The 110804-nt window shown below is 71.4% G+C and carries 112 protein-coding genes, 2 tRNA genes, 2 pseudogenes and 1 riboswitch (2 of these 117 cut by a window edge); of the genes and pseudogenes, 45 read left to right on the plus strand and 71 right to left on the minus strand.

Features of this window, described 5'->3' with window-relative positions; genetic code table 11:
• From ACFY1U_RS12770 to ACFY1U_RS12790, 5 genes are all read right to left on the minus strand, one after another.
• Positions 1–1291 carry the beginning of a hypothetical protein gene (locus ACFY1U_RS12770; protein WP_390694146.1) on the minus strand. Its footprint begins 1718 nt before the window's first position, so 1291 of the gene's 3009 nt are visible here — the first part of the coding sequence; the start codon lies at positions 1289–1291; its stop codon lies beyond the left edge, outside the window.
• A 40-nt stretch (positions 1292–1331) separates the two neighbouring features.
• Positions 1332–2669, minus strand: a complete 1338-nt coding sequence (gene eccB / locus ACFY1U_RS12775; protein ID WP_390694147.1) for a type VII secretion protein EccB — start codon at positions 2667–2669, stop codon at positions 1332–1334.
• A gap of 10 nt (positions 2670–2679) precedes the next feature.
• Positions 2680–4086 carry a type VII secretion integral membrane protein EccD gene (gene eccD, locus ACFY1U_RS12780; RefSeq protein ID WP_390694148.1) on the minus strand — a complete coding sequence of 469 codons (1407 nt, stop codon included), beginning with the start codon at positions 4084–4086 and terminating at the stop codon, positions 2680–2682.
• A gap of 148 nt (positions 4087–4234) precedes the next feature.
• On the minus strand, positions 4235–8215 hold the full coding sequence (gene eccCa / locus ACFY1U_RS12785) for a type VII secretion protein EccCa (protein WP_390694149.1): 3981 nt from the start codon (positions 8213–8215) through the stop codon (positions 4235–4237).
• Between the two features lie 43 nt (positions 8216–8258).
• Positions 8259–8933 carry a LuxR C-terminal-related transcriptional regulator gene (locus ACFY1U_RS12790; protein ID WP_390694150.1) on the minus strand — a complete coding sequence of 225 codons (675 nt, stop codon included), beginning with the start codon at positions 8931–8933 and terminating at the stop codon, positions 8259–8261.
• 812 nt (positions 8934–9745) lie between these two features.
• On the opposite strand from ACFY1U_RS12790, the gene ACFY1U_RS12795 reads away from it, so the two are divergent.
• The 5 genes from ACFY1U_RS12795 to ACFY1U_RS12815 all read left to right on the plus strand — a co-directional run bounded on the left by ACFY1U_RS12795 (position 9746) and on the right by ACFY1U_RS12815 (position 14914).
• Positions 9746–10240 carry a MarR family winged helix-turn-helix transcriptional regulator gene (locus ACFY1U_RS12795; protein ID WP_390694519.1) on the plus strand — a complete coding sequence of 165 codons (495 nt, stop codon included), beginning with the start codon at positions 9746–9748 and terminating at the stop codon, positions 10238–10240.
• A 136-nt stretch (positions 10241–10376) separates the two neighbouring features.
• Entirely contained in the window at positions 10377–10994 is a 618-nt protein-coding gene (locus ACFY1U_RS12800) for a DsbA family protein (protein WP_390694151.1), read from the plus strand.
• A 44-nt stretch (positions 10995–11038) separates the two neighbouring features.
• Complete coding sequence (locus ACFY1U_RS12805) at positions 11039–11845, plus strand: MBL fold metallo-hydrolase (RefSeq protein WP_390694152.1); 807 nt, start codon at positions 11039–11041, stop codon at positions 11843–11845.
• Between the two features lie 2 nt (positions 11846–11847).
• The gene (locus ACFY1U_RS12810) at positions 11848–12258 is read left to right on the plus strand and encodes a nuclear transport factor 2 family protein (RefSeq protein WP_390694153.1); all 411 of its coding nucleotides are present in this window, start codon (positions 11848–11850) and stop codon (positions 12256–12258) included.
• 334 nt (positions 12259–12592) lie between these two features.
• Positions 12593–14914, plus strand: coding sequence for a transglycosylase domain-containing protein (locus tag ACFY1U_RS12815; protein WP_390694154.1), 2322 nt, complete (start codon positions 12593–12595; stop codon positions 14912–14914).
• A gap of 10 nt (positions 14915–14924) precedes the next feature.
• Here the strand turns inward: ACFY1U_RS12815 and glpK are convergent, their stop codons facing one another.
• Both glpK and ACFY1U_RS12825 read right to left on the minus strand, forming a co-directional pair.
• Entirely contained in the window at positions 14925–16439 is a 1515-nt protein-coding gene (glpK, locus tag ACFY1U_RS12820) for a glycerol kinase GlpK (RefSeq protein WP_390694155.1), read from the minus strand.
• A 42-nt stretch (positions 16440–16481) separates the two neighbouring features.
• Positions 16482–17249: an IclR family transcriptional regulator gene (locus ACFY1U_RS12825; protein ID WP_390694156.1), complete on the minus strand. Its 768-nt coding sequence runs from the start codon at positions 17247–17249 to the stop codon at positions 16482–16484.
• Positions 17250–17394: 145 nt separating this feature from the next.
• Between ACFY1U_RS12825 and ACFY1U_RS12830 the strand changes: the two genes are divergently transcribed.
• The 5 genes from ACFY1U_RS12830 (at position 17395) to ACFY1U_RS12850 (ending at position 20669) form a co-directional block, all read left to right on the plus strand.
• Complete coding sequence (locus ACFY1U_RS12830; protein WP_390694157.1) at positions 17395–17826, plus strand: ATP-binding protein; 432 nt, start codon at positions 17395–17397, stop codon at positions 17824–17826.
• Positions 17827–18019: 193 nt separating this feature from the next.
• On the plus strand, positions 18020–19216 hold the full coding sequence (locus tag ACFY1U_RS12835) for a cytochrome P450 (RefSeq protein WP_390694158.1): 1197 nt from the start codon (positions 18020–18022) through the stop codon (positions 19214–19216).
• Positions 19217–19218: 2 nt separating this feature from the next.
• Positions 19219–19440: a ferredoxin gene (locus ACFY1U_RS12840; protein ID WP_390694159.1), complete on the plus strand. Its 222-nt coding sequence runs from the start codon at positions 19219–19221 to the stop codon at positions 19438–19440.
• On the plus strand, positions 19415–19702 hold the full coding sequence (locus ACFY1U_RS12845; protein ID WP_390694538.1) for a hypothetical protein: 288 nt from the start codon (positions 19415–19417) through the stop codon (positions 19700–19702). The genes ACFY1U_RS12840 and ACFY1U_RS12845 overlap by 26 nt, the downstream gene beginning before the upstream one ends.
• A 220-nt stretch (positions 19703–19922) precedes the next feature.
• Complete coding sequence (locus ACFY1U_RS12850) at positions 19923–20669, plus strand: SDR family oxidoreductase (protein ID WP_390694160.1); 747 nt, start codon at positions 19923–19925, stop codon at positions 20667–20669.
• 8 nt (positions 20670–20677) lie between these two features.
• Here ACFY1U_RS12850 and ACFY1U_RS12855 read toward each other — a convergent pair whose 3' ends face one another.
• The 4 genes from ACFY1U_RS12855 to ACFY1U_RS12870 all read right to left on the minus strand — a co-directional run bounded on the left by ACFY1U_RS12855 (position 20678) and on the right by ACFY1U_RS12870 (position 22974).
• Positions 20678–21610, minus strand: a complete 933-nt coding sequence (locus tag ACFY1U_RS12855; protein ID WP_390694161.1) for a Ku protein — start codon at positions 21608–21610, stop codon at positions 20678–20680.
• 33 nt (positions 21611–21643) lie between these two features.
• Positions 21644–22546 carry a hypothetical protein gene (locus ACFY1U_RS12860; RefSeq protein WP_390694162.1) on the minus strand — a complete coding sequence of 301 codons (903 nt, stop codon included), beginning with the start codon at positions 22544–22546 and terminating at the stop codon, positions 21644–21646.
• Between the two features lie 128 nt (positions 22547–22674).
• The gene (locus ACFY1U_RS12865) at positions 22675–22839 is read right to left on the minus strand and encodes a hypothetical protein (RefSeq protein WP_390694163.1); all 165 of its coding nucleotides are present in this window, start codon (positions 22837–22839) and stop codon (positions 22675–22677) included.
• Between the two features lie 61 nt (positions 22840–22900).
• Positions 22901–22974: transfer RNA gene (locus ACFY1U_RS12870), tRNA-Pro, on the minus strand.
• 101 nt (positions 22975–23075) lie between these two features.
• Here ACFY1U_RS12870 and ACFY1U_RS12875 point away from each other — a divergent pair.
• The 3 genes from ACFY1U_RS12875 to ACFY1U_RS12885 all read left to right on the plus strand — a co-directional run bounded on the left by ACFY1U_RS12875 (position 23076) and on the right by ACFY1U_RS12885 (position 25109).
• Positions 23076–23618 carry a DUF309 domain-containing protein gene (locus ACFY1U_RS12875; RefSeq protein ID WP_390694164.1) on the plus strand — a complete coding sequence of 181 codons (543 nt, stop codon included), beginning with the start codon at positions 23076–23078 and terminating at the stop codon, positions 23616–23618.
• A gap of 112 nt (positions 23619–23730) precedes the next feature.
• A complete protein-coding gene (gene cobF / locus ACFY1U_RS12880) occupies positions 23731–24507 on the plus strand; it encodes a precorrin-6A synthase (deacetylating) (RefSeq protein ID WP_390694165.1) in 777 nt (258 codons plus the stop codon).
• A 116-nt stretch (positions 24508–24623) separates the two neighbouring features.
• Positions 24624–25109 carry a hypothetical protein gene (locus ACFY1U_RS12885; RefSeq protein ID WP_390694166.1) on the plus strand — a complete coding sequence of 162 codons (486 nt, stop codon included), beginning with the start codon at positions 24624–24626 and terminating at the stop codon, positions 25107–25109.
• Here the strand turns inward: ACFY1U_RS12885 and ACFY1U_RS12890 are convergent.
• The 4 genes from ACFY1U_RS12890 to rpmG all read right to left on the minus strand — a co-directional run bounded on the left by ACFY1U_RS12890 (position 25096) and on the right by rpmG (position 26592).
• A complete protein-coding gene (locus ACFY1U_RS12890; protein ID WP_390694167.1) occupies positions 25096–25842 on the minus strand; it encodes a cobalt-precorrin-6A reductase in 747 nt (248 codons plus the stop codon). The two genes, ACFY1U_RS12885 and ACFY1U_RS12890, sit on opposite strands and share 14 nt — an antisense overlap.
• Positions 25843–25937: 95 nt before the next feature.
• Positions 25938–26060 (minus strand): type B 50S ribosomal protein L36, encoded by a 123-nt coding sequence (gene ykgO / locus ACFY1U_RS12895; RefSeq protein WP_030935932.1) that lies wholly within the window; start codon positions 26058–26060, stop codon positions 25938–25940.
• Positions 26061–26095: 35 nt separating this feature from the next.
• Entirely contained in the window at positions 26096–26356 is a 261-nt protein-coding gene (locus ACFY1U_RS12900; protein ID WP_390694168.1) for a type B 50S ribosomal protein L31, read from the minus strand.
• 71 nt (positions 26357–26427) lie between these two features.
• Positions 26428–26592, minus strand: coding sequence for a 50S ribosomal protein L33 (rpmG, locus tag ACFY1U_RS12905; RefSeq protein ID WP_115910518.1), 165 nt, complete (start codon positions 26590–26592; stop codon positions 26428–26430).
• A 216-nt stretch (positions 26593–26808) separates the two neighbouring features.
• On the opposite strand from rpmG, the gene ACFY1U_RS12910 reads away from it, so the two are divergent.
• Positions 26809–27615, plus strand: a complete 807-nt coding sequence (locus tag ACFY1U_RS12910) for an HAD-IIA family hydrolase (protein WP_390694169.1) — start codon at positions 26809–26811, stop codon at positions 27613–27615.
• Between the two features lie 5 nt (positions 27616–27620).
• Here ACFY1U_RS12910 and ACFY1U_RS12915 read toward each other — a convergent pair whose 3' ends face one another.
• A complete protein-coding gene (locus ACFY1U_RS12915; protein ID WP_390694170.1) occupies positions 27621–28394 on the minus strand; it encodes a sulfite exporter TauE/SafE family protein in 774 nt (257 codons plus the stop codon).
• Positions 28395–28632: 238 nt separating this feature from the next.
• Positions 28633–29820 (minus strand): thiolase family protein, encoded by a 1188-nt coding sequence (locus ACFY1U_RS12920; RefSeq protein ID WP_390694171.1) that lies wholly within the window; start codon positions 29818–29820, stop codon positions 28633–28635.
• Positions 29821–29978: 158 nt separating this feature from the next.
• Between ACFY1U_RS12920 and ACFY1U_RS12925 the strand changes: the two genes are divergently transcribed.
• From ACFY1U_RS12925 to ACFY1U_RS12945, 5 genes and pseudogenes are all read left to right on the plus strand, one after another.
• Positions 29979–30788, plus strand: coding sequence for an alpha/beta hydrolase (locus ACFY1U_RS12925; RefSeq protein ID WP_390694172.1), 810 nt, complete (start codon positions 29979–29981; stop codon positions 30786–30788).
• 99 nt (positions 30789–30887) lie between these two features.
• On the plus strand, positions 30888–31370 hold the full coding sequence (locus ACFY1U_RS12930) for a Dps family protein (protein ID WP_390694173.1): 483 nt from the start codon (positions 30888–30890) through the stop codon (positions 31368–31370).
• A gap of 42 nt (positions 31371–31412) precedes the next feature.
• Positions 31413–31745: a DUF3140 domain-containing protein gene (locus ACFY1U_RS12935; RefSeq protein WP_390694174.1), complete on the plus strand. Its 333-nt coding sequence runs from the start codon at positions 31413–31415 to the stop codon at positions 31743–31745.
• Positions 31742–32451 (plus strand): annotated as a pseudogene (locus ACFY1U_RS12940) (endonuclease). The gene ACFY1U_RS12935 and the pseudogene ACFY1U_RS12940 overlap by 4 nt, the downstream one beginning before the upstream one ends.
• Positions 32452–32509: 58 nt before the next feature.
• The gene (locus ACFY1U_RS12945; RefSeq protein WP_390694175.1) at positions 32510–33322 is read left to right on the plus strand and encodes an SAM-dependent methyltransferase; all 813 of its coding nucleotides are present in this window, start codon (positions 32510–32512) and stop codon (positions 33320–33322) included.
• A 1-nt stretch (position 33323) separates the two neighbouring features.
• On the opposite strand, the gene ACFY1U_RS12950 is transcribed toward ACFY1U_RS12945, so the two are convergent.
• From ACFY1U_RS12950 to ACFY1U_RS12995, 10 genes are all read right to left on the minus strand, one after another.
• Positions 33324–34214, minus strand: a complete 891-nt coding sequence (locus ACFY1U_RS12950) for an NAD(P)-dependent oxidoreductase (RefSeq protein WP_390694176.1) — start codon at positions 34212–34214, stop codon at positions 33324–33326.
• A complete protein-coding gene (locus ACFY1U_RS12955; protein ID WP_390694177.1) occupies positions 34211–34900 on the minus strand; it encodes an SDR family NAD(P)-dependent oxidoreductase in 690 nt (229 codons plus the stop codon). Before ACFY1U_RS12955 ends, ACFY1U_RS12950 begins: the two co-directional genes overlap by 4 nt.
• Positions 34897–35772 carry a cupin domain-containing protein gene (locus ACFY1U_RS12960; RefSeq protein ID WP_390694178.1) on the minus strand — a complete coding sequence of 292 codons (876 nt, stop codon included), beginning with the start codon at positions 35770–35772 and terminating at the stop codon, positions 34897–34899. Before ACFY1U_RS12960 ends, ACFY1U_RS12955 begins: the two co-directional genes overlap by 4 nt.
• Positions 35769–37136: an amidohydrolase family protein gene (locus tag ACFY1U_RS12965; protein ID WP_390694179.1), complete on the minus strand. Its 1368-nt coding sequence runs from the start codon at positions 37134–37136 to the stop codon at positions 35769–35771. The genes ACFY1U_RS12960 and ACFY1U_RS12965 overlap by 4 nt, the downstream gene beginning before the upstream one ends.
• 22 nt (positions 37137–37158) lie before the next feature.
• Entirely contained in the window at positions 37159–38157 is a 999-nt protein-coding gene (locus ACFY1U_RS12970; RefSeq protein WP_390694180.1) for an alpha-ketoacid dehydrogenase subunit beta, read from the minus strand.
• Positions 38145–39125 carry a thiamine pyrophosphate-dependent dehydrogenase E1 component subunit alpha gene (locus ACFY1U_RS12975; RefSeq protein ID WP_390694181.1) on the minus strand — a complete coding sequence of 327 codons (981 nt, stop codon included), beginning with the start codon at positions 39123–39125 and terminating at the stop codon, positions 38145–38147. The genes ACFY1U_RS12970 and ACFY1U_RS12975 overlap by 13 nt, the downstream gene beginning before the upstream one ends.
• Positions 39125–40459: a M24 family metallopeptidase gene (locus ACFY1U_RS12980; protein WP_390694182.1), complete on the minus strand. Its 1335-nt coding sequence runs from the start codon at positions 40457–40459 to the stop codon at positions 39125–39127. The genes ACFY1U_RS12975 and ACFY1U_RS12980 overlap by 1 nt, the downstream gene beginning before the upstream one ends.
• Positions 40460–40511: 52 nt before the next feature.
• The gene (locus ACFY1U_RS12985) at positions 40512–41168 is read right to left on the minus strand and encodes a helix-turn-helix domain-containing protein (protein WP_390694183.1); all 657 of its coding nucleotides are present in this window, start codon (positions 41166–41168) and stop codon (positions 40512–40514) included.
• A 150-nt stretch (positions 41169–41318) separates the two neighbouring features.
• The gene (locus ACFY1U_RS12990) at positions 41319–42173 is read right to left on the minus strand and encodes a Cof-type HAD-IIB family hydrolase (RefSeq protein ID WP_390694184.1); all 855 of its coding nucleotides are present in this window, start codon (positions 42171–42173) and stop codon (positions 41319–41321) included.
• 79 nt (positions 42174–42252) lie between these two features.
• Entirely contained in the window at positions 42253–43659 is a 1407-nt protein-coding gene (locus ACFY1U_RS12995) for a cytochrome (protein ID WP_390694185.1), read from the minus strand.
• Positions 43660–44124: 465 nt separating this feature from the next.
• Here ACFY1U_RS12995 and ACFY1U_RS13000 point away from each other — a divergent pair, with 465 nt between their 5' ends.
• The 4 genes from ACFY1U_RS13000 to ACFY1U_RS13015 are packed head-to-tail and all read left to right on the plus strand — an operon-like array spanning position 44125 to position 48062.
• Entirely contained in the window at positions 44125–44934 is an 810-nt protein-coding gene (locus ACFY1U_RS13000) for an SAM-dependent methyltransferase (protein ID WP_344400410.1), read from the plus strand.
• Between the two features lie 39 nt (positions 44935–44973).
• The gene (locus ACFY1U_RS13005; protein ID WP_390694186.1) at positions 44974–46377 is read left to right on the plus strand and encodes a glutamine synthetase family protein; all 1404 of its coding nucleotides are present in this window, start codon (positions 44974–44976) and stop codon (positions 46375–46377) included.
• A 2-nt stretch (positions 46378–46379) separates the two neighbouring features.
• Entirely contained in the window at positions 46380–47510 is a 1131-nt protein-coding gene (locus ACFY1U_RS13010) for an amidohydrolase family protein (RefSeq protein ID WP_390694187.1), read from the plus strand.
• 15 nt (positions 47511–47525) lie between these two features.
• Positions 47526–48062 (plus strand): NUDIX hydrolase family protein, encoded by a 537-nt coding sequence (locus ACFY1U_RS13015; protein WP_115910498.1) that lies wholly within the window; start codon positions 47526–47528, stop codon positions 48060–48062.
• Here the strand turns inward: ACFY1U_RS13015 and ACFY1U_RS13020 are convergent.
• Positions 48025–48855, minus strand: coding sequence for a DUF427 domain-containing protein (locus tag ACFY1U_RS13020; protein WP_390694188.1), 831 nt, complete (start codon positions 48853–48855; stop codon positions 48025–48027). The two genes, ACFY1U_RS13015 and ACFY1U_RS13020, sit on opposite strands and share 38 nt — an antisense overlap.
• Positions 48856–49024: 169 nt before the next feature.
• Positions 49025–49384 carry an excisionase gene (locus ACFY1U_RS13025; RefSeq protein WP_390694189.1) on the minus strand — a complete coding sequence of 120 codons (360 nt, stop codon included), beginning with the start codon at positions 49382–49384 and terminating at the stop codon, positions 49025–49027.
• 68 nt (positions 49385–49452) lie between these two features.
• Between ACFY1U_RS13025 and ACFY1U_RS13030 the strand changes: the two genes are divergently transcribed.
• From ACFY1U_RS13030 to ACFY1U_RS13045, 4 genes are all read left to right on the plus strand, one after another.
• Positions 49453–50427 (plus strand): Clp protease N-terminal domain-containing protein, encoded by a 975-nt coding sequence (locus ACFY1U_RS13030; protein WP_390694190.1) that lies wholly within the window; start codon positions 49453–49455, stop codon positions 50425–50427.
• Between the two features lie 122 nt (positions 50428–50549).
• Positions 50550–51488 carry a sigma-70 family RNA polymerase sigma factor gene (locus tag ACFY1U_RS13035; protein WP_390694191.1) on the plus strand — a complete coding sequence of 313 codons (939 nt, stop codon included), beginning with the start codon at positions 50550–50552 and terminating at the stop codon, positions 51486–51488.
• Between the two features lie 64 nt (positions 51489–51552).
• A complete protein-coding gene (locus ACFY1U_RS13040) occupies positions 51553–52110 on the plus strand; it encodes a dihydrofolate reductase family protein (RefSeq protein ID WP_390694192.1) in 558 nt (185 codons plus the stop codon).
• The gene (locus ACFY1U_RS13045; RefSeq protein ID WP_390694193.1) at positions 52107–52418 is read left to right on the plus strand and encodes an EthD family reductase; all 312 of its coding nucleotides are present in this window, start codon (positions 52107–52109) and stop codon (positions 52416–52418) included. Before ACFY1U_RS13040 ends, ACFY1U_RS13045 begins: the two co-directional genes overlap by 4 nt.
• A 22-nt stretch (positions 52419–52440) precedes the next feature.
• On the opposite strand, the gene ACFY1U_RS13050 is transcribed toward ACFY1U_RS13045, so the two are convergent.
• The gene (locus tag ACFY1U_RS13050) at positions 52441–52773 is read right to left on the minus strand and encodes a DUF2218 domain-containing protein (protein ID WP_390694194.1); all 333 of its coding nucleotides are present in this window, start codon (positions 52771–52773) and stop codon (positions 52441–52443) included.
• Between the two features lie 107 nt (positions 52774–52880).
• Here ACFY1U_RS13050 and ACFY1U_RS13055 point away from each other — a divergent pair, with 107 nt between their 5' ends.
• Positions 52881–53027 carry a hypothetical protein gene (locus ACFY1U_RS13055; protein WP_390694195.1) on the plus strand — a complete coding sequence of 49 codons (147 nt, stop codon included), beginning with the start codon at positions 52881–52883 and terminating at the stop codon, positions 53025–53027.
• A gap of 97 nt (positions 53028–53124) precedes the next feature.
• Here ACFY1U_RS13055 and ACFY1U_RS13060 read toward each other — a convergent pair whose 3' ends face one another.
• From ACFY1U_RS13060 to ACFY1U_RS13095, 8 genes are all read right to left on the minus strand, one after another.
• Positions 53125–54108 (minus strand): aldo/keto reductase, encoded by a 984-nt coding sequence (locus ACFY1U_RS13060; protein ID WP_390694196.1) that lies wholly within the window; start codon positions 54106–54108, stop codon positions 53125–53127.
• A 90-nt stretch (positions 54109–54198) separates the two neighbouring features.
• Positions 54199–54861: an NUDIX domain-containing protein gene (locus tag ACFY1U_RS13065; RefSeq protein WP_390694197.1), complete on the minus strand. Its 663-nt coding sequence runs from the start codon at positions 54859–54861 to the stop codon at positions 54199–54201.
• Between the two features lie 57 nt (positions 54862–54918).
• The gene (locus ACFY1U_RS13070) at positions 54919–56367 is read right to left on the minus strand and encodes an alpha-amylase family glycosyl hydrolase (protein ID WP_390694198.1); all 1449 of its coding nucleotides are present in this window, start codon (positions 56365–56367) and stop codon (positions 54919–54921) included.
• Positions 56364–59117 (minus strand): glucosidase, encoded by a 2754-nt coding sequence (locus tag ACFY1U_RS13075; protein WP_390694199.1) that lies wholly within the window; start codon positions 59115–59117, stop codon positions 56364–56366. Before ACFY1U_RS13075 ends, ACFY1U_RS13070 begins: the two co-directional genes overlap by 4 nt.
• A gap of 94 nt (positions 59118–59211) precedes the next feature.
• A complete protein-coding gene (locus tag ACFY1U_RS13080; protein ID WP_390694200.1) occupies positions 59212–60846 on the minus strand; it encodes a serine/threonine-protein kinase in 1635 nt (544 codons plus the stop codon).
• Positions 60847–60954: 108 nt separating this feature from the next.
• Positions 60955–62055 carry an FAD-dependent oxidoreductase gene (locus tag ACFY1U_RS13085; protein ID WP_390694201.1) on the minus strand — a complete coding sequence of 367 codons (1101 nt, stop codon included), beginning with the start codon at positions 62053–62055 and terminating at the stop codon, positions 60955–60957.
• Positions 62052–62201: a hypothetical protein gene (locus tag ACFY1U_RS13090; RefSeq protein WP_390694202.1), complete on the minus strand. Its 150-nt coding sequence runs from the start codon at positions 62199–62201 to the stop codon at positions 62052–62054. Before ACFY1U_RS13090 ends, ACFY1U_RS13085 begins: the two co-directional genes overlap by 4 nt.
• Before the next feature lie 93 nt (positions 62202–62294).
• Positions 62295–62789, minus strand: a complete 495-nt coding sequence (locus tag ACFY1U_RS13095) for a PaaI family thioesterase (RefSeq protein WP_390694203.1) — start codon at positions 62787–62789, stop codon at positions 62295–62297.
• A gap of 101 nt (positions 62790–62890) precedes the next feature.
• Here ACFY1U_RS13095 and ACFY1U_RS13100 point away from each other — a divergent pair, with 101 nt between their 5' ends.
• Positions 62891–63364, plus strand: coding sequence for a winged helix-turn-helix transcriptional regulator (locus tag ACFY1U_RS13100; protein ID WP_390694204.1), 474 nt, complete (start codon positions 62891–62893; stop codon positions 63362–63364).
• Positions 63365–63412: 48 nt separating this feature from the next.
• On the opposite strand, the gene ACFY1U_RS13105 is transcribed toward ACFY1U_RS13100, so the two are convergent.
• From ACFY1U_RS13105 to ACFY1U_RS13115, 3 genes are all read right to left on the minus strand, one after another.
• Positions 63413–63961 (minus strand): DUF1062 domain-containing protein, encoded by a 549-nt coding sequence (locus ACFY1U_RS13105; RefSeq protein WP_390694205.1) that lies wholly within the window; start codon positions 63959–63961, stop codon positions 63413–63415.
• Positions 63962–64314: 353 nt separating this feature from the next.
• Positions 64315–64533 (minus strand): hypothetical protein, encoded by a 219-nt coding sequence (locus ACFY1U_RS13110; RefSeq protein WP_390694206.1) that lies wholly within the window; start codon positions 64531–64533, stop codon positions 64315–64317.
• A complete protein-coding gene (locus ACFY1U_RS13115; RefSeq protein WP_390694207.1) occupies positions 64530–66392 on the minus strand; it encodes a heavy metal translocating P-type ATPase in 1863 nt (620 codons plus the stop codon). Before ACFY1U_RS13115 ends, ACFY1U_RS13110 begins: the two co-directional genes overlap by 4 nt.
• A gap of 110 nt (positions 66393–66502) precedes the next feature.
• Between ACFY1U_RS13115 and ACFY1U_RS13120 the strand changes: the two genes are divergently transcribed.
• Positions 66503–66862, plus strand: a complete 360-nt coding sequence (locus ACFY1U_RS13120) for an ArsR/SmtB family transcription factor (protein ID WP_390694208.1) — start codon at positions 66503–66505, stop codon at positions 66860–66862.
• Here ACFY1U_RS13120 and ACFY1U_RS13125 read toward each other — a convergent pair.
• Together ACFY1U_RS13125 and ACFY1U_RS13130 are read right to left on the minus strand one after the other, a co-directional pair.
• Positions 66859–68028 (minus strand): acyltransferase family protein, encoded by a 1170-nt coding sequence (locus tag ACFY1U_RS13125; RefSeq protein ID WP_390694209.1) that lies wholly within the window; start codon positions 68026–68028, stop codon positions 66859–66861. The two genes, ACFY1U_RS13120 and ACFY1U_RS13125, sit on opposite strands and share 4 nt — an antisense overlap.
• A gap of 134 nt (positions 68029–68162) precedes the next feature.
• Entirely contained in the window at positions 68163–69080 is a 918-nt protein-coding gene (locus ACFY1U_RS13130) for an SGNH/GDSL hydrolase family protein (RefSeq protein WP_390694210.1), read from the minus strand.
• Between the two features lie 288 nt (positions 69081–69368).
• On the opposite strand from ACFY1U_RS13130, the gene ACFY1U_RS13135 reads away from it, so the two are divergent.
• From ACFY1U_RS13135 to ACFY1U_RS13160, 6 genes are all read left to right on the plus strand, one after another.
• Positions 69369–69620: a hypothetical protein gene (locus tag ACFY1U_RS13135; RefSeq protein ID WP_030936072.1), complete on the plus strand. Its 252-nt coding sequence runs from the start codon at positions 69369–69371 to the stop codon at positions 69618–69620.
• A 15-nt stretch (positions 69621–69635) separates the two neighbouring features.
• Entirely contained in the window at positions 69636–70823 is a 1188-nt protein-coding gene (locus ACFY1U_RS13140; protein WP_390694211.1) for a flotillin family protein, read from the plus strand.
• A 125-nt stretch (positions 70824–70948) separates the two neighbouring features.
• Complete coding sequence (locus tag ACFY1U_RS13145; protein ID WP_390694212.1) at positions 70949–72070, plus strand: PP2C family protein-serine/threonine phosphatase; 1122 nt, start codon at positions 70949–70951, stop codon at positions 72068–72070.
• A 68-nt stretch (positions 72071–72138) separates the two neighbouring features.
• Complete coding sequence (locus ACFY1U_RS13150; RefSeq protein ID WP_390694213.1) at positions 72139–73770, plus strand: PucR family transcriptional regulator; 1632 nt, start codon at positions 72139–72141, stop codon at positions 73768–73770.
• A gap of 196 nt (positions 73771–73966) precedes the next feature.
• A complete protein-coding gene (locus ACFY1U_RS13155) occupies positions 73967–75427 on the plus strand; it encodes an amino acid permease (RefSeq protein ID WP_390694214.1) in 1461 nt (486 codons plus the stop codon).
• A 238-nt stretch (positions 75428–75665) separates the two neighbouring features.
• On the plus strand, positions 75666–76355 hold the full coding sequence (locus ACFY1U_RS13160; RefSeq protein ID WP_390694215.1) for a transglycosylase SLT domain-containing protein: 690 nt from the start codon (positions 75666–75668) through the stop codon (positions 76353–76355).
• 99 nt (positions 76356–76454) lie between these two features.
• Here the strand turns inward: ACFY1U_RS13160 and ACFY1U_RS13165 are convergent.
• Positions 76455–76531: transfer RNA gene (locus ACFY1U_RS13165), tRNA-Pro, on the minus strand.
• Between the two features lie 155 nt (positions 76532–76686).
• On the opposite strand from ACFY1U_RS13165, the gene ACFY1U_RS13170 reads away from it, so the two are divergent.
• A complete protein-coding gene (locus ACFY1U_RS13170; protein ID WP_390694216.1) occupies positions 76687–77394 on the plus strand; it encodes a transketolase in 708 nt (235 codons plus the stop codon).
• Between the two features lie 51 nt (positions 77395–77445).
• A complete protein-coding gene (locus ACFY1U_RS13175) occupies positions 77446–78360 on the plus strand; it encodes a transketolase family protein (protein WP_390694217.1) in 915 nt (304 codons plus the stop codon).
• Positions 78361–78628: 268 nt separating this feature from the next.
• Here the strand turns inward: ACFY1U_RS13175 and ACFY1U_RS13180 are convergent, their stop codons facing one another.
• From ACFY1U_RS13180 to ACFY1U_RS13220, 9 genes and pseudogenes are all read right to left on the minus strand, one after another.
• Positions 78629–78853 carry a hypothetical protein gene (locus tag ACFY1U_RS13180; RefSeq protein ID WP_390694539.1) on the minus strand — a complete coding sequence of 75 codons (225 nt, stop codon included), beginning with the start codon at positions 78851–78853 and terminating at the stop codon, positions 78629–78631.
• Between the two features lie 230 nt (positions 78854–79083).
• Complete coding sequence (locus ACFY1U_RS13185; RefSeq protein WP_351468789.1) at positions 79084–79443, minus strand: MmcQ/YjbR family DNA-binding protein; 360 nt, start codon at positions 79441–79443, stop codon at positions 79084–79086.
• Between the two features lie 78 nt (positions 79444–79521).
• Positions 79522–80055: a GNAT family N-acetyltransferase gene (locus tag ACFY1U_RS13190; RefSeq protein ID WP_390694218.1), complete on the minus strand. Its 534-nt coding sequence runs from the start codon at positions 80053–80055 to the stop codon at positions 79522–79524.
• Positions 80052–80636, minus strand: coding sequence for a helix-turn-helix domain-containing protein (locus ACFY1U_RS13195; protein ID WP_390694219.1), 585 nt, complete (start codon positions 80634–80636; stop codon positions 80052–80054). Before ACFY1U_RS13195 ends, ACFY1U_RS13190 begins: the two co-directional genes overlap by 4 nt.
• Positions 80637–80700: 64 nt before the next feature.
• Entirely contained in the window at positions 80701–81603 is a 903-nt protein-coding gene (locus ACFY1U_RS13200; RefSeq protein ID WP_390694220.1) for a LysR family transcriptional regulator, read from the minus strand.
• Positions 81604–81639: 36 nt separating this feature from the next.
• The gene (locus ACFY1U_RS13205) at positions 81640–82833 is read right to left on the minus strand and encodes a glycine C-acetyltransferase (RefSeq protein WP_390694221.1); all 1194 of its coding nucleotides are present in this window, start codon (positions 82831–82833) and stop codon (positions 81640–81642) included.
• Between the two features lie 36 nt (positions 82834–82869).
• Positions 82870–83898, minus strand: coding sequence for an L-threonine 3-dehydrogenase (tdh, locus tag ACFY1U_RS13210; RefSeq protein WP_390694222.1), 1029 nt, complete (start codon positions 83896–83898; stop codon positions 82870–82872).
• A 244-nt stretch (positions 83899–84142) separates the two neighbouring features.
• Positions 84143–84292 (minus strand): annotated as a pseudogene (locus tag ACFY1U_RS13215) (3-oxoacyl-ACP reductase); the annotation flags it as partial.
• Positions 84293–84421: 129 nt separating this feature from the next.
• The gene (locus ACFY1U_RS13220; RefSeq protein WP_390694223.1) at positions 84422–85360 is read right to left on the minus strand and encodes a LysR family transcriptional regulator; all 939 of its coding nucleotides are present in this window, start codon (positions 85358–85360) and stop codon (positions 84422–84424) included.
• Positions 85361–85468: 108 nt separating this feature from the next.
• On the opposite strand from ACFY1U_RS13220, the gene ACFY1U_RS13225 reads away from it, so the two are divergent.
• Genes ACFY1U_RS13225 through ACFY1U_RS13235 form a run of 3 tightly spaced genes read left to right on the plus strand, consistent with a single transcriptional unit; the run spans position 85469 to position 87634 of the window.
• On the plus strand, positions 85469–85771 hold the full coding sequence (locus ACFY1U_RS13225) for a muconolactone Delta-isomerase family protein (protein WP_390694224.1): 303 nt from the start codon (positions 85469–85471) through the stop codon (positions 85769–85771).
• Positions 85768–87015, plus strand: a complete 1248-nt coding sequence (locus ACFY1U_RS13230) for a YbfB/YjiJ family MFS transporter (RefSeq protein WP_390694225.1) — start codon at positions 85768–85770, stop codon at positions 87013–87015. Before ACFY1U_RS13225 ends, ACFY1U_RS13230 begins: the two co-directional genes overlap by 4 nt.
• A gap of 13 nt (positions 87016–87028) precedes the next feature.
• Complete coding sequence (locus ACFY1U_RS13235; protein WP_390694226.1) at positions 87029–87634, plus strand: GPP34 family phosphoprotein; 606 nt, start codon at positions 87029–87031, stop codon at positions 87632–87634.
• Between the two features lie 23 nt (positions 87635–87657).
• Here ACFY1U_RS13235 and ACFY1U_RS13240 read toward each other — a convergent pair whose 3' ends face one another.
• The 8 genes from ACFY1U_RS13240 to ACFY1U_RS13275 all read right to left on the minus strand — a co-directional run bounded on the left by ACFY1U_RS13240 (position 87658) and on the right by ACFY1U_RS13275 (position 93627).
• Complete coding sequence (locus tag ACFY1U_RS13240) at positions 87658–87840, minus strand: hypothetical protein (RefSeq protein WP_390694227.1); 183 nt, start codon at positions 87838–87840, stop codon at positions 87658–87660.
• A 179-nt stretch (positions 87841–88019) separates the two neighbouring features.
• Complete coding sequence (locus ACFY1U_RS13245; RefSeq protein ID WP_266963216.1) at positions 88020–88601, minus strand: GAF domain-containing protein; 582 nt, start codon at positions 88599–88601, stop codon at positions 88020–88022.
• Between the two features lie 60 nt (positions 88602–88661).
• Positions 88662–89261, minus strand: coding sequence for an ATP/GTP-binding protein (locus ACFY1U_RS13250; protein WP_099932743.1), 600 nt, complete (start codon positions 89259–89261; stop codon positions 88662–88664).
• The gene (locus ACFY1U_RS13255; RefSeq protein WP_365845214.1) at positions 89239–89610 is read right to left on the minus strand and encodes a DUF742 domain-containing protein; all 372 of its coding nucleotides are present in this window, start codon (positions 89608–89610) and stop codon (positions 89239–89241) included. Before ACFY1U_RS13255 ends, ACFY1U_RS13250 begins: the two co-directional genes overlap by 23 nt.
• Positions 89611–89612: 2 nt before the next feature.
• Complete coding sequence (locus ACFY1U_RS13260; RefSeq protein ID WP_030936144.1) at positions 89613–90047, minus strand: roadblock/LC7 domain-containing protein; 435 nt, start codon at positions 90045–90047, stop codon at positions 89613–89615.
• Between the two features lie 74 nt (positions 90048–90121).
• Positions 90122–92335 carry an ATP-binding protein gene (locus tag ACFY1U_RS13265; protein WP_390694228.1) on the minus strand — a complete coding sequence of 738 codons (2214 nt, stop codon included), beginning with the start codon at positions 92333–92335 and terminating at the stop codon, positions 90122–90124.
• Positions 92336–92719: 384 nt separating this feature from the next.
• The gene (locus ACFY1U_RS13270; protein WP_390694229.1) at positions 92720–93130 is read right to left on the minus strand and encodes a VOC family protein; all 411 of its coding nucleotides are present in this window, start codon (positions 93128–93130) and stop codon (positions 92720–92722) included.
• 104 nt (positions 93131–93234) lie between these two features.
• Complete coding sequence (locus ACFY1U_RS13275) at positions 93235–93627, minus strand: helix-turn-helix domain-containing protein (RefSeq protein WP_030936151.1); 393 nt, start codon at positions 93625–93627, stop codon at positions 93235–93237.
• A 96-nt stretch (positions 93628–93723) separates the two neighbouring features.
• Here ACFY1U_RS13275 and ACFY1U_RS13280 point away from each other — a divergent pair, with 96 nt between their 5' ends.
• Entirely contained in the window at positions 93724–94110 is a 387-nt protein-coding gene (locus ACFY1U_RS13280; RefSeq protein WP_390694230.1) for a cupin domain-containing protein, read from the plus strand.
• Positions 94111–94138: 28 nt separating this feature from the next.
• On the opposite strand, the gene ACFY1U_RS13285 is transcribed toward ACFY1U_RS13280, so the two are convergent.
• Entirely contained in the window at positions 94139–94927 is a 789-nt protein-coding gene (locus tag ACFY1U_RS13285) for a DUF429 domain-containing protein (RefSeq protein WP_390694231.1), read from the minus strand.
• Positions 94928–94980: 53 nt separating this feature from the next.
• Positions 94981–96228: an MBL fold metallo-hydrolase gene (locus tag ACFY1U_RS13290; RefSeq protein ID WP_390694232.1), complete on the minus strand. Its 1248-nt coding sequence runs from the start codon at positions 96226–96228 to the stop codon at positions 94981–94983.
• Between the two features lie 284 nt (positions 96229–96512).
• Here ACFY1U_RS13290 and ACFY1U_RS13295 point away from each other — a divergent pair, with 284 nt between their 5' ends.
• Complete coding sequence (locus ACFY1U_RS13295; protein ID WP_390694233.1) at positions 96513–97691, plus strand: Glu/Leu/Phe/Val dehydrogenase dimerization domain-containing protein; 1179 nt, start codon at positions 96513–96515, stop codon at positions 97689–97691.
• Between the two features lie 108 nt (positions 97692–97799).
• The gene (locus ACFY1U_RS13300; RefSeq protein WP_390694234.1) at positions 97800–98420 is read left to right on the plus strand and encodes a TetR/AcrR family transcriptional regulator; all 621 of its coding nucleotides are present in this window, start codon (positions 97800–97802) and stop codon (positions 98418–98420) included.
• A 122-nt stretch (positions 98421–98542) separates the two neighbouring features.
• On the opposite strand, the gene ACFY1U_RS13305 is transcribed toward ACFY1U_RS13300, so the two are convergent.
• The 3 genes from ACFY1U_RS13305 to ACFY1U_RS13315 all read right to left on the minus strand — a co-directional run bounded on the left by ACFY1U_RS13305 (position 98543) and on the right by ACFY1U_RS13315 (position 103168).
• Positions 98543–99328, minus strand: coding sequence for an SGNH/GDSL hydrolase family protein (locus ACFY1U_RS13305; protein WP_390694520.1), 786 nt, complete (start codon positions 99326–99328; stop codon positions 98543–98545).
• Positions 99329–99718: 390 nt separating this feature from the next.
• Complete coding sequence (locus ACFY1U_RS13310) at positions 99719–100618, minus strand: peptidoglycan DD-metalloendopeptidase family protein (protein ID WP_390694235.1); 900 nt, start codon at positions 100616–100618, stop codon at positions 99719–99721.
• A 4-nt stretch (positions 100619–100622) separates the two neighbouring features.
• A riboswitch (cyclic di-AMP (ydaO/yuaA leader) is annotated at positions 100623–100781 on the minus strand.
• Between the two features lie 317 nt (positions 100782–101098).
• On the minus strand, positions 101099–103168 hold the full coding sequence (locus ACFY1U_RS13315) for an alpha-galactosidase (protein WP_390694236.1): 2070 nt from the start codon (positions 103166–103168) through the stop codon (positions 101099–101101).
• A gap of 170 nt (positions 103169–103338) precedes the next feature.
• On the opposite strand from ACFY1U_RS13315, the gene ACFY1U_RS13320 reads away from it, so the two are divergent.
• Positions 103339–104136 carry a tyrosine-protein phosphatase gene (locus tag ACFY1U_RS13320; protein ID WP_390694237.1) on the plus strand — a complete coding sequence of 266 codons (798 nt, stop codon included), beginning with the start codon at positions 103339–103341 and terminating at the stop codon, positions 104134–104136.
• Between the two features lie 17 nt (positions 104137–104153).
• Here ACFY1U_RS13320 and ACFY1U_RS13325 read toward each other — a convergent pair whose 3' ends face one another.
• From ACFY1U_RS13325 to dxs, 5 genes are all read right to left on the minus strand, one after another.
• A complete protein-coding gene (locus ACFY1U_RS13325; protein WP_390694238.1) occupies positions 104154–104279 on the minus strand; it encodes a DUF6126 family protein in 126 nt (41 codons plus the stop codon).
• The gene (locus ACFY1U_RS13330; protein ID WP_390694239.1) at positions 104276–104917 is read right to left on the minus strand and encodes a helix-turn-helix domain-containing protein; all 642 of its coding nucleotides are present in this window, start codon (positions 104915–104917) and stop codon (positions 104276–104278) included. The genes ACFY1U_RS13325 and ACFY1U_RS13330 overlap by 4 nt, the downstream gene beginning before the upstream one ends.
• A 90-nt stretch (positions 104918–105007) precedes the next feature.
• The gene (locus tag ACFY1U_RS13335) at positions 105008–108388 is read right to left on the minus strand and encodes a hypothetical protein (RefSeq protein WP_390694240.1); all 3381 of its coding nucleotides are present in this window, start codon (positions 108386–108388) and stop codon (positions 105008–105010) included.
• 87 nt (positions 108389–108475) lie between these two features.
• Positions 108476–109861, minus strand: a complete 1386-nt coding sequence (locus ACFY1U_RS13340; RefSeq protein WP_390694241.1) for an aspartate aminotransferase family protein — start codon at positions 109859–109861, stop codon at positions 108476–108478.
• On the minus strand, positions 109858–110804 hold the 3' end of the coding sequence (dxs, locus tag ACFY1U_RS13345; protein WP_390694242.1) for a 1-deoxy-D-xylulose-5-phosphate synthase. The gene runs 988 nt beyond the window's last position; 947 of the gene's 1935 nt are visible here — the last part of the coding sequence; the start codon falls outside the window, past its right edge; it ends in the stop codon at positions 109858–109860. Before dxs ends, ACFY1U_RS13340 begins: the two co-directional genes overlap by 4 nt.

Below are 110804 nucleotides of genomic sequence, written 5' to 3' on the forward strand. Positions count from 1 at the left end.
AGCCCCCGCCGGAGTCCGTCTCGGGGATGTGCTTCGGGGCAGGCAGCACCCGGCAGCGCTCGCCGAGCACCGGATCGAGCCCTCGCCGTACCTCTTCGGCCAGCGCCCGCATCCGCTCCGCCGACTCGCGGGTGCCCGCGTCGAAGTGGATGACCATGCGGGCCGGGTCGGCGGGTACGCGGTACACCGCCGGGGCGTCGGCCGTCGCTGTCGGTGGACGCAGCCACAGACCGCTCTGGGTCACCTCCAGCACGGCGTCGGGCGTGTACCGGTAGACGCCCGGGGAGACCTCCGGCAGTCCGTCCACCGGCGAACGGCGGCCACGCAGCTCGGGCGGCAGCGCGACGCCACCGGTCGCACCCGCGGGACGGTAGACCAGCTCGCGCACGAGGGCGGGCGGGCCGGGCGTGCCGTCGGCGAGCGGAACGCGCGGTCGGAGCCCGTCCGTACCCGGCTCGGGGGGCGTCGGCAGTCCGGCGTAGACGGTGATCTCATGGCCGAACCGGTCGGCCAGCACCTGACCGAGTGCGCTGCCCTCCGGCACGGCGACCGGCCCGTAGGGCGCGAAGCGCACCAGCGGCCGGGCGTCCGGCGCGACGCACCCCCAGAATCGTTCGATGTCCTTCAGCGACAGGTCCGGGCCGCCCGGGCAGCCCAGTACCACGGTGAGCCGGTCGGACTGGCTGAGCAGGCAGACCGCCAGCCGCCTGCGGTGGACGTCCTGATGGCCCTCCCGCTGGTCCGATCGCCTGATCCAGATGCCGGCGGGCAGGGGTTCGGCCGTCGCGTCCGCGCCGGTCGCGAAGGAGCGCTGCGGTACGGCCTCGTCCCAGTCCGGCACGGGAAAGCGGCGCGAGACCCGCGCGACGCGCTTGTGCGACACGAGCCGTGACCAGGCGGAGGGGTGGCTCGGGTGGAAGCCCAGCCAGCCCGAACCGGAATCCTCCGGGACGAAGAGCACGCCCCCGGGGGCGGGAAGCATCCAGCCGTCCGGAGCGAGCACGGTCCGCTCGAGCCGGTCGGCCAGGAGTTGCCCGACCTTCTGCGCGCTCGCGCGACACGGCCGTCCCGTGATCAGCCGGAAGGACCGCCCTCGGCGTCTGAGCAGTCGGGCGACCGACTCCCAGTCCTCGGCCGGCGGGTCCTCCGGGAGGTCGACGACGACCAGGGTGTGCTCGGGGTCCTGGGCCAGTCCGCCGACGAAGGCACGCACCTGTGGGTTGAGCTTCCCCTCGGGATGGACCAGCAGCGCGTCGCCGATGCTGCGGCACTCCAGAGGCGTACGGTTCACGTCGCTCGGCCCTCGCTCCAGTTGCACCATGTCGCGCCCCCTAACCGGCACGGGCCGTGACGGCGGCCCTGGCCCTGTTGGTGTCCAGCGTCGGGCCGGTGGGCGCCAGGTCGAGCAGTGGCCCGGGCAGGGTCCGCACCTTGGCCTGGCCGTATCCGAGCGCCGTGAGCGCGTTGCTGTCGGCGAGCGGGTACTTCTCGCCGGTGTCGGTGATCAGGAAGATCCGCGAGGCCGAGTCGGTCGTCTTCCGCGCCGTCCCTGCCGTGACGAGCAGGCCCTTGGCCGGGGGCACGTACAGACCGGAGGGCCGTGGACCGGCGACCGGCTCGGTCACGACCGAGCCGCCGCTGGAGCTGTCGGCCTGCTGCAGCACGCACAGGGCCGAGTCGCCGGGATCGAAAGCCGGCCTCGACAGGAGGTCGGGCACGGCGGTCAGCAGGGAGCGATCCCGCGAGAGCGGGGCCGCCGCGATGTCGGCCGCGCTCACCTGCCGCGGCGCGCTCATGCCGGGTACGGCGCTGAGCAGGGCGAACTCGGTGCGGTTGACCGGGGCGAGACCGTCGGAGCGCAGGACGTACATCTCCTGCGCGCCGGCGGCCGTGGTCTGGAACAGCTGTCCCACCTTCGCGGAACGGCCCGCGACCGACCGGCCCGGGGAGCCCGCCGCGGGGATGTGCGGGGCGCTCAGCGTCCCGCCGGACGGCACCTGGGCCAGCCACGCCGCGGAGACCGGGACCGTCGGCTGCGCCATCAGGCCGAGCGCGACCAGTTCGCCACGGGAGCGCAGCGTGAGCGTCCGGCCGTTCCACAGGATGTACGTGGTGTGATCCGGTCCCGAGAGCAGGATCCGCCGGTTGCCCGGGACAGGAGTGGCGCGGCCGGCGGGGGCGAGGTCCACCAGCGTGTGTGCGCTGCCGGGCGGCAGGCACACCGCGCGGTCTCCGGAGAGCAGGTCGGCGGCGCCCGGCACGTCGTCGGGTGCGCCGAGGATGCCGAGCTGCGGGCCGCGCCGGACATCCGCCAGGGACTCCCGTGCGACGGAGACGGTCTTGCCGCCGTTCCCGGCGGCCAGCAACGCCGAGGCGTAGTTGGCCATGGGGTAGAGCTGCTGGTCGATGTAGAGGTACCGGTTGCCGGTCTCCTGCTCGATGACGATCGCCCCGGGACTGCGCCAGGCCGTGCTCTGCTTCGGGCTGATCAGGCCGTAGACGGCGAAGCCCGCGGCGAGCAGGGCCGCGACCAGCGCGCCGAACTGCACACCGAGGCTGCCGCGCCGCATGGGGACCTCGACCGGGCCGGGGTCACCGGCCACCAGTGCCGACACGAGCCGGCCGACGGCGAACCGGTGTGCCTGGACGTGATCGCGTCGATTCTGCACCGCAGCCTCCTCAGCCGGCCAGCGAGCGGAAGTACGCGTACGCGTTCAGGACCTGCAGCAGCAGCGGTATGAGGGCGAGCGCTGTCAGGCCCTCGAGGATCTCGCCGAGGCGCCCCCAGATGGGCCGCAGCCTCGCTCCGGGCAGTCGCCGGGCACCCGTCAGCAGCAGCGCGGCGGCGGCGCACAGCCCGAGCATGGCGGCGGCTCGTGCCACGGGGGAGGCATGGAGCGCGAAGGACAGCACGACCAGGATCGCCCCCAGCGCGCCGGCGACCACCAGTGCGATGCGCTGCACGGCATTGCCCACGCCGCGTGCGCGCAGCAGCAGCGCCGCGCTGAACACGCCGGCGAACAGCGGGCCCGGCCAGTGCGGGACCTGCACCAGCAGGACGAAGGCCACCGTGAAGACACCGGCCGCGGAGAGGGAGTAGACACCGAGGTAGCCCTCCGCGACCGCGACCCGGCGGGTGACCAGGGCCTCCGGCAGCGGGTCGATGCCCTGCTGGAGCTCCTCGGAGTTGTGCGGGAGTTCCACCACGCGCAGTCCGGCCGCGAACAGCGCAAGGCGCGGCAGGACCGGGGACACGGCGAACATCGCCGCCGCGAGAACCGCGGTGACCCGCGTGGCGTCCCAGGCGAGGACGATCGACAGGAACGACCCGATCTCGATCGTGCCGGCCAGCATGAGCAGGGTGCCGAACACCGCGATCGGCACCCTGCCGGTGGCCAGGACCGCGGCGGCCGCCACTCCGGTGAGCGCGGCGGTGACCAGCCCGTCGAGTCGTCCCGGCACCAGGAGCCCGGCCGGGTCGGCCGCCACGGACAGTCCGGCCAGTGCGGCGAACAGACATGCACCCAGACCGGTGATGGTCCCTGTGGCCCTGTCCTGGAACGTCTTGGTGACCACGGCACAGCCGACGACCAGTCCCAGGGCGAGCACACCGCAGGTGAGCCCGGTCAGCAGGTGCGGGCGGGCGGCGACGACCAGGGCGGCGAGGGACGCCAGTGTCAGACAGGCAAGGAGGAGGCAGAGCAGCCGGGTCAGCTCCGGTCGCCATCGGTCGCCTCGGGCGTTGATCGTGGTGGCGACCCCGTCGGCCACGTCGTCGAACTGCAGCTCCGACAGCAGGTCGTCCTTCGGCCGCAGGTACAGGACGTCACCGTCGCGCAGGCCGAGGGACTCCGGGGTGCCGTCCAGGTCGAGCGGGGCCTCACCGAGCCGCTGGAGCGCCCACCGGTCGCCGCGGTCCTCCTCGCTCACGGCCCGCTGCAGCACCACGGGCAGGATGCTGCCCACCGTGGCGGAGACGGGGACCGCGAGGTCGGTACGGCCCTTGGCCGCGCTGATGGTCAGCCGGCAGACGTCTGCTGTCCCCCAGGGCCCGGTGCGGGTGGGGGACGACGCGGCGGTGCTCATGATTCTCCTGCGGTGCACGGACGGGGAAACAGCGGGGCGGGACGCGAGGCGGAAGCGGTGCGCAGGGCCGATGCGGTGCGCGGGTGCCTCAGGGTTGATGCGGTGCGCGGGCGCCGCGAACGAGGTACGGGGCATGCGGAGGGCCGGTTCATGACGGTGCCGCCAGTCCGGTCTGGAGCAGCCCGACCCCGCGCCGGGTGACGAGCTGGGCGCGGCCGGGGGGCAGTGTGCGCGGCTTGGCCTCGCCGATGAACTTGCCCTCCTCCTTGGGATAGGAGAAGAGCAGCGCCGGGGTTCCCAGTTCCCACATCCGGCGCATCAGCGGGTCCATCATGGCGCGCATCGCTCCGGAGGTGCTGCGCGCGACCACGATGTGCAGTCCGATGTTGGCCGCCTGGGACAGCAGCGGCACCATGGACGACATCGGGTTGTCCATGGCACCGCCGGTGGCGAACAGGTCGTAGTCGTCGATGAGCATGAACAGCCGTGGCCCCTGCCACCAGTCGCGCTGCGCGAGCCGCTCGGGGGCGATGTCGGGGCCGGGCACCCGGCCGCTCACCGACACCGCTGCGCTGCCCGCCAGTTCCGCCAGGGCCTCGGTGCCCACGGCGTAGCCGACGCGGTACTCCTCGGGGACGTCCCGCAGGAGCTGCCGGCCGGGGTCGGCCAGCAGGATGCGTGCCTCGGCGGGGGTGTAGCGGGCGGTGATCGCCTTGGCGGCCAGGCGCAGCGCGTTGGTCTTGCCGGTGGCGTCGTCGCCGAAGAGCATCAGGTGCGGCACCTTCTCGAAGTCGTGCCAGACGGGCTGCAGGCGCTTCTCGTCCCAGCCCAGGCAGATGCGCAGGTCTCCGTCCGGGGGCGGCAGCTGGTCGACCGGAAGGCTGGTGGGCAGCAGCCGGACGCCTGGTGCCGAGCGACCGGTCCAGAACGTCTCGATCTCCGCAGCGGCGGCCTTGGTCGCGGTGGTGAGGTCCTCGATGGCCGACGAGCCGTCGAGGCGGGGCAGCGCCGACAGGAAGTGGTGGCCCGAGCTGGTGAGGCCGCGCCCGGGGCGGGAGGGCACTCCGGCGGCCTGACGTGTGCCGACCTCGGACTCCATGCTGTCGCCGAGGCGGAGTTCCAGCTTGGTGCCCATCAGGTCGCGTTGTTTGGGACGGATCTCCGACCAGCGGACCGCCGAGGCGACCACGTGCACGCCGAAGGAGAGCCCGCGGGCGGCCAGGTCGGCGACGCGGTCCTCCAGCTCGTCGAAGTCCTGCCGGAGGGTGGCCCACCCGTCGACCACGAAGAAGACGTCGCCGTACGGGTCGTCGATCTGTCCGCTCCTGCGCAGCGCGCGGTATGCGGACATCGACTCCAGGCCCATGCTGGTGAAGAGCTCCTCGCGCATCTCCAGCACCTGGGTGATCTCCTCGACGGTGCGCAGCACCCGGTCGCGTTCGAGGCGGGTGGCCACCGAGCCGACGTGCGGCAGGCCCGCGATGGAGACGAGGCCGCCGCCGCCGAAGTCCAGGCAGTAGAACTGGATCTCTTCCGGGGTGTGCGTCAGGGCGAGGGAGAGGATCAGGCCGCGCAGCAAGGTGGACTTGCCGGTCTGCGGGGCACCCGCGATGCCGACGTGCCCGTCGGCTCCGGAGAGGTCGGCGACGAGCAGTTCGCGTGCCTGCTCGTAGGGCCGGTCCACCAGGCCGAGGGGTACTTTCAGGGCACCGAGCGCCGGGTGGTCGCCGGCGCTCATCCCGCGCACCGGGTCGGGCACGATGCCCGGCAGCAGCTGGTCCAGGCTCGGCGACTCGTCCAGCGGCGGCAGCCACACCTGGCGGGCGGGCGGGCCTGCGTCGGTGAGCCGGTCGATCATGATGTCGAGCAGGCTCTCGGAGTTCTCGGACTGCTCCTCGTCGTGGTCCGCTCCGTCCGGTTCCGGTACGCCGGACGCCGGGCCGGCGGCGTCCGGACCGGCCGGCAGCGGCGGCCGCTGCTCCAGCCCGAACGGGACGATCTCGGCGGCCGGTCCGCCGGGACCGGCGCCCGTGGAGGTGTGGGTCAGCGCCTGCGGACAGGGCCCGGAGACGTAGGCGGCCTTGAACCGCACCAGGTTGGTGGTGTCGATCTTGAGATAGCCGTGGCCGGGCGCCGAGGGCAGCTCGTAGGCTCCCGTGATGCCGATCACGCTGCGCGACTCCATGGAGGAGAAGGTGCGCAGGGCGATCCGGTAGGAGAGATGGCCCGCGACCTTGTGGATGCTGCCTTCGTCGAGGCGCTGCGAGGCGAGCAGCAGGTGCACGCCGAGGCTTCGCCCGACGCGTCCGATCATCACGAACAGCTCGATGAACTCCGGCTTGCTGGAGAGCAGTTCGGAGAACTCGTCGACGATGAGGAGCAGCGAGGGCATCGGGGCGAGCCGGGCGCCGCCGAGCCGGGCCTTCTCGTAGTCGAAGAGGTTGGCGTAGCCGGCCTCGCGGAGCAGTTCCTGGCGGCGGATCACCTCGCCCTGGAGCGAGTCGCGCATCCGGTCGACCAGCGGCAGTTCGTCGGCCAGGTTGGTGATGACCGCGGAGGTGTGCGGCAGCTTCTCCATGTTGAGGAAGGTGGCGCCGCCCTTGAAGTCGACCAGGACGAGATTGAGGATCTCGGAGGAGTGGGTCGCGCACAGGCCGAGGACCAGGGTGCGCAGGAGTTCGCTCTTGCCGGACCCGGTGGCGCCGATCAGCAGGCCGTGCGGCCCCATGCCGTTCTGGGCGGACTCCTTGAAGTCGAGCTCGACGACCTCGCCGTCCTCGGTCACCCCGAGGGGCACCCGCAGCCGGGCGTGCTGCGGGGTGCGCGGCCGCCACTGACCGGTGACGTCGAACGCCCGCGGGTCGCGGATGCCGAGCAGGGCGGTGAGGTCGAAGTCGTTCTCGAAGGGTTCGTCGACGAGGTCCACGATCCCGCTGGTGCGCATCGGGGCCAGGTATCTGGCCAGGCGCTCGGCCGCGGCCGGGCTCAGCTCGTCGGCCCGCGCGGACGCGGTCGAGTCACCGGAGGGGAACGTCACCCGTCCCTTCTCGGTCGTCAGCCGCAGCACCTTGGGGCCACCGGTCATGGCGCCGGTCAGGTCGAGCAGGACGACGCCCCGCAGCCCGGCGCCGAGCAGCCGGGAGCCGGGCGGGATGCGCTCCCCCGCGGCGACGATCACCACGAACGGCTCGGACGCGCTGGGTGCCTCCGACTTGTCGTGGTCGGGGCGGTCGCTGACGTCCTGGCCGAGCAGCTCCATGAGGGCGTCGTGGTCGGTGGCGACGAGCCGCAGCGCACCGGCCGCGTCACCCTCGCGCGGGTGGGCGTTGTGCGGCAGCCACTTCACCCAGTCCCAGTCCGCGCGCCTGTGTTCGTCGGTGAGTACGGCTATCCGCAGTTCGTCCGGCGAGTGGAAGACGGCCAACTGGCAGAGGATCGCCCGGACCGTGCCGTAAGCGGCGGTGCCGTCCCCCGCGAACTCGACGCTGCTGAAACTGCGCAGCGAGAGGGGGACGGCCATGCCCTCGACCGTCTGGTGGGCCTTGATGAACCTGCGCAGCGAGATCGCCGTGAGGGGTTCGAGGTCCTCGACGGGCTTGGTCTCGGGGGGCACGAAGCGCAGCGCGGCGCGCCGTGAGCCGACCCCGACCCGGACCCGGGCGAAGTCGTCGTGGCTGGCGCGGCGCTCCCACAGCCGGGGGCCCATGGCCAGGGACCGCAGGTCCTCGGGTTCCGGGTGGTCCCAGCAGACCGCGGCCCGCTGCTCGGCCGCCGCGTCCCTGGCCTGCTTGCGCAGTTGGGCGAGGTAGCGAAGGTAGTCCCGACGCTCGGCCCGCATCCGGCGTTTGCGTTCCTTGCCGGACTGCCCGAGCTGGGTCAGGCTCATGGCGATCATGGAGATGCCCATCATCCCGGACATCATGTACGTGGTGGGTGAACCGTGGCCCATGGAGAGCCCCACGGCCATGACCGCCGAGCCCAGCCCCATGGGCAGGAAGGCCAGGGCGGACCCGAAGTCGGCACTCGCCGGCTCGCCGAGCACAGGCGGCTCGGCGAGCTCGATCTCGTCCTCGGGCATCTCGGGCCCGGTCGCGCGCGATCCGCGCTTGACCGCCACCGTGTTCGTCATCGTCGTCCTCCACCGGCCGGCCCGCGGGAGCGCTCCCAACAGCTCACAGCGCCCCGCAGCGCATCGCATAGGCGACCGCGTGCGAGCGGTTGCGCAGGTTCAGCCGCGTCAGCATGCCGCTGACGATGTTCTTGATGGTCCGCTCGGAGTAGTTGAGCTGCTGCGCGATCTCCACGGTGTCCAGGCCGTCGGCGAGCAGCTTCAGGACCTCGACCTCCCGCTCCTGGAGACCGCCGGCGGTCAGGCCCTGCGGCGCCAGCACGGTGCGCTGGATCGTCCGGACCTGCTCGAGCAGCCATCCGAGCATCTTCTCGGGGACGACGGCCCGGTCCCTGCTGCTGTCCCGGATGGCCTTGACCACACGGTCCCGGTTGGCCTCCTCGCGCGGCACGAAGCTCACCATGCCGCTGGTGACGGCCCGCATCAGATGGTGCTCGCTGATGGTCTCGGCGACGAGCACGATGCGCATCTCGGAGTTGGTCGATTCCGAGGCGGAACGTTCCATCCAGCAGACGACCTCCTCAGTGGCCTCGTGGACCGTCACCAACAGGACGTCGGCCTCGCATCTTCGCTCGGGTGGGAGCAAGGTGATCCCGGGCATGGCGCGCAGACAGGCGACGGCGCCCTCGCCGGTGACCGGGTCGCCGGCGTGCACGGCCACGGTGATCACCTCGCGCCGCTCCCTCACCGGGTTCGCCTCTGCCGTGCGGGCGGTCATATCGACCAGCTCGCGTCGGCCGGGTGATGACCGTCAGCCACGGTGGGCATCGCGGGGGAACAGACATTGCACATGGACGCTCCAAACTCTGGTGGTGCAGCCCCACAAACCTCGCCGCGCACCCAGATGTCGACCTGTACCTCACCATGCCGAACGAAGCGGAACGACCGGCGAGGGTAAGCGGTTAACTCTTAAGCCCTTTCACGCAGGACGGTCAAGCAAAGGTTGGGCAATTCGGGGCCTGCCGGAGACACCCCTGAATTCCCGGCCGACCGACGGCCCGGCGGTACGGTGCACAAGAGGCGCCCACCGCCGTATTGGCACCGCGAGCAAACACGCGGCACTTCATGGAATGTTCACTATTAGGTCACCAAAAATTGGTGAACATTGACGGAAATGTCGGATTTGGCGTCCCCTTTCGCAGCCCCTCACGGCGTGCGAAGTGCCCAATTCATCCCCTCCCGGCGGGAACTCCTTGACCGTCACCTCTCGGGCAGCAGAAGGATGTGAGGTCCGTCACCCGAGATCGCGCCCGGCCACGGAATGCTAACGATCCCCAGACCTGGAACCGGTATAGGCCGCGGGTGCGTCCAGGCCTGGAGAAAAGGTAAGCGGAATCATCGCGACGAGTAATTCCATGCCTTTCCATCTGCGCGCCCATCGCAAACTAATTGGTATGTGATCTCTAAACTATCGATCCGGCGGACGACCCTCAGGCCCCGACCAGCCGACGGCCTGCCTCCCCGTCCGGCGCGCCGACACGGCATGATCAATGGATGGAAGCCGTGGAAGACCCGACAGGCGGTGGCGACGTGGGCGAGCAGGCGGACATCTCGTCGGCGAAAGACGCGGCGAACGACCCGCTGGTGCTGGCGTTCGGAAGGCTGCAGGGTGCGGCGAACCGGCTGGAGTACATCCTGGGACGCGCTCTTGAGGAGGAGTGCGGTATCAGCCACCTCATGTTCGAGGTACTGCTGATCCTGGGGCGGGCGGGCGAGCCGGGCCTGTCGATGCGGGCCATCGCCCAGGAGCAGGTGCTGACCACGGGCGGCGCCACCCGCCTGGTGGACCGGATGGAGGCGGCCGGGCTCGTGGAGCGCGCCGAGGATCCCGGCGACCGGCGCGGCCGACTGGTGCGCCTCACGGAATCGGGCGAGCAGACCGCGGTGCGGGCCTCCCGGCTGCACGTGGAGAACATCCGCCGCTATTTCCTGGCCCCCCTGCCGGCCGAGGACCACGAACGGTTCGCCGAGGACCTGCGCATCCTCAGCCACTCGGCCCGGGACGTACTGCCACGCCTGCCCTGAGGGATGCCTGAGCCCGCCCCGGCGGCCATGTGGTCGGCGTCACACACATAGGGAAATATCTGACGAGTCAGTTACTGTTTCCTCAGGCGAGACGCTCGCAGTCGGCGGGCGCACCCTCTCCTTGCCGAGGTCTTCGATGAAGCTGGTCTACGTCTTCGACGCCTATTGCGGTTGGTCGCACGGGTTCTCCGAAACACTGCTCGAGGTCGTCTCCCGTCACCCCGGCCTCCCGGTCGAGGTGGTCTCCGGTGGCCTGTTCACCGGGGCGCGCCGGGTGCCGATCCGGGAGTTCGGCTACGTCCAGGGCGCGAACGCCAAGATCGCCGAGGTGACCGGCGCCGAGTTCGGCACGGCTTACGAGCGGCTGATCGCGGACGGTTCCTTCGTGATGGACTCGGAGGCCGCCGCGCGTGGTGTCGCCGCCCTGCGCCAGGCAGCTCCCACCCGCGCGGCGGAACTGGCCGCCGCCCTCCAGGATGTCTTCTACGTCGACGGCCTGAGCCTCTCCGACCCGGCCACCTACCGGAAGGTCGCCGAGAAGGCCGGGCTGGACGCCGAAGCCGTCGTCGCCGCCTTCGAGGGCGCCGAGACACAGCAGGCCGCGGAGGCCGACTTCCGTCGGGCCGCCGAACTCGGCGTCACCGGCTTCCCCACCCTCCTCGCCGTCGACGACGACCACGTCACCCCCGTGGCCTACGGCCGCGCCGACGCCGACGAGATCGACCGGCAGCTCATCGCCCTGCACGCCTCCTGATCGCCCCCGTCCCCGCCCCGCCCACTCCTCTCCAGGAGCCATCCATGAGCACCCTGTCCTTCAAGGTCCTCGACCTGGACTTCCCCGCCGGCAGCAAGAACAAGACCGCCACGCTCGTCACCGGCGAGAACGAGGCGCTGCTGGTGGACGCCGGTTTCACCCGGGCCGACGGCCACCGCCTGGTCGCCGAGATCCTCGACTCCGGCAAGACCCTCACCACGGTCTTCATCTCCCACGGCGACCCGGACTTCTACTTCGGCGCCGAGGCCGTCGCCGACGCCTTCCCCGAGGCGGAGTTCGTCGCCACCCCGATCGTCATCGAGCACATCCGGCACTCCTACGAGGGCAAGCTCAAGGCCTGGGCCGCGCTCGGCCCGAACCTGCCCACCCGCCTGGTCGACATCGAGCCGCTGACCGGGGACCTCACCCTGGAGGGCCACCGCTTCGAGCTCAAGGGCGGCCCGGCCGGACTGCCCGACCGCCACTACCTGTGGCAGGCCGAGCACCGCGCCCTGCTCGGCGGCGTCCTGCTCTTCCAGCAGGAGCACGTCTGGGTCGCCGACACCCCCACCCCCGGCGACCGCGCCGCCTGGATCGACCTGCTCGACGAAATGGCCGCCCTCGACCCGCAGTCGGTCGTCCCCGGCCACCGCCTGCCGGACGCGCCCGCCGACGCCTCCGCCATCGCCGCCACCCGCGCCTACCTGCTCGCCTTCGAGGAGGAGCTCGACACGGCGGCCGACGGCGCCGCCCTGACCGAGGCCCTTATCAAGCGCTACCCGGACATCGGCATGCAGATCGCCGCCCAGATCGGTGCGAAGGTCGCCAAGGGCGAGATGAAGTGGGGCTGACCATGGCCGAGTTCGCCACCTCCACCGCCCCGGCCGACGTCGTACGCCGCCAGTACCTGGCCTCCGCGGCCGGCGACCTGGCCGCCCTGCGCGCCACCCTCGCCCCCGACGTGGAGTGGACGGAGATGGCCGGCTTCCCACTGGCCGGCACCTACCGCACCCCCGACGGCGTCACCTCGAACGTGATGGAGAAGCTCGGCCAGGACTGGGAGGGCTGGACCGCCCACGACGACACCTACGTCGTCGACGGCGAGAACGTGGTCGTCCTCGCCCGCTACACGGCCGTCAACAAGGCCACCGGCAAGCCGATCGACGTCCGTGTGGCGCACCACTTCGTCGTACGCGGCGGCCTGATCGTCCGCTTCGAACAGTTCGTGGACACGGCGCTCGTCCGCGAGGCCATGGCTCCCTGAGGCAGCGCGAGGCGGCCGCGGCCGTGGTTCAGGCCGTGGCCGCCTCGTACTGCGGGCGGCCGGTGGTGCGGCAGGTCCGGATGGTCTCTCGCCCGGGCGACGGTCAACTCCTCCAGGCGGTCAGGCCGTTCGCCCCGCCGGGCGCCGGTCGGGGACCCGAACCACCCCGCCAGGCAGCCGCTTCGCAAGCCCCTGTCCCAGGCATGGTTCGGCCACAAAGGGGAAAATGCTATTCGATTAGTCGCATTTACGGCACTTCGGAGCGGCGCGCCGCGTCCGGTTCGCGCCCCGAGGCGCACCCCCCGACCCTGCCGGCCTGAAGAACGGCGCGGGTATGAACAAGGGGGACAGCGAGTCCGCAGGCAGACCGGTCGCCGCCTGGCGCAGGCAACTGCGCAGTGCGCGGCAGACGCGTCGGCGCGCCCGGCTGCTGCGCAGGGCGGCACGCGAGGCGATGCCCTGGTGGCGCAGGATGTTTCCCACCTGGCGCATGGTGGTCAGCAGCCTGCTCACCGTGCTGCTGCTCGCGGTCGCCGGCTTCTTCGTGCTGTACGTGATCGTCCAGGTCCCCGATCCCAACGCGGCGGCGCTGAGCGAGAGCAACGTCTACTACTACGCCGACGGCACGGAGATCGGCCGCACCGGCGCGGTCAACCGCGAATCGCTGCCGCTGTCGGAGATCTCCGTCAGCATGCAGCACGCCGTGGTCGCCGCGGAGGACCGTACGTTCTACTCCAACCAGGGCGTGGACCCCCGTGGCATCCTGCGCGCGGCCTGGAGCACCGTCACCGGCAGAGGGCTGCAGGGCGGTTCCACCATCACCCAGCAGTACGTGCGGAACTACTACCTCACCCGCGAGCAGACCCTCGACCGCAAGGTCAGGGAGGCCATCATCGCGATCAAGGTCAACGAGACGCAGAGCAAGGACTCCGTCATGGCCGGGTACCTGAACACCAGTTACTTCGGCCGCGACGCCTACGGCATCCGCGCCGCCGCCCAGGCCTACTACGGCATCCGCGCCTCACGGCTGAGCGTTCCTCAGAGCGCCTACCTGGCCGCGCTGCTCAAGGCACCGAGCAGTTACGACGTCTCCACGGCGACCCCGGCCCTCAGGGCCGCGGCCGTCGCCCGCTGGAACTACGTACTGGACGGCATGGTCGACCTCGGCTACCTGGACAAGGACCGGCGCTCCGCAATGACCTTCCCGGCCCCGAGGCCGCCCCGGCCCACCCCCGGAGTCGGCGGCCAGGCCGGGTACCTCATCGACATCGCCCGCACGTACCTGATCGACAACGACATCGTCGACGAGGCCACGCTCGGCTCGGGCGGCTGGCAGATCACCACCACCTTCGTGAAGAAGGACCAGCAGGCGCTGGTCGCCGCCGTGAAGACGGGCCTGCGGGAGCTGCCGGGCACCCGTAAGGCCAGGTCCATCCGGGTCGGCGCGGCGTCCGTGGACCCGTCGACGGGACGGATCGTCGCCGCCTACGGCGGACCCGACTACGCCGTCCGGCCCTACAACGACGCCGTCCGGCACGACCTCCAGGTCGGCTCCACCTTCAAGCCGTTCGACCTCGCGGCCGCACTGCAAAACCACGCCACCACCCAGGACGGCCGTGCCATCACTCCCGGAACCCGCTACGACGGCACCAGCCGCCACTGCGTGCAGGGCCTGCCCCGCGGATTCCACTACTGCCCGCCCAACGAGGACGACCGCGACTACGGCCGGATCAGCCTTCGTACGGCGATGATGAAGTCCGTCAACGCCGTGTACGCGCAGGAGGGCGCCGACGCCGGTCTGGCCCGTGTCCGCAGGGCCGCCGTCGCGGCCGGACTCCCCGCCGACACGCCCGACATGGGCGCCACACCCGCCCTGACCCTCGGCGTGGCCACCCCCAGTCCGCTCGACATGGCCGGGGCGTACGCGACCTTCGACCACCACGGCCGGCACATCGCGCCGTGGGCGGTGCAGCAGCTCACCCGCGACAACAAGGCGTACGACCTGCCCGCTCAGGACGCCACCCGGGCGTTCTCGCGGGCCACGGCCGACCAGGTCACCTCGGTACTGAAGGGCGTCGTCAGCCCCGAGGGCACCGGCTATCTGGCCACCGCTCTCGGCCGGCCGGCCGCCGGCAAGACGGGTACGACGGACAACAACCTCTCGGCATGGTTCGTCGGCTACACGCCCGAACTGACCACATCGGTCGCCATGTTCGCCGAGAAGCCCACGGACCACACCCGCATCTCGCTCGGTGACGCCGCCGGTATCAGCCGGGTCAACGGCGGCTCCTCCCCGACCCGGATCTGGACGGCGTACATGTCCGCCGCGCTGAGAGGCCGACCGGTGGACGACTTCCGTCTCCAACTGCCCGCGCAGGCCCACAGCCCGCAAGCCGAGGCCAGGCCGCGCCACTCGACTCCACCGAGCCACACCACGACCCCCACTCGGCCGACTCCCGCCCCTACGACGCCCACGCCGCCGCCGACCACGCCCACGCCCACGCCCACGCCCACGCCGCCGAGCACACCCCCGGCGACCACGACTCCCCCTGCGCCCACGCCGAGCGAGACCGAATCGCCGCCCACGCCCACGGACCCGTCGTCGACCCCGACAACGCCACCGAGCGGGACCGGCACCAGCCCCCCGCCCTCCTGACACCCGCAGGTCACGGCCGCTTCGGCGGCTGGATCCACCCCAGGGACCGCTCTACGGCCCGCTTCCAGCTGGCGTACTCCCCTTCGCGCCGTCCGGCGTCCATGTCCGGCAGCCACTGCGCGGCCATGTGCCAGTTGCGGCGCAGGACCTGCAGGTCCGGCCAGTAGCCGGACGCGAGCCCCGCCGCGTAGGCGGCGCCCAGCGACACCGTCTCGTGGACGAGAGGCCGTACGACGGGAACGTCGAGCACGTCGGCCAGGATCTGCATGAGCAGATGGTCGGAGGTCATGCCGCCGTCGACCTTGAGCTGCTTCAGGGCGAGCGCGGAGTCGGCGTTCATGGCGTCGACGACCTCGCGGGTCTGCCAGCCGGTGGCCTCCAGGACGGCCCGGGCCAGATGCCCCTTGGTGATGTACGAGGTGAGGCCGACGATGACGCCCCGGGCGTCGCTGCGCCAGTGGGGCGCGAACAGACCGGAGAAGGCGGGGACGATGTAGCAGCCGCCGTTGTCCTCGACGGTGCGTGCCAGCGTCTCGATCTCGGGTGCGCTGTGGATCAGGCCGAGCCGGTCGCGGAACCACTGGACGAGCGAGCCGGTGACGGCCATCGGGCCTTCCAGGGCGTAGACCGTGGGCTGGTCCGCGATCTTGTAGGCGACGGTGGTGAGCAGCCCGTGTTGGGAGCGGACGAGGTCGGTGCCGGTGTTCATCACCAGGAAGCTGCCGGTTCCGTAGGTGCACTTCGCCTCGCCGGGCGAGAAGCAGGTCTGTCCGAACAGGGCCGCCTGCTGGTCGCCGAGGGCGGCCGTGATGGGCACGCCTGGCAGGAGCGCGCGGGCCTCGCCGTAGCGTTCCGCCGAGGACCTGATCTCCGGGAGCATCGAGCGGGGTGCGCCGAAGAAGTCCATCAGGGCTTCGTCCCAGGTCAGTGTGCGGATGTCCATGAGCATCGTGCGGCTTGCGTTGGTGGCGTCGGTGATGTGCAGGCCGCCGTCCGTGCCACCGGTGAGGTTCCAGATCAGCCAGCTCTCGATCGTGCCGAAGAGCACCTCACCGTCCCTTGCGCGCTGCTCCAGCCCGTCGACGTGGTCGAACAGCCAGCGGATGCGGGGTGCGGAGAAGTAGGTCGAAGGCGGCAGGCAGCAGTGTTCGAGGAAGAACTCGTCTCCGGGCTGTTGTCGCAGCTCGTCGACGAGCGGGGCGGTGCGGGTGTCCTGCCAGACGATGGCCCTGCCCAGCGGGGTCCCGGACCGCGGATCCCACAGGACCGTCGTCTCGCGCTGGTTGGCGATCCCCATGGCCGAGATCTGTCCCGCGTCGATGCCGGCGTTCGACAGTGCCTCGGGTACGACGCGCTGGAGGTTGCGCCAGATCTCGACGGCGTCGTGCTCGACCCAGCCCGGCCGGGGGAAGTACTGCTGGTGCTCCCGCTGGGCGACCGACACCAGCCGTCCGCTGTGGTCGAACAGGATGCATCGCGTGGAAGTGGTGCCCTGGTCGATGGACATCACATACCGCTCAACCATGATCGGCCCTGCCTTCCGATGTGTCGCGGAGGTGCTGGGGACCTACCAGCGGGCCGCGCCCAGGTCTCTGGAGATCGCACGTGCCGCCTCCCGCAGCACGGTGATCAGGGCCGGCTGAGGCCGGCCTTTGGTGTCGCAGATCCGCTCGACGGCGCCGGACACCCCGATGGCGCCCACCACCAGACCGCCCTGCCCCCGGATCGGAGCGGCGACTCCGGCTTCGCCCATGCTCATTTCCTGCACCTCGGCGCCCCAGCCGAGCTCTCGTATCTCGGCCAGCGCCCGGTTGATCTCCTCCGGGCGGACCAGGGTGTGCCGGGTGTACGCCTCCGGTGCGTCCTCCAGCAGGGCGTCGACGGGCGTGGCGCCGAAGGCCAGCAGGACCTTGCCGAGCGAGGAGGCGTGCAGGGGCAGCAGAGCGCCGACGTCCAGGGTCTGGAGGGTGTCGTCAGGACGGAAGACATGGTGGATGACGAGCACCCTGCCCTCCAGGGGCGTGCCCAGGCGTACGGCCTCGCCGCTGCGGGCGGCCAGGGCGTCGGCCCAGTTGATGGAGCGCGAACGCAGTTCGTTGACGTCGAGATAGCTGGTGCCGAGGTGCAGCAGAGCCGCCCCGAGCTGGTATTTCCCGGTCGCCGGGTCCTGCTCCACGAAGTCCACATGTTGCAGGGTGCGCAGGATTCCGTGGGCGGTGCCCTTGGCCAGTCCCAGCGACGACGACACCTCGCCCAGCCCCATTCGACGGGATCCGCCGGCGAGTAGGCGCAGGATCGCCGCGGCTCGCTCTATGGACTGGACGGGGCCGGCCATGAAGCGATGGTAGTCCGAGTTTTTCCGCTTTGGGACTGTCGTTCGGTAATGCCGACCCATGTTCATTGACCGCCGGAATTTCCCTCCATAGCGTGCCATAGCCACGCCCGGTCCGCCGCCCCCAGAGCTTCCCCGAGGAGGAAACATGACAACAGCGCAGCTCGACGCCGCGCCCCACAGGGAAGCCGAACACGTCTTTCCGCTGCCGCACGCGCCAGGGGCGGTCTCAGCCGTACGTCACCGCATACGCCGGATCCTCGCCGACTGGAACCTGGCCGCGGACCTCACCGAAGACGTACTGCTGGTGGCCTCGGAGCTGCTGACCAACGCCATCGTCCACGCCCTGCCCCCGGCGACGCTGAGCCTCTCGCGGAGCGAGGTGGACAGGTGCGGAGCCGTACGCGTCGAGGTGACCGACATGGGGCCGACGACGACGGGGCTGCCCGCTTCCGCCCTCGACCCGGACGAACACGGCCGCGGCCTCGACATCGTCACCGCCCTGGCGACCCGGTGCGGCGTACATGTGCACGCGGGCGGGACGAGTCGGTGGGCGGAGCTCCAGGCCGGGCGGGACTGAGGCCGCCCTCACATCGAGGCTGTCTTCCTTGCCGCTTCATTGCAACGCAACGTTGCATTCAGAGGCAGCGTCATTGCATCAATTTACACCCGCTCACCTGCGATTATCCCTCTATTGAGATTGACGTAATCCCGAACGCAACGTAGCTTTCGGTGAACGCCAAACACGTCATATCTCGAGATGAGGCACAGCCATGAGCGAGTCCCTCCATACGGTCACGACGCTTCCGACGACGCGTCGGTCCGGCTGCCCCTTCGACCCGCCGGCCGAGTTACTCGACGCCCGTCGGCACGGACCCATCAGCCGCTTCACCCACGTCGGTGGCAGACCTGGCTGGCTGATCACCGGATACGACCTGGTCAGGTCCGTGCTGGCCGACTCGCGGTTCAGCTCGCGCAAGGAGCTTCTGAACGTGGGCGACTTCGAGGTTCCTCCGGCGCCGCCCGGCGAGTTCCTCCTCATGGACGAGCCGCAGCACGGGCGCTATCGCAAGCCGCTGGTGGGCAAGTTCACGGTACGGCGGATGCGCCTGCTCACCGAGCGCATCGAGCAGATCACCGCCGACTGCCTGGACGCCATGGAGAAGGCGGGGCCGCCGACGGACCTGGTGACCGCGTTCGCCAAGCCCATCCCCACCATCGTCATCTGCGAGCTGCTGGGGGTGCCGTACCAGGACAGGGATTCCTTCCAGGAGCAGATCGACACGTTCATGGGAGGGGAGACCAGCGACGAGGAGCTGGTGGCCGCCTACACGGCGACCCAGGAGTACCTCGCCGAACTGGTGGCCGCCAAGCGGGCGAACCCCACTGACGACGTGCTCAGCGAACTCACCGACAGCGATCTGACCGACGAGGAGCTGCGGGGGATCAGCCTCATCCTGCTGGCCGCCGGATTCGACACCACCGCGAACATGCTCTCCCTCGGCACCTTCGCGCTGCTGCAGAACCCGGCCCAACTGGCCGCGCTGCGCGCCGACCCCGCGCTCACGGACGGGGCCGTGGAGGAGCTGCTCCGCTATCTGAGCGTCGCCAAGACGTTCATGAGGACGGCCCTCGAGGATGTCGAGCTGGGGGGCCAGACCATCGAGGCGGGGACGACGGTCGTCCTGTCGTACAACACCGCCAACCGCGATCCCGAGCGTTTCGCCGACCCCCACGTGCTCGACCTGCAAAGGCAGGACGTCGGCGGGCATGTGGCCTTCAGCCACGGCATCCACCAGTGCCTGGGGCAGCAGTTGGCCCGCGTCGAGATGCGGGTCGCGTTCCGCGCGCTGATCGACCGCTTCCCCACCCTGCGCCTGGCCGTACCGGCTGAGGAAGTCGTCCTGCGCCCGGAGGCAGCGGACATCTACGGGGTGAAGAGCCTTCCGGTCACCTGGGACAAGGGGTAGCCATGACGACGACGCAGCTGCGCATCGATCGTGAGCGCTGCATCGGCGCCGGGATGTGCGCCCTCACCGCCCCCGAGGTCTTCGACCAGGACCCCGACGACGGCCGCGTGCTCCTGCTGCACACCGAGCCGACGACCGCCCACCGCGCGGCCGCGCGGATGGCCGCCGGCGTCTGCCCCTCCGGGGCGATCACCCTGGGTGAGCCGGAAGCCGGCGGCGCCTGATGCCGGCCCGGCGTGCGCGCCCGAACCCGGCGCGTCAATTGATCACCTGCTCCAGAAGTTCAACCTGATCGTCCGAGTGCCGCAGGCCACCGCCGACGGTGACGCACTCCCACGGGTGGGCTCGCAGCGCAGCCCCGACTACGTCCTCCGCGTGGCGGAGGACGTAGTGCAGGAGGCGTGGCTGCGGTGGCAGCACACCGACCGCGCCGCCGTCCGCGAGCCGACGGCGTTCCTGACCACGGTCACGTTCTGGCCAGGCTGACGTACGTGGCATCCCTGAACGGCGGCGGCACGCTCTCCGGGTGAACATTCCGGCCGTTACCGACGAGATTCCCGCCCTGCTGGAAGAGATCTCGACCGCAGGAAGACTCGCCGAACGAGCAGCTGTCACAAAAGCAGGCTCTGCCCTGTCTCCTCTGGTGGAGGCGTCTCGTACAGGCACCTCGTACAGAGATCAGGCAAGACCCGAGAGGAATTCCGTCATGAAGGTCGTAGTGATCGGTGGGACCGGGCTGATCGGCTCGAAGGTGGTCGCCAGGCTCGCCGAGCACGGGCACGAGGCGGTCGCGGCCGCGCCCGGCACCGGCGTCAACACACTGACGGGCGAGGGGCTGGCCGACGTGCTCCAGGGCGCGTCGGTCGTGGTCGACGTCTCCAACTCGCCCTCGTTCGAGGACGAGGCGGTCATGGTGTTCTTCCGTACCTCCACGGCCAACCTGCTGAAGGCGGAGTCCGAGGCGGGCGTCGGGCACCACGTGGCGCTGTCCGTGGTCGGCACCGACCGCCTCCAGGGCAGCGGGTACTTCCGCGCCAAGCGGGTCCAGGAAGAGCTGATCAAGGCGTCGGGCATCCCCTGCTCCATCGTTCACGCCACCCAGTTCTTCGAGTTCGGGAAGGGGCTCGCCGACGGGATGACCGAGGGCGACACCGTGCGGGTGCCCGACGCCAAGATCCAGCCCATGGTCTCCGACGACGTGGCCGCGGCCGTGAGCCGTACCGCCGTCGGCGCCCCCGTGGGCGGTGTGGTGGAGGTCGGGGGCCCCGAGGCTTTCCAGCTCGAGGAGTTCATCCGTATGGCCCTCGCCGCCCACAACGACCCCCGCAGAGTCGCCACCGACCCACAAGCGACGTACTGGGGTGCGGAGTTGACGGAGAACACGCTGCTGCCGGGGCCGGACGCACACATCGCCGAGACCAGGTTCGCCGACTGGCTCGCCCAGCAGAAGTGAGCGTCGGGTCACGTCACCACCCCACTCGGCCGGCAAGGTCGCTTCGTGGAGGAAACCTTCACGCGGCGGAGGCGTCCCTGAGCGCCATCAGCGGCTGCTCTCGCGTCATTTTCGACCGGCCTGCGATGTCGGCATCGGATGCGCGCCGGTAGGGCTCGCTCTTGGACAGGGAGGCCAGGCCGTCGTCCTGCTGCTTGCCGCGCCGGCGCGCGGTCAGCTGGTGGACTTCTCCGCGTCACCGCGACCGGCGTTCTTGGCGCGGGCCCCTTCGACGCTCTTCTGCAGGGCGTCCATGAGGTCGAGGACGTTGGTGGCGTCCGGCGGCTCGTCCTCGCTGACGACCTCCTCGCCGCACCGCTTGGCCTGTCGATGAGCTGCTGGGCGGTCCTGACCTCCTGGCTGGTGGTCTTGGTGCGCCGGTCCGGCAGCAGGTCGGCCACGTCGTCGGGTTCGCGGACTTCGTCGGCCCCGTGCATGGTGTGCAGGACCAGGACGTCGCGCTGGGCACGCAGGGCGGTCAGGCACTGCTTGCCGTGCATGGTGAAGGTGGCGATGCCGGCCTTGTCGGCCCGCTCGAGGGCGGTGCGCAGGAGTTCGTAGACCTTGAGGTCGTCCTTGCCCCGCGGGGCGAGGTAGAAAGTGCGGCCGAAGTACACGGGCTCGATGTCGGCCAGATCGACGAAGCCGACCATGTCGATCACCTTCGACTTGCCGGGGGCGATCTCGTCGAGCTCGGCCGGTTCGACGACGACATAGTCGCCGCCGCCGAGGTCGTAGCCCTTGACGATGTCGCGGGTGACGGCCTCCTTGCCGGTGCGCTCGTTGACGCGCTTGTTGCGGATCCGGTCGGAGGTGCCGCGCTGCAGCTGGTGGAAGTGGACCGTGTGGTCCTCGGTCGCCGTGAACAGGGCCACCGGAACGGTGACCGGTCCCAGCGTCACCACTCCGCTCCAGACGGGTCACGCCATCACCTCTCACGTCACCTTTCGCCTCTCGTCCCGTGTACGCCCCCGCTCCGGCCCGCTCAGCCGCTTGACCTGGGCGGCAGAGGATTCGGCGCTGCGGCGGGCTTCCCTGACCTGCCGGTCGGCGGCACGGGCCTGCTCGCGTGCCTTCCGGGCGGCCGACTCGGCCTGATGGTGTTCGCTCTCCAGCCGCTTGATCTCATCGGCCAGCTCGGCCAGGCGCTGCTCGAGTTCGTCGGCGCGGGCCTGCGTGTCCTGCGCCTGCCGGTCGGCTGCCGCGGCCTCCTCCTGGCGGGCGGTGAGGTCGCGTTCGGCGTCCTCGGCCTGCTGCCGGGCCTGCTCGAGCCGTCGCCGCTGCTCTTCGCCGGCCCTGCCGCGGTCTCTCGTGGTCCGGGCCGGTGCGGGCTCGCGAGGACGCGGTCGCGCGCCGTCGGCGGCCGCCGGAAAGCCGACCGCCTGGTCGAAGGCTTTGACCAGGCGTCCGCCGGCCCACTGCCGGGCGGCATCCGGGTCGGCGAGTACGGCGTGCAGGATGGTCTCGACCTCGCGTTGGACGCCCTCGCCGACCGGGTGTCCGGCCTGGGAGGCCAGCCGGCGTGCCTGCCGGGACAGCGCGTTGATCAGGGCGTGCCGCTGACGGCTGAGTTCCCGCAGTTGCGGTCCGTCCAGGTCACGATGCGCCTGGCGCAGACCCTCACCGAGACGCAGCAGCGCGTCGGTCTCCTCGGGCTGTTCACGCACGAGGAGGTTGCTCACCCAGGCCGGCAGGCTGGGACGGCGCAGCTTGCTGATCTTCCCCGCGAGGGTGCGGTCACCGGCCTTGCGGGCCTCGGCCGCACGTGCGTCACGGGCCGCGGTGAAGTCCTCCGGCTTCAGCGCGTACAGTTCGTCCGCGACAGTCTCCAGGTCCACCGCGTCCCTCCGTGCTCGACGTCCCCCGGTGCTCGACGCCACGGGACGAGTTTCGCGGTTTTCAAGCCTTATGCCGGGTTCCGCCTCGACGGCCTGGGCCACGGCTTCGTCGGCAGTGAAGACCGGCCTCACTCTCCGCGGCGCATCCGGCCGCATGCCTCAGGCGGGTGCGGCCGTGATGCCCGCACGACGGCGTTGATCCGCGGATCCCCGGCGATGCCCCGGGCCGCGCCTGCCGCGAGGGCGATGCCGACGCCGGCGGCGACGAGTTCCAGCGTGCCAGAAACGATCAAGGGCCTCGTCTCACATGATGTGATCCAAGGCCCTGACCTGCGACTACGGAGAGAACTCCAGTCGGGACGACAGGATTTGAACCTGCGACCCCTTGACCCCCAGTCAAGTGCGCTACCAAGCTGCGCCACGTCCCGGTGCGCTTCCCGCGGTGAACCGCGTGATCGCGCGGACAGCACTTTACCCCACATGCGGGGTGGTGCCGAAGCGGGCCGGGGACCGCGGGACAATCGGGCTCATGGGCAGTACGGGACGCAGGAGCAGCGCGTCGGCGGGCCGGGTGGCCGGGGCGCGGGACCGGGACGGTGAGGGGCGGGCGCGCAATGCCCGGCCGCGGGACGGGCTCGGGCGGCCGCTGCCGTACGGCGCGGACGGGGTGGCACGGCAGCCCGAGGGCGTGGTGCGCACCCCGGAGCAGAGCGTCGCGGAGGCGCAGGAGCTGCTGGACGCCGGAAAGCCCTTCCACGCGCATGAAGTGTTCGAGGATGCGTGGAAGTCGGGGCCGCAGGAGGAGCGGGAGCTGTGGCGGGGGCTGGCGCAGGTCGCCGTGGGGCTCACGCATGCCGCCCGGGGAAATGTCACCGGCGGTGCCCGGCTGCTGCGCCGGGGTGCAGGCGCCGTGGAGCAGTGGGCGGCGGAATCGGGGCGGCAGCGGCCGTACGGGATGGATCTTGTGGGGCTGGTCGGCTGGGGGCGGGAGCTGGCGGACGACGTGGAGAGTGGTGGCGGGGCCGTCGATGCGGGGGCGCGGGCGCCGCGGTTGCGTGGGCGGACCTCGTAGGGCCTGCGGATGCACGGTCGGCCCCGCCCCCGGGCAAGGCCCGCGGCCGTCCGTACTCGCTCGGTAGGGATGCGGTGTACGGACTGTCAGTGGTGTGGGGCAGACTCGGGGTGTGCGAAAGATTCATGTCATCGGCATCGGCGCGGGCGACCCGGACCAGCTCACCCTGCAGGCGGTCAGGGCGCTGCGGAGCACGGACGTGTTCTTCATCCTCGAGAAGGGCGAGGTGAAGGACGACCTCACTCGGCTCCGCCGGGACATGCTCGACGCGCACATACCGGACGGGGCGTCGTACCGGGTGGTCGAGGCGCGCGATCCCGAGCGGGACCGGAAGGCGGGCGGTGCGGCCTACTCCCCCGCCGTCGGGGACTGGCGCAGTGCCCGTGCCGACATCTACGAGCGGCTGATCACCGAGGAACTGGGCGAGGACGAGAGCGGCGCGTTCCTGGTGTGGGGGGATCCGGCGCTGTACGACAGCACGATCGGGATTCTGGAGGAGGTGCGGGAGCGCGGTGGCGTCGAGTTCGACTATGACGTCGTGCCTGGCATCAGCAGTGTCTCCGCGCTCGTCGCCCGGCATCGCACCGGGCTGAACCGGGTGGCCCGGCCCGTCCAGATCACCACCGGGCGGCGGCTCGCCGAGGGGTTCCCGGAGGGGGTGGACGACGTGGTCGTGATGCTGGACGCCCACCAGACCTTCCGGCAGTACGCCGACGAGGACATCGACATCTACTGGGGCGCGTACATCGGCACTCCGGACGAGATCCTGGCCTCCGGGCCGATCGATGAGGTCGCGCCGCGGATCGAGCGGCTGCGCGCCGAGGCCCGGGAGCGCAAGGGGTGGATCATGGACACGTATCTGCTGCGCAGGCATCCCGGGGAGCGGTAGGCAGGTGCCACCCCGGTGGATCGCCCCGCATGCTCCGGTGGTCCACGAGAGGGTCACCGCTGCCGCAGCCTGAAAAAGGAATGCCCCGCGAGGCGGAGGGTCGCCATACTCGCCCCATGTCGCCCGCACCCGTCCGCTTCCACGACACTCGCCACACGGCCTACGACTTCTCCGGGGCCAGGCTGGTGCGCTGCCCGCGCTGCGACCGCGTCGCCCACGTCGAGCGGCGCCCGGGCCGGGCGGATGACGCCCGAGGCCGGACGTATCCGGAGCTGCGGCTGGTCTGCCGCTCCTGCGGCCTGTCCCGCATCGACACCGGGCCGCACTGCACGACCCGGCGGCCCGGGCAGGGCTGTTACCGGCCGACCCTGTGGCTGCGGGCGGAGACCAGGCACGGTGAGCTGTGGGCGTACAACCTCGAACACCTCGACGTGATCAGGCGGTTCGTCGCCGCCGATCTGCGGGAGCGGGCGCCCTGGTACGACACCGGGCGGAAGATGACGCTGGTCGCGAGGCTCCCCGCCTGGATCAAGAGCGCCAAGAACCGTGCGGAGGTGCTGCGCGCGATCGACCGGCTGCGGGCCTCGGTCACAGCGGGCTGAGACCCAGCCGGGCGAGGGCCTGCGGAACGTCGGAGACGGCGGTCACGCCCTCCGGCAACGGCGGCCTGCGTACGACCACGACCGGCAGCCCAAGGCCGCGGGCGGCCGTGAGCTTGGCGGCCGTCGCCTCTCCCCCGCTGTCCTTGGTCACCACGACGTCGACCAGGTACTCGCTCAGCAGCGCCGTCTCGCCCTCCACCGTGAACGGGCCGCGCGCCAGCAGCACTTCCGTGTGCGGCGGCATCGGCGGCTCGGGGGCCTCCACGGACCGTACGACGAAGTGACGGTCCGTCAGGTGGGCGAAGGCGGACAGGCCCATGCGTCCCGTGGTCAGGAAGACGCGGGGGCCGAAGCGCGGCAGCAGGTCCGCCGCCGCGGCCAGGGACGGAACCATGTGCCAGCGGTCCTCGGGGCCCGGCTGCCAGCCCGGCCGGCGCAGGACGACCGCCGGGACGCCGGTCGCCGACGCGGCCTGTGCCGCGTTCGCCGTGATGGCCTCGGCGAAGGGGTGGGTGGCGTCCACGAGGGCGTCCACGCGCTGCTCGCGCAGCCAGTCGGCCAGCCCCTGCGCCCCGCCGAAGCCTCCGACGCGTACGTCCCCTGCCAGCGCGCCCGGCCGGGCCACCCGCCCCGCGAGCGAGGTCGTAACACGCACGCCGGGATGTGCCGTCAGCGCGGCGGCCAGTTCGCGGGCCTCAGTGGTGCCGCCGAGGATCAGGACGTGGGGGGACATGGGTGCGAGCGTACGAGGTCGGCGGCGGGCGCGGTCGCGGGGGATGCGGGACGGCCGCCCGGTGGGGGTACCGGGCAGCCGTCCTGTTCACGCGCTCAGCCCTGGCGGGCCTTGAAGCGGGGGTCCTTCTTGTTGATCACGTAGACCACGCCCCGACGGCGGACCACCTGGGCGCCGGGCTTGGACTTCAGTGAGCGCAGGGACTTGCGGACCTTCATGGTTCTGCTCTCCTCGGGTAGGGCGCAGGGCCGTGTCAGTGACGGGTCGCCGTGGAGCGGCCGTAGCGGCGCTCGAAGCGCTCCACCCGGCCGGCCGTGTCCAGGACCCGTGACCTGCCCGTGTAGAAGGGGTGGGAGGCCGAGGAGATCTCGACGTCGATCACGGGGTAGGTGTTGCCGTCCTCCCACTCGATCCTCTTCGAGGAGTCGGCGGTGGAGCGGGTCAGGAACGTGACGTCCGCCGTGCGGTCGCGGAAGACCACGTAGCGGGAGTCGGGATGGATGCGGGGCTTCATGGGGTTTCCTTTCCGGGGCCGCGGCCCGGAGGGTGTTCCTCGGGGCCGGGGCCTGGTCGTCGCGGGCTGCTTCAGCGCTCCTCGCGGAACTCGACGTGCGCGCCGGCCACCTGGTCGTACTTGCGCAGGACGAGTCGGTCGGGGTCGTTGAGGCGGTTCTTGCGGGTCACGTAGGTGACGCCGGTTCCGGCCGTCGACTTCAGCTTGACGACGGGGCGCGCGGTGCTGCGTGCCATGAGTTTCTCCCTTCGCCCACGCCACGGATCCTTGATCCGCGCATGTCAATCACAGCCGGTCCAACAACGGCTTCGGCCGCCGCATTCCCGGGGTGGCGAGCGGTGCGCGGTTATCGTCCAGGCATGGAGTCAGGACGTGAGTCCGTGAGTGGATCTGTGCGTGAGTCCGTGCGTGAGTCTGTGAGTGGGTCCGTGCGTGAGTCCGTGAGTGGGTCCGTGCGTGCCGTTCTCATCGATATTGACGGGGTGCTCACCGTCTCGTGGGAGCCGTTGCCGGGGGCGGTCGAGGCGTTGCGGGAGATTCGCGAGGCCGGGTTCGGGGTCGCGCTGGTCACCAACACGACCTCGCGGACCCGGGCGTCGATCGCCGGGACCTTGCGGGAGGCGGGGTTCGCCGTCGAGGCCGAGGACATCCTGACCGCGCCCGTCGCCACCGCGGCCCATCTCGCCGAGCGCTGTCCGGGGGCGCGGTGTGTGCTGCTGAACAGCGGGGACATCCGGGAGGATCTCGAAGGGGTCGCGCTGCTCGACCCTGCGGATGTCGACCCTGACGACGCGGAGAGCACGCCGGACGTCGTGATCGTCGGGGGCGCCGGGCCGGAGTTCGACTACGCGGCGGTCAACCGGGTCTTCGGGTATCTGCAGCGCGGGGCCCGGCTGGTGGCCGTACACCGGAATCTGTACTGGCGTACCGATGCCGGGCTGCAGCTCGACTCCGGGGCGTTTCTCGTCGGGCTGGAGCGGGCGGCCCGGACGGAGGCCGAGGTGACCGGGAAGCCGTCGGCGGCGTTCTTCGAGGCGGGGCTGGCCCGGCTCGGGGTGGGGGCGGGTGAGGCGCTGATGGTCGGGGACGACATCGAGTCCGATGTGCTGGCGGCCCAGCGTGCGGGGATCACCGGGGTGCTGGTGAAGACCGGGAAGTATCTGCCCGAGACGCATCGGGATGCGAGCGGTACGCCGGATCACGTCATCGAGTCGTTCGCGGATCTGCCGGGGCTGCTGCGGGGTTCGGCGGACGAGTAGCCCGGTCAGCGGAGCAGCAGTTGCAGGCCGCCCACGATGGTCGCGGCGATCACGAGTTGTTCGAAGAGGCGCTGGTTGATTCGGTTCACGGCCCATTTGCCGAACAACGCACCGGGCACGACGAACAGCGCGAGTGCGGCGTCAAGGAACAGCGAGCGGCCGTCGATCAGACCGAGGCCGGCGCTGAAGGGCACCTTCGACACGTTCACGATCAGGAAGAAGAACGCCGACGTGCCCAGGAAGCCGAGCTTCCGGAAGCCCGCCGACAGCAGGTACATCGACATCACCGGGCCGCCCGCGTTGGCGACCATCGTGGTGAAGCCGCCGAGCACGCCGTACGAGCGGGCCTTGACCCGGCCGGACCTCGTGGCCACCGAGTCAGGCTCCTCGTCGGCCTCCGCCGTGCGCCGGCGCCACACCGTCACGCCCGCCATCAGCAGCAGGATCGCGCCGATCGACGTCCGTACGATCCCGTCGTCGGCCCACAGCAGGAACACCGTGCCCACGACCACGCCCGCCGCGACCGCCGGGAACAGCCGCCACAGCGTGGGCCAGTGGGCGTGCCGCCGGTAGGTGAGGACGGCGAGGACGTCGCCGACGATCAGGATCGGCAGCAGTACGCCGGTGGAGGCGCGGGCGGGCAGCACCGCCGCGAAGATGGCGAGGCTCACCGTGTTGGCCCCGCTCACGGCGGTCTTGGAGAAGCCGACGAGGAGGGCTGCGCAGGCGAGGGCGGCGAATCCCCAGCCGGATATGTGCCAGAGCGTCATCGTGTCCATGCGGGGACCGATGCTATGTGCAGCCAACGGGGTGTGTAAGTACCGTCTCGCTGGTTGGCACCCGGCGGTGGTGCGTCCGCCGCTGGGGGCTGCCGCCCCCAGGCCCCCGCTGTCGGCCTGAACGGCCTCGTCCTCAAACGCCGGACGGGCTGAGGTGCACCGCCCGGCGGCCAAGCAGCGCGCCTTCAGGGACCACAACGATGCCGCAGACAAAAACACAGCACATATGGCAGGCGGCTCAATGCCGCTCCACCAGCACCGCACTCCCCTGCCCCACCCCCACACACATCGTCGCCAGCCCCCGCTCCGCCCCCGTCCGCCGCATCCGGTGCAGCAGCGTCGTGAGGATCCGCGCCCCCGAGCAGCCCAGCGGATGCCCCAAAGCGATCGCGCCGCCGCTCGGGTTGACCCGGTCGGGGTCGATGCCGAGCTGGTCCACGCAGGCGAGGGCCTGGGCGGCGAACGCCTCGTTGAATTCGGCCTCCTGGATGTCGGCGACGGTCCAGTCGGCACGGGCGAGGGCCTTGCGGGTGGCGGGGACCGGGCCGATGCCCATCACGTCGGGGTGGACTCCGGCCGAGGCGCCGGCGACGTAGCGGCCGAGCGATTCCAGGCCCAGGTCGTTGAGGGCTTCCTCGCTGACCAGGAGGAGGCCGGCGGCGCCGTCGTTCATCGGGGAGGCGTTGCCCGCGGTGACCGTGCCTCCGGTGCGGAAGACGGGCTTGAGGCGGGAGAGTTTCTCGTACGACGTGTCCTCGCGGATGCATTCGTCGGCGTCGACGAGCACGCCGTCGGGGCGTTCCACCGGCAGGAGTTCGTCGTCGAAGTGACCGTTCTTGCGGGCGTCCGCGGCGCGTTGGTGGCTGCGCAGGGCGAACTCGTCCTGGCGTTCACGGGTGACGCCGTAGCGGTCGGCGACCTCCTCCGCGGTCTCGCCCATGGACAGCAGGCCGTGGAGGTCCTTCATCGCCGGGTTGACCAGGCGCCAGCCGAGGCGGGTGTCGACGGTCTCGATGCGGTGCGGGAGGGCCTCGTCGGGGCGGGGCAGGACGAAGGGGGCACGGCTCATCGACTCGGAACCGCCCGCGAGGACGATGTCGGCCTCTCCGGCGGCGATGGTGCGGGCGGCCGACGTCACCGCCTCCAGACCCGAGGCGCACAGGCGGTTGACCGTGGCGCCGGGGACGGATTCGGGGAGCCCGGCGAGCAGGGCGGCCATGCGGGCGACGTTGCGGTTGTCCTCGCCCGCCTGGTTGGCGGCGCCCCAGTAGACGTCGTCGATACGCGCCGGGTCGAGGGCGGGGATCTCCGCGACGAGGGAGCGGATCACGTGTGCCGCGAGGTCGTCGGGGCGCACGGAGGACAGGGCTCCACGCAGCTTTCCGATGGGGGTGCGGCGGGCGGCGGCGAAGTGGACGGGACGCACGACAGGACTCCTGAACCGACGGCACACTTAATTAGCGCTGCTAGTTTCGGAGTGTAGACCGCTGCCGCGCCGCCTGGGAAGATCCCGGAAGGTCACCCGGACACCTGCTCACCAGGGCCGGGGAACCCGGACCTTCGCCGACGCAGCTGGAGGAGAACATGGCCGACACCCGCGAGCACATCGTCACGGGGAGCCACGGATCGATCGCCGTACGCGAGTGGCCTCGGGAGCGGCCCCGGTATCTGGCGCTGGTCGTGCACGGCTACGGGGAGCACGCCGGGCGGTACGAGGAACTGGCCGGTGTGCTGGTCGAGCACGGGGCCGGGGTCTTCGCACCGGATCACGCCGGGCACGGCAGGTCGGCGGGCGAGCGGGTGCTGGTCGAGGACTTCGAGGACCTGGTCGGGGACGTCCATGTCGTGGCAGAGCTGGCGCGGTCCGTGCACCCGGAGGTGCCGGTCGTGCTGATCGGGCATTCCATGGGCGGGCTGATCTCGGCACGTTACGCCCAGCGTTACGGCGACGAGCTCGCGGCGCTCGTGCTGTCCGGGCCGGTGATCGGCGCGTGGGAGCTGCCGGGGCAGCTGCTCGCGCTCGACGAGATCCCCGACACGCCGATCAGCCCGGCCTCGCTGTCCCGGGATACGGCGGTCGGGGCGGCGTACGTGGCCGATCCGCTGGTCTGGCACGGTCCGATGAAGCGGCCGACCGTGGAGGCGTTCGCGCGGACGCTGGAGACCGTCGCCAAGAACGGTGATGTCGGCCGGCTGCCGCTGCTGTGGCTGCACGGAGACGACGACCGGCTGGTCCCGCTGCCCGGAAGCCGCGTCGGCGTCGAGCAGCTCAGCGGCGGCGACCTCACCGAGCGGATCTATCCCGGCGCCCGTCACGAGGTGTTCAACGAGACCAACAAGGCCGAGGTCTTCGAGGATCTGTCCCGGTTCCTGGACGGCGTGCTCACGAGCTGAGACGGCGCCGACCGGCCTCGCCTCCTGTTTGCGGCACTTCGCCATGGGCACCCGAGATCGCGTGGAGTGACCGCAACGGCTGGAAGGAGAAGCACCCTGATGACTGCGGTGAAGAGCACGCTTCCGGAACCGGCGCGCAAGATCGCCGGTGACGCGCTGCAGAGCACTCTCGTGGATCTTCTCGGGCTCTCACTGATCGCGAAGCAGGTGCACTGGAACATCGTGGGCCCGCGGTTCCGCTCGATCCACCTTCAGCTCGACGAGGTGGTGGCCACGGCCCGCACGTACGCCGACACGGTCGCTGAGCGCTCCTCGGCGCTCGGCCTTCCGCCCGACGGCCGGCCCGAGACGATCGCGGCGGCCTACACGCTGCCGAGTCCGAAGGACGGCTGGGTGCGCGACACGGACGTCGTCCAGCTGATCGCGGACGCACTGGAGGCGGCGATCGGACGGCTGCGCGAGCGCATCGCCGCGACTGCCGAGCCGGATCCCGTCACCCAGGACCTGCTGATCTCCCTCACCGCGGAGCTCGAGAAGCAGCGGTGGATGTTCGACGCGGAGAACTGGCCGCGCGGCGACTGAACCGTCGACGGCCGGACCATGCACGTACGGAAGGGGCATTCGATGACCGACGCCCTCGAACTAGACGCGCTGTGGGACGACTTCCACCGCGCGGTGAACATGACCTCCCAGGAGCTCGCCGCCTGGCTGCGGGTGAGCGACGCCGCCGAGGAGACCGAGCCCCTGCCCGAGCAGGCGGGCTCGCCGACCGGGCAGCATGTTCTCGCGATCCTCCAGAAACGGCGCACGGACCTCACGGACGACGACATCCGTGTGATGTACGAGGTCGTGGACACGGTGACGGAGGAGTCGGACCCGGAGAACGAGCCGGAGGCCGAGGACACCAACCGCCGGCACCGGCTGATGACGATCGGCCATGACCCGCTGAAGCCATGAGCGGTCAGAAGGACGTCGTCCGCGAACTGGTGCGCGCGCACGGGCAGACGTTCGCCGAGGAGGCGGACATCAGGCTCAAGGACACCCCGCAGCCGCTGTACCGGCTGCTGGTCCTTGCGCTGCTGCTCAGTGCCCGCATCCGTGGGTCCATCGCCGTAGACTCCGCCCGCGAGCTGTACCGGGCGGGGTTGCGCGACCCGCGCCGGATGGCCGAGTCCGGCTGGCAGCAGCGGGTGGACGCGCTGGGACGCGGCGGTTACCGGCGCTACGACGAGCGCACCGCCACACTCCCCCGTAGCCTTCGGCACGGGGGTGCCCCCATTCGCTCCGGCTCCGACTTCGCTCCGCTCCGCTCGGTGACGGCGCCGAGCTGTTGACCGAGCGGTGGGGCGGGGATCTGCGCCGGCTGCGGAAGGAGGCGGACGGCGATGTCGGCGAACTGCACCGTCTGCTCCAGGAGGTCCCGGGCCTCGGCCCGGCCGGCGCCGACATCTTCCTGCGCGAGGCCCAGCGGGTGTGGCCGGAAGCCGCGCCGTACCTGGACCGCAAGGCGCTGGACGGAGCGGAGCGGCTGGGTCTGCCGAAGGATCCGGACCGGCTGGTGAAGCTCGCCGGGAACACCCAACCGGCCGTGCTCGCCGCCGCGTTGGTCCGGGCGGCACTCGACAAGGAGGTGGCCGAAGACAGTCTCCGCCGCGCGGCATGATCGTGTAACACTGCTCGCACGCACGCCTTTTGAGGCCTGTCGAGCAGAGGAGCGTCACGTGACGGGGACCGAGCCGGCCGCACTGCGGATCGACACGACCAGGCCGCATCCGGCCCGCGTCTACGACTGGTTCCTCGGCGGCAAGGACAACTACCCCGTCGACGAGCAGCTGGGCCGGCAGATCGCGTCCATGCAGGGGGACGCGCCGCGGGCCGCCCGCGCCAACCGCCGCTTCATGCAGCGCGCCACGCGCAGGCTCGTCGAGCAGTCGGGAATCCGCCAGTTCCTCGACATCGGCACGGGCATCCCCACCGAGCCCAACCTTCACCAGATCGCCCAGCGCGTCGCACCGGACGCGCGCGTCGTCTACGTCGACAACGACCCGATCGTCCTCGCCCACGCGGGCGCGCTGCTGCGCGGCACCCCACAAGGCGTCACCGAATATCTGCAGGCCGACGCCCGCAACCCCGCCACCATCCTCGAACAGGCGGGCCGCATCCTCGACTTCAGCCGTCCGATCGCCCTGTCCCTGATCGCCCTGCTGCACTTCGTCGCCGACGAGGACGGCGCCTACGACCTGGTGGGCACCCTGGTCGACGCCCTCGCACCGGGCAGCTGCCTGGTCCTGTCCGCGATGACGGCGGACTTCGAGCCGGAGAACGTACGGCGGGGCATCGAGGCCTACGCGGCGGGCGGAGTGACCCTGGTGGCCCGCACGCACACCGAAATGGGCGGCTTCTTCAAGGGACTCGACCTCGTCGAGCCGGGGATCGTGTCCGTGGTGGACTGGCATCCCGAGCTCGGCGTGGACGAGACACCGGACGGCGAGGGGCCCGTTTCGCTGTACGGGGGCGTCGGCGTCAAGGGCTGACTCAGGGACGCCGGTCACCGCGGAGGAAGTCCGCCAGCGCGCTCAAGTCCCGCTGTCCCAGGCCCTGTTGCAGGGCCTCACCCACCGACCTCCTGTTGGCGGCTGCCTGTTGCATCGGCGCCCCCACGCGCTCGGCTAGAGCGAGGGCCAGATCGAGGTCCTTGGCGACGAGTTCGAGGGTGAAGGCGACCGTCGCGCTCTCCGGGTGGAGATACGCGTCCTTCTTGTACTGCACGAACGGCGCCCCTGCGGCACCGGCCGCGAACACCTCGTACGCCGACTCCCGAGAAACCCCGGCTCGCTCGGCCAGTACGAGCGCCTCGGAGAGGGCCTGGTTGAGGCCGAGGAGAAGGGAGTTGACGGCCAGCTTCATCGCCGCGCCGGTGCCGGCGGGGCCGACATGGACCACGTGAGCGGCCAGGACATCCAGCACGGGTCGGACCCGTTCCAGAGCCGATGCGTCCCCGCCCGCCATGACGGTGAGCCTGCCCTGTTCGACGAAGACGACGCTGCCGGAGACGGGGGCGTCCAGCAGGGCCGCGCCCGCCTTTTCGACGAGGGGTGCCAGAGCCGTCACCGTCTCGGGGGCGACGGTGCTGGTCTCGACGACCACAGCGCCCGCACGCAGCCCGGCGGCGAGGCCGTCCTCCCCGCCGTACGCCTCTCGTACGGCCGTGTCGTCGGCGAGGGAGACGAGGACGACGTCCGCCGCCGCGACCGCCTGGCGGGGCGTGTCGGCGACGGCGGCCCCGGTCGCCTCGGCCTTGGCGCGGGTGCGGTTGTACGCCGTCACCGTGAAGCCGGCCCCGCGCAGCCGTCCTGCCATGGCCGCGCCCATCCGGCCGGTGCCGATCATCGCGACGCACGGCTTCAGGTCATCGGTCTCGCTCACCCCAGCAGCCACCCCCCGTCCACGTTCAGCTCCACTGCGTTGACCGACCGGTTGCGCAGCAGGAAGTCCACCGAGTCCACCACGTCCGCCACGGTGGCGAGCCGTCCGGTCGGGGTCCTGGCGCGCAGGGCGGCCAGCACCTCTTCCGGCTTGGACTGCCAGTAGGGGCTGTCGCCCACCACCCCGGGGTGGACGGCGTTGACGCGGACCGGTGCGAGTTCGACCGCGAGGGTGTTCACCAGGCCGCGTACGCCCGCGTTGACCGTGGCCACCGTGGTCGCGCCGGGGTAGGGGCGCTCCTTGGCCTGGCCGCCGAAGATGACGATCGCGCTGTCGTCGGTCATGCGCGGCCGCAGCACGTGCACGACCTCGGTGTAGCCGACCAGCTTGAGCGTCACCAGGCGCAGGGCGGCGGCGATGTCGTAGTCCGTCGCGCGGTTCTCGTCGCGGGAGACGCCCGCGAGGACCAGGTGGTCGACGCGTCCGACGTCCGCCAGCGCCGCGGCGATCTCGCGCGGCCGGGACAGGTCGAGGGCGAGGCCACGGGCGCCGGTCTCCTTGGCGACGGCGTCGGCGCGGTCCGGGTCGCGGCCGGTGAGGACGACCTCGTCGCCCCGCTCGGCCCTGAGCCGGGCGAACTCCCGGCCGATGCCCGACGTCCCACCGACGACAACGACGCTGCTCATGACTCCAGGGCCTCCCTCAGATACTCCCAGTCCCGCGTGAACCGGTACGCGTGGCGCGGCGGCGGCTGCGGCGCCTGGGTCTCCAGCCAACGCAGTGGCCCCGTACCGGCGTTGGCGAAGCCATGCACGCAGCCGGCGCCCGCCCAGGCGCAGTCGCCGGGTCCGAGCCGGTAGCGCTCGCCGTCGAAGACCGCGTCCGCCTCGCCTTCGAGGAAGTAGTACGTCTCCTCGAAGGGGTGGTCGTGAGTGCCGGCGACGCCGTCGGGGGCGTACTGGACCATGAACATCGTCGAGGCGACCGCGCCGAGGTCGCTGTCGACCATCATCTTGACGGTGATGCCGCTGTAGACGAGCAGAGCGGAGCGCATGCTCGCCGAGACGGCGAGGAGGTCCTGGGACTGTTTGCCGGGGTCCATCTGAGCGGGCTCGAAGTGGCCGAAGGTGCGGGTGCGCGGGTCGCGGACGTCGATGCGGACGGGGCTGCGCGCAGGCAGGTCGCGCACGGCCTGGGTGTCGTGGCCGTAGCGTGCCCGCGGGACCGGGGCCAGCATGTCCGCCCACCGTGCGGCAGTGTCGCCGGCGCCGCGCCAGGCGTGCGGGACGCCGGTCGGCAGGATGCCGTAGTCGCCCTCCTCCAGGAGGTACGAGCCGTCGGGCACGTCGAGGATCACGGTCCCGTCGAGGAGGTGGAAGCTCTCCTCGTACGAGTGCACATGCGCCGGCAGCCTGCCGTCCGGACGCAGCTCGCACAGGCCGAAGCCGGTGTGCACGCTGCCGTCGTCCTCGCCGACCAGGGTGCGGCGCCGGTAGCCGTGTGCGTCGTACGGCGGCTCGGCCGCGTCGGCGGCCCGCCGCACCAGATGCCGGGTCATGCGGTCGGCTTCGCCTCCTTCGCCTTCGCTTCCTTCGCCGCCAGCAGCCGGTCGCGGGACTCCTCGACCAGTTGCCGGGCCCGTGCGACATCGGCCGTCAGCCTGCCGTCGCGCTTGCGGATCACGCCGTCGACGATGACGGTCTCGACGTTGGAGACGTCCGCGCACAACGTGACCGCGGACGCCGCGTCATGCACCGGCGCGATGTTCAGCGCGGTGGCGTCGAGGGCGACGACGTCGGCGCGCTTGCCGGGGGTCAGGGAACCGGTGCGGTGCTCCAGTCCCGCGACATGCGCGCCGTTGCTCGTCGCGATCTCCAGCATCTGACGTGCCGTCAACATGGTTTCCGGGACGGGCATGTTGGCCTGCCAGCAGTCGGCGTTGAGCCGGGCGCGCTCGGCGCCGAAGGCCGCGCGGATCTGGGTGAACATGTCGCCGGGCACGGTGGTGACGACGTCGATGCTGAGGGACGGCCGAAGGCCGTGCTCGATCGCCGCCATCACGGGCGGCCAGCCGTGCCCCATCTGGGTCTCCACCTGCGGCGCGATGGAGACCGTACCGCCGCTGTCGGCGACCATCTGCCACTCGTCCTCATGCAGATAGCAGCAGTGGATGTAGGTGGTGTCCGGGCCGAGGAGACCGAGGTCGTGGAGCTGTTTGACCATGCCGAAGCGGCCGGCGAGGCGCCCCATCGCCACATGCACGGTGAGGGGGATGCCCAGCTCGCGGGCGAGCGCCCATTCGGAGGTGACGACGTCGCCCACGCAGAAGCCGGGCCCGCGGGTGGCGAGCGCCATGGTCAGCAGGCCGTCGTCGGAGGAGAAGTACTTGGCGCGGATACGGCGTACGTCGTCGCCCGGGATCGCGATCTTGCTCTCGAACCAGTAGTCGGCGAGGGAGGTGTTGGCGCTGCCGTAGGCGTACTGGGCGCGGATGCCGGTCTCCGTCAGCGCCTGGATCGCGGCGTCCGGGTGCTCGGGCGTGTTGTTGATGTGGGACCAGTCGACGAGGGTGGTGATGCCGGCGTTCAGGCACTCCAGGGCGCCGGCGAGGTTGGCCGCGTACACGTCCTCGGGCGTGTACAGCGGGGCGAAGGTGTCGAGGATGTCGACGAAGTAGTCGTCGAGGGTGGCGTCGGGGGCGACGCCGCGGATCGAGGCCTCCCAGGTGTGGCGATGGGTGTCGACGAAGCCGGGGATCACGATGCGGCCGGTCATGTCGAGGACCTCGGCGTCGGCGCTGATCTCCGGTTGTACTGCCGCGATCCTGCCGTCCTCGATGAGGACGTCACCCCTCGGCAGATCACCGACGGAGGGATCCAACGAGAGCACGTGCCCCGCGCGAAGCAGTATCCGATCGGTCATCGCGCTTCCTCCTCAGGGGTGTTCAGTACGCGGCGAGACTCCGCACCGCCGCCACGGCCTTGTCCACGGTGGGAATGACTTGCTCCTCCAGCGCATCGGCGAACGGCAGCGGCACGCACTCCCCCGCCACCCGGCGCACCGGCGCGTCCAGCAGCCCGAAGCCCTCGTCGGCGACGACCGACACGAGGGTGGCCCCCCAGCCGCCCTGGAAGGGGTTCTCCTCCACGGTCACCAGCCGCGAGGTCTTGGCGAGGGAGGCGAGGACGGTGGCGACGTCGAGCGGGACGAGGCAGCGCAGGTCGACGACCTCGGCGTCGATGCCCTCCGCGGACAGCCGCGAGGCGGCCTGGAGCGCCACCGGGACCATGGAGGCCAGCGCGACGAGAGTGATGTCGGAGCCCTCGCGCACCACCGCCGCGCGGCCCAGCTCGACCACGTGATCCGGCGGCGCGGGCGCACCCTTGCTCGCCAGCAGCCCCTTGTGCTCGAAGAAGACCACGGGATCGTCACTCCGAATGGCCGCCGCCATCATGCCGATGACGTCGGCGGGCGTGGCGGGGGCGGCGATCTTCAGCCCCGGGACGGTCAGTGCCCAGTTCTCGGTGGCCTGCGAGTGCTGTGCCCCGAAGCCGAGACCGCCGCCGTTGGCGGTACGCACCACGAGCGGCACGGTGACCTGACCGCCCGTCATGTACCGGACCTTCGGGATCTCGTTGGCGAGGTAGTCCCAGCAGCAGGCCAGGAAGTCGGAGAACATGATCTCGGCGACCGGCCGCATCCCGGTCATCGCGGCGCCCATCGCCGCGCCCACGATGGCCTGTTCGGAGATGGGCGTGTCCCACACCCGCTGGGGCCCGAACTCCTTGAGCAGCCCGACGGTCGTCTTGAACACCCCGTCGGCCTCGCCGATGTCCTCGCCGAGGCAGACGACGGCCGGGTCGCGGCGCATCTCCCGCGCGATGCCCTCGGCGACCGCCTCGCGGTAGGTGATGACGTCACGGTCCGTGGTCACGTCCGCCATGCCGCACCTCCGTCCGCCCATACGTCGGTCAGTGCCTCTCCCGGATCCGGTGGCGGCGCGTTCTTCGCTGCCTCGACCGCCTGCTGTACGACGTCACGGGCGCGCTCGTCGGCCGCGGTGACCGTCGCCTCGTCCACTCCCAGCTCCACGAGGCGTCCGCGGGCGAGGTCCAACGGGTCGTGCTTGAGCCAGCGTTCGACCTCCTCGGCCGGGCGGTAGGTGGCCGGGTCGGCACGGCTGTGCCCGAAGTGGCGGTAGGTCTCGGCCTCCAGCAGAGCGGGTCCGTCTCCTGCCCGGGCCCGCTCGGCGAGGCGGGCGACCACCTCCTTCACGGCGAGAACGTCGTTGCCGTCGACGACCTCGCCGGGGATGCCGTACGCGGGCGCCCGGTCGGCCGCAGGGCGGGCGACGGACGTGACGTCGGCGATCGGCGTGTACTCCATGTACAGGTTGTTCTCGCAGACGAACAGCACCGGCAGCTTCCATACGGCGGCCAGGTTGAGCGCCTCGTGGAAGGCGCCGATGTTGGTGGCGCCGTCGCCGAAGAAGGCGACCGCGAGCTGCCCGCTGCCGCGCAGCCGGGCCGACCAGGCCGCGCCCACCGCCATCGGGAGGTGGGCGCCGACGATGGCGTACGAGCCGAGCATGAACGCGTCCGCCTTGGTGAGGTGCATGGAGCCGCCCTTGGCCCGGCACAGCCCCGTCGCCCTCTGCATGAGTTCGGCGAGGCACTCCTCGGGGGTGGCGCCGCGGGCCATGGCGTGGTGGTGGCCACGGTAGGTGGCGAAGACGTAGTCGTCGGGGCGCAGGGCGGCACTCGCGCCCACGGCGATCGCCTCGTGCCCGGCGGCGAGGTGGGTGGTGCCCTTGACCAGGCCGGACAGGAACAGGTCGTGGGCGGCCTTCTCCGTACGGCGGATGACGGCCATCTGCTCGTACAGGGAGAGGAGTTCGTCGCTGTCGGTCATCAAGCGCCCCCGTTGGTCGGGGTGTTGAGGTGGGACTGGGCCTCGCGGCGGGTGTTGAGCTCGCCGCCGACCGTCCAGTACTTCCGGCCTGCGACGAGCAGTTCCTCGGCGGGGAACTTGGTGATGACCTCGCAGCCGTCGGCGGTGACGACCAGCTCCTCCTCGATACGGGCCGCGGACCAGCCGTCGGCGGCCGGCCAGTAGGTCTCCAGGGCGAACACCATGCCCTCTTCGAGGACTTCGGGGTGGTCGAGGGAGACCAGGCGGCTGAAGACGGGCTTCTCCCAGATCGACAGGCCCACCCCGTGGCCGTACTGCAGGGCGAAGGCGGCGGTCTCGTCGGCGAAGCCGAACTCCTCGGCGCGCGGCCAGACCTGGACGATGTCGGCGGTGGTCGCGCCGGGGCGGACCAGGGCGATGGCCTCGTCCATGTACGCGCGGCAGCGGACGTAGGCGTCGCGCTGGGCGCGGGAGGCGCTGCCGACCGCGAAGGTGCGGTAGTAGCAGGTGCGGTAGCCGAGGTGGCTGTGCAGGATGTCGAAGAAGGCCGGGTCGCCGGGGCGGATCAGGCGGTCGCTGTAGACGTGCGGGTGCGGTGAGCAGCGTTCGCCGGAGATGGCGTTGACGCCTTCGACGTACTCGCTGCCGAGGTCGTAGAGGACCTTGCTGACCAGGCCGACGCACTCGTTCTCGCGCACGCCCGGGCGCAGGTACCCGTACAGCTCCTCGTAGGCCGCGTCGACCATCGCGCAGGCCTGGGCGAGCAGGGAGATCTCGTCGCGGGTCTTGGTGCGGCGGGCCTCCAGGAAGACCTGCTGGCCGTCGACGACGTCGATGCCCTCGGCGCGCAGGGCGGCGAGGACGGGCATCTCGGCGACGTCGATGCCGAGGGGTTCGTTCGCGAGGCCGTGGTCGCGCAGCTCGGTGGCGATCTTGGCGGCGACGTCCTCGGCGATCCCGGCCTCCGGGTGGAAGGCGCCGCGCAGGGTGGAGATGCCGGCGCGGGCGCCGGTGGGCGGGCCCTCCTTGCCGTCGCTGTAGTCCAGCCACGGGTTGTAGAGCTGGTGGTGGCGGGCCGCGGAGCCGAAGTCCCAGACGACCGGTTCGCCGCCGCGCACCAGCAGGGCGAAGCGGATCAGCTTGTCCATCGCCCAGGTGCCGATGTGCGTGGCGGTCATGTAGCGGATGTTGGCGAAGTCGAAGCTGAGCACCGCGCCCAGCGAGGAGCGGTTCAGGGTCTCGTTGAGCCGGGCCAGCCGCTGCTTGCGCAGCCGGTCCAGGTCGATGCGCTCTTCCCAGTCGACGGCACCTGGTCCATATGTGCGGATCGCCATGGCGACCACCCCCACTCCGGAGTGAACGACCAGGCCGGGCAGGTGTCAAGTGTTACTGAACACTCTGGCTGAACACGAACCAGACCCCGACGGCCGGCTGTGCTCCGTCATTCCGGTAGCGGTGCGGGGTCGTCGACTCGAAGCAGACGGCGTCCCCGGGGCCCAGCGGGTACTCGTCGAAGCCGAGGGTGAGGACCAGTTCGCCGGAGGTCACATAGCCGTACTCGGTGCCCGTGTGCCGCATCAGGCCGCCGGAGCTGGAGGAGGAGCCGCCGGGCCGGTAGGTCACCAGCAGGAAGTCGACGTCCGTGCCCGGAACGTGCCCGAGCCGCTCCCATACGACCCCCGAGTCCAGTTCCAGCAGCTCCCGCTCCCCCGGTGTGACCAGCGGTCCGATGCGCCGGGCCGGGTCGGCGGCGAAGGCCGCGAGGGCGTGCAGGACGGTGGCGGGTGCGGCGGCAGCGGCCACGACCGGCGATGCGGCGGCCTCACCCTCGTAGCCGTCGAAGAGCGTCTCCACGGAGACCGACAGTGCGGTGGTGATGGCGTACAGCGTGCTCACCGACGGCTGGCTCTTGCCGGTCTCGATCTGGGAGACCAGGCTCGCGGAGACGCCGATCTCCCGGGCGAGGGAGCGCAGGCTCACGCCTTTTGCGAGGCGTGCCTGCCGGATGCGTGCACCGACGGGCGGCACGGCGGCAGGAGACACGGCGGCTCCCCTCTCGGGCGGACATGTGCAGCACCATTGAACAGCCGGGGTCGGCCGCGAGGCCAGAGTCTCAGGCGAGGAGCGACGTACGGAGATCAGCGCCCCCGTGCCGAAGAAGACCGCCGTCCCCGAACGGACCGCACCGACCGGCTAGAGGTTCAGCACGCGCGCGACGGTGCGCAGCACTCCGTTGTCGTTGTTGGACGGGGCCAGGTGGCGGGCCCGGGCGATGACGTCCGGGTGGGCGTTGGCCATGGCGAAGGACCACTCGGCGGCGTCGAGCATCTCCAGGTCGTTGAGGTAGTCGCCGAAGACCATGGTCTGGGCGGGCGTGATGCCCAGGTCGCGCTGGAGTCGGCGCAGGGCGGTGCCCTTGTTGGCCGCGCGGTTCATGACGTCGACCCAGTGCTCGCCGGAAACGACGACCTGGTACGTGGCGGCGAAGGACTCCAGGGCGGGCGCCGTGGTGTGCGCGGCGGAGCCGAAGTCGAAGAGGGCGACCTTGATGACGTCGTCGTCGAGCGCGGTGACGTCCTCCACGACGCGGTGTTCGACGTAGTACTTGCGCACCTCCGCCAGGAACGCCTCGTCGCTGCGCTCGACGTAGGCGGAGCGCTTGCCGCAGACGACGGCACCCACGTCCACGCCCCCGGCGACCAGCTGTCGTACGGCGTGCACGACGCGGGCCGCGACCCCGGGCTCCAGCGGGTCCGAGCTGAGCTCCACGCCGTCACGGACCACGTACGTGCCGTTCTCCGCGATGAACACCATGCCCTCGGCGACCTCGGCGAACTCCCGTGCCAGCGTGGCGTACTGCCGCCCGCTCGCCGGGCTGAACAGCACACCGCGCCGGCGCAGCTCGGCCAGCGTCTCCCACAGGCCGGGCGGGATCCGCTTGGCGTCGTCCAGCAGCGTGCCGTCCATGTCGGTGACGACGAGGCGTATGTCGGCGGAGCCGGTGGGCAGGCCGGAGCCGGTGAGGAGGGGCGAGGCGGCGGCGGACATGACCTGCTTCCGGTGGGGCGCGACGGGGCGCCGGCTTGCTTGCGGCGGTCCCGTCACCCTACGCGAGCCGCCCGGACGCTCAGCTTCCGGACCGGATCAGGCCCGTGAGGTAGCGCCACAGTGACGAGCGCCGCTTGGCGGCCTGGTCCGGTACGGCGGGTGCGTCCGGCACGTCCGCCACGGGCGCCGGCGCGGCCGGCAGCGGCGGCCCGGACAGCTCGTAGCGCACCGGCAGCGAGCGCAGCCCCCGCATGAACGGCGAGGAACGCCACGGCAGTTGATCGACGGGGAGGGCGAGCTCCAGATGCCCGAACCGTTCGAAGACACGGCCGACGCCCGCCGCCGCGATCGTCGACGCCAGCTCGCGGGCCGGGCACTGGCGGGGCCCCGCGCCCCACGACAGATGAGCGCGGCTGCTGATGCCGGCGCCGGGTGTCATCTGGCCGGCGAAGACGGGATCGGCGTGGGCGGCGGCGGAGGAGACCCACACGGGTTCGCCGGCGTGGATGGTGTAGCGGCCGAGCCGGGTGTCCGCTGCCGCGAACCTCGGCACGAAGTTGACCAGCGGCGGCTTGCGCATGACCACCCGGTTCATGGTCTCGCGCACCATGCCGGCGGACAGGGTGGTGCGGACCCCGCCCTCGCTCTCCCCGGCGATCACCTCGACGACCGTGTTGGAGATGAGGATGCCGACGTGGTCGGAGGTCATGCCGAGCAGCATGAACAGCTCGCGGGCCAGCGCGTCGACGGACAGGTCCGGGTGGGCGGCCAGCAGATGGGAGGGGAAGTCGTCGCCCGGCTTCTCGATCTTGGCGGCGGCGAGTTCGGTGAGCGTCACCAGGAGGCGGGCCAGGGCGGGTTCGGCGTCCGGGCCGGCGTCCAGCACCCGCCACATGTCCATCAGGGCGTCGTCGCCCTGGGAGCCGGGGAAGCCGAGCAGATGGCTCGCCGCCATCAGCGGGAGCGGGCGGGAGAACTGCGCCGACAGGTCGGCCATGCCCGTGCCGCCGCCCTGGGCGAGCAGGGAGATCAGCTCGTCGGCGTATCCGGTGACGGCCGTCTTCAGGCGCTTGGCCTGCGGGCCCCGCGCGTCCTGGAAGGGGCGCAGGGCCGTGTCCCAGGCGCCGCGCAGGGTGCGGTGGCCGGGGCCGCCCTGGATCAGTACGTGGTTGACCTCCAGGGAGGGGCCGAGCGGCCAGTCGGCGGGCACTCGGCCCTCCGTCCGGGCCCGCCAGTTCTCCAGGCCCTTGGGCCAGCCGGCGTCGTCCTGGAGCACCTGCAGCGACTCGCGGTAGCCGAGCACGAGCCAGGCGGGCACGCCCAGCAGGTCGACCGGCGCGACCGGGCCGTGGCGCTCCCGCAGCCGCTCGTAGACGAGCGCGGGACGGGTCTCGTAGTCGCGGGTCAGCAGGGGTTCCGGAGCCAGGTCCTCCAGCGGGGTTACGGCCCGCTCCGCGCTGCCCTCGTCGACCAAGTGGAACTCCATGCTTCAGTCGCCCCCTTCGACACCGCCTGCACCAGCCCGCAGCCACGTGCTTGGCGGGATGTGCGGCACCACCGTGGCTGGTCGCGCCCGCGCGGCGGAGCCGCATGTCGACACGGCCCCGCGCCCCTTCGGGGGCGCTGCCGAACCGAAGCGGACCTCCCGACCTGCTTGGCGGACCCGCAGGGACCGTATCTCAGGCGTCGCGCAGGTCACACGGCGGGGTACTGGCCGGTAGCAGATGCCGGGCGGGACGTCCTCCGCCACGCCCCGTCCTCGGTCCCGTCCCCTCCGCGTGCTCGCCTGCGCGCCGGCCGCCGCCCGGGGCGACGCCGGTCCCGGCCGGAGCGGCTGACGGCCGTTCAACCGGCCCGCTCCGCACAGCTGATCGGCCGATTCCCGGGACAGCGTGATCACCGGGCGGCACAATGGCGGCGACGGCCACAGGTGTTGAGAAGGAGCAGAGTTGTGAGTGAGAGCCACACCCCGGGCGGGTCGGCGAGGCTGAACACCGGTGTGGCGCACAACGCGCGCGTGTGGAACTACTGGATCGGCGGCAAGGACAACTACGAGGTCGACCAGCAGGTCGGCGAGCACGTCGCCGGGATGTTCCCGATCATCCGGGAGATCGCCCGCGCGGACCGCTGGTTCCTGGGCCGGGCGGTGCGGTTCCTGGCCGAGGAGCGCGGGGTGCGGCAGTTCCTGGACATCGGCACCGGGCTGCCGACCGCGGACAACACCCATCAGATCGCCCAGCGGATCGCCCCCGACGCCCGCATCGTGTACGTCGACAACGACCCCATCGTGCTCGCCCACGCCCGCACCCTGCTGACCGGCACCCACGAGGGCGTCACCGACTACATCGACGCCGACGTCCACGACCCCGACGCCATCCTCGAACGTGCCTCCCGCACCCTCGACCTCAGCCGGCCGGTCGCGGTGATGATGCTGGGCATCCTCAACTTCGTGCTGGACACCGAGAAGGCACGCGAGATCGTACGGAAGGTCGTCGCCGCGGTGCCCTCCGGCAGCTTCCTGGTCCTGACCCACCCGACCTTCGACGACGACCTGGGCGGCGCGGGCCAGATCCCGGCCATGAAGTTCTGGAACGAGAACGCCACCCCGCCGATCACCGCCCGCAGCGGCGAGGACATCGCCGCCTTCTTCGAGGGGCTGGACCTCCTCGAGCCCGGCCTGGTGTCGTGCTCCAAGTGGCGTGCCGAGCCCGGATCGCCCGCCGTGGTACCGCAGTTCGGCGCGGTGGCCGTGAAACCCTGACGGAGCAGCCCCGACGGACGTGCCGAGCGTGGAGGACGTATGACGACCCTTGCCGATCCCGTCCCCGGCGGCCGCCCGGGTGACGTCGAACGGGCCACCGCGCTCGGTGGCGAACTGTCCGGCCGGGGCGTGCACGGCATCGTCCTGGCCTACGTCGACACCGCGGGCGTCGGCCGGGTGAAGACCGTCCCCACGGCCAGGCTCGCCTCCGCGGCGGCCTGGGGCGTCGGCATGTCGCCGGTGTTCGACACGTTCCTGGCGAACGACTCCATCGTCTCCACCGACGTCCTGGGCTCCCCGGACGGCGACCTGCGCCTCTACCCCGACCTCGACCAGCTCGTCGCCCTGGCCGGGCAGCCCGGCTGGGCGTGGGCGCCGGTCGACCGGATCACCCAGGAGGGCGAGCCGCACCCGGGCTGCAGCCGCACGGTCCTGCGCCGCGTCGTCTCCGAGGCCGCCGACCGGCACGGACTCACCTTCAAGGCCGGCATCGAGATCGAATGGGCCGTCGGACAGGGCCCGGCGGAGGGCGGCGACTTCGTGCCCGCGCTCTCCGGTCCCGCCTACAGCGCCACCCGCCAGGTCGAACTCAGCGACTACACGGCCGACCTGCTGTCCGCGTTCGCCGCGCAGGACGTGGACGTGGAACAGATCCATCCGGAGTACGCGGCCGGGCAGTTCGAGATCTCGGTGGGCGCCCTCGACCCGGTGGCGGCGGCCGACCGGAGCGTGCTGGTACGGCAGACCATCCGGGCGGTGGCCCGGCGCCACGGCCTGGTGGTGTCCTTCGCCCCGGCGGTCTTCGCGCAGGGCGTCGGCAACGGCGGCCACGTCCACCTCTCCGCCTGGCGCGACGACGTCAATCTGCACTCCGGGGGTGAGGGCCGCTACGGCATGACCGCCGACGCGGAGTCGTTCGCGGCCGGAGTGCTCGCCCGCCTCCCGGCCCTGACGGCGGTGACCGCGCCCAGCCCGGCGAGCCATCTGCGCCTCAAACCCTCCCAGTGGGCGGGGGTGTTCACCGCCTGGGGCCGCGAGACCCGCGAGGCCGCGGTGCGGGTCGTCACGGGTACGGCGGGCCTGCGCGACCAGGCCGCCAACCTGGAGGTCAAACCGGTCGACCTGGCCGCCAACCCCTATCTCGCCCTCGCCTGCCTCATCACCGCCGGACTGGACGGCCTGACCTCGTCCGCGCCCCTGCCCGAGGAGATCACCGGCGATCCGGCCCGCCTCGACCCCGCGGACGCGGCGGCCCGGGGCGTCCGCCGCCTGCCGACCTCGCTCACCGAGTCCGTCGAGGAGTTCCGCAAGGACGAACTGCTGCGGGCCGCGCTCGGCCCGGTCCTCGCGGATGCCGTGATCGCCGTACGACAAGGGGAGATCGCGGCGGCACACGGGCTGGACGACGAGCGGCTGGCGGCGGCCTACCGCTGGAAGTACTGACCATGACCGGCCCGGTCCAGGAGGCGCTCGACGCACTGGAGTTGGTGGACCACCACTGCCACGGCGTCGTCACCGCCGACCTGCCCCGGGAGGGCTTCGAGGACCTGATCACCGAGGGCGCGGCCTGGCCCGGCATCTCCCCCTTCGACAGCCCGGTCGGGATCGCGGTCCGCCGCCACTGCGCTCCCCTCCTGGACCTGCCGCGCCACGCGCCACCCGATGAATACCTGGCCCGGCGAACCGAGTTGGGCTGGCAGGAGGTGCACCGCCGCTTCCTCACCGCCGCGCGGACAGGCACCTTCTGCGTGGACACCGGGTACGCCCCGGAGCGCCTCACCACGCCCGCCGAGCTGGCCGGGGCCGCGGGCGGGACGGCGTACGAGGTCGTACGGCTGGAAGGAGTCGCCGAGGCGGTGGCGGCGCGGGGCGTCGAGCCCGGCGACTACGGCGACGCCTTCCAGGCGGCCGTTCTGGAGGCCGTGCAGCGGCCGGGCGTGGTGGCGGTGAAGTCCGTGGCCGCGTACCGCACCGGCTTCGACCTGGACCCGTCGCGCCCGTCCGTCGCAGACGTCACCGAGGCGGCGCGGCACTGGTCGGCGCGCGGCGGCCGGCTGGACGACCCGGTCCTCGTACGGCACCTGCTGTGGACCGCGGTCGACCTCGGTCTCCCCCTCCAGCTCCACACAGGCTTCGGCGACAACGACATCCGCCTGCACCGCGTCGACCCCGCCCACCTCACCGACTGGCTGCACCTGACCGCCGGGACGATCCCGGTGCTGCTCCTGCACTGCTGGCCGTACCAGCGCCAGGCCGCCTATCTGGCCGCGGTGTTCGAGCACGTGTATCTGGACGTGGGCCTCACCCTCCACTACGTCGGCCCGGCACGCGCCCGGGCGGTCCTGGAGGAGGCCTTGGAGATCACGCCGTTCCGCAAACTGCTGTACAGCTCCGACGCGTACGGTGTGCCCGAGTTCCACTGTCTGGGCGCGCTCGCCTTCCGCCGCGGTCTGGCCGGTCTGCTGCAGGACCGGGTGGCCGCCGACGAACTGAGTCTCCCGGACGCGCTGCGGTTCGCCGAGTGGGCGGGAGCACACAATGCGCGCCGGGTCTACGGCCTTTCCGGCCCCTCCTGAAAGTATGATCAAGCAATGTCTGACATGACCGAAACCACGCCGGGCTGGCTCAGCTCCGACGACCTCGAGCTGGCACGCGCCCGTATGCCGATCCTGTACGTCGAGGCCGTGCCCGTGCGCGTCGACGACAGCGGCGAAGTCACCAGCGTCGGCCTGCTGCTGCGCATCGGCCCGGACGGGACGGTCAGCCGGACCCTCGTCTCCGGTCGCGTCCTGCACCACGAGCGGGTCCGTGACGCCCTGCTGCGGCACCTGGAGAAGGATCTCGGCCCGGTGGCGCTGCCGCGGATCCCGGCCTCCCTTCAGCCCTTCACGGTCGCGGAGTACTTCCCGACGCTGGGCGTCACGCCGTACCACGACCCGCGCCAGCACGCGGTGTCCCTGGCCTACGTCGTCCCGGTCACCGGCGACTGCCGGCCCCGGCAGGATGCCCTGGACCTGGTGTGGTTCAGCCCGCAGGAGGCCGTGTCGGAAGCCGTGCAGAGCGAGATGCCCGGCGGGCACGGGGTGCTGCTCAGGCAGGCCCTCGCCCACGTCGGCTGCTCTGTTTGAGCATCGTGCTGAAGGGTGTGACGGGGCGCTCCACGCGCTCCCCGTCCACGGTGATGTCGGCCACCTCGTTGTAGAACGCGAGGAGTCCCTTGATCGTGCCCACGGCGGGCAGCGGCTGCGGGTAGCTCCAGACGATGTTCGGCGGCACGTCGGCCTCGCCCCGCACCGACCAGTACTGTGCCGTGCCCTTGTAGGGGCAGCCGGTGTGGTGCTCGGTGGGTTCGAGGAGGTCGAGGCGGACGTCCTCGCGGGGAAGGTAGTAGCGGGTCGGCAGGCCGGTCTCGAAGAGCAGCACGGGCCGGTGGGTGTCGGCGACGAGCAGGCCGCCGACCGAGACCCGGACATGCCGGCTGCTCGGGATGGCATCCACCCGCTTGTGCGGGTCACGGGGGTGGATGAAGATCTCTTCCTCCTCCTCGTACCAGTGGTCCAGGCCCCTGCCGCTGCGCCGGAACCACTCGAAGGCGATGTACTCGGCGAGGTCGGCGGCCGGGAAGGTCCAGGCGGCGTTCTCCAGCAGCTCGCCGTCGACTTCGAGGTCGTAGAAGATCCTTGATCCGGTGTGGGAGCCCGTGCGCGGGTTCTTCGCGGGCCGCAGGAGGTCCTCGCGCACGTCCGCGCGCGGGAAGGCGTACTGCGGTACGGGCAGTGAGGGCTCCCAGACGAGGACGGGGTGCCGGCTGTCGACGACGGTGACCTCACCCTTGCGGCCGCGCACCCAGCGTTCGCTGGGTTCCCACAGGAGGCCTTCGGGCGTGGTGCGCAGGGATCGTTCGGTGGGAAGTGCACTCATGGACCGCTCTCCTTCGGCTCGTTCAGGAGCACCACCAGCTTCGCCGCTTCGGCGCGGGGAAGCGAGGATCGGGTCGGTCAGGCGCCGGAGCGGCGCGAGAACTCGCACCACCGGTTGTCGTCCGGGTCGCCCAGTGCGGAGGGCGATCGAGTCGCCCCTGCGCGGGCGGTCACTCGCGCTCCAGCGCGGCCAGCCGCAGCTCCAGCTGGTCGATCCGGTGCCGTAGAAGGGCGACCTGAGCTTCCAGGCTGACTTCCCGCTCCGCCCGGCGCTGAATGCGCGGGGACGCGGCGGCGCGGTCGATCACCGCGTCCAGCTGGACCAGGCGCTGCGGGCCGTTCGGGCCGTCCACCAGCCGGGACTGGATCTCGCCGTTGCGGTACCAGGACCGCAGGGCCGAGCGGGAAACGCCGGTCTCGGCCTCGGCCTTGGCCAGTGTGACCCAGGGTTTCTCCTCCAGCTGCTCGAACAGCTCCAGCTCGTTCTGCCAGCGCGCGAGCCGGTCCTCCCAGTCCGACGGTGTCTCCATCACACCCTCCCTTCACTACGGTGACCCTATCAATAGCAGTGTATTGACAGGGCTGAGACCATGGAGACATGACTTTCGAGAGGTTCACAGTGAAGGCCCGCCGGGTGGTCGTCGTGGCCCAGGAGCAGGCAAGGCAGCTCAAACACAGCCACATCGGCACGGAGCACCTCCTACTGGGTCTGCTCGACGTGCCGGACGGCACGGCGGCGCAAGTCCTGCACCAGCTCGGGTACGACAAGGAGACCGCGCAGGCCGACATCAGCGCGGCGGTCGAGCCCGGCACGAAGGAGCTGAGCGGCCACATCCCGTTCGCGGGGCGCGCGAAGAAGGTGCTGGAACTCGCCCTGCGCGAGGCGCAGCAGCTCCACCACAGCGACATCGGTACGGAACACATCCTGCTCGCCCTGGTCAGGGAGGGTGAGGGCGTCGGCGCGAAGGTGCTCGCGGAGCGGATCCAGCCGGTCAGCAAGATCCGTACCGCGGTGCTGGCCGCCTCGGCGGAGGGATCACAGGACGCTGCCGCCGGTCCCTGGCCGAGCGGTACACCTGCCACCGAGGACACCCTGTCCACCGCCGGCGAGCTGGCAGGTGGCGCTCCGGTCGGCAGCCATCACCTGCTGGAAGCGCTGCTGCGGGCGGAGAACAGCATGGCGGCCAGGGTGCTGCGCGAACTCGGCGTCGACCCGGACGCCGTAGCCGCCAAGATCGACGAACTGGACCCGGAGACGACCACGGACGCGAACCCGGAGGAGGCCGCCGCGCGCAAGATGGAGATCCGGCTGGTCGACGACGAGGTGCACCTGATCCTGCGCGACCCCGCAACGGTCGCGGCGGCCAAGAAGGTGACAGAACTGTCCGGCGGCCCGATCCAGGGCGTAGGCCCGGTCGCCGGCCTGTTCGTCCCGCTGTGGCGGTCGGCCAACCAACTGCTGCAGCAGATCCAGCGCACGCTGGAACCGGAGCCCGAAGAAGACGACGGATCCGCCTCCAGCAGGGTCGCCAAGGCCGTACGCACGGTCCTCGCGCCCCGCCTCCGCGGGTGAACCTGCTGGTCGGCGGACCGGACCTGCCGACGGGACGGGCGAGGACGGGGGCTCGGTGAATCCCGGCCCCTGCCGGGAAAAGCACGCCCGCTTCCCAGTGGGCTGAAGGCATGATGGCCCCCATGGACCTTGAGCCGTACCGGGGCGAGTTGGTGGCGTACTGCTATCGGATGGTGGGGTCGTTCCACGAGGCCGAGGATCTGGTGCAGGAGACCATGCTGCGGGCGTGGAAGGCCCGGGAGCGGTACGACGCCTCGCGTGCCTCGGTGCGGACCTGGCTGTACCGGATCGCGACCAATGTCTGTCTGACCGCGTTGGAGGGGCGGGCGCGGCGGCCGCTGCCGTCCGGGCTCGGTGCGCCGAGCGAGGACCCGGGGGCGCCGCTCACGCCGGCCTTCGACATCCCGTGGCTGCAGCCGTACCCGGACGCGCGGTACGACGTCGAGACGCGGGCCGATCTACGGCTGGCGCTGGTGGCGGCGATGCAGCTGCTGCCGGCGCGGCAGCGGGCCGTGCTGGTGCTGCGGGAGGTGCTGGAGTTCAGCGCCGCGGAGGTCGCGGAGCAGCTCGGGACGACGGTCGCCGCCGTCAACAGCTCGCTGCAGCGGGCCCGGGCGACGGTCGCCGAGGCGGGCGACCCGGGCGAGGTCCAGGAGCCGGACGACGCGGAGGCACGGCAGGTCGTCCAGCGGTACGCGCGCGCCTTCGAGGCGGCCGACGTCCCCGCCCTGGTGCGGCTGCTGACCGACGCTGCCGTGCTGGAGATGCCGCCGGTGCCGTTGTGGTACCGGGGTCGCCGCGACTACGGGCTGTTCATGGAGCGGGTCTTCGAGCTGCGCGGGACGGGGTGGCTCACCCGGCAGCTCACCGCCGGCGGGCAATCCGCTCTCGCCGCCTACTCGCCCACCGAGGACGGCGGGCACCGGCTGCACACGCTGCAGGTGTTCACGGTCGCCGGCGGGCGGGTCGCGCGGAACGTGGTGTTCGCGGATCCGCGCGTCTTCGAGGCGTTCGACCTGCCCGGGGAGATTTCTCCGGACGACTTGGGCCGCGGGCGATGAGTCCGGGCGGTGGCGCCGGTACATACCGGTGACCACCGACCGAGACTTCCGAGAGGACCTCGCCATGAGCGTCATCGTCATCGCATTCACCACTCTGGACGGCTTCGTCTCCGACCCGGACGGCCGCGCGGGCACACCCGGCGGCGGCTGGATGTTCCGGCACGGCCCCGAGGCGGTGGCCGGGGACAAGTTCCGGCTCGGGGCCGCGCTCGACGAGGGGGTCCTGCTGCTGGGCCGCACCACCTGGGAGCTGTTCGCCCAGCTGTGGCCGTACCGCGACGACGCGTTCTCCGCGCGTATGAACGCCGCGCGGAAGCTCGTCGCCACCCGCACCCTGACCGACGTCTCCGCCTGGGCGAACTCGCAGATCCTCACGGGCGACCTGGTGGACGCGGTCAAGCAGGAGAAGCGCGACGTGGTCGTCGCCGGCAGCCTCAGCATCGTCCGGGCGCTGATGGCCGAGGACCTGATCGACGAATACCGCCTGATCACCTTCCCGACGCTCCTCGGCACCGGCGACCGCCTCTTCCCCACGGACACCCCGCCCGTCCACCTCGAATGCGAGTCGGCGGAGCAGACGGGCCCTGCCGTCATCGCGCGCTACCGCAGGGCCGGGCGATGACGGCACGTTTCCTCGTCCTGTACGAGACCCCGCCCGACCCCGCGGCATTCGACCGGCACTACCGCGAGATCCACCTGCCGCTCGCCCGCAAGCTGCCCGGCCTGCGCCGCTACACACTCGGCCGCGAGTCCGCCGCCGTGCGCGGGGGCGAACCACCCCATCTGGTCGCCGAGTTGGAGTGGGACACGATGGAGGAACTGCGCGCCGCCTTCGCCTGCCCGGAGGGCCGCGCCTGCGCCGAGGACTCGGAGCGCCTGCAGGAGCTCGCGCCGGTACGCAGCATGGTCTTCACCGTGGACGAGGCCTGACGCCGGATCCCGGCCATGGGGGTCAGGCCGGGTCCTGCGTGTTGCGCTGGGTGGTGCCGGGTGCGCCGGTGTCCCGGTGCCATGCGACGACCAGTTCGTCCTTGGTGCCGAAGCGGACCAGGTGGCGGCCGACGACGTCCTCCAGCAGGTCGAGGTGCTCGGCGTCCGTCTCCACCGTGAGCAGCAGGGCTCCCTCGGTCGCGGTGAGGGAGCCCGTCCCGTCCTGGAAGACCAGGCTGCCCTCCCCCGCCTCCTCGTCCCAGCTCGCCCGGATGCGGCGGCCGAGGTGGGAGGCGAGCTGCTTGGCGTAGCGGTGCGGGCGGTCGGTGATGACGCGGGCTTCGGAGCGAGGCATGGCGGACTCCCGGGTTCGCAGTGACACGGCTGGAGTCGATGGTATGGAGTCAGCGGTGTTCGGGGTTCTCCGCGTCGAATCCGGGCCGCCGGGATGGTGTAGCCCAGGTGCTGCAGGCTGTAGAGGACGTTCATCGCGCAGGCCGCGCGTCCTTCGAGCCGGACCCGGCCGGGGCCCTGGCCCGCCAGGTCCGCTCCTCCCTGCGCAAGGACCTCCGCGATCTCGAACGCAGACTGACGCACCGCACGGATTGAGGCCTCTCATGGCGTACGACGAAGGAGTTCGGCGGCATCGCCCTCCTGCTGCACGGCACCATGGCCGTCGGTGTGACCGGCGACGACCTGATGGTCCTCAGTGCGCGGCGTCCAGCCGGGCCCGCTGTTCCTCGGTCAGTTCCAGGTCGACCGCGGCCAGGTTCTCCTCCAGTTGGGCGAGCGTCGAGGCACCGGCCAGCGGGATGATCGGGAGATCGCCGCTCAACTGCCAGGCCAGTACGACCTGGTTGACGGTGGCGTCCGTCTCGCGGGCGATCTCGTGCAGGACGGTGAGACGGGCCGGCGTGCCGGGGTGGTCGTAGTCAGCGGGCAGCCGGGCGGGGTGCGTGTAGGTGCCCTTCAGGAGCGGTGAGTAGGCGACCAGGGTCAGGGCAGGGTCGGCCCGCAGATACGTCAGCAGGTCGGGGCCCGCATGGCCGAGGCTGCCGTCCGGGAACATGTCGCTGGGTACGTCGGTGCGCGGGCGCAGATAGCTGTGCGCGTACTGGAGGACCTCGTAGCCCGGCAGTCCGGCCGCGGCGGCGATCGCGCGGGCCCGCTCCACCCGCCAGGTGGCCTGGTTGCTCACGCCGAGCAGTCCCACCGTGCCCTCGGCGACCAGTTCCGCGAAGCCCTCGACCGTCTCGCGCTGGGGCACGGTCGGGTCGTCGATGTGGGCGTAGAGCAGGTCGAGCTTGTCGACACCGAGGCGTTCGCGGCTGCGTTCGGCGGACTCGCGGATGACCTTCGCCGAGAGGCCCTCCGGGTTGTCGATATAGCTGGTGCCGGGGGCCAGCGGGCGGGCGCCGAGCTTGGTCGCGATGAAGATCTCGTCACCGATGCCGCGGCTGCGCCGCCAGCGGCCGAGGAGTTCCTCGCTCTGACCGCCCTGGCCGCCGTCGACCCAGAAGGCGTAGTTGTCGGAGGTGTCGATGAAGTTGCCGCCGGCCTCGACGTACCGGTCGAGCAGGGCGAACGATGTCTCCTCGTCCGTCCGCGAGCCGAACAGCATCGCGCCGAGCGCGAGCACGCTCACCTCGCGGCTGGTGTGCGGGTCTGTTCCGATGGTGCGGTACTTCATGCCGGGTCCTCCCGTTCGCGCCCGCGGTTTCCGGTACGAACGGGAGTCTTCAGCCTGAAGCGCACACGAAGTCAAGGGGCCCCGCGCGCACTACTTGCTGAACGGGCCCTCCAGCGCCGCCCACTGCAGCAGCATGATCGTCTTGGCGTCGGCGATCTCGCCGGTGCGGATCATCTCCAGGGCCCGGCGGAAGGACAGCTCGACGATCTCGATGTCCTCGCCTTCCTCGTCGAGGCCGCCGCCCTCGTGGGTATGGGTCGAGGGGCCGTAGGCGGCGGCGTAGAAGCTGACGCGTTCGGTGACCGAGCCCGGGCTCATGTAGACGTCAAAGACGTGCTGGACCTCGCCGATGGTGTGGCCGGTCTCCTCCACCACCTCGCGGCGGACGGCGAGTTCGGGGTGCTCGTCATCGTCGTCGAGGAGTCCGCCCGGTGTCTCGACCAGCATGCCGTCGGGGTGCCCGTTGACGTACACGGGGAAGCGGAACTGCCTGGTGAGCAGCACCGTTTCGCGCTCAGTGTCGTAGAGCAGCATGGTGGCGCCGTTGCCTCGGTCATGCGTCTCGCGCTGCTGGGTGGACCAGGTGCCGTCGGCGTGCCGGAAGTCGAATGTGGTGGCACGCTCGACGTACCAGTGGCTGGAGAGCAGTTTCACCTCCCGCACCTTCACGCGGGGATTGCCGTCCAGGTCGAGTCCGGTGCGGTCCAGGCCGGTGCGGCCGCGGCGGTCCGGGGTGTCGATACCGGCGGTCATCGCTGACCGCCGGCCGTGCGTGCGTGAGTCATGGTCGCTGTCTACCACGGCAACCGGTCAGTTCAGAGTCAGCACGTGCGAATGCCAGGCCGGCAGGTCGACGAAGAGGCCCGGGGTGAGTATGTGGTCGCCGTCGCGGTCGTAGGTCTGGCCCGTGAGCAGATCGGTCAGGTGGCAGGGGTGGCCGGACAGGTCGGGCCAGGGCAGGGGGACTTGTCCCTGGGACGGGGTGTCGGAGTAGTTGACGATCACGAGGTGGCGGGTGTCGGGGCCGGTCCAGCTCCAGGCGAGCAGGTTGCGGTGGGTGTCGTTGTCCGGCCAGCCGGTGGTGGTGAGGAGGCGCCAGTCGCCTTCGCGTACGGCGGTTGCGGCGGGGAGCAACTGGCCGTAGAAAGACCGGAGTTGCTCGTCGGCCGGCTCCTGCGGGCGGCGGGCGAGGAAGACAGGTGGGCGGACCTTGCGGCCCTCGAACTGGCCCTCGTGCCACAGCGTCGCGCCGGGCAGGGTGGCGATGGTGACGGCTGCGGCGCGCTCCTGTGCGGCCGGCAGGGTGAAGGCGGCCCGCGGCTCGTCGTGGTTCTCCAGGAAGCGGACCAGGCCGCGCTGGTACGTGAGGTCGGCCTGAAGGTGGGCACGGGTCGATTCCGCTCCCTCGTGGAGGAGGCGGTCGTAGAGCCGCTTGTCGTAGCAGTGGTCGAAGCCCTGCTGCTGGAGGGCCCACTCGAGGTCCCAGTACGCCTCGGCGACGAAGAGGAGGTCGGGGTGGTGCGCCTGGACGCGCGGGACGACGTACGGCCAGAAGTCGTCCGCGGGGAGCGGGCCCGCCCGGTCGCCCCAGGTCTTGGCGAAGACGTCGTTCATCAGCAGCATCGCCATGTCGCAGCGGACGCCGTCCGCCTGGTCGCCGATGGAGACGAGGGTGTCGACGGCCGCCGTGCGCAGGTCGTCGCTGAAGGCGTTGAGCTGGACGACGTCGAGCCAGGGGGCGAAGTACGGGTCGCGGCCGTTGGCGTAGACGTGGCCGCCGACGTCGAGGAAGGCCTCGGGTGACCGGTCCAGGTCCTCGCGGCTGCCCTGGATCAGGCGCTCGGGGTGCTCGGTGAGCCAGGGGTGGTCAGGGGCCACGTGGTTGGGCACGTAGTCGAGGATCAACCGCATGCCCCGGGCGGCCAGTTGGGCGCGTGCCTCGGCCAGGCCGTCCGGGCCGCCGAGTGAGGCGTCGACGACGTAGTTCCGTACGCAGTACGCGGATCCGGCGATGTCCGCCTGGGTCAGGTCGGGCAGCGCCTGGCGGAACGACGCGAGCAGAGACTCGTCGCGCAGGGCGATCGCGAGGCCGGCGGGGCTGCGCTCCCAGACGCCCATCAGCCAGACGGTGTCGATGCCGGGCAGGGCGACCTCGTCCCAGACCTCCGCGGGAACGTCGCCGAGGGTGACGCGGCGCCCGTACCGCCCGCTCAGCTCACCCAGCCATACAAGGGTGTTGATCTCGTAGACGACGGTCATGACAGGGGCTCCTCGTCGCCCGAGCCGGCGAACCGCTCATCCCGTTTGTCCTGTTCGCTCACGGGGCGCAGGGACTCCCGGCCGCCGCGGTGCCAGTCGTCGGCGCTGATGGCGTGGAAGAGGGTCGCGGTGGCGGCCACCAGCCCGGTCCAGCCGGTCTGGTGGGAGGCGCCGAGGCCCGCGCCGTTGTCGCCGTGGAAGTACTCGTAGAAGAGGATCAGGTCCTTCCAGTGGGGGTCCTTGGCGAACTTGGGCTGTGCGCCGTGGACCGGTCGGTGGCCGTCCTCGCCGGTCAGGAAGGTGGCGGTGAGCCGGTCGGAGATCTCGCGGGCCACCTCGTAGAGGTTCAGCCGCCGTCCGGAGCCGGTCGGGCACTCCACGGTGAAGCCGGGGCCGTGGTAGCCGTGCAGGTTCAGCAGGGCGCGGATGAGGAGGAGGTTCATCGGGAACCAGACCGGGCCGCGCCAGTTGGAGTTGCCGCCGAACATGGCGGAGTCGGACTCGGCGGGCAGATAGCCGACGCCGTACGTCTGGCCGTTGACGTCGAAGTGGTACGGGTGCTCGGCGTGGTAGCGCGAGAGGGACCGGATGCCGTGCGGGCCGAGGAATTCGTCCTCGTCGAGCATGCGGGCGAGGATGCGGCGCAGCCGGTCCTCGCCGAAGAGGGCGAAGAGGTAGCGGCCGTTCTCGTCGGCCGTGCCCAGGTCGTGCTGTTGGACGACGGCTTCGACGGCCGGGTGGCGCTGGATGAACTCCTTTGCCCCTTGTACGAGTTCGGGGAACGTACGGTCGGCGCGGCCGCCGATGACGCTGGTCGCCGCCAGCGGTATCAGGCCGACCAGGGACCGCACCTTCAACGGGGTGGCCGTGCCGTCGGGCAGCCGCAGCACGTCGTAGAAGAAGCCGTCCTCCTCGTCCCACAGGCTGGCGTTGTCCTTGCCGATGCGGTTCATGGCGACCGCGATCCAGGCGAAGTGCTCGAACAGCATCTGCGCCTGCTCCACGTAGACGGGGTTGTCGACGGCGAGTTCGATGGCGATGTCGAGGAGGTTCTGGCAGTACAGCGCCATCCATGCGGTGCCGTCGGCCTGGTCGATGTGGCCGCCGGTGGGCAGGGGTGCGCTGCGGTCGAAGACGCCGATGTTGTCGAGGCCGAGGAAGCCGCCCTGGAAGACGTTGTTGCCGTCGACGTCCTTGCGGTTGAGCCACCAGGTGAAGTTCTTCATCAGCTTCTGGAAGGCGTTTTCGAGGAAGGCGCGGTCGGCGTGGCCGGTGCGGTGCTTCTCCAGTTCGTAGACGAACAGGACCGCCCAGGCGTGCACGGGCGGGTTGACGTCGCCGAAGTTCCACTCGTACGCGGGGATCTGGCCGTTGGGGTGCAGATAGAGGCGGCGCAGGAGGAGTTCCAGCTGCCCCTTGGCGAAGGGGATGTCGACCATGGACAGGGCGAGGGTGTGGAAGGCGAGGTCCCAGGCCGCGAACCAGGGGTACTCCCAGGTGTCCGGCATCGACATGACCTCGTCGTTGACCATGTGGTACCAGGCGCTGTTGCGGATGCGGGGGTCCGCGGCGAGCGGGTCGACGCCGTGCTCGGCGAGCCAGCGCTCGACGTCGAGGTAGTAGTACTGCTTGCTCCACAGCATCCCGGCGAGCGCCTGACGCACCAGCCGGCGCTCGTCCTCACTCATGCCGTCGGGGACGACGTCCTCGTAGAAGGCGTCGGCCTCCGTACGACGGATGTCCATGGTGGCCGCGAAGTCCGCCCAGGGATCGGCGAGTTCGGCGTCCGACAGCCGCAGCCGCACGGTCACGCTGTCACCGGCGGGGACGGTCAGGGTGTGGTGGAGGGCGGCCTTGGTGCCGGTCTGCGCGGGGTTGACGGCGGTGGTGTCACCGTGGACCACGCAGCGGTCGATGCCGTCCTTGACGTAGGGCGTGCTGTTCGGGCTGCCGAAGATGCGCTGGTTGTTGGTCTCGTTGTCGGTGAACAGGGCGGGGGCGTCGGTGTCGCAGTACAGCCGGCGCGGGCCGAGTTCTTCGTGGTCGGCGCGGATGGCGTCCGCCGTCTTCGTCAGGCTCGGTACGGCGGTGCCGCCGGCCCATGACCAGGTGTGCCGGAACCAGAGGGTCGGCAGGAGGTGGAGGGTGGCCTCGTCGGGGCCGCGGTTGTGCGCGGTGATCTCGACGAGCATGTCCTCGGGGCCGGCCTTGGCGTACTCGACGAACACGTCGAAGTAGCGGTCCTCGTCGAAGATGCCGGTGTCGAGCAGCTCGTACTCGAAGTCGCGGCGGCCGCGGGCCTTGTTGGTGTCGACGAGATCGGCGTACGGGAACTCGCCCTGCGGGTACTTGTACAGGTACTTCATGTACGAGTGGGTGGGCGTGCTGTCGAGGTGGAAGTAGTACTCCTTGACGTCCTCGCCGTGGTTGCCCTCGGCGTTGGTCAGGCCGAACATCCGTTCCTTGAGGATCGGGTCACGGCCGTTCCACAGGGCCAGCGCGAAGCACAGCCGCTGCTTGTCGTCGCTGATGCCGGCGATGCCGTCCTCACCCCAGCGGTACGCCCGGGACCGCGCCTGGTCATGGGTGAAATACGACCAGGCCTCACCGTCAGGGCTGTAGTCCTCCCGGACGGTCCCCCACTGCCGCTCGCTGAGATAGGGACCCCAGCGGCGCCAGTCCACCCGGGACGCGTCGGCCTCCGCCAGCCGCTGCCGCTCGGCGCCCACCGAGCCGCTGTCCTCCGCCATCGCCGCCTCCTCCGCGCACCCCGGCATTGCTCCCAGACTCGGACGTCCCGGACGGGGCCGCAATGGGTGAGGGGCGCAGGGGTGGCGTGGAGGATCAGCTGTCGGCCGGCATCACACTGCTGATCCTGCCCTTTTTGTCCGCCACGAGATAGCCGGTCCGGCCGTAGGCGTCAGTGAGGTACACCCTCATACCGACGGGAAAGCCGAAGACGTTGCCCGGGGGGTCCAGCACCAGGTATCGGGTGGCCGCCTTGGGCACCTTGAGTTTCTTCTTCGCCTGGACCAGCAGTGAGGGGACCTTGTCCCAGTCGAAGCCGTCCAGACGGACGGGTTTCTCTCCCCCGGTCAGTTTGTCGTTGATGATGTCCTTCTGTACGCCTTGGCCGGGGCGGTAGGTGTACGAGTCGTACGCGGTGTCGCTGCCGTTCACCATCACCCCGGCCGAGACGTACCCCGGGTAGACCGTCAGGTCGCCGAAGCGGTCCCGGCCGGTCTCCTTCTCGATGGCCGCGATCGCGGTGCGGATGCCCTGCGGGGTCAGCAGGTCGGTCGTGGCGGTCTGTTCCGCGGCGATGGGAGAGGCGGTGGAGCCGGCCGAGGGCGATGTCGTGGTGCCGGATCCCGTGGTGCGGGTGCCCGTGCCCCCGGACGCGTGCGTGCCCGACCCCGGCAGCTGGGTCCACACGAGCACGCCGGCGAGGGCAGCTCCGGCGGTGGGCAGGACAAGCAGCGTCCAGCGGCGGCGACCGGCGGACACCGGTGCAGTCGGTGGGGAGTGCGGGGGTGGGGAGTACGGCGGTGGGGCGTCCTGCGGCGAGCTGCCCCACGGTGGGACGGCCGGGGGTTGCAGAGGGAAGGACGTGGGGGTCCCGGTCTGCGTCCGCCGGGCCGCGCCGGCCAGCATCCGTTCCAGTTGCCGGGCGTCGGGGCGGGCCTGGGGATCGCGGACGAGGACGCGGGCGAGGACCTCCGCCAGGGGGCCGGCCTTGACGGGCGGCGGTATGTCGTCGGTGAGGACCGCGGCAAGGGTCGCGAGGGTCGTGCCCCGGCGCAGGGGATGGTGGCCCTCGACGGCGACGTACAGCATCATCGCGAGCGACCAGAGGTCCGAGGCCGCGCCGCCGTCCTTGCCGGAGACCCGCTCGGGTGCCATGTAGTCGGGGGTTCCGATGACCGAGCCGGTGGCGGTGAGGGCGGTGGCGTCGCGGATGGCGGCGATGCCGAAGTCGGTGAGCACCGGGCGGCCGTCGGGGCGCAGCAGGACGTTGGCCGGTTTCACGTCGCGGTGTTCGATGCCGGCCTCGTGGGCGGCCCGCAGCGCGGCCAGCACTTCGAGTCCGATGCCTGCCGCCTCGATCGGATTCATCGGGCCGAGGGCGAGACGGTCGGCCAGGGAGCCGCCGGTCACCAGTTCCATGACGATCCACGGGTAGGTCCCGGGGCCGCCGTCGACGATGTGATGGATCGTCACCACGTTGGGATGGTCGACCCGGGCCAGTGCACGGGCCTCCCGCAGCACCCGCTCCCGCAGCAGCCGTGCGGCCTCCGGGTCGTACTCGGCGAGGCCGGGGTCGGACGGCCGTACCTCCTTGATGGCCACACTGCGGTGCAGCATCAGGTCGGTGGCCCGCCAGACCATGCCCATGCCGCCGCCTCCGAGCCGTGCCGTCAGCTCGAACCGTCCGTCGACAACCCGTCTCGCAGGGGTGTCTCTGCCCTCGTCGCTCATGCGCGGGAGCCTAGTGGGCCGCTCTGACAGCCTCGCGTCCAGTTCAGTGAATGGACCGTTACCCGGCTCGCGCAGGAAGTACGTGGTCTGCCGGGGTGGCGTGCTCGGTCACCGGCGCGTGAACGCCGTGCGTCCCAGCCGGAAGCGGGGGTGGGGCTCGGCTCGGCCGGTCGCGAGGTCGGCGGCCATCGCGCCGATGAGCGGGGTGAACTTCGCACCGTGTCCGGAGCACGGGGAGACGATGACGAAGGGGCCGTGACGGTCGAGGACGAAGTCCTCGTCGGGGGTGGTGGTGTAGAGGCAGGTGGCCTCGGCGACCGGGTCGGGTTCGAGGCCCGGGAGACGGTCGCGGACGAAGCCGCTGACCCGCGTCCGCGACGACGCGTCGACGACCCCGCTGCGGGTGCGGGCGGTGGTGGGCGTGCCGCGGTCGTGTTCGGCGACCTTGAACGTGGGCAGCGGGCCGCCGTCGCTTCCCGACGGCAGGCCGTAGAGGTGCAGCGCCCCGTCCCAGATCAGGGTGGGCCACCGCAGGGACGGATCCCGCTGCGGGAAGTGGAAGACCTGCTGCTGGGTCACCTCCAACGTCGGCGGCGGGACGGGCAGTTCAAGCTCGGGCAGCCAGGCACCCACGGCGATCACCACGGTGTCCGCGAGCACCTCACGGCCGTCGTCGGTGCGCAGGAGGACCCGCTCGCCGCCCTGGACGTCGATGCCCGTGACACGTGTGCCGATGATCGCTTCCGCGCCGTGCTCGATCGCCCGCCGGACGCAGGCCGCAACGGTCCGGTCGGCGTCGACGACGCCCGCGTCCGGGTGGTGGAGCACCGGGCCCGTGATACGGATGTACGGCCAGCGCTCCGCGGCTTCCTCCGGGCTGAGGAGTTCATGGGACACGCCGGCCGCGGAGAGGAGCTCGGCGATCGCCTTCGTGTCGCGGTCCTCCCCCATGTCGAGGCCACCTGTCGTGCGCAGCAGGGGAGTCGAGCTGTCCTGCTCCAGTTCCCGCCACTGCTCGTACGCCTGCCCGGTCAGCCCTACGTAGAAGGGGTCGGCGTACGCCCGCCGGATGATCCGTGAGCTGCCGTGGGAGCTGCCGTGCCGGTGTCCGATGTCGTATGCCTCGATCAGCGTGACCTCGTGGCCGCGCCGGGCCAGCTGCCAGGCGGTGGCCGCGCCCATCAGCCCGGCCCCTACGACGGCGATCACAGCCCCTCCCCGGGGATCCAGTCCGTGCCCGCGAGCGGGACGCGGGCCATGGCGGCGGATTCGATCGTAAGGGCAACCAGATCCTCGGGCTCGAGATACGGGAGGTGGGCATTGCCGCAGGCGCGGGCGAAGAACGTCCGTATCACGGGCCCGGTGCTCCACCACCCGGACGCGGGCGTCCCCGACGACCGGCACGGACGGCCGGCAGCAACAGGGCTGAGCAGTACTGGAGTCGGGCCTCAGGCGCCCGGCACCGGGAAGAGCATGCAGCTGCTGGTGGCGTGCGCGAGCAGGCGCTCCGCCGAGTCGAAGAGCTGCGCCTCGGCGAGTGCGGTGCGCCGACCGCTGCTCAGGACGCTGCCGACGGCACGGACCTTGCCCGTGTCGGCGGTGATCGGGCGCAGGAACTTCACGTTCAGGTCGAGCGAGGTGTAGCCCATGCCCGGCGGCAGGGTGGACTGGACGGCGCAGCCGGCCGCCGAGTCGAGCATCGTGGCGTAGATGCCGCCGTGGACGCTGCCGATGGGGTTGTAGTGCTCCTCACCGGGCTCCAGGGAGAACACCGCGTGGCCGTGGTCGACCTCTTCGATCGACATGCCCAGCGTGGCGGCGATCGGCGGCGCGGGCAGCCGGCCGGCCAGGATCTCGCGGAGGAAGTGCAGGCCGGAGCCCTGCCCGACGGCGCCCGCCGAGATCGCGGGGTCGTGCCAGTCGTACGTACGAGAGCGTTCCATGCGCCTGCGGTTCCTCCCTGACCCACTGACTTTGTTTCTCGAAGCTAGCTCTGCGGTCAGCTGACTGTCAATGCAGAAGCCAGGTGTTCTACGATGGCGGTATGAAGTGGCTCGAGATGAGCACCGAGAACTGTCCGGTCCAGCGCAGCCTCAACCTGATCGGCGAGAAGTGGTCGCTGCTGCTTCTGCGTGACGCCTTCAACGGGGTGCGGCGCTTCGACGACTTCCGCCGTCATGTGGGGCTGTCGGAGGCGGTCCTGTCCGACCGGCTGCGCAAGCTGGTCGCGGCCGGGATCCTGCGGACGGTCCCCTACCAGGAGCACGGCAGCCGGACCCGCCACGAGTACCGTCTCACCGCCAAGGGCCGCGATCTGTGGCCCGTCATGGTGGCGCTGCGGCAGTGGGGCGAGGCGTACGTCGGGGATCCCGAGGGCCCGGTCCTGGAGATCCGGCACCGCGACTGCGGCGCCCCGGTGCGGGTCGTGGTCGAGTGCCCCGACGAGCACACGGAGCTCTCCCCGAGGGAGGTCACGGTGACACCGGGGCCGGCGGCGCGCCTGCAGCCTGAGAGCTGACGGCCTGTCCGGCGGATCTGCCGGACAGGCCCGTGTCCCGGGGAGGGCTCAGCGCTTGAGCGTGAAGGTGAAGTCGGCGGAGAGTCTGCCGCTCAGCCGGACTGCTGAGACGAGGTTCCCGTCCGTGATCAGGCGCTCGACCTCGGCCCGAGAGAGACCGCAGCCGTCGGCGATCAGCCGCACCGGCCGGACCGGGATCCGCGCGGCGAAGCGCACCGAGACGTCGATCACCTCGCGGGCCAGGTGATCCGTTCCGCCGGTGTCGAGACGCCAGGCACCGTCCCAGTCGAGGGCTGTGCGATTACGGCGGTGCAGGGCCGGATCCTGGAGCAACTCCGCTGCCAGGTCGGGGTCGTTGGCGTGCATCCGGTCCAGCAGCTCGGGTCGTACGGAGCGCACGTTCATCCGGTCCAGGACCCTGAGCTTCGCCGTGTCGCCGCAACCGGCGCAGAGCACCAGCAGCCAGGCGTCGAGGAGCTTGTGGTGCGCGTTGACGCGAAACTTGCCGTTGGCCCGGAAGCGTTCGGAAGCGCACGCGTGGCAGCGGCGCCGAACGGTCGGCAGGCAGGTGGGCATGACCACCCAGGTATGGAGCACAGAAGTACACCGGTTTCAGTGAGAAGTCCGCAGCAAGAAGCAGCGCGGCGCAGCTGCGCACGCGCGACAGATCAGCTCTCGGGGGGTCTCACACGGTGTACAACGGCACGTCCTTGCCTGGGCGACTCGGGTCGGCAGCACGGTAGGGCAGCGAAGTGGCGCTGATCCACTGGTTTTCGAGCGACTCGGCTCGGGCCCCGTACAGTTGACGACGGCTCAGAAGACGCCGGTGGGCTTCGGTTGACCGGCTCGGCCCGTGCTGCCGGGCGGCGTCGCGCACGACTGCGTCTTGCTGGGACCGGCGGCGGTCGAAGCCGGGAGCCCGGCCATGATGAGCTTGGCCCAGGTGGACGTCAGGCGCCCGCGGCGACCGCCCGCCGCCAGGCGCGCTCCCCCAGCAGCCGCAGCCCGTTGAGGCCGACGAGGACGGTGGAGCCCTCGTGGCCCGCGACGCCCAGGGGCAGCGGCAGGGTGCCCGCGAGGTCCCAGACGACGAGCCCCGCGATGAAGACCCCGGCGACCACCAGGTTCTGCACGACCAGACGCCGGGCCCGTCGGAAGAGGGCGATCACCGCGGGCACGGTGGCGAGTTCGTCGCGGACGATGACGGCGTCCGCGGTCTCCAGTGCCAGGGGTCCCCGACGACCAGCATCTTGCGTCCCGCGCGCTCCAGTTCGGTCACCGCGCTCACCTTGTGCTGCGGCAGCAGTCCCGCCCTGACGTCCTCGATGCCGACCTCGGCGGCCAGGTGCGCGGCCGCGCGGGGATTGTCGCCGGTCAGCAGGGACGGGGCGGTTCCGGTGAGATGCGTGAGGGAGGCGACCGTGGCGGCGGTGTCCGGGCGCAACTGGTCGGCGAGGCCCAGGAGCCCGACGGGGACCCCGTCGGCCACGACGAGGACGGCGGTACGGCCGGACTCCTCCAGGTCGGCCGCATGGACCGCCGCGTGCGCCGCCGTGGCGGAGTCGGACCTGCCGCCGATCCGGCGGGTCCAGGTTCCGGCTGCTTGCTCGGCCCCGAGGTCGTCCGGGAAAAGGTGGTCGCCCCGGCCCCGGCCCGCTTCCATCACTGTGCCGTCGCCGACGCCGGAGAAACCGGCAAGAGCGCCGCCCGCTCCCACGCCCCTCAGGTTGTCGGCGGCGAGGAGCCGGGCCGGTGCGCCCACCGTGGCCCGCCGCCCGTCGACCCTGGCCGTCACTCCCACGCCGGGTGTCGAGTCGAAGTCCCGCGCGGGTGGCAGCGGCAGCTCCCGCTCGCGCGCCGCCTCCACGACGGCCCGCGCCAGCGGATGCTCGCTGGGGTGCTCGGCCGCCGCCGTCAGGACCAGCAACTCCCGCTCCCCCAGCCCGGATCCGGGCAGCGGCCGTACGTCCGTCACCATTGGAACGCCCTCGGTCAGCGTGCCGGTCTTGTCCAGCGCGACGGTGTCGACCTGGACCAACTGCTCCATCACCACCGCCGACTTGACCAGCACGCCGTGCCGTCCGGCGTTGGCGATGGCCGACAGCAGGGGCGGCATGATGGCCAGGACCACCGCACACGGCGAGGCCACGATCATGAACGTCATGGCGCGCAGCAGCGCCCCGGTCAGCTCGGCGCCGAAAGCGAGCGGCACGAGGAAGACGGCGAGGGTCGCCGCCACCATGCCGAGCGAGTAGCGCTGCTCGACCTTCTCGATGAACAGCTGGGTGGGCGCCTTGATCCCGGACGCCTCCTCGACCATGCGGACGATCCGCGCCAGCACCGAGTCGGAGGCGTCGCGTTCGACGCGGACGCGCAGCGCCCCCGTGCCGATGACGGTCCCCGCGAACACCTCGTCGCCCCGCTCCTTGAGGGCGGGCAGCGGTTCGCCCGTGATGGTCGCCTGGTCGACCTCGCTCGCCCGGTCCAGTACGCGGCCGTCGGTGCCGACCCGCTCACCGGGCCGTACGAGAATCGTGTCCCCGACCGCCGGCTCCTCGACGGGTACGGCCCGTTCGGAGCCGTCCGGGGCGATCCGGGTCGCCGGGGCCGGGGCCAGGTCCAGCAGGCCGCGCACCGAGTCGGCGGTCCGGGCCGTGGCCAGGGCCTCCAGTGCGCCCGAGGTCGCGAAGATGACGATCAGCAGGGCGCCGTCCATGACCTGCCCGATCGCGGCGGCGCCGAGGGCGGCGACGACCATCAGCAGATCGACGTCGAGGGCCTTCTCGCGGAGCGCCTTGAGCCCCTCCCAGCCCGGCTCCCATCCGCCGGTGACGTACGCCGCCGCGTACAGCACACCCCAGGTCCAGGCCGGTGCGCCGGTCAGCTGCAGCGGCAGCGCGAGCAGGAAGCAGACGGTGGCCGCGACGGCCCAGCGCACCTCGGACAGCGCGAGCGTCCGGGTGCGCCGCCGGAGCGCGGGCGCGGTCGTGACCGGGGCGGCCTGGGGCGGAGTGAGCGTGGAGGTCACTCTCCGACCATACAGGAACACATGAAGATTCATTCATTTATTCATGAGTGCATGGTCATGAGGGCCTGGGCAGGGGGCTACGGCCGCTCACCCTCCGTAGGATGAGCGGCATGGGCCATGGAGCTGACACGACCACCGCCGCAACGGCACGCGAGCGCCTGGAGACCGTGGGTGCCGCCGACGTGGCCGCCACGCTCCAGGCCCTGGCGACCCCGTCCCGGCTGCGCATCCTGGCCCGCCTGCAGGAGGGCCCGTGCGCGGCGACCGAACTCGCCGACGCCGTGGGCATGGAACAGTCCGCCTGCTCCCACCAGTTGCGCCTGCTGCGCAACCTCGGCCTGGTCACCGGAGAGCGCCGCGGCCGCTCGGTCATCTACGCGCTCTACGACAACCACGTCGCCGAACTGCTCGAGCAGGCCCTCTACCACGTGGAGCATCTGCGGCTGGGCCTGCGCGACAGTGCGTCCTAGGCGTCCTGGCCGTCGGGCTGCCGGACGACCGAGCGGCGCTCGGCGGAGGGGCGGCGGCGCAGCAGCAGGCGTCTCGCGGGGCGCTCCACCGCCTCGTACAGGACCCAGGACAGGCCGAGGGACACGGCGAACAGGACGGCCGTGACGGCCAGGCCCGCCATCGGGCCGAAGAGGGGTTTCGTGCCGAGCACGTTGGTCCCGGCGCGCAGCACGAGCAGGTGGACCATGTAGAAGGCGAAGGAGAGCTCCCCCAGCCGTACCAGTCGCCGGTGGCGCCACATCGAGGGCAGACCGTGCAGGTCGGCGACGGCCGCCGCCGCGATGAGCAGGGCGAAGCCGATGACGGTGCAGACGGTGGCAGGGTAGCCGTCGGTGATGTGCGGGACGTGCGGGACGAGGAAGTAGCCGATGATCGCGAGGGCGAGCGAGGCTTCCAGGCCGGGTCCGCGCCACCGGTCGAGCAGCACCAGCCGGGCGACGGCGACACCGAGGACGAACTCGGGCAGCCGCGCGGCGGGGAAGGAGTAGATCTGCTGGCCCAGCCAGTGGTGCGCGTCCACCCACGCCAGCCCCAGCACCGCCAGCACCGACGCCCCGGCCAGCGCGGCCGCGCCGCGGGCGCCGAGACGGCGCAGGAGCAGCGCCAGCATCGGGAAGACGGCGTAGAAGAAGGCCTCGCAGGCCAGTGACCAGCTGACCGGGTCCAGCGTCTGCCACCAGGGCCGCCACCAGGAATGCACCAGCAGGACGTTGGCCAGCCCCTGGCTCAGGGTCGGCTTGGACTGGTGGGCCAGCGTGTACGCCATGAGCAGCGCGATCGCTGCGGTGACCAGGTGCACCGGCAGGATGCGGGCGATACGGCGGCGCCAGAAGGCGGGCGCGCGGTCGCCCGGCCGGGCCGACCAGGTCAGGACGAACCCGGACAGCACGAAGAAGAACGACACCCCCGTCGCGCCGGCCCCGAACGCCCAGGTGACCAGGGAGCCGGCGGCGCCGTCGAAATAGTGGAAGTTGTGCACGTGCAGTCCGAAGACCAGCAGTGCGGCCATCCACCGCAGGCCGGTGAGGGACGGCAGTGAGGGCGCCGGAGCGGACGGGGAACTCCTCGTGGTGGTCGCGGTTTCGGTGGTCGACGGCGTCCGGGGCGCCCTGGTCGCCGTCGTCATCGAATCACCTGCAGGGAACTGTTCGTGCTGTGCATGAAGCGGGGCATGAAGGGGAACGTTGCCCGTTCAGCACCTTTCATTCATCCCCGTACCCCACGTCACACCAATGGGGCCGAACCTCGGCGCCCCGGCGCTCAACCGCGGCCGTACCCCTTGTCCAGACGTTCGAGAACGGCACGCGCCATCGCTTCCTCGCCCTTGGCGTTGGGGTGCGCGGGTGCGGCGGGCGAGGCCGGCTGCAGCGGCTCGATCCAGCGGACGTCGGGCGATTTGCACATGTCGTGGCCCACCGTGGGCGCGTAGGTGTCGACGTACTTCGCGCGATCCCACTCGGCCACCAGCCGGAGCATCAGGTTCAGCCGCTTGCCGGTGTCGCGCAGATAGGCGAAGTCCCCGGCCGCGAACGGCACCGCCGGATAGCAGCCGATGCCGTCGTCGGGCAGCAGGTCCGGGTAGCCGACGACGAGCACCCGGGCGTGCGGCGCCCTGGCGTGCACGGCCCGCAGCACCGCGTCGATCTTCGGCGCGGTCCGCGCGATGGCGAGCGTGAGCTGGTCGATGCCGGACGAGGCGTAGGAGCGCCGGCACGGGTCGCCGGTCGGGTCCTGGGAGCTGAGGCGGGCGCAGGTGCCGATGATGGAGCTGAAACCGATGTCGTTGCCGCCGATCTGGACCGTGACCAGACCGGTGTCGCGGTTCAGCGCGTCCAACTGGGGCTCGTTGGTGCCCTGCGCCTTCCACATGTTGTCGGTCGTCGCTCCGCTGCAGCTCACGTCCTTGAACGCGGTCGCCTTGCGCGCCGCGGCCACGATCGAGGGGTAATTGTGGTCGGAGCGGGCGCAGTTGGCGTCCACCTGCTGCGGGATGAGGGGGCCCGCCGTGTAGGAGTCCCCGAGCGACACATAGCGGGTGTCCCAGCCGTGTCCCTCTCCGTGTGCCGCGGCAGGCGTCGTTGACGCCGCGACGAGCGCGCAGCCGCCGAGCGCCGCCCCCACCGCCATCCCCCGCCGCCGGCGTCTTGCCGCTGAGCCCGAACGCGTGTCGTCGGCCATGCGATTCCTCCCCCTGAGACCCGGACGTCGCGCGGAGCCGCACCGAGGCGCGGCGTCACACGCGACGCAGCCTGTATACCGCCCGGTATGTGTCCGGGGCCAGAGGCGGGAAGCGGGCAACTGGCCTCCGGGCAAAGGGGATCCATCGGTTCCGGGGGGCTGAACCAACCGCCGCCCAGGGGCGTCTACATCCCTGCGGCACACGCCGCATCGGCATCCCCGTTGGGTCCCCGACCCAGGTAGGTCTATCGTCTGAATCGTGGGCCAGAACATAGGAGAGCGGCCATGATGCCGCAGGACGAAGCCGTGATCGGCTGCACGGGGAAGGTGCTCGTCGGAACGCGCGGATCCGCGGGGCCCGGCGAAATCCTGGTGCGGGTCAGAGGCGGTTCCGAGACCTTCCTCGCCTGGTCCGAAGATCCCCTGCCCACGGGGGCGACGGTGCTGGTGATCGAGTCACGCGGATGTCGTGAGGTCGGCGTCATCGAGTGGGTGGATCCATTGGACGCGCTCGGCGGCGACGCCGTCGGCGCCGACTGAGGAGTAGAAAGAAAAATGTTCGGATACCGCGTTCCCGCCCCCGACGAGGCGATGCTGATCTCGGGAGGCAGGCGGGGACTGGGGGGCGCGCCGTTCCGAGTGGTGACGGGGCACGGCAAGTTCGTGATCCCGTTCTTCCGCAAGACCCGCTTCCTCACTCTGTCGATGTGCGAGGCCGAGGTCACCGAGACCTGTGTGACCAAGCAGGGCATCGCCCTGCACGTCCGCGCGGTCATCGCCTTCAAGGTCGGCAACGACCACGAGAGCATCATCAACGCCGGCCAGCGCTTCCTCTCCGACCAGGACCAGATGTCCGTCCTGACCGGCCGGATCTTCGCCGGTCACCTGCGGGCCATCATCGGCTCGATGACGGTCGAGGAGATCGTCACCGAGCGGCAGAAGCTCGCCGCGGAGGTCCTGGACACCTCCAAGACCGAGATGGCGAAGATCGGCCTGATCGTGGACTCGCTGCAGATCCAGTCGATCGACGACGGCGACGCCGGATACATCGACGCGATGTCCGCGCCCCACAAGGCCGCCATCCAGCGGCAGGCCCAGATCGCCCAGGCCCAGGCCACCCAGGCCTCGGTCGAGGCGGAGCAGGAGGCGGCCCGCAAGCAGGCCGAGTACGCCCGGCAGACCGCCGTCGTGAAGGCGGAGTACTCGGCCGAGGTGGACCGCGCCCAGGCGAAGGCGGCCCAGGCCGGACCGCTGGCGCAGGCGCACGCCCAGCAGGAGGTGCTCGCCGCGCAGACCGAACTGGCACAGCGCCAGGCCAAGCTGCGTCAGGAGCAGCTGGTCGCCGAGATCGTGAAGCCCGCCGAGGCCGAGGCCGAGCGGGTCAGGGTGCTGGCGGCCGCCGAGGCGCAGCGCATGAAGATCCAGGCCGAGGCGGCGGCCTCGTACGACCGGGTCGCGCTCGACCGGATGCTGATCGACCAGCTGCCGCAGATCGTGAAGGAGGCGGCGGGCGGCCTGGCGGGCGCGAACGTCAATGTCCTCAACGGCGCGGACGGTCTGGGCGAGATCGCCGCCGGCCTGGTCTCCCAGGGCCTGACCATCCTCGACTCGGTCCGGCAGAACCTGAACGGCCAGGACGCCACGGACGGGCGCCGGCCCGAGGAGAACAGCGGCAGCGGGCTGCTGCAGCTGCGCTCGGGCAAGGAGAGGAAGTCGGACGACGGGCCGGTCGACGTCGACTAGGCGCTCCGCCGGCTGTACCGATTTGCGGCTCCGCGCCCCTTTGGGGCGCGGAGCCGCAGGTGCCTCCCACACGCCCCGGACCTGCCATACCGTAGAGGGTGATCACCACCTGACCGGGAGTCCCCATGACCGGTAGCCGACGGAAGAGACCCGCCGAGGTCTCCGATGCCATCCAGGCGCCGAGCAACGCCGAGCTGGTTGTCGGCGTGGTCTCGGTGACGGTGCTGGTGGAGGTCCTGGGGGTGCTGTCCGGGTCCGAGGTGTGGCTGCTCGGGCTGCTGGTCTTCCTGCCGGGGACGGCGTCGGCGCTGTGCACCGTGCGGCAGACGGGGTTCGTCGCCGCGTGGACCTCGCTCGTCGTGACCACCACCGCGGTGGTGCGGGCCCCCGTCGGCGGCCACTGGCTGGATCGGCTGCTGCTGGTCCTGTTCACCCTCGCCCTGGGGGTGGGCTCCGTCTACGCCTGCCGTTGGCGCATCCGGCGCGAGCACGAGATGCTGCGGCTGCGCTCGACCGCCGCGGCCATGCAGCGGCACATCCTGCACCCGCTGCCGCTGGTCACCGAGGACGTGCTGGTCAACGGCGTCTACGAGCCCGTGCAGGAGGACCGGCTCGTCGGCGGTGACATCTACGACGTCGTCGACTCGCCCTTCGGCACCCGGGTGCTGATCGGCGACGTGCAGGGCAAGGGGCTGGCCGCCGTGGGCGCCGCGTTCGCCGTCATCGGTGCCTTCCGTGAGGCGGCCCACCGGGAGCCCACGCTCACCGCGCTCGTTGACGCCCTGGACGCCGCGGTGGTCCGCCACAACTCCTACGCCGAGCAGACCGGCGACGACGAGCGGTTCGTCACCGCGCTCGTCCTCGGCGTCGACGCCGAGGACGAGGTGCAGGTCGTCAACTGCGGGCACATTCCTCCCCGGTTGCTGCACGAGGGCCTCGTCACCACTCCGCCGCTGGACTGCGGTGTCCCGCTCGGTCTCGCCGAACTGGCCGCCGAACCCACGACCGTGGACTGGTTCGACTTCCCGGCGGGTTCCACGCTGCTGCTGACCACGGACGGCCTCACCGAGACCCGCGCCGAAGACGGCACCTTCTACCCGCTCGACGAGCGGCTGACGAAGCACCTCGGCCTCTCCCCCACCGAACTGCCCCGGGCACTGTACGAGGACGCCCTCGCGTTCACCGACGCCGACCGCCGGCACGACGACATCGCCGTTCTGACCGTCCGCCGCTCCCCGCGCCTGTGAGCACACCGTGCCCGGTCGTGCCGGTTAGCATCAGAGCTCCGGCGTGGCTCCCAGCAGAGGCGACGAACATGGATCCGGCCGCGGTCTCCCCGCCCCCTGCGGGCGTCAGCCTGCGCCAGTTGCTGATGACCCTGGGCGACTCACTGGTCGAGGTGCAGGCCGCTCCCGCCGGACTGGACGTCGAGATCCAGGGCGTGGCGCTGCTCGATCCCGAGGACCCGCCGACGGCACAGCCCGGCGAGCTGGTCCTGGTCATCGGTGCCCGTGGCCGGGCCGCCTTTCCCGCGCTGCGCGCCGCCGGGCGCGACGGAGCCGCCGCCGTCGTGGTCAAACTGGACGGCACCGGCCAGGCCGCCGCCCTGAGCGAGACCGCCGCCGAGGCCGGGGTCGCCCTGCTCTCGCTGCGCGGCGAGGCCCGCTGGGAGCAGGTGAACGCGCTGGCCCGCGCCGCCCTCGACGACACACCGCCGGGCGAGTACGGGGCAGGGACCGAGGAGGGCGACCTGTTCTCGCTCGCCCAGACGACCGCCGTGCTGACCGGCGGCATCGTCAGCATCGAGGACGCCGCCAACCGGGTGCTGGCCTACTCCCGCTCCACCGACTCCGACGAGATCGACGACCTGCGGCGCCGTTCCATCCTCGGCTGGCAGGGCCCGGAGGCGTATCTGGCGAAGCTGCGCGAGTGGGGCGTCTTCCAGCATCTGCACTCCAGCGACAAGGTGATCGGCATCGACAGCCACCCGGAGCTGGGCATCCGGCGCCGGCTCGCGGTGGCCGTCCGCTCCGGGGAGCGGCAGCTGGGCACCATCTGGGTCCAGGAGGGCTCGACGCCGCTGTCCGAGCACTCGGAGCGGGCACTTCTGGGTGCCGCCCGGGTCGCCGCCCACCACCTGGTGCGCCGCCGCCGGGAACTCTCCGACGACCTGACCCTCACCAGCACGTTGCTGGCCGGACTCCTGGAGGGCAGCACCGGCCCGCAGCCGCTCGCCACCCACCTCGGCCTCGACGCCGACCGCCCGGCCGCCGTCCTGGGCTTCTCCTACGGCACCGCCGAGGCGGTCACCGCCCCGGAGCTGACCCACACCGAGGTCACCAACCTCATCTCGGTGCAGATCGCCGCCCGGCACCGCAGCGCCCTGGTCACCCAGGTCGACCCCCGGATCTATGTGCTGCTGCCCCAGCTGCCCCGCAGCATCGACACGGACACCCTGCGCAGCTGGGCCCAGGAGGTCACCGACGCCGCCCGCCGCCATCTGGGCCTGCCGCTGCGCGGCTCGATCGGCTGCCTGGTGTCCGGGCTCGGCCGGGTCCCCGACTCACGCCGCGAGGCCGACCGCATCCTCGACGCCATGCTGGGCGCCGGCGTCTCCGCCGCGGTCGCCGCGCTGCCGGACATCCAGGCGGAAGTCCTGATCAGTGAAACGCTGACGCTGCTTGCCGCCCGCCCCGAGATACGGGACCCACGGCTGACCGCGCTGGTCGCCCACGACAGCCGGCACCAGGGCCGGCTCGCCGAGTCCCTCCTGGCCTACCTCAACTGCTTCGGTGACGTGCGGGCTGCCGCCGCCCAGCTGCATGTGCACCGCAACACCCTGCGCTACCGCATCCGCCGGGCCGAGGAACTGACCGGTCTCGACCTCAGCCGCCCCGACCAGCGACTGCTGGCCATGCTCCAGCTGCGGCTGCCGCCCGGAGCCTGAAGCCGACTTCGCATTGTCCGGCCGTACAGCCGTCAGGGACGACTTCGTACAGGGGAACAAACCCGTCTCCCCATGGTCGCCCATACGCTTGCGCAAATCCATTTCCTCAAGTGAAACGGATCACTTCCCACAAGGGAACGGAATGCGGCGCGGGCCCCTCCCCCGCGGCCCTCCCCACCACTCAATGGATGTCGACATGACTGCACGTCCCCAGGGCGATGTGGCTCCTGCCACCGCTCCTCCCTCCAGTGGTCAGACTCCCGAGCAGGCAGCTCTGCGGCCCGGCCTCAAGAACCGCCATCTGTCGATGATCGCCATCGGCGGGGTGATCGGCGCCGGACTCTTCGTGGGCTCCGCCTCCGGCATCGCCGCCGCCGGGCCCGGCATCCTGCTCTCGTACGCGCTGGTCGGCGCGCTGGTCGTGTTCGTGATGCGGATGCTCGGCGAGATGGCCGCGGCGAACCCGAGCTCCGGCTCCTTCTCCGCCTACGCGGACCGCGCGCTCGGCCGCTGGGCCGGATTCTCGATCGGCTGGCTGTACTGGTTCTTCTGGGTCGTCGTGCTCGCCGTGGAGGCGACCGCGGGTGCCGTGATCCTCGAGGGGTGGGTGCCTGCCGTACCGCAGTGGGCCTGGGCGCTGATCGTGATGGTCGTCCTCACCATCACGAACCTGGCCTCGGTCGGCTCCTTCGGCGAGTTCGAGTTCTGGTTCGCCGGGATCAAGGTCGTCGCCATCACCGGCTTCATCGTCCTCGGCGGCCTGGCGATCTTCGGTGTGCTGCCCGGCTCCGACCATGCCGCGACCGGCTTCGGCAACCTCACCGGGCACGGCGGCTTCCTGCCGAACGGCCCCGGCGCGATCCTCACCGGCATCCTGCTGGTCGTCTTCTCCTTCATGGGCAGCGAGATCGTCACCCTCGCCGCCGGCGAGTCCGCGAACGCGCGGCAGGCGGTCGCCAAGGCCACCCGCAGCGTGATCTGGCGGGTCGGTGTCTTCTACGTCGGCTCGATCCTCGTCGTGGTCTCGCTGCTGCCGTGGAACGACCCCTCGATCGCCAAGAAGGGCTCGTACGTGGCGGCCCTCGACTCGATCGGCATCCCGCACGCCGGCCAGATCATGAACTTCATCGTGCTGACGGCCGTGCTGTCCTGTCTCAACTCCGGCCTCTACACCGCCTCCCGGATGGCGTTCTCCCTCGGCCAGCGCGGCGACGCCCCGCGCTCCTTCGTACGCACGAACTCCCGCGGCGTGCCGCAGCCCGCGATCCTGGCCTCGGTGGCGTTCGGTTTCGTCGCGGTCGGCTTCAACTACCTGTGGCCGGACACCGTCTTCCAGTTCCTGCTGAACTCCTCCGGCGCGGTCGCGCTCTTCGTCTGGCTGGTCATCTGCTTCTCGCAGCTGCGGATGCGGGGGATCATCCTGCGCGAGGCCCCGGAGAAGCTGGTCGTCCGCATGTGGCTCTTCCCGTACCTGACCTGGGCCACGATCGGGATGATCACCTTCGTCCTCCTCTACATGCTCACCGACGACAGCAAGGGCGGCGGACGCATCCAGGTGCTGCTGTCCCTGCTCGTCGCCGCGCTGGTGATCGCGATCTCCCTGATTCGCGAACGCATCCGCCGCAGCGGCACCCAGGAGGCACTCGCCTCCCGGTAGCCACAGCGAAATTCCGCACCGTCCTCGGGGCTCCCCACCACTGCGGTGGGGAGCCCCGGCGCGTCAACTGCCCGCATCCGGCGCAGGGTTCACTGACATCAGCTGTGAGCATCCACACCTCCTTCACCATTGCGCCACCCGTCCCCACGCGGCAGAGTGTTCGAACTGCCCGACATGGCGGGCGAGTTGCCCGTACACGTCACGGCATGGCGTCACGGACGAAGCGGAAGGAAGACGTGTGAGCCCGATTTCGGTCCGGGGACTGGCAGTGGCTTCGGCCTCCGCGGTCACCGCTGTCGGAAGCGTCGTCGGAGCCACCTCGCCCGGCACCACGCAGCCGAACGACGCCGACGCGACGGCGGCCGGCTCGACGCTGCTCGCGGACCTCCCCGCAGGGCAGCAGGCCCAGGTGCAGACCGCGTCCCTGACACAGCAGGCCGACGCCCAGGGCGTCCAGGCCGACGCGAGCGCCAGGAAGGACGCCGAGGAGGCGGCCCGCAAGGCTGCCGCCCAGACCGCGGTCGCGAAGAAGGAAGCCGCGCAGAAGGCCGCGGCGGAGAAGGCCGCACAGAAGCAGACCGAAACCAAGGCGGCCGCCGGCCACAGCAGCACAGTCGTCCCGGTCAAGAGCTCGTACACCGTCGCCGAGATCCAGGCGATAGCCCGGCAGATCGTGCCCGGCGGCCAGTTCCAGTGCTTCAGCAACATCGTGGACCGCGAGTCCGGCTGGAACATGCAGGCCCTCAACGCCTCCTCCGGCGCCTACGGCCTCATGCAGGCACTGCCCGGCTACAAGTACGCGTCCGCCGGTTCGGACTGGCACACCAACCCCGCCACCCAGATCAAGTGGGGCCTGAACTACATGAACAGCACCTACGGCAGCCCTTGCCAGGCCTGGGCCTTCTGGCAGACGCACCACGCGTACTGAACCGCGGCGAATCACACACCGGCTCAGGCCCCGCCCTGCGGGAACGCGAAAAGCCGCCCTCCCGCAAACGAGAGAACGGCCTCCGACCCGCATCCAAGCTGGTCGGGACGACAGGATTTGAACCTGCGACCCCTTGACCCCCAGTCAAGTGCGCTACCAAGCTGCGCCACGTCCCGGTGCCCGTCTGACCTGGGGTTTCCCCCGGCCGAACGTGCATGGAAACCATACCGCACTCGAGTCGATGGTCGCGCATTGCTTTTGTGCGCGGCCGACGAGGACCAGTGGGCCGGCGCTTGACCTAAAGTTTGGTTGAGGTTGCACGATCGTCCGCATGACGATCACCGAGGAACAGCGGCGTACGTACGCCTACGAGGACCTGCCCGGGCTCATGGGGCTGATGACGGGCGACGAGAAGCACGGCCCGGCGGCGACGTCCACGCTGGACGTGCTGTGGGTGCTGTACGACCGGGTGCTGCGGGTGCGGCCGGAGCGGATGGGCGACCCGGAGCGGGACCGCTTCCTGCTGTCGAAGGGGCATGGCCCCATGGCGTACTACGCGGTGCTCGCCGCCAAGGGCTTTGTGCCCGTGGACTGGCTGCAGGGGTTCGGCTCGTACGACTCTCCGCTCGGACACCACCCGGACCGTGTGCTCGTGCCGGGGGCCGAGATCGGCAGTGGATCACTGGGGCACGGGCTGCCGATCGGTGTGGGTACGGCGCTGGGGCTGCGAGCCCAGGGCTTGCGCGAGCCGCGGGTCTGGGTGCTGACCGGGGACGCCGAGCTCGACGAAGGCAGCAATCACGAGGCGATCGCCTTCGCGGGGCCCGCCGGGCTCGAGCAACTGCACACCGTTGTCGTCGACAACTCCTCCGCCAGTCACGCCCGGCCCGGCGGCATCGCCGCCCGTTTCGAGGCGGCGGGCTGGTCCGCGGTCATGGTCGACGGTCGCGATCACGAAGCGCTCCACGCCGCCTTCATCGCTCCGCATCCGGGCCGCCCGCACGTCGTCGTGGCCCGGGTGGAGCCGAAGTCCTCCTGAGCCCGCTCCTGCTGCGGTATTTCCTCCACCACGAGAAAGGCTCGACCCTCCATGGACACCATGCGTGACCGTTTCGCTCCTGTCGTCTCACGGCTGCTCGACGAGGATCCGCGGGTCGCGGTCGTCCTCGCCGAGATCGGCAAGGACGCTTTCGCCGCGGCGCGGCGGCGACATCCCGACCGGGTCCTCAACGTCGGCATCCGCGAACAGCTGCTGATCGGGGCCGGTGCGGGGCTGGCGCTGACCGGGCTGCGGCCCGTGCTGCACACCTTCGCCAGCTTCCTCGTCGAGCGGCCCTTCGAGCAGGTCAAGCTGGACCTCGGGCATCAGAACGTGGGCGCTGTCCTGGTCAGTGCCGCCGGGTCCTTCGACTGGCCGGCCGGTGGATACACGCACATGGCTCCCGGGGACGTAGCGCTCCTCGACACCCTGGACGGCTGGACCGTGCAGGTGCCCGGGCATCCCGACGAGGCCGAGACGCTGCTGCGGCATGCGGTCGCCGCAGGCGACGACAAGGTGTACGTGCGGTTGTCCGTGCAGGCGAACGCGGCAGGACTTCCGGTGGACGGCGAGCATTTCCTCACCGTCCGCGAAGGCCGCTCCGGTGTCGTCGTCGCCGTCGGACCGATGCTGGACGCCGCGCTCGCTGCCACGGAGGGGCTCGACATGACCGTGCTCTACGCGACGACCGTACGGCCCTTCGACGCGGCCGCACTGCGCCGGGCGACGGAGACGGCCGGGACGGATGTCGTCCTCGTAGAGCCGTACCTTGCGGGCACGTCTACGGCGGCCGCGAACGACGCGCTCTCCGACCTGCCCCACCGTGTGCTGGGGCTCGGCGTGGGCCGCCGTGAGCTACGGCGGTACGGACGCGTCGACGAGCACGTGGCCGCGCACGGCCTGAATGCCCGAGCGCTGCGGGAGCGGATCGCCGGGTTTGCGGCAGGCGGGCGGGGTGCTGCGTAGAGCGTGTGCGGCGGGTGGTCCGCGGCGTCGGCGGGTGAGTCAGGGGCGGCGGCGGTAAGTCAGGGCCAGGCCGGCGTCCTGCGCGGTGGCGGCTGGATGTGCGGGTGTGGGAGAGAGCGAGCCGAGCAGAGGGACGTCCGCCGCCGGCCCGTCGTCTCCGGGCACGACCGCTCTTCTGCCGTCCCGTCCGAGTCCGCCGCCGGTGCCTCGGCGCGTACTGGGCGCGAGCGAGCCAATCAAGCGAGCCGAGCCGGTGGAACGCCCGCCGTCAGCCCGTCGCCTCCGGGCACGGCCGCCGCTCCCCCACCCCCGCGCCCGCGCGGCCCGGCAGTGCGTCAACGCGTATCAGGTTGCGTATCGCCGGTACCGACAGCAGGGAGATCGGGACGGCGAGGCACATCGCCGCCGCGGCGAGGGCGACGGGCAGCATGGTGTCTCCGAGCCGGGCGACGGCACGCGCGACGAAGAACAGCGCGAAGTTCCGCGACCACACCGGCCGCCCGGTCCCCCGGCAGCCCGGTCTTCGGCAACGATGTCACGCGGTCCGCCGACCGCTCCCTCCGAGCCGCCCTGCTGTCACCCCGTCCCACCCCCTCCCCGCTGCCCCATCCGCCACGATCCCCGCACCCCGACGTCTCGGTGGTAGCCGAAGCCCCCTCCGCCCCGGCTCCCACACCCGACTTCGGATCATGTCACGCGCCACTGACACCGCTCGAAGCGTTTTCAGTCCGCGTCCGGAAGTCCCAACTCCGGGTAGGCGTCCAGCAGTCGGGGCGGTGCCGCCTGGCGCCAGGAGTCGGCGAGGATGTCGCGCAGTTCGCCCTCGTCCTCGATCGCGGCGAGGCGGGCTCTCACCCAGGCGAACTGCGCCTCGTGATCGGCGATCCAGAACTTGCCCGGCTCGGCCAGCACCAGTTCGTCGCGCTCCTCCTTGGGGCAGCGCACGGCGATGGAGGTCTCGTCCTCGGGCAGCGTGGCGAACATCTTCCCCGCCACCCGGAACGTGGGCATGCTCCAGGCGATCTTCTCCGTCGTGTCCGGCAGAGCGAGGCAGATACGGCGTACGTCTTCGGCATCCGGCATGCTCCGCACCGTAGCCGTTGCCACTGACAATCTCCTGGTGAGGGCGGCGGGTGACTGCCTGGCGAGAGCGCCGGGGAGTCACCTCGCGAGGTCGGCAGGTCCCAGCTGCTTGAAGTAGATCGACGTCGGGCGCAACACGCCGTCGGGGGCGGCCGCGTAGTCCGGTATGGCGCCGATCCGGGTCCAGCCGGCCGCACGGTAGAGGTGCTCGGCCAGGCTGTCGGTCTCGGTGTCCAGGTGCAGCAGGGTGATGCACATCGCGGCGGCCGCCTCCTCGGCGGTGGTCAGGAGGGTGCGGCCGAGGCCCTGTCCCCGGGCGTCCCGGTGCACCATCAGCTTGACCAGTTCGGCACGGTGGCGGCTGTTGGGCTTGTCCGGGAAGGCCAGGCTGACGGTGCCCACCACCCGCTCCCCATCGTGGGCCGCCCACACGGCGAGCTGCCCGGCGGCGACGGCCGCGGCGCGCTCCTTCCACCAGGCGAGGGCCTCCGCGCGGTCGAGTGGTGCGAGAAATCCGATGGAGGCTCCACCGTCCACGGTGTCGACGAGGAGGTCCGCCAACGCGTCCACGCGCGCGTGGAGTTCATCGCGGTCCAGCCGGTTCACGATCACGGCAGCACCACCGCCAGGACGTACCGCACGTCGTCCGGTCCCGCGCACCGGAACCGCGTCGGCCCCCACACCCGCAGCCGCAGGCAGTCCCCGGTGCCGAGGCGGTGTTCCACCTCCTGTGCCGTCACCTCCAGTGCTCCTTCCAGAACCCAGATGTGCTGTTCGAGGCCGGGCACGGGCGGCCGGTCGTACGCGATGTCCGCGCCCGCGGTCAGCCGCCCCTCGACGAGTTCGCCGCGCAGCCCTGCGTGCGGCGGCGACACCGAACGTCGTACGAAACCGGAGGCCCGGTCCTCCCAGACCTGCTGCTCGGCGGCCGGAACGAGCAGGGCGGGCTCTGCCTCCACCTCGCTGAGCAGCTGGGACATGGTCCGCCCGTAGACGCCGCACAGGCGGTTCAGGAGCGAGGCGGTGGGGCTGATCTCAGCCCGTTCGGCACGGGAGAGAGTCGAGCGGCTGACACCACTGCGCTCCGCCAACTCCCCCAGCGACCAACCACGTTCGGCCCGCAGCTCGGCCAGCCGGGCGCCGAGACGGGCGTCGACCGGGTCGGGCCCGGTCTCGACGACATCGTGTCTCATATCCGGGATGCTATCCCAGATGTGAGACACCCAGCTCGGTGGCTCCCGTCACACTTCGAGCCCCCTACGCCCGCGCCGCCTCGTCGAGCGCCTCCAGCACCGGCCGGATCAGCGGGTGTTCCTCGGCTCCCCGGCGCACCGCCGCGAAGACCCGGCGGGTGGGCGCGACCCCGTCCACCGGCCGTACGACCACGCCCGTGAGGTCCATTCCGCGCAGCGCCGAGCGCGGGACGAGGGCCACGCCGGCGTCCGACGAGGCGAGGGCGACGACGGCCCGGAAGTCGTCGGAGGAGTGTTCCAGGCGTGGCTGGAATCCGGCGCTCTCGCAGGCCAGGACGACCACTTCGTGACAGGGGTTGCCGGGATACGGGCCGATCCAGGGGTCCTTGGCCAGGTCGGCCAGCGGGATCTCGGGGGCCTCGGCCAGCCGGTGGCTCACCGGGACGACCGCGTCGAAGGGCTCGGCGTACAGCGGTACATGGGTGAGGCGGGGGTCGTCGGCCGGTGGCGCCCCGCGGTACTCGACGGCCACCGCGATGTCGACCTGCCGGTCCAGGACCATCGGCAGGCTGGCGTCGCCCTCGGCGTCCTGGACGCGGATGCGGATACCGGGCGCCAAGGAGGCGAGGCGCGCCACGGCCGGCGCCACGACCAGGGCGATGCCGGTCGCGAAGGAGGCGACGGTGACCGTGCCCGCGGCGCCGGAGCTGTAGGCGGCGAGCTCGGCCTCCGCCCGCTCCAGCTGGGCGAGGACGGCGTTGGTGTGGCTGAGCAGGATCTCGCCGGCCGGGGTCAGCCGTACGCCCTTGGCGCCGCGCTCGACCAGTCGGTGGCCCGTCTCCTGTTCCAGTGCCGTCAGCTGCTGGGAGACGGCGGAGGGCGTGAGGTACAGCGCGGCGGCAGCCGCCGTCACCGTGCGGTGGTCGGCCACCGCACGGAGGATGTGGAGCCGCCGCGCTTCGATCATGGGATCGATTATCTCAATATGTCCGGGACGGCCGGATCAGGCCTCCAGTTCCGCCCGTGCCGCCACGAAGGCGTCGACGGCCCGGTTGACGTCGTCCGCCGAGTGCGCGGCGGACAGCTGCACACGGATGCGGGCCTGCCCCTGCGGCACCACCGGGTACGAGAAGCCGATCACGTACACGCCCCGCTCCAGCAGCAGCTCCGCGAGGCGCCCGGCCTTGGTCGCGTCGCCGATCATCACGGGGGCGATGGCGTGGTCGCCGGGGAGGATCTCGAAGCCCTCCTCGGTCATCCGGCGGCGGAACAGGGCGGTGTTCTCGGCGAGGCGGACACGCAGGTCGTCCGCCGACTCGAGGAGGTCGAGGACCTTCAGGGAGGCTGCGGCGATCACGGGGGCGAGAGTGTTCGAGAAGAGGTACGGCCGCGAGCGCTGGCGCAGGAGCGCGACGATCTCGGCGCGGGCCGCGACGTAGCCGCCGGACGCGCCGCCGAGCGCCTTGCCGAGGGTGCCGGTGATGATGTCGACGCGGTCCATGACGCCATGCAACTCGGGGGTGCCGCGGCCGCCGGCGCCGACGAAGCCGACGGCATGGGAGTCGTCGACCATGACCATGGCGTCGTAGCGGTCGGCGAGGTCGCAGATCTCGCGCAGGGGTGCCACATAGCCGTCCATGGAGAAGACGCCGTCGGTGACGATCAGCCGGCGCCGGGCGTCGGAGGCGTCCTTCAACTGCCGTTCCAGATCGGCCAGATCACGGTTGGCGTAGCGGAAGCGGCGGGCCTTGGACAGGCGGATGCCGTCGATGATCGACGCGTGGTTCAGGGCGTCGGAGATGACGGCGTCCTCGGGGCCCAGCAGCGTCTCGAAGACACCGCCGTTGGCGTCGAAGCAGGAGGAGTACAGGATCGTGTCCTCCTGGCCGAGGAAGGCGGAAAGGCGCGCTTCCAGCTCCTTGTGCACCTCCTGGGTGCCGCAGATGAAGCGGACCGACGCCATGCCGTAGCCCCAGCGGTCCAGGGCCTGGTGCGCGGCGGCCACGACTTCGGGGTGGTCGGCGAGGCCGAGGTAGTTGTTGGCGCAGAAGTTGAGGACCTCGCCGGGGCGGCCGCCCGCGGTGACGTTCACGGTGGCGGACTGCGGGGTGCCGATCACACGCTCGGGCTTGTGCAGGCCGGCGGCGCGGATCTCGTCGAGGGTGGCGCGCAGGTCGTCGCGCACGGAGTCGAACATGGGGAAGCTCCTGAAAGTGCTGACGGATGAGGGGAGTTACACGGTCCAGTCGAGGATGACCTTGCCGCCGCGGCCGCTCGCCGCGTCGGCGAACGCCGCCTCGAAGTCGCCGTAGCCGTACCGGCCGGTGATCACGGGTGACAGGTCGAGGCCGGCCTCCAGCAGCACCGACATCGCGTACCAGGTCTCGAACATCTCCCGGCCGTAGATGCCCTTGATGGTGATCATCGAGGTGACGACGCGGGCCCAGTCGACGGGGAACTCCTGGGCGGGCAGGCCGAGCATGGCGATGCGGCCGCCATGCGTCATGTTGGCGATCATGTCGCGCATGGCCTCGGGGCGGCCGGACATCTCCAGACCGATGTCGAAGCCCTCGCGCAGCCCCAACTCCCGCTGCCCGTCGGCGATTTCCGCCTCCGCCACATTCAGCGCGAGGCTCACGCCGATCTTCCTCGCCAGCTCCAGCCGCTCCTCGCTGACGTCGGTGATCACGACGTTGCGGGCGCCCGCGTGCCGGGCCACCGCGGCGGCCATCAGGCCGATCGGGCCTGCTCCCGTGATGAGCACGTCCTCGCCGACCAGCGGGAAGGACAGGGCCGTGTGCACGGCGTTGCCGAACGGGTCGAAGATCGCGGCGACGTCGAGGTCCACCTGCGCCCGGTGCACCCACACATTGGCGGCGGGCAGGGCGACGTACTCCGCGAAGGCCCCGTCACGTCCGACGCCGAGCCCGACCGTGGCCCGGCACAGATGGCGCCGCCCGGCCAGGCAGTTGCGGCACTTCCCGCAGACCAGGTGCCCTTCGCCGCTCACACGGTCGCCGATGGCGATGTCCGTGACGTCGCGCCCGGTCTCGACGACCTCACCGACGAACTCGTGCCCGGCCACCAAGGGCGTACGGATGGCCTGCTGCGCCCAGCCGTCCCAGGCCCGGATGTGCAGATCGGTCCCGCAGATGCCGGTCCGCAGCACCTTGATCAGTACGTCACCGGGTCCGACGGCCGGCTCCGGCACGTCCGCGAGCCACAGCCCGGGCTCAGCCTTCTCCTTGACCAGCGCCTTCAACGCAACGGCTCCTGTGGGTGCGGCCCCGGGCCCGGGCATGCCGAAGGCGCCCGCATCCGGGGAGAGGGGTGGAATCGCGTAGCAATCTGCCGCACGACGCCACCCCGGGTCCATCGAGGTTTTCTTAACCCGCGCCGCAGCTCCGCTTCACACCGGCCCGCGGACCTCGCACCTGCCCCTTGCCATGCCCGCCTGGCAGGCCCGGCTCGGTCATGGTGGTGCTTCTGCGGCTTTCGGGTGCTCGATCGATACGGCCGAAACGCTCGACGGCGGCCGCGATCACGCGCTCCGCTGTCGCCGGGCCGGCGATGTCGCCCTGGACGGTGACGACGTCGGCGTCGTCGGCGGGGGCGATGGCGCGCGAGGTGGTGACCTTCTGGTGCTGTGTGCTCATGGTGACCTTCTTCCGAGAGGCCGGCGGGTCACCGGCCGACCGGTCGACTCTTCAGAAGCCAGGTCGGGGTCCTCGGCGACGGAAGGATCGGCTTGCTCCTGCATGGGAGGCGCAGGCTTTCGGAGCGGGTCAGCCCGGGAGCCTGTACGGATCGTCGGCGGGCAGCCAGACGTCCGTGGCGTGGATGCCGAGGTCGCCGACGTCCTCGCACAGGGCGTCGACGGCGGCGAGGACGCCGGCGCGGTCCTCGGTCTCCCGCCGGACCAGGGACCAGGTCCAGTAGACCTTCGGGGCGACGATCTCCCGGCGGACCAGGTCGGGCGGGAGCGGAGTGGTCTGTCCCTTGGGCGAGTTGAGGACCGGGCGGCGGCAGCGGCGGACGTGGTCGAAGAAGGCCGGTCCGGTGATCGCCCCGTCCGAGACGCGTACGACACGGGCGCCGGTGACCTGTGCGAGCTCCTCGGCGTAGACGTTCCAGGACGCCCAGGAGGTGATGTCGTCGTCGATGAGGACGTCGGTGTCCTGGGCCGCCACATCCGGTACGTCATGGGAGTCGCCGCCCTTGGCGACGGCGTACAGCCGGTCGGCGCCGATCAGCCGGGCCCGCAGCCCGAGCCGCTCGAGGTCCTCGGTGCGCAGCCAGCACACCGCGAGGTCCAGGCTGCCGTCGGCCACCCGGGCGGCCTGGGTGTGCGAGGGAGCCACCCACGCGTCGACGTGCACCCGGGCCACCGCTGCCGTACGTGACGTCAGGTCCGCAGGAAGCCAGTTGACGTAGCCGAGCCGTACCGGCTGGGAGCCCGACAGCCGGCCGGCCCGGTGCTTGAGGTCGTCGGCCCGTTCCAGCAGGGCGCGGGTGTGCGGGAGCAGGTCGGCCCCGGCGGGGGTGAGGGAGACCGAGCGGCGGTCCCTGTCGAACAGCCGGACGCCCAGATCCCGTTCGAGGGCCTTGATCTGCTGGGAGAGCGAGGGGCCTGCGATGAGCAGCCGCTCGGCGGCCCGGCCGAAGTTCAGTTCCTCGGCGACCGCGACGAAGTAGCGCAGCTGGCGCAGTTCCACGCGCGCCATGCTACGCGCGCTGGGAGGCTGCGCCTATCAGCAGCGAGGAAGCCGGTCGTGGCATCGGTGCTGGTCACGGGCGCACGATGGGCCCACCAACGACGATCGGAGCACATCATGCGCGAGTTCCTGGTCGAGATCACCACCACCGTCCCCGAGGGCACCGGCCAGGACGAGGTCGACCGGCGGCGGGCCGCCGAGGCCGTCCGTGCGCGGGAGCTGGCCGCCACCGGCCATCTGGCCCGACTGTGGCGCCCCGTGGGCGAGTTGCGCAGCATCGGCGTGTGGCGGGCCGCCGACGAGGCGGAGCTGCACGAGAAGGTGCTCGGCACGCTGCCGTTGCGCCCGTGGATGACCCTCGCCGTCACCCCGCTCGAGTCCCACCCCAACGACCCGGGCCGGGGCGACGGCACCCGATGAGCGCCCCTTCCTCCCCCTGGACCCATGTCGCGCAGGCCGGGGCGGCGCTCGCAGCCGGCATGGGCGTCGGCCGCTTCGTCTACACACCGATCCTGCCCCTGATGCACACCCAGGCGGGCCTGTCCGCAGGCGTCGGAGCCGACCTGGCGACCGCCAACTACGTGGGCTATCTCGCCGGGGCGCTCGCGGGCATCCTGCTGCCCTCGCTGGTGCGATCAGGTGCCGTTCTGCGCGGCTCCCTGCTCGCGCTGACCGCGACACTCGCCGCGATGCCCGTCACCCACAGCACCGCGGTGTGGGGCGTGCTGCGGCTGCTGGCCGGAATGGTGAGCGCCCTGGTGTTCGTCGTCGCGGCCAGTTCTCTGCTGCACCATCTGCGCGGGCACCCGGCGCACCTGCCCGGCTGGGCCATCGGCGGTGTCGGCGCCGGCATCGCGCTGTCCGGTCTGCTGCTCCTGGCGCTGCGGTCCGTCGCGGACTGGCGGATCGCGTGGTGGGCCTCGGCCGCGCTCACGGCGCTGCTCACCGTCGGCGCGTGGAACCTGCGCCCGGAGGCGGCCGCGCCCGCGAGCAGCGGGAAACCGCAGAGCACGGCGCCCCGCACACACCGCTGGTTCGGCACGCTGCTCGTGAGCTACTCCCTGGAGGGCATCGGCTACATCGTCGCCGGAACCTTCCTGGTCGCCGCGATCGGGCAGGGCTCCCCCGGCTGGGTCGGCAACGGCTCCTGGGTGCTGGTGGGGCTGGCCGCCGCCGCGTCCCCGGCGCTGTGGGCGCGGCTGGGACACCGCTGGTCCCGGCCCACGCTGCTGCTGGCCGCGCTGGTGGTGCAGGCGGTCGGCATCGCCCTGCCCGCCCTGATCGGCGGAACGGTTGCCGCGCTCATCTCGGCGGTGCTGTTCGGCGGCACGTTCCTGGGCATCAGCATGCTCGCCCTGGCCACCGGGGCCCACCTGCGCTTCCCCCGTTCGGTCGCCCTGCTGACCGCCGGCTACTCCGTCGGCCAGATCCTGGGTCCGCTGGTCGTCGCCCCGCTGCTGCACCACGGCTACCACCGGGCGCTGCTGTCGGCCGCCCTCGTGGTCCTCGCCGCGGCCGCGGCGGCCGCCGTGCTGCGGATCGGCTTCCCGCACCACATGGTCGTAGTACGACACACAGCCCCGCCGCGGCAGCGAGAATCGACCGAGGACGACCGGCCCGCAGAGGCCGGCCCGGACGCTCTCGCCCCGCACTCGGCCAACTGACGTGGAGCCGCCGATGAACACCGCACGGGACCTCGCGATCGTCGCCCTGGAGGCGGCGCCCAGCCTCCAGGTCCAGCAGGGCGAGCTGTCGCTCGCACTCGCGGGAGCCGAGGTGCTCGACCTCATCGAGGCACTGGCGCTCGCCCTCGACGGCGACCGCATCCTCCCCAGCGCCCCGTCGCCCATGGGTGACCGCCTGTTGGACGAGGCCGCCGCCTCCCTCGTACGGCAGGAGCCGTACGAGTCGGTCGAGGAGTGGCTGTGGCGCCGGGGCCGCGGGCTGTCCTCGGCCTACGTCGACGACCTGGAGCGGGTGGGGCTGACCGCCCGGCCGCGCGGACGCCGGATTCCGCTGCGGACCGGGCGGGCCGAGCTGGTCGACTCGCCGGCCCGCCGGCAGGCCGCGGAGCGCTGGGCATCGGGCGAGCCGGTCCTCGCCGCCTTGGCCGCGGCCGCGGGGATCCACGATGAGCAGGCCGCTGACCAGGACGAACACTCCGGTGAGCCGGTCGCTACCGTGCTGGCTTCCGTCGGCGACGCGGTGACGGAGCTGAAGGCCGTGCGGCAGCGGAAGGCGATTGAGGACGCTGCGTTCGACAACGTGTGGCGCGGGTACTGAGCGCTCCGCGCGCTTGAAAGCCGCTACGCGGGCCCCGCGGCTCCCAGCAAAGCCCGGCAGTTGTCCCACAGCGGGGTCAGGCGCCGGGTGTCGTCGCAGAGCTTGGCGGACATCACCTGGCCCTCCCGTTGGGCCACCACCGCCCGGGCCGCCTCACGGGTGTCGGGCGCCGTGACGTCGCCGCGCTCGCGGGCCTCGGTGATCACCGCTTCGACCGCAGCCCTGCTGGGCGGCGAGCCGGCCGGCCTCGGTCTCCTCGAAGAGCTGCCGCAGCCACTGCGACGGGTCCGCGTCGCTGCCCAAAGCGCCTGGCGTCACTGGTGCGTCCCACGACGCAGGAGTACGTAAGTACGGGACCGGTCGGCTGGTGACTGATGCCCGCCCGTCACAGGAGCGGGAGCCCGTCCGCCTCCCGTCGCTCCAGCCGGGCGACCAGGTCGGCCGCCGTCGACTTGATGGTCTCCAGGCCGGGCCTGCCCCACGGCCGTGGCTCCACGTCGACGACGCACACGGTGCCGAGCACCATCCCCGTACTGTCGATCAGCGGTGCGCCCAGATAGGAGCGGATGCCGAACTCGTCGACCACCGGATTGCCCGCGAACCGCGGGTAGTCGCAGACGTCCTCCAGGACCAGCGCCTTGCGCCGGACCACCACGTGCGGGCAGAAGCCGTGGTCGCGGGCCAGTTCGCGGCCCAGCACCGGGGTGGTGCCGTCCGCCTTCACCACGGGCCGGGCCACGTCCGAGAGATGCAGACCCGCGAAGAACTGCCGGTTCTCGTCGATGAAGTTGACCATGGCGTACGGCGTCCCGGTGAGCTCGGCGAGGTGGTCCGCGTAGGCGTCGAGGGCGGGGTCCGGGTGTTCCGCGAGGCCCAGTTGACCGAGGCGCCGGGCCCGGGCGGGGGCCTCCTTGTCCTCGGGAGTGAGCAGCAGACGACCGGCCGGGCGCGACGGGTCGTACCTCATGAGCGGGCTCCGTCACTGTGGACGCAGGGCATATACGGGCTCCGTGGCGGTGTGCGGGGATCACATGTGGGCGCCGTGGCTCGGCGCGTGCGCCGGGGCGTGGGCGATGAGGTGTCGTACGAGGGTCAGCAGGGTCTGCACTCCTGAGCTGGAGATCCGGGCGTCGCAGCGCACGACGGGGATCGCCGGGTCGAGGTCGATGGCGGCACGGACCTCCTCGGGGTCGTAGCGGTACGAGCCGTCGAACTCGTTGATCGCGACGATGAAGCCGAGGCCGCGCTGCTCGAAGAAGTCGACCGCCGCGAAGCACTCCTCCAGGCGGCGGGTGTCGGCGAGGATGACCGCCCCGAGGGCGCCCTCGGAGAGTTCGTCCCACATGAACCAGAACCGCTCCTGCCCGGGCGTGCCGAACAGGTACAGCACGTGTTCCGGGTCGAGGGTGATGCGGCCGAAGTCCATGGCCACCGTCGTCTCGACCTTGTTCTCGATCCCGTCGAGAGAGTCGGTCGCGGCGCTGACCGTGGTGAGCAGCTCCTCCGTACTGAGCGGCGCGATCTCGCTGACCGCGCCCACGAAGGTTGTCTTGCCGACTCCGAACCCGCCCGCCACCAGGATCTTCAGTGCGGTGGGGAAGGGGTCAGAGCTGTCGTCGTAGTCCATCGAGCACTGCCTCCAGAAGGGCCCGGTCAGTCGGGTTGTGGTGGAACTCGGGGGGTTTGGTGGTGAGCGCCCCGCAGTCGACGAGGTCCGACAGCAGCACCTTGGTGACCACCGCCGGCAGCCTCAGTTGGGCGGCGACCTCGGCGACCGAGACGGGCGCGCGGCACAGGTCGAGCGCCTGCGCGTGTTCGGGACCGAGGTAGCCGAGGGGGGTGGCCCCGGTGGCCATCACGTGCGACAGGAGGTCGAGCGCGATGGTGGGCCGGGTGCGGCCGTTGCTGACGGTGAAGGGGCGCACCAGCCGACCGGCCGCGTCGTCGAGCCAGGGTCCGTCGCCGACCGCCGCCACGCTCAAGGCCTCATCGCCGTGGGTTCGACGGCGTGCTGCCGGGGCGCGGTGACCAGGTAGGGGCGGACGCTCTTGACCAGCATCGCCATCTCGTAGCCGAGCACCGCCGCGTCGGCCTCGCGGCCGGCCAGTACGGCGAGACAGGTGCCGGAGCCGGCGGTGGTCACGAACAGCAGGGTCGAGTCGAGTTCGACGACGACCTGGCGGACGTCGCCGCCGTCGCCGAAGCGGACCCCGGCGCTGCGGCCGAGGGAGTACAGGCCGGAGGCCAGGGCGGCCATGTGGTCGGCGCTGTCCGGGTCGAGGCCGTGGACCGACTTCACAAGCCCGTCGCAGGACAGAAGTACCGCACTGGTCGTGTGGGGTACGCGCTGCACGAGGCCGCTCATCAGCCAGTCGAGATCGGATACATGGCCGGTGGGCGCATCGCTCGCCATGGTGGATCGACTCCTTGGGGTACGAAGGTCTGCGGGAGCGGTGGGGGCGGTGGCGGGGGTGGGAACAGGGGTGGTCATCCGGCTGGTGCGCTCCCGTCGTGCCGGGTGGGATGGTCGGTACCGCGCGCGGACGCGGGGCGCGCCTCGGCTATATGGGCCGGGTCCATGTGCGATACGTCCGTGGAGGGCGGCGGGGTGGTGGCGGTGGCCTCCGTGTGGAGCACGTCCAGGGGCGAGCTCGGGAGGATGGGGGCGGCCTCTGTGTGAGCCGGGTCGGTGAGGGGACGCGACTCGATGCGCGCCGTCTGCTCCATGGGCTCGACGGCCAGGTAGGCGGACTCTGTGTGCGCCGACACCGTGTGCGCCGGCTCCGTGTGCGCCGGCTCCGTGTGCACCGAGTGCACTGAGTGCACCGACTCCATGTGCGACGACCCCATATGAGGCGACTCCATGTGGTCCGGCTCCGGATGCGCCGACGACGCCGTGTGGACGGCCCCTGTGTACTCCGATGTGTACTCCGAGTGCTCCGCGTATTCGGTGGGCTCCGACTCGAGGTTCTGCTGGGCCTCCGCCAGACCGATGCCGCGCTGGAAGGCGGCCATCAGGCCCGGGTCGTGGCCGGCGAGGTACTCGGACTCCTGGCGTGGCGCCGGGCCGTCCCGCAGCTGGGGTGCGATGTGCTCCTGGGCGCGGCGGCGCGGCAGTTGGGGCTTGCCCATGGTGCCGCGGACGGTGCCGGTGCGGGGCGTGGGCGGCGTGCCCGCGTTCTCCGCGACGAGCCGCCGGTCGTCCGGCCGGATGCCGGGCAGGGCCTCCGCGGGATTGGCCCGCTCCTCGTGGGCGCCGCGCACCGGGAGCGGCGCCGCTCCGCTCTCGGCCGCCGTGCTGCCGCCCAGCGGGCCGCCGTTCGGGGCGGCGGCCGTGGACTGCGCGGGCGGCGGGGGCATGACCCGACGCCCGGCGGTCTCGGCTCGGGGGCCCGGCGGGGCCTGCTGCTGGGACCGCGGCGGTACGGACGGCCCGGGCATCTCCATCACGCCCGTGACACTGTGCGGCTGCCCTGCGCCCCCGGGGACGCCCGGCGTCGAGCCCAGCAGCCCCTGCGGTACGACGAGCACGGCCTGCACCCCGCCGTAGATGTTGGTCTGCAGCCGGACGTTGATGCCGTGCCGCCGCGCGAGCTGCGAGACCACGAACAGCCCGATGCGGCCGTCCGCGAGCAGGCTCGCCACATTGACCTGGTCGGGGTCGGCGAGCAGGGCGTTCATCTTCTTCTGCTCGCCGACCGGCATGCCGAGGCCGCGGTCCTCCACCTCGACGGCGAGTCCCGAGGTGACGAGATTGGCGCGCAGCAGAACCTGGGTGTGCGGGGCGGAGAACACCGTGGCGTTCTCGACGAGCTCGGCCAGCAGGTGGATGACATCGGCGACGGCGTGGCCGCGCAGGGTGCCGTCGATCGGCGGCACCAGCTTGACCCTGGAGTACTGCTCGACCTCGGCGATGGCGGAGCGCAGCACCTCGGTCATGGAGACGGGGTTGCTCCACTGCCGGCGGGAGACGGCGCCGCCGAGGACGGCGAGGTTCTCGGCGTGCCGGCGGATCCGGGTGGCGAGGTGGTCGACGTGGAAGAGGCCCTTGAGCAGGTCGGGGTCCTCGATCTCGTTCTCCAGCTCGTCGAGGATGGAGATCTCCCGGTGCACCAGCGACTGCAGGCGCCGGGCGAGGTTGACGAAGACCTCGAGCTTCTGTTCGCTGCCCGCCTGGCTGGAGAGCTGGGCGGCCTGGACGACGGCGGTGACGGCTCCGTCGTGCGCGCGCGTCAGGTCGGCGGCGAGCAGCTCGAAGTCGTCGGCATCGTCCGCGGGAGAACTGCGCGGCTTGCGCGGGGGCGGGGTGTCGCCGCGGCGCAGCGACTCGACGAGGGCGCGCAGATCGGCCTCGCCGCGGCCGCTGATGCGGCGCAGGGCGCCGAGGCGGTCGCTCACCGACCTGGCGGTGCGGTCTGCGGCGACGGAGGCGATCAGGATCGCCGCGAACGCCACTGCCCCGGCGCCGGCGAGCACGCCCCACAGCGTGAGACCGGGCCGTGCTCCGGTGGTGCGGACGGTGAACAGGACGGCCGCGCTCGCGCTCAGGGCGACCGCGATCGGCGGCAGCACGGCGAGCCGCAGCAGCTGGGGCCGTATGCGGGTCTCGGGCAGCGAGGGCACGGGACGGGCGACCGGCCGTCCGTGCCGCCCGCCCTCGCGGCGGTCTGCGCGTGCGGCCGGTGCGCGAAGGTGAGACATCGGTGTCCTCGTCGTACTGATCCGTCGGTGCCTGGGGCGCGTGCTGCGCGGTTCGGGCATGCGTCGCCCGATGGACACTCACAGTAGTCGCCAACGCATCATGTGCGGTGGGCAGTTGACAAAGTCCCACGCACAGCGTCCCGCTCTGGTATGAGGGCTCGTACGACAGACCGATAAACCCAGCGGGCACATGATCCCGCTGAATGAAGGATCGATCAGAGCTGGTCAGAAGCGGTCGCCAGGAAAAGGTGAGGGCCGGAGAGCGACTGCTCCCCGGCCCTCACCGCATGCTCTTTTCTGTCCGCCCGACAGCCCGCCGGGACCGTTTCGGGACGCTCACGCGCCTCCAGAAGTCATCCCCCGAACGTCACGCAGTGTGTATGTCTAGCCCTTCGGCTGGGTGAAGCGGATGCTGTTGCCGAAGGGGTCGCGCAGGCCGCAGTCGATCCCGTACGGCCGCTCGGTGGGCTCCTCCGTGAACTCGACCCCCTTGGCCTTGAGGGTCTCGTACGTCTTGCGGCAGTCCTCGGTGCGGAGGATGAGGAAGCCGCCCGTCGCGCCCTTGGTCAGCAGCTCGCGGACCTGTTCCGCCGTCTCCTCGGACAGCCGCGGCGGGCCCGGGCGCTCCAGGAGGACCTCGCGGTCGGGCTGGCCGGGGACGTTGATGGTGAGCCAGCGCATGAAGCCGAGGTCGGCGTCGGTGTTGACCTCCAGGCCGAGCTTGCCGACGTAGAAGTCGAGGGCCTCGTCCTGGTCGAGGACGTAGATCTGCGAGTGCGTGATTGCTGTGAACATGAGCATCACGCTACGAGCCCGGCCCCGCGAAAACTTATCCAAAACTGCTCTGTCCGCCGAAGAACGAGCAGAAGGAGGAAACGGTCGGACGGCCGAGGGGGCCGTCAGGCACTCGGCCGCATCCACGCCATCGTGAAACAGGTGGGGACGTCCAGGGCGACGGCCTGTTTGCGGTACTCCCTGGGGGAGCGGCCGACGACGTCGCGGAAGGTGCGGCTGAAGGTGCCCGGGCTGCCGAAGCCGACCTCGAAGCAGATGTCCGTGACGCTGCGGTCGGTCTCCCGGAGCAGGAACATGGCGCGCTCGACGCGGCGGCGCTGCAGATAGCGGTGCGGTGTCTCGCCGAACGTGGCGCGGAAGGTCCGGGCGAAGTGCGCCGGGGAGACATGGGCGATCCGGGCCAGGGCGGGCACGTCCAGCGGCTGGGCGTAGGCGCGGTCCATCGCGTCCCGGGCCCGCAGCATGCGGCGGTTCGTTTCTTCTGCGGCGCGGCTCACGGCGCCATCACACCATGGTTCGCCGCGTGAGGGCCCCTGGCTAGCCTGGTGAGGAGAGGGGGCCGCCGTTCGACGGCCCGAGCGGAAGGAGCCTTCATGGAGCGTCCACGCGACGAGGTCGCCGTCGCGCGTCCCGGCGACCGACGCCCCGGGCCCGCAACAGCGGGAATGGACCGGCAGGAGGCTTTCGCCACCGAGGGCATGTGGTCGGGATTCGTCCGCACCGAACCCGGGACGGCCTCCGGCTGGCATCACCACGGCGAGCACGAGTCGGTGATCTACGTCCTCACCGGGGCCCTGCGGCTGGAGTTCGGCCCGGACGGCTCCCGCACGGTCGACGCCGGGCCCGGCGACTTCGTCTACGTACCGAAGGGCGCCGTACACCGGGAGAGCAATCCGTCGACGGAGCCTGCCGACATCATCGTCACCAGGGCGGGCACGGGGCAGTCCACATTCAACGTGGACGGGCCCGCACAGGACTGAGGCGCCGCCACTGCCCACGGCGGTGTCGTCAGCGAAGGGCGGCCGGCTCCCCGCCCGGCAGATGGATCCAGCCCTCCTGCTCCGCTGCTGCGCGCTCCTGCGCGGTCTCCGGCCACCGGGTGTCCCCGACCAGAACGGCCCTCGCGACCAGGGCGCAGAGCAGGGCGTCGAGATGGTCGTGGCTGTCCGTGCACGTGGAGCGCACGGGCTCGGGCAGGGCCAGTCCCAGGCCCTCTTCGACCGCGTGAACGATGTGCTCGCGGACGGCGCGCGCTTCGGGCGTGGCGCTCTTGTAACTGCGGGCCGGGCGGATGCCCCACCGCCGTAGCGCGGCGGCCGGGTACACCTCGGCGACCTGGCCCGACCCGTCCCGGGGCACCGGGGTGCCGGTGGCCGCCAGCGCGTCCAGGAGGCGGGCCGCGCGCAGCGCCACGACGCCCAGCAGATCGGTGGAGACCGACAGCGGAGGGCGCATCGAGGTCGCCTTCCAGGTGAGGTCGTCGGTCAGCCGGAACCGCAGCGCGTCAAGGCCTGGCCGGCCGTCCGCGCGCTCCTCGAACCGGGCCGGCGGCGGCAGCCGTAGGCCCTGGTGGTGGGCGAGGACCGTGTCCACGAAGCTGGACGGCCAGCCGAGCGGGCAGTCCAGGCCGGTCTTGTCGGCGGCCCGGACCAGCGCCAGCAGGGCCTCGTCCCCTTCCGGCACGACGAACTCGGCCGTCAGGGCACCGTCGGCCGCCCACACCACACGGCACACGGCGGTACGCCGTGCACTCGCCGCCAGGTCGACCCCGACCGTCACCGTCCGCTGATGGCTCATGCCGGGATCCTCTCCCGGCATGCCGGGTCGGCTCACGGGCCTGTCCTGCCGAGTCAGCCCGCCGACACCGTCTCGGGCTCCCCGGTGCCCTCCGCGGACTTGGCGTCGGCCTGGGCCTGGGCGCCGGAGTCGGCGGTCGTCTTGATCGCCGCCTTCGTCAGCACGTCCGCCGTCGGCCAGCCGCCGGCCGGCGCCTGGGCGACGGCACGCCACCACGGCTCGGAGGGCACGGTCTCGGCGGTGGGCTCGAAGGGCTCTCCGGGGCGGGGCAGGGCGATGCGGGAGCCCGTGGCACGGGCGGCCGCGACGGTGCCCTCGCCGGGCTCGGCCCAGGGGTGCGTGGCCAGGTTGAAGGTGGCCCAGTGGATCGGCATCATCACGCCGTGCGGCTCGCCGCCCTGCAGGTCGAGGTGCGCGCGCATACCCTCCTCGGGCGTCATGTGGATGTCGGGCCAGAAGTCGGAGTAGGCGCCGATCTGGATCATCGTGGCGTCGAAGGGTCCGTGCTCGGCGCCGATGTCCTGGAAGCCCTCGAAGTAGCCGGTGTCGCCGCTGTGGAAGATCCGGTGCTCGTCCCCGGCGACGGACCAGGAGGCCCACAGGGTGTGCTGGGTGTTGCGCAGGCCGCGGCCGCAGAAGTGGCGGGCGGGGGTGGCGGTCAGGGTGAGGCCGCCGACCCTGGTCGCCTCGTGCCAGTCCAGTTCGCGCAGCCGGTCGGCGGAGACGCCCCAGTGCTCGAGGTGGGCGCCGACGCCGAGGGGGACGGCGAAAAGCGTGTCCGTGTCGGCCAGTGCCTTGATGGTGGGCAGGTCCAGGTGGTCGTAGTGGTCGTGCGAGATGACGACGACGTCGACCGGGCCGAGCGCGGCGATCGGCAGCGGTGCCGGGTGCAGGCGCTTGGGACCGACGAAGGAGAACGGGGAGCAGCGCTCTCCCCACACGGGGTCGAAGAGCACCCGCTGTCCGTCGATCTCGGCGAGCACGCTGGAGTGGCCCATCCAGGTCAGCCGCAGTCCGGTGGCGGGCGGCTTCGCGATGTCGGCGAGCGTCGTGGGGTGGACCGGGATGTTGCCCTTGGGAGCGCGCAGGGGGCGCTCGTCCTTGTCGAAGAAGACCTTCGCGAAGTCCAGCGTGGAGCCGGAGGGGCGGATCCGTGCGGTGCCTCCGGGATTCTGGAAGACCCCGTCCTTGAAGTGCGGTGATCTGCGGATGCGCGCGAGGCGCTCACCGCTCGGGTCCGCGCCGAAGGCCGCGGGCTGCAGCGCGCGGAGCCCGGAGCTCAGGGAACGGAAACCGGACACGGTACCTCCAGATGGAGTCGATGAGGCATTCCATTATGGTCGGCCCCTCCGACAACACCTGGGTCGTCCGGGTCGCTGCGGGCTCATTCCAAGGAAAGCCCAAGATTGCCTACCGCTTGGTGAACGGCGGACCGTCGGCGTCCATTCCCGTCGCCCTGCCGCAGCCGAGGAGATCAATCGGCCGTTGACAGGGTGTGCCCCCGGTTCCGATACTGACTCACGATTCAGTAACCGGGGCCTTCGGCACTCCGCCGCCCCCTGATCGTCATCCGCGAGGAGATCGCATGACCGCCCCCCTGATGTCGGTCACCTGGACCGACCACCTCACCGACCGCCAGGGCTTCCTGGTCGTCGACCGGCTGGTGCGCGGCGTCTCCAGCGGCGGACTGCGCATGCGCGCGGGCTGCACCCTGGACGAGGTGGCCGGGCTCGCGCGCGGGATGACCATGAAGGAGGCGCTGCACTACAACCCCGAGGGCCGCTACATCCCTCTGGGCGGCGCCAAGGGCGGCATCGACTGCGATCCTCAGGACCCGGGGGCGTACGCGCTGCTGGTGCGCTATCTGCGGGCCATGAAGCCGTACGTCGAAAGCTTCTGGACCACCGGGGAGGACCTCGGTCTCAGCCAGGACCTGGTGGACCGGGCGGCGGCCGAGGCGGGGCTCGTGTCGTCGATCCAGGCCGTGTATCCCCTGCTCGACGACGAGGCGGAGGCGCGGCGGCGGCTCGCGGACGCGTTCGCCATCGAGGTGGACGGCATCGGTCTTGACGAACTGGTCGGCGGGTGCGGGGTCGCCGAATCGGCGCTCGCGGCCCTCGACCGGGCCGGGGTGGCGTACGCCGGAACCCGGGTCGCCGTACAGGGTCTGGGCACGATGGGCGGGGCGACGGCGCGTTTCCTCGCGCGCGCCGGGCTCACCGTCGTCGCCGTCGCCGACATCAAGGGCACGATCGCCAACCCGGCGGGCCTCGACGTCGAGGCGCTGCTCACCGCGCGGGACGCGCACGGCACCGTGGACCGCGCCGCCCTGCGTCCCGGCGACCGTGAACTGCCCGGCGACGCCTGGCTGTCGGCCGAGGCGGAGGTGCTCGTGCCCGCGGCGGTCTCGTACGCGATCGACGCCGTCGGCCAGGAGCGCGTCACCGCCCGCTGGATCGTCGAGGCGGCCAATATGCCCGTACTGCCCGAGGCTGAGGAGCTGCTGGCCGCGCGCGGGGTGACCGTGCTGCCGGACGTGGTCGTCAACTCCGGGACCAATGCCTGGTGGTGGTGGACCCTGTTCGGCGACATCGGCGCGGACGCTCAGGAGGCGTTCGCCCACACCCGCCGCTCGATGCGCGCCCTGACCGAACAGATGCTGGCCCGCGCACAGGCCGACGGGACGACCCCGCGGGCGGCCGCGCACGCCATCGTCGCGGACCGGCTGCCGGTGATCGCGGAACGCTTCGGCTGGTACCGCTGACGACGGTCCGGGGCGAGCAGGTGTACGGCCGGCACTGCGCACCGTCGCGAACCCGCCACGTGCCGACCTCGCCCGGCGTCACCAGCGGCGACGGAATAGGGTGACCGCGTGGCGAGAGTGCGGTTGAGCGTGGCCGAGCGGCGTGAGGAGTTGCTGCGGGCCGCCATCGGGCAGATCGAGGCGCGGGGTGTGGCGGCGGTCAGGATCGCCGACGTGGCCTCGGCGCTCGGCGTGAGCAACGCGCTGGTGCTGTACCACTTCTCCACCAAGGAGAAGCTGGTCGCCGCCGCGTTCACCTTCGCCGCCGAGGACGACCTCGCGCATCTGCGCAAGCTTCTCGGCCGCCGTACGACGGCGTTGCGCCGACTGCGGTCGGCGGTGCGCTGGTACGCGCCGACGGGCCAGGCCAAGGGCTGGCGGCTGTGGATCGAGGGCTGGGCGGCGGCGCTGCGCGAGCCCGCTCTGCGGGAGGTCACGCGCGACCTCGACAAGCAGTGGAAGGCGGCGATCGCCGAGGTCGTCGCGGAGGGCGTGGCCGCGGGTGAGTTCCACTGCCCGGACCCGCACGGCGCCGCCCTGCGCCTGACCGCGCTGCTGGACGGGCTCGCCGTGCAACTCACCTCGTACGCCGGTGCGGTGTCGCGGGCGCGGGCGCAGGAGTGGGTGGACGAGGCGCTGGCCCGGGAACTGGGGCTGGAGCGGGCGGCGTTGACGGCGACGGAGCACTGAGCCCCCGCACTCGGCGGGGGCTCGGTGCCGCCGGGCCGCGTCTCCGCTCGCCGTAGCGATCCGCTCTCAAGCCATCGCGAGCGCCCCGCCCGGCACGGTTTCAGGGCGCCCCAAGGCAGCACTCACGCCACCGAAGCGATCCGCATCTTGATGTCGTCCGGCGACAGCGCACCCTTCGCCGTGATGTGGTCCCCGGACGACTCGCCGCGCAGTCGGCGGCCGATCCACGGCACCAGGTACTCGCGCGCCCAGTGCACGTCGTCCCGTCGCACCTCGAGGGTGCCGCGCGGCGGGAGCGGCGGCCAGGGCTGGTCGGGGTCGGCCGGAACCTCGAGGCCGAGGACCTGCCCGGCGCGCAGCGCCACGCGCGTGTGCCCCTCGGGTGAGAGGTGGAGGCGGTCGCCGTCCCACGCCCTGCGGTCCTGAACGGTCTTCAGGGACCACAGGTCGAGCACGGGACAGCCGTACCGGTCGGCGATGGCCCGTACATGCCCGTTATAGGTGGCGATCTTGCCGCGCAGATGCTTGAGCACGGGAACGCCACGGGTGTCGAAGCCGGTGGTCACCATGACCGTGCCGGCGGCTTCGGTGAGCCGGGCCACCGCCCGCTCGAAGCGCTCGGCGACCTCGTCGGGGTCGGTGCCGGGACGGATGATGTCGTTGCCGCCCGCACAGAAGGAGACCAGGTCCGGCGCCAGTTCGACGGCCTGCGGAACCTGGTCCTCCACGATCTGGTCGAGCAGTTTGCCGCGCACGGCGAGGTTCGCGTACCTGAAGTCGCCCTCGGGTCGCCGGTCCGCGAGAAGTACCGCGAACCGGTCGGCCCAGCCGACGAACGCCCCGTCGGGGCCGGGATCGCCGACGCCCTCGGTGAAGCTGTCCCCCACCGCAACGTACGACCCGATCACTGATCTGCTGTCACTCTTCGAATCGTCTGCCACATCGACCATGATTCACCTTCGAATGTGACCTACGCGACCGTAGGAAAGGGTTGACGCGCGGTGAGATAAGCCACTTCTAAAGTGTTCGCCAAGCCCGGAATAACCCTCCGAGCAGGGATGTTGACGCGTCAGCGATGCTGCGGGGCGGGGCGCCGGACCTTGAAGTCGGCGATCCGGAAATGGCTCCATGTGGCCCGGAAGGCGAAGTGCCCACGTGCGTACGGCTGCTGGTCGGTGCTGTGTGCACTCCAGGCGCAACACGGCAAACAGGCGCACAGCCGGACACACCGAAGGCCGGACCCGGGGATCGAGGTCCGGCCTTCGGCTGCGTGTCAGGCAGGTGGTTGTGAGGGGAGGTCAGCCGACGCCGACGCCCTTCGAGCGGAGGTAGGCGACCGGGTCCACGTCGGAGCCGTAGTCGGGCGTGGTGCGGATCTCGAAGTGCAGGTGCGGGCCGGTCACGTTGCCGGTCGCGCCGGAGAGGCCGAGCTGCTGGCCCTCGGCCACGGTCTGGCCGGCCGAGACGGAGATCTGGGACATGTGCCCGTACTGGGCGTAGTAGCCGTCGGCGAGCCGGACGACGACCTGGTTGCCGTAGGCGCCGCCCCAGCCCGCGGAGACGACCGTGCCCGCACCCACGGACTTGATGGAGGTGCCGGTCGGGACGACGAAGTCGACGCCGGTGTGGTACCCGCTGGACCACATGCTGCCGGCCACGTGATAGCCGGTGCCGATGGTGCCGCCGATCACCGGGAGGGTGAAGCCGGTGGGGGCGGACTCGGAGACCTTGGTGGCGGTCGCCCTGTCGGCGGACGAAGACGTCTTCGAGGCGGACGAGGACGAGGACTCGGTGGTGTCCGTCGCGGCCTTCCGGCCGATCGCCAGTTTCAGGCCCGGGTGGATCAGCGACGGGTTGTCGCCGACGGCCCGGCGGTTGTCCGAGTAGAGCCTGTGCCAGCCGCCGGCGACATGCTGCTCGTCGGCGATCTTCGAGAGGTAGTCGCCGGCCCGCACCGAATAGGTCCGCACGCCCGCATTGCCCGCGGCGCTCTTCTGCGCCGCCTTCTTCTCGGCGACCGGAAGGGACTGGACGGCCTTTTCCGAAACCGCCCGGGAAGCGGACTGAGTTGTGGCGGCATGGGCGCCGGTGGCCCCCATGAGCGGGAGAGCGAGTGCGGCGCCACCGGTTCCGGCGACGGCGATGGAGCGGGTGAAGCGCTGGGGCTTCGGACGGCGGTGCTTACCCTTCGCGGGCATGACGAATTCCTCTCCGGCGCCTGCGAGGTGAGCTGTCGGGTTCGGGCTGGAGATGCCCGGCCGCGCATGCGACGCGGCTTTACCCCTAGCCGTTCCGGAGACCGGAACAGGCGGTTGTACCTGTGGGTCCCCCGCTCCTGCCGTTCACGGGTGAGTTCTGCGGGCACCGGGCGGCGGCAGGATTGGGCGTCCGTCCGGATTGGTGGCGAACGTAAGCGACCAAGACGCAAAGCAACAAGTGCCGGTTCCCCGAGAATGCGTTTCTATTGATCCCTTGTACGAAAACCCGGTGACCCTGCGTGAATTCCCGGATGATCGTCTCCGCCAAACGCCCTTGTAAAGCACCTGAATTACGTGGACATGACGCGCCACGCACCGTCACGGATATGACGCTCCTCACGTGCCCCGACTCCAGAATCCTCTATTCGGGAGCGAGTTGGAATGAAGGGGGCCGAAGGAGCGCCAATCCGGACAGAAGTCTCAGATGCGCCGCAGACGGAAAACTGCCGCGTCGAGGTCACCACGCAATCCGGTACGCAGTCCGTGATGCATCAATACGGCACCGCTGCGGATTTCGCCTGTTTCGGGGCATTCATACGAGGCTGTCGGGTCGAGGCCCCGAAGTCGCAGCGCCGGTACGGGCTCGCCATGACTCTGCGCCTGGAGCCAGGCGAGGACGACCGCCTCGTCCCCGCGCACGTACTGCACCGCGCTCAGGCCGCCGCGCGGCGGCCGCAGCCGGTAGAGGTCCCCGTGCTGCACCAGCGGCCGGATCTCCTTGTAGAGCGCCACCCACTCGCCGGCCTCGACGAGCTCCTCCTCGGTCCACCGGGTGAGGTCCCCGCCGACCCCGAGCACGCCGGCCATGGAGCTCACGAACCGGAAGCGCAGCGAGCTTTCCCGGCCGTTGAGCTGGGTGTTCGGGCTGTCGGTGACCCAGGCGGCCATCACCCGCGCCGGATGGATCTGGCTGAAGCCGTGCTGGATGGCGAGCCGGTCCAGCGGGTCGGTGTTGTCCGAGGTCCACACCTGGTCCGTACGGCTCATGATCCCGAGGTCGATGCGGCCGCCGCCGCCCGAGCAGGACTCGAAGGCGACATTCGGGTGGGCCGCCCGCAGCCGGTCCAACAGGGCGTACAGGGCACGGACATGATCGACCCAGAGGCGCTGCGGGTAGGGCTCGCCGGGCCAGCCCGCGTCGGTGAAGCAGCGGTTGAAGTCCCACTTCACATAGTCGATCGGGGCGCTGGACAGGAGTGCGTCGAGCTGCTCCCAGAGGTATTCCTGGACGTCTTCCCGGGCCAGGTTCAGCACGAGCTGGTTGCGGAATTCCGTCCGCTTTCGTCCCGGCTGGAACTGCACCCAGTCGGGGTGGGCACGGTAGAGCTCGCTGTCCGGGTTGACCATTTCGGGCTCGACCCAGATGCCGAACTGCATGCCGAGGGCGTGCACATAGTCCGCGAGGGGCTTGAGTCCGTTCGGGAAGCGGTCCCGGTTGACCGTCCAGTCGCCGAGTCCGGCGCGGTCGCTGGTGCGCTTGCCGAACCATCCGTCGTCGACCACGAACAGCTCGACGCCGATCGCCGCGGCTCGCCGCGCAAGGGTGCCCTGCTGCTCCTCGGAGATGTCGAACTCCGTGGCCTCCCAGGAGTTGAACAGCACCGGCCGGTCCTGGTCGGCGTCGGGGATGACGTACGCACGCTGGTAGGCGTGCCAGGCGCGGCTCGCGCCGCCGAAACCGCCGTCGCTCCACAGCCCGGCGAAGACGGGAGTGGTGTACGACTCCCCCGGCTCCAGACGCAGCAGCCCCGAGTCGTCGTAACCGGGGCCGCCGGTGATCTGCACGCGCGCGTCCGGGAGCTGCGCCACCGCGATCCGCCAGGAACCCGACCAGCCCAGGGCGCAGCCGTAGACCTCGCCACGCTCCTCGGTGGCGTCGGTGTCGAGGGCGACCCAGGGCAGGTGCTGGTGTCCGGTGTGGCCGCGGCGGCTGCCGATGATCTTCTCACCGTAGGTGAGAGGAGAGGCGGTCAGCCGGGACTCGGCGGCCCAGCGGCCGTGCAGCTGGGCCAGCCGCCACTCCTCGCGCTCGGGCAGCGTCCAGGTCGCGGAGTCGGCGCGCAGCAGCTCCAGGGCGGGCCCCTCGTTGTCGAGGGTCACCCAGCGTTCCACGACGTCGTGCCGCATCCGGTAGTGCAGCGTGATCGCGAGCCCACCGTCCCGGAAGCCCAGCCGGAGGTGGTCGCCCTCCGCCTCATACGTCTCGAAGCGCCACTCGGTGCCGCGCCGCTCGTCGCCGCGCACGGACAGGGCGGGCCGCACAAAGCGGGGACCGCCCTCCACGGGGTATTCCTCGCGCCCGTCGAGCGGGGACTCGAAGGGCCAGTAGTCCGGCAGCGGGCGGACGGCGAGTGCCTCGGCGTCGGCGAGCGCGATCCGGGGGCCCCAGTGCAGGTGCAGCAGCTCGTCGTCCTCGGTGAGGTGGACGGCGTAACTGCTGGCCGGCCCCGAGAGGAGCCACGTACGGCCGTTGTCTGCGATTTCCAGCATCAAGCCCTCACACATCCGAACAGGTGCGACCAATCCGCAACATCATCAAGGCACGTGTGGCCTGGTCGCAACGCCTGTGGACAACTCATTGCCTCAGGAATGCATGTCGTATCGTCGGGAGGGTGCCCGACGACGAGCCGCGCCGGCCGGGCGGACTGGGAGGAAACCCCGTGACGCAGCAGATCCCGTCGACCGAGCCCGAGCTGGCCGGAGTCCGCAACTTCCGTGATGTGGGAGGACTTCCGACGGTGGACGGACGGCGGGTGCGCTACGGAGTGCTGTTCCGCAGCGGCCACCTCGCGCACGCGACCGAGGAGGACGCCGAGTTCCTGTCCTCCCTGGGGCTGCACACCATCTTCGACTTCCGCAACGCGGCGGACCAGAAGCTGGAGGGCCCGGACGTCGAACTGCCGGGCGTCCGCAATGTGAACCTGCCGCTGACGGACCCGGCGGACGGCTCCGGGTTCTGGAAGATGGTCCGGGACGGCGAGATCGAGCAGCTGCGTGAGCTCCTCGGCGACGGCAAGGCGGCGAACCGCATGATCGTCTCCTACCGCACGATCATCAAGGAGCGCACCGCCGAGCACGCGCGTGTGCTGCGCTCGCTCGCCGAGGACAGTGTGCCCGCCCTGATGCACTGCGCGGCGGGCAAGGACCGTGCGGGCCTGTCCATAGCCGTGACGCTGCTCGCGCTGGGCGTCGAGCGCGAGGCGATCGTCGCGGACTACCTGGAGTCGAACGCCAAGCACCGCCGTTACAAGGTGCACCGCAGCAGCAGCTCCGCCGCGGCCTACTCCCCCGAGGTGATGGAGCTGCTCAGCCCCCTGTTCGAGGCGCGCGGTGAGTATCTGGCGGCGGCCTTCGAGACGATCGAGGAGACGTGGGGCGACGTCGGCACCTATCTGGAGCAGGGCCTGGGGCTCACCCCCGGACTCCGCGAACTGCTGCGCGAGCGGCTGCTCGACTGATCGCGCGGGCTGTCCCGCTATTTCGCGCCGACCTGGAACAACAGGTAGATGAAGGCCGCGAAGAGGTGCCCCACCGCGATGTAGATGATCAGGCGCACCCACAGGGCGCGGGGGAACTTCTCCTCCATGTTGCTGTTGCTCATGGCATCTCTCCGGTGATCGGGCCCAGGCACAGCGTGGCCGTCGGGCTCTGCAGCAGGGTGTGGACGAACAGGAGCTCCACGCCGTCCGGATCCAGGGCGGCGATCCGGTGCGGGGTCAGCGAGTCGAAGTGCGCGCTGTCGCCGGGGGCGAGCCGGTGCGTGGTGTCCCCGAGGCGCAGCCGCAGCCGCCCCCTGAGGACGTACAGCCACTCCTCGCCGGGGTGCACGCGCACGATGTCGCCCTGCGAGCCGTGCGGTACATGGACGCGCAGGGCCTGCATGCCGCGGCCGGGCGCGCCGGCCTGGAAGTAGGTCCAGCCGCCGGCGGCGGTCGGTTCCATGTCGGCGGCGCGCACCACGGCGTCCCGGTCGGCGACCGTCTCGCCGAGCAGCTCGGACACCGTCGTACCGTAGATACGCGCGAGGGCGAGCAGCATCGGCAGCGACGGCTGACGCTGCCCGGTCTCCAGCCGGGAGAGATGGGCCGCCGACAGCCCGGCGGCACGCGCCGCGGCCTCCAGCGTGAGGGAGGCACGGCGGCGCAGCGCGCGCAGCTGGGGGGCGACGGCGGGCAGGACCTCGTCCGGCCCGGCCGAGAGCCCTGTCTCGGGAGAGGGCTCGGTCTCGGGAGAGCTCATGCTCTCCATTCAGCCCCGTACTTGCCTCTACGGCAATTTTCTTGCCTCAGAGGCAAAATTCGGGCCTCAGGCAAAAGCCGGCCGGCTGCGTCACTCGGTCGCCGTCATCGTCTGGTACGCCCTGTGCCGTACGTCCGGGTCGGGGTGCCGGCGCAGCCGCCGCAGCAGCGACCGCCACTCCTCCGGCCAGCCGAAACCGGCAGCCGTGCGGGACACCAGCTGCGCCGCGAGCAGACCGCGGACGGTGCCGCCGTCGCCGGCCAGTCGCTCCGCCGCCGCCAGCAGGGCCGCGACGCGCTCGGGCCGGGCCCGGTGCGCCCAGCCCGCCTCCAGTTGGGAGGACACCTGAAGGGCGACGGCCGTTCCGGCGCCTTCCAGCGCTCCGGCCAGGTCCAGCAGCCGCCCGAGCAGCCGGTCCGGTTCCTCGGTCCGGTCCACCAATCGGCGCAGCAGACCCGCGTGTTCGGCCGCCAGCAGCGGTTCCTGTGCCAGCAGTGCGGCGATCTCCTCCAGCGCCTCGGGCCGCGCGACGCCGTTGTAGGACGGTGACACCAGGGACCGCAGCCGTTGCAGCGCGGGCAGGTCCCGGTCCTCCAGCGCCTCGCCGCCGCCCTCGGGCGTGTGCATCGCGGCCAGCAGTCCGGTCACCGCGCCGTGGAGGGCGCTGCCCTCGGCGGCGCCGCCCACCGGATGCGGAAGGCCGGAGAGGGCCAGGTCACGCAGCACCCGCCCCGCGTGCTCCCAGTGTTCCCGGCTGCTCAGGTCGCTCACCGTGCCGGCGAGCCGCACGGCCAGTCCCGGGGCGTACCGGGCCCAGGGGGTCAGTCCGCGCAGGAAGCCGTAGGCGAAGAAGCCGTCGTACGAGGCGAGGCCGGGGCCGTAGACCGCTTCGACCACAGCGGCGTACCGGCCGCGGTGCCCGTCGGCCAGCTCCCAGGGGGCCACCTCGACGACGGCCTGGAGCACGCCCGGGGTGTCGTCCCGCGCGGCGGCGTCCAGCAGCTGCCAGGCCTCCGGCACGCCCAGCAGCGGCGGCAGGGCGCGGATCACTGCGGTCCGCACGTCGGGGTGCGCGCCCGGGGCGAAGCCTCGCGTGAGCAGCGCCACCGCCCGGCGCGGCGGCAGGAAGCGGGCCGCGAGACGCACCGCCTCCTTGCGGGAGGTCACCTTCGCGGGCCGCTCCCCCGTCAGCAACTCGCCCAGTGCGGTGGCCAGTTCGGAGGGGGCGGTGAAGCGGGCGACACGGCTCGCCGCGTACACCGCGACCCGGGCCCGGTCACCGCCGGCCTGCTCCAGGAGCACCGGCAGAGCCTCCTGGGGGCGGTCGGTCCAGGGCAGCGCGGCGAGTGCCGCCTCGGCGACGACCACCTCCTCGTCGTCCTTGTGCCGCATGGCCAGGGCCAGGCCCAGCTCCGGCACCGGGGCGGCGGCGCGGATCGCGGCGGCCCGGTCGTCCAGCGGCAGGGAGCGGTCCTCCGCCACCTTTTCGGCGAGCCGTGCCGCGGCCCGCTGCTGGCGGGGCAGCCAGCGGTCGGCGGCGCCCAGGTCCGGCAGCGGGCGGGCGGCCCCGGCGACCAGGAAGCGCCCGTACGGCGGGGTGTCGGCCAGCAGGGCGTCCAGCAGGTCCGTGCGGTCGCGGGACAGCACACGCCGTACCGGCGCGAGGACGACCGCCGACGGCTCCTGTCCGAGGATCCGGGCCACCCGTTCCCCGCGGGTGGCGGGCGGGGCCAGCCACAGAACCGCGGCCGCCTCGAAGGTCATGTCGTCGCCGCGCTCCAGCGCCAGGGCCAGCAGGTCCTGCAACGCGGGCATCCGCCGGGCCCGCGGGCCGAACGCGGTGGCCAGGCCGAGCAGCAGCCGGAAGTCGGACCTGCCCGCCGCGGCCTCCAGCCAGGGGCGCAACGCCCGGAACACCTCGTGCTCCTGGCCGCGCCGCAGGACACGGTGCAGCGGCCCGAAGTCCGGTACGCCAACCCGGCCCACCATCCGCTCCAGGGTGCTCAACGCCCAGGCGCGCAGTGCTGTTTCGCCGTCCGCGGCGTGCTCGACCAGGACGCGCCCGGCGAGGGTGCGCAGCGCCTTGAGGCTGTCGGCCGAGCAGTCCCGGGCCGCGAGGGCGTCGAGGGCGATCCGGTCGAGCCGGTCGGCGTCGCCGGGGGCGAACAGCCGCGGGTGCATCCCGGCGAGCGCCTCCAGCGCGGCCGCGCGCACTGGGTCCTGGTCGTTGCGCAGCCGGACCACCGCACCGAGCACCTCGGTGACCGCCTCCCGGCCGTCCCGGGCGGCGCAGGCGACCAACAGCGGCCACGCGGCGGCGCGCTCGTACGCCTCGGACCGCCGGATCGCGGCCAGCAGGGTGGCACGCGCCTCGTCGTACGGGCCGTGGGCGAGCGTGTCCAGGTCCTCCCAGTCGTCGACCCGGTCGCCGAACTCTGCGGCGGCCCTGCGCACTTCGGCCCAGCGACGCTCGCGCGGCAGCAGACCGAGCACGGACAGGGCCGGGTCCCAGTTCGTCCCGTCCGCGGTGGCGTCGAGGAAGGCCGTGCGTCTGCCCGGCGCCATGGCCTTCAGCAGTCCGGCGAAGTGGCCGTGGCGCTGCATCCAGTGGCGGCCCAGCAGCGGCAGGGACGGCGGCTCGGCCCGCACCAGCCTGCGCAGCACACCGGGCGGTGGTGCGGGCTCGTGGCGCGGTGCGTTCCGGTCGGGGGAGGTGATCCAGCGGACGACACGCTCGGCGTCGGCGTCGACCAGCGCGCCGAGCCCGCCGAAGAGACCCGGTGGCAGGCTGGGCGGCCCGTACCGTTCAAGGAGGGCAAGGACCCCCTCGGGCCGGCGCGGGGCGAGCGCCGCGACCGTCGTGGCGTTCAGGCGCCACCACTCCTCCCGGGCCCGGAGGTCGGCCCGGTCCGCCAGAGCCCGTTCGGCGTGTTCCAGCACCGGGCCGGGGTGGCGCCGGGCGAGCCGCGTCCAGCCGTCGACGGCGTGCGCGAGCCGGGGCAACTCCCGTGCGACGAACGGCGTGGAGCAGGCGGGCAGCAGACGCGCGGCCTCCGTCTCGCCCCATTCCTCGCCCAGCCGCACCACAAGCCGCTCGGCGAGCGCGCTGCGGCCGCCGGAGACCAGCAGACGGGCCAGCCGGCCCCGCAGTGCGGCCGGCGCGTTGTCGTACGCCGCCTCGATCGCCGCGTCCGGCACGGGCAGGGTCCGGGCCGCACGCAGGGCGTACCCGGCCACCACCGCGTCGGGATCGGCGAGCCGCCCGGCGAGGAAGCCGGCGTCCCGGCCGACGAGGGCAGCCAGCGCGGCCAGGCGCCGCCCGTAGGGGCCGCGGGTGTCGAGTTCGGCGAGGAGTGGAGCGAGTTCCCCCTGCTCCGCGAGCCGGCGGGCGGTCCTCGCGGTGCGGGCGAGACGGGCCGGGAAAGGCAGTCCTTCAAGTGCGGAGAGCAACTGCTCCGCGGTGTTCGGCATCCGGCGATTGTGCCCCAGCATGATCGCTCACGCGATCGAATATCCGAGCGGCCGGGACCCGCTGCACAGTCCCGGCCGCGGGGCGTGCTACCGGTTGGCGACCGCCTGCTTCACCAGCGTCTTGCTGAAGTCCCACATCAGGCCGCCGCCGCTGTGCGCGTCGTCCATCACGGCGGTGAAGGCGTCGACGAACCGGTCCACGTCCTGCTCGCCGATGATCAGCGGCGGGATCAGCTTGATCACCTCCAGGTGGTCGCCGGAGACCTGGGTGAGGATCCGGTGCCGCTGCAGCAGCGGTACCACGACCATCTGCGCGAACAGTCCCTTCCGCGCGGCCTGCAGCATGGTCCAGCGGCTGCGCAGCTTCAGCGACTTGGGCCTGCCGAACTCGATGCCGATCATCAGGCCGCGGCCGCGGACGTCCGCGAGCAGCTCGTACTTGTCGATCAGTGCCGCGAGCCGGGATTTCAGCTGCTCGCCGGTCACGCGCGCATGGGCGACGATCTGCTCGTTCTCCATGACGGACAGCACCGCGAGACCGGCCGCCATGGCCTGGGCGTTGGATCCGAAGCTCGCCGAGTGGACCAGCACCCGGTCCATCGAGGAGTAGACCTTCTTGAAGATCCAGTCCTTGCCGAGGGTGGCGCCGACGGGCACATAGCCGCCGGAGAGCGCCTTGGCCACACAGACCAGGTCCGGCTCGACGCCCTCCTCGTGCTGGTAGGCGTAGAAGTCCCCGGTCCTGCCCAGGCCCGTCTGCACCTCGTCGGCGATGAGCAGCGCCTTGTGCTTGTGCAGCAGCTCCTGCGCGGCCAGCAGATAGCCGGGCGGGGCCTCGTGCACGCCCTTGCCCTGGATCGGCTCGACGATCAGGGCGGCGACGTCGCCCTTCTTCAGCTCCCGTGCCAGGGCGTCGAGATCGCCGAGCGGTACGGCCGTGTCGGGCAGCAGCGGGGCGAAGCCCTCGCGGAAGCCGTCCTCGCCGTTGACCGACAGCGATCCGGTGGTCAGGCCGTGGAAGGCGTGGTCGCAGTACAGGATCCGCGGCCTCCCGGTGGCGTACCGGGCGAACTTCAGCGCGGTCTCCACCGCCTCCGTGCCGCTGTTGCCGAAGAACACCCGGTCCAGGTGCGGGCTGTACGTGAGCAGCTTCTCCGCCAGCAGTCCGGGCAGCGGCTGGCAGTCGAAGCGGGTGAGGTCAGCGAGAGAGGCGTCGAGGACGTCGTGCAGCGCCTTGCGGACGACGGGGTGGTGGCGGCCCAGGCCCATCACCCCGAACCCGGCGAGCATGTCCAGGTAGTCGTTGCCGTCCGCGTCCCAGAAGTGGGCGCCCTCGGCGCGCTCGTAGACCTTGTCGAAGCCGATGGTGTGCAGCATGCGCGGGAGCTGGTGGTTCAGGTACTTCCCGTGCAGCTCGTAGCGCTCGGCTCCGCGCTCGGCCAGGAGTGCGCCGAGGTCGAACTCCTTGGTCATTCAGCCCTCTCCTTGACTGTGCCGTCCAGCTGTTCCTTGACGGCCAGGGTGTCCTCGGCCTCCTTGACGGCGAGGCTCGCGCTGATCCGCCCGGCCACCTCGACCGGCGTGAGGCCGATGTCGGCCAGCACCTCCCCGCGCTTGGCATGTGCGAGGAACTGCTCCGGGATGCCGAACCGCCGTACGGGGACGTCGACTTCGGCGTCCCCGAGTGCCAGCGCGACCGCCGCGCCGACGCCGGCCGCACGGCTGTTGTCCTCGACCACGGCCACCAGCCGGTGCTCGGCGGCGAGGCCCGGGAGCGACGGGTCGACGGGCTTGACCCAGCGCGGGTCGACTACGGTGCACGAGATACCGCGCGCCTCCAGCAGCTCGGCCGCCTGCAGGCAGACGGGTGCCATCACGCCGACGGCGACCAGCAGCACATCGGGGGTGTCCGGGGCGCGATGCAGGACGTCGAGGCCGCCCACCCTGTCGATCGCCGGGATCTGGGGCCCCACCGACTCCTTCGGGAAGCGGACCAGCGTCGGCGCGTCGTCCACGGCGACGGCCTCGCGCAGCTGCGCCCGCAGCTGGTCGGCGTCGCGCGGGGCGGCGATCCTGAGCCCCGGGACGACCTGGAGGATCGACATGTCCCACATGCCGTTGTGGGAGGGCCCGTCGACACCGGTGACGCCGGCCCGGTCCAGCACGAACGTCACCCCGCAGCGGTGCAGCGCCACGTCCATCAGCAGCTGGTCGAAGGCACGGTTGAGGAAGGTGGCGTACACGGCGACGACCGGGTGCAGCCCACCGGTCGCCAGGCCGGCCGCGGACACGGCCGCATGCTGCTCGGCGATGCCGACGTCCCACACCCGGTCCGGGAAGCGTGCGGCGAACTTGCCGAGCCCCACCGGGTGCAGCATGGCCGCCGTGATCGCGACGACGTCCTCCCGCTCCTCCC

The sequence above is a fragment of the Streptomyces sp. NPDC001351 genome, from assembly GCF_042896045.1.
GTDB lineage: Bacteria > Actinomycetota > Actinomycetes > Streptomycetales > Streptomycetaceae > Streptomyces.

Bases quoted from the DNA above. Each gene is read 5' to 3' on its own strand.
- eccD (WP_390694148.1), bottom strand. From the start codon at position 4,086: ATGAGCACCGCCGCGTCGTCCCCCACCCGCACCGGGCCCTGGGGGACA.
- eccCa (WP_390694149.1), bottom strand. From the start codon at position 8,215: ATGACGAACACGGTGGCGGTCAAGCGCGGATCGCGCGCGACCGGGCCC.
- ACFY1U_RS12790 (WP_390694150.1), bottom strand. From the start codon at position 8,933: ATGACCGCCCGCACGGCAGAGGCGAACCCGGTGAGGGAGCGGCGCGAG.
- ACFY1U_RS12800 (WP_390694151.1), top strand. From the start codon at position 10,377: ATGAAGCTGGTCTACGTCTTCGACGCCTATTGCGGTTGGTCGCACGGG.
- ACFY1U_RS12805 (WP_390694152.1), top strand. From the start codon at position 11,039: ATGAGCACCCTGTCCTTCAAGGTCCTCGACCTGGACTTCCCCGCCGGC.
- ACFY1U_RS12810 (WP_390694153.1), top strand. From the start codon at position 11,848: ATGGCCGAGTTCGCCACCTCCACCGCCCCGGCCGACGTCGTACGCCGC.
- ACFY1U_RS12815 (WP_390694154.1), top strand. From the start codon at position 12,593: ATGAACAAGGGGGACAGCGAGTCCGCAGGCAGACCGGTCGCCGCCTGG.
- glpK (WP_390694155.1), bottom strand. From the start codon at position 16,439: ATGGTTGAGCGGTATGTGATGTCCATCGACCAGGGCACCACTTCCACG.
- ACFY1U_RS12825 (WP_390694156.1), bottom strand. From the start codon at position 17,249: ATGGCCGGCCCCGTCCAGTCCATAGAGCGAGCCGCGGCGATCCTGCGC.
- ACFY1U_RS12830 (WP_390694157.1), top strand. From the start codon at position 17,395: ATGACAACAGCGCAGCTCGACGCCGCGCCCCACAGGGAAGCCGAACAC.
- ACFY1U_RS12835 (WP_390694158.1), top strand. From the start codon at position 18,020: ATGAGCGAGTCCCTCCATACGGTCACGACGCTTCCGACGACGCGTCGG.
- ACFY1U_RS12840 (WP_390694159.1), top strand. From the start codon at position 19,219: ATGACGACGACGCAGCTGCGCATCGATCGTGAGCGCTGCATCGGCGCC.
- ACFY1U_RS12850 (WP_390694160.1), top strand. From the start codon at position 19,923: ATGAAGGTCGTAGTGATCGGTGGGACCGGGCTGATCGGCTCGAAGGTG.
- ACFY1U_RS12875 (WP_390694164.1), top strand. From the start codon at position 23,076: ATGGGCAGTACGGGACGCAGGAGCAGCGCGTCGGCGGGCCGGGTGGCC.
- ACFY1U_RS12885 (WP_390694166.1), top strand. From the start codon at position 24,624: ATGTCGCCCGCACCCGTCCGCTTCCACGACACTCGCCACACGGCCTAC.
- ACFY1U_RS12890 (WP_390694167.1), bottom strand. From the start codon at position 25,842: ATGTCCCCCCACGTCCTGATCCTCGGCGGCACCACTGAGGCCCGCGAA.
- ykgO (WP_030935932.1), bottom strand. From the start codon at position 26,060: ATGAAGGTCCGCAAGTCCCTGCGCTCACTGAAGTCCAAGCCCGGCGCC.
- ACFY1U_RS12900 (WP_390694168.1), bottom strand. From the start codon at position 26,356: ATGAAGCCCCGCATCCATCCCGACTCCCGCTACGTGGTCTTCCGCGAC.
- rpmG (WP_115910518.1), bottom strand. From the start codon at position 26,592: ATGGCACGCAGCACCGCGCGCCCCGTCGTCAAGCTGAAGTCGACGGCC.
- ACFY1U_RS12915 (WP_390694170.1), bottom strand. From the start codon at position 28,394: ATGGACACGATGACGCTCTGGCACATATCCGGCTGGGGATTCGCCGCC.
- ACFY1U_RS12925 (WP_390694172.1), top strand. From the start codon at position 29,979: ATGGCCGACACCCGCGAGCACATCGTCACGGGGAGCCACGGATCGATC.
- ACFY1U_RS12930 (WP_390694173.1), top strand. From the start codon at position 30,888: ATGACTGCGGTGAAGAGCACGCTTCCGGAACCGGCGCGCAAGATCGCC.
- ACFY1U_RS12935 (WP_390694174.1), top strand. From the start codon at position 31,413: ATGACCGACGCCCTCGAACTAGACGCGCTGTGGGACGACTTCCACCGC.
- ACFY1U_RS12955 (WP_390694177.1), bottom strand. From the start codon at position 34,900: ATGAGCAGCGTCGTTGTCGTCGGTGGGACGTCGGGCATCGGCCGGGAG.
- ACFY1U_RS12960 (WP_390694178.1), bottom strand. From the start codon at position 35,772: ATGACCCGGCATCTGGTGCGGCGGGCCGCCGACGCGGCCGAGCCGCCG.
- ACFY1U_RS12965 (WP_390694179.1), bottom strand. From the start codon at position 37,136: ATGACCGATCGGATACTGCTTCGCGCGGGGCACGTGCTCTCGTTGGAT.
- ACFY1U_RS12970 (WP_390694180.1), bottom strand. From the start codon at position 38,157: ATGGCGGACGTGACCACGGACCGTGACGTCATCACCTACCGCGAGGCG.
- ACFY1U_RS12975 (WP_390694181.1), bottom strand. From the start codon at position 39,125: ATGACCGACAGCGACGAACTCCTCTCCCTGTACGAGCAGATGGCCGTC.
- ACFY1U_RS12980 (WP_390694182.1), bottom strand. From the start codon at position 40,459: ATGGCGATCCGCACATATGGACCAGGTGCCGTCGACTGGGAAGAGCGC.
- ACFY1U_RS12990 (WP_390694184.1), bottom strand. From the start codon at position 42,173: ATGTCCGCCGCCGCCTCGCCCCTCCTCACCGGCTCCGGCCTGCCCACC.
- ACFY1U_RS12995 (WP_390694185.1), bottom strand. From the start codon at position 43,659: ATGGAGTTCCACTTGGTCGACGAGGGCAGCGCGGAGCGGGCCGTAACC.
- ACFY1U_RS13005 (WP_390694186.1), top strand. From the start codon at position 44,974: ATGACGACCCTTGCCGATCCCGTCCCCGGCGGCCGCCCGGGTGACGTC.
- ACFY1U_RS13010 (WP_390694187.1), top strand. From the start codon at position 46,380: ATGACCGGCCCGGTCCAGGAGGCGCTCGACGCACTGGAGTTGGTGGAC.
- ACFY1U_RS13015 (WP_115910498.1), top strand. From the start codon at position 47,526: ATGTCTGACATGACCGAAACCACGCCGGGCTGGCTCAGCTCCGACGAC.
- ACFY1U_RS13020 (WP_390694188.1), bottom strand. From the start codon at position 48,855: ATGAGTGCACTTCCCACCGAACGATCCCTGCGCACCACGCCCGAAGGC.
- ACFY1U_RS13025 (WP_390694189.1), bottom strand. From the start codon at position 49,384: ATGGAGACACCGTCGGACTGGGAGGACCGGCTCGCGCGCTGGCAGAAC.
- ACFY1U_RS13030 (WP_390694190.1), top strand. From the start codon at position 49,453: ATGACTTTCGAGAGGTTCACAGTGAAGGCCCGCCGGGTGGTCGTCGTG.
- ACFY1U_RS13035 (WP_390694191.1), top strand. From the start codon at position 50,550: ATGGACCTTGAGCCGTACCGGGGCGAGTTGGTGGCGTACTGCTATCGG.
- ACFY1U_RS13040 (WP_390694192.1), top strand. From the start codon at position 51,553: ATGAGCGTCATCGTCATCGCATTCACCACTCTGGACGGCTTCGTCTCC.
- ACFY1U_RS13045 (WP_390694193.1), top strand. From the start codon at position 52,107: ATGACGGCACGTTTCCTCGTCCTGTACGAGACCCCGCCCGACCCCGCG.
- ACFY1U_RS13050 (WP_390694194.1), bottom strand. From the start codon at position 52,773: ATGCCTCGCTCCGAAGCCCGCGTCATCACCGACCGCCCGCACCGCTAC.
- ACFY1U_RS13060 (WP_390694196.1), bottom strand. From the start codon at position 54,108: ATGAAGTACCGCACCATCGGAACAGACCCGCACACCAGCCGCGAGGTG.
- ACFY1U_RS13065 (WP_390694197.1), bottom strand. From the start codon at position 54,861: ATGACCGCCGGTATCGACACCCCGGACCGCCGCGGCCGCACCGGCCTG.
- ACFY1U_RS13070 (WP_390694198.1), bottom strand. From the start codon at position 56,367: ATGACCGTCGTCTACGAGATCAACACCCTTGTATGGCTGGGTGAGCTG.
- ACFY1U_RS13075 (WP_390694199.1), bottom strand. From the start codon at position 59,117: ATGGCGGAGGACAGCGGCTCGGTGGGCGCCGAGCGGCAGCGGCTGGCG.
- ACFY1U_RS13080 (WP_390694200.1), bottom strand. From the start codon at position 60,846: ATGAGCGACGAGGGCAGAGACACCCCTGCGAGACGGGTTGTCGACGGA.
- ACFY1U_RS13095 (WP_390694203.1), bottom strand. From the start codon at position 62,789: ATGGAACGCTCTCGTACGTACGACTGGCACGACCCCGCGATCTCGGCG.
- ACFY1U_RS13100 (WP_390694204.1), top strand. From the start codon at position 62,891: ATGAAGTGGCTCGAGATGAGCACCGAGAACTGTCCGGTCCAGCGCAGC.
- ACFY1U_RS13120 (WP_390694208.1), top strand. From the start codon at position 66,503: ATGGGCCATGGAGCTGACACGACCACCGCCGCAACGGCACGCGAGCGC.
- ACFY1U_RS13125 (WP_390694209.1), bottom strand. From the start codon at position 68,028: ATGACGACGGCGACCAGGGCGCCCCGGACGCCGTCGACCACCGAAACC.
- ACFY1U_RS13130 (WP_390694210.1), bottom strand. From the start codon at position 69,080: ATGGCCGACGACACGCGTTCGGGCTCAGCGGCAAGACGCCGGCGGCGG.
- ACFY1U_RS13135 (WP_030936072.1), top strand. From the start codon at position 69,369: ATGCCGCAGGACGAAGCCGTGATCGGCTGCACGGGGAAGGTGCTCGTC.
- ACFY1U_RS13140 (WP_390694211.1), top strand. From the start codon at position 69,636: ATGTTCGGATACCGCGTTCCCGCCCCCGACGAGGCGATGCTGATCTCG.
- ACFY1U_RS13145 (WP_390694212.1), top strand. From the start codon at position 70,949: ATGACCGGTAGCCGACGGAAGAGACCCGCCGAGGTCTCCGATGCCATC.
- ACFY1U_RS13150 (WP_390694213.1), top strand. From the start codon at position 72,139: ATGGATCCGGCCGCGGTCTCCCCGCCCCCTGCGGGCGTCAGCCTGCGC.
- ACFY1U_RS13155 (WP_390694214.1), top strand. From the start codon at position 73,967: ATGACTGCACGTCCCCAGGGCGATGTGGCTCCTGCCACCGCTCCTCCC.
- ACFY1U_RS13170 (WP_390694216.1), top strand. From the start codon at position 76,687: ATGACGATCACCGAGGAACAGCGGCGTACGTACGCCTACGAGGACCTG.
- ACFY1U_RS13175 (WP_390694217.1), top strand. From the start codon at position 77,446: ATGGACACCATGCGTGACCGTTTCGCTCCTGTCGTCTCACGGCTGCTC.
- ACFY1U_RS13185 (WP_351468789.1), bottom strand. From the start codon at position 79,443: ATGCCGGATGCCGAAGACGTACGCCGTATCTGCCTCGCTCTGCCGGAC.
- ACFY1U_RS13195 (WP_390694219.1), bottom strand. From the start codon at position 80,636: ATGAGACACGATGTCGTCGAGACCGGGCCCGACCCGGTCGACGCCCGT.
- ACFY1U_RS13200 (WP_390694220.1), bottom strand. From the start codon at position 81,603: ATGATCGAAGCGCGGCGGCTCCACATCCTCCGTGCGGTGGCCGACCAC.
- ACFY1U_RS13205 (WP_390694221.1), bottom strand. From the start codon at position 82,833: ATGTTCGACTCCGTGCGCGACGACCTGCGCGCCACCCTCGACGAGATC.
- ACFY1U_RS13220 (WP_390694223.1), bottom strand. From the start codon at position 85,360: ATGGCGCGCGTGGAACTGCGCCAGCTGCGCTACTTCGTCGCGGTCGCC.
- ACFY1U_RS13225 (WP_390694224.1), top strand. From the start codon at position 85,469: ATGCGCGAGTTCCTGGTCGAGATCACCACCACCGTCCCCGAGGGCACC.
- ACFY1U_RS13230 (WP_390694225.1), top strand. From the start codon at position 85,768: ATGAGCGCCCCTTCCTCCCCCTGGACCCATGTCGCGCAGGCCGGGGCG.
- ACFY1U_RS13235 (WP_390694226.1), top strand. From the start codon at position 87,029: ATGAACACCGCACGGGACCTCGCGATCGTCGCCCTGGAGGCGGCGCCC.
- ACFY1U_RS13245 (WP_266963216.1), bottom strand. From the start codon at position 88,601: ATGAGGTACGACCCGTCGCGCCCGGCCGGTCGTCTGCTGCTCACTCCC.
- ACFY1U_RS13250 (WP_099932743.1), bottom strand. From the start codon at position 89,261: ATGGACTACGACGACAGCTCTGACCCCTTCCCCACCGCACTGAAGATC.
- ACFY1U_RS13260 (WP_030936144.1), bottom strand. From the start codon at position 90,047: ATGGCGAGCGATGCGCCCACCGGCCATGTATCCGATCTCGACTGGCTG.
- ACFY1U_RS13265 (WP_390694228.1), bottom strand. From the start codon at position 92,335: ATGTCTCACCTTCGCGCACCGGCCGCACGCGCAGACCGCCGCGAGGGC.
- ACFY1U_RS13270 (WP_390694229.1), bottom strand. From the start codon at position 93,130: ATGTTCACAGCAATCACGCACTCGCAGATCTACGTCCTCGACCAGGAC.
- ACFY1U_RS13280 (WP_390694230.1), top strand. From the start codon at position 93,724: ATGGAGCGTCCACGCGACGAGGTCGCCGTCGCGCGTCCCGGCGACCGA.
- ACFY1U_RS13285 (WP_390694231.1), bottom strand. From the start codon at position 94,927: ATGAGCCATCAGCGGACGGTGACGGTCGGGGTCGACCTGGCGGCGAGT.
- ACFY1U_RS13295 (WP_390694233.1), top strand. From the start codon at position 96,513: ATGACCGCCCCCCTGATGTCGGTCACCTGGACCGACCACCTCACCGAC.
- ACFY1U_RS13310 (WP_390694235.1), bottom strand. From the start codon at position 100,618: ATGCCCGCGAAGGGTAAGCACCGCCGTCCGAAGCCCCAGCGCTTCACC.
- ACFY1U_RS13315 (WP_390694236.1), bottom strand. From the start codon at position 103,168: ATGCTGGAAATCGCAGACAACGGCCGTACGTGGCTCCTCTCGGGGCCG.
- ACFY1U_RS13325 (WP_390694238.1), bottom strand. From the start codon at position 104,279: ATGAGCAACAGCAACATGGAGGAGAAGTTCCCCCGCGCCCTGTGGGTG.
- ACFY1U_RS13330 (WP_390694239.1), bottom strand. From the start codon at position 104,917: ATGAGCTCTCCCGAGACCGAGCCCTCTCCCGAGACAGGGCTCTCGGCC.
- ACFY1U_RS13335 (WP_390694240.1), bottom strand. From the start codon at position 108,388: ATGCCGAACACCGCGGAGCAGTTGCTCTCCGCACTTGAAGGACTGCCT.
- ACFY1U_RS13340 (WP_390694241.1), bottom strand. From the start codon at position 109,861: ATGACCAAGGAGTTCGACCTCGGCGCACTCCTGGCCGAGCGCGGAGCC.